We start from the raw sequence: 104,808 nt of genomic DNA on the forward strand, positions 1-104,808 counted from the left end.
GACAACACCAGGCCCGCCTCAGTCACTACAAACGACGCGGCCACACACCACCAGAAGCTGCCAACCCGTCAACGAAAGAACCGTTGCAGTACTAGGCACTGTTTCCCGGATCTCCGTACAGCGGTGGGGTGTTGAGGGCAGGCTCGTCGTATGGGTCGTGGGGATCTGACGAATACGGAGTGGGAACGGCTGGAGTCATTCCTGCCTCGCGGTGGTACGCGTGGGGGCCGGTGGAGTGATCACCGCAGGGTGATCAACGGGGTGCTCTACCGGGTGCGGACCGGCGTCCAGTGGCGTGACCTGCCCGAGCGGTTCGGCCCATGGGAGACCGTCTACAAGCGGCATCGCCGCTGGTCAGCGGATGGAACCTGGACGATGCTGCTGTCCCGGATCCAGGCGGCCGAGGACGCCGCGGGCCGGATCGACTGGGACATCTCGGTGGACTCGACAGCAGTGCGGGCCCACCAGCACGCAGCTGGCGCGAGGGTCGCTCCGCCCGGCGCGGTCTCTGAAAAGGGGAACGTCCGGGGGACGAATCAGGTCGATCCGGTGCTTGGGAAACTGGTCGTCCGGTTGGAGGAGGTGGTCCGATCAGCGAATGCTCGGGACGCTCACGCGGCGGATTCACCACCAAGATCCACCTCGCCGCCGACGGGCGGTGCCGGCCTCTCGCTCTCGTCCTGACGCCCGGACACTACGGCGATGGCCCCCAGTTCGAGCGCGTGCTGGAGCGGGTATCCGTGCCCCGCACCGGCGTCGGCCGACCTCGCACGCGGCCCGATCACGTCCTGGCCGACAAGGCCTACACCTCCCGGAAGAACCGCCGCTACCTGCGACGACGCGGAATCCGCCACACCATCCCCGAACGCCTCGACCAGCAAAGACATCGCAAGAACCGCGGTTCACGCGGCGGCCGGCCCACCGGCTTCGACCGCGAGCGCTACAAGAAACGCAACACCGTCGAACGCGCCATCAACCGGCTGAAGGGTTTCCGCGCCGTCGCCACCCGCTACGAGAAACGCGCCTACATCTACCTCGGCACCGTCACCCTCGCAGCCCTCATCATCTGGCTCCGCACATGATCTAAGAAACAGCGCCTAGTGCCGTGGCCGGGAGGTGTGCCGGGTCGCGGTGTCCGGTGCGGTGCATCGCACGGCGGAGGATCACGTCGCGTAGTGGACGTACTCGCGTGGTCCGACAACGCGGCGAGGTACCGTGCGGACACCCCCTGGTCCGCCGGGGGGCGGGGTCAGTCTCCGAGTGCGAACGAAGCCAGCGTCCGCCACGCCGTGCCGTCGTGGGCCATGAGTTCGACCGACGTCACCCGTGAGGTGAACGGGAGCCCGGCGCCGAGGTCCGCCTCGATCTCCTCCAGGACGGCGTCCTCCTGGCCTTGGGCGATGGTCAGGTGCGGCACGATCTCGGCGAACCGGCCGCCGTACGGCGGAGCCTCGGGCCACCGGCCGGCGACGGCCTCCGTGAGACGGATCAGTGGCGCGGCGGGTTCCGGAACGAGGTACAGGACCTCAGGGAGGCGTCCTGTCTTCTCAAACCGCAGGTCGAACGGCTGGTGGCCGCGCAGCACGTCCTCGATGGCGGCGTGGACGAGCGGATCGATCCGGCTCTCCTCGAGGAACGGGAAGAGCACGGTGACGTGCGCGGGAACCCCGGCCCGGGCCGAAGGGTCGAGCCGCTCGCGCCACCCGCGGACGGCCGGCTCCGCCTCCGGGATCCTGACGACGAGGCCCGTCTGCCCCGCCTGGAACGTGCTGCTGCTGTCATCTGCCATGACACGACAGGGTGTCACGGGATTCTCCGCTCCCGCTCGCTGGCCCCCGCCGGACGCGGTCAGTGGATCCTGTGTTCCGTCCAGAACGGGGTGAGGTCCTGCGGCGTCGCCGCCTGGGCCGCCCGCTTGAAGTCCGCGGTCGTGGACACGCCCTGCCAGTGGTCGCGGACGTAGTCGCGCAGCATGGCCGTCATCGCCGGGGTGCCCAGGGCCCGTTCCAGGTCGTGCAGGGCGCAGGAGCCTCGTTGGTAGACGACGCGGCTGTACTCCGTACGGTGGCCGTCCGCGAAGTAGGACAGGGGCCGGGTGATCTCGGCCGCGGCACTGGGCCACATCGGCTGGTCCTCCCAGCACGTGGTGGTGTCCTCCCCGGTGTACGACTGGTACGCGTACTGGGCGAAGGATTCGTCCAGCCAGGGCGCCGCGAACTGGTCGTTGCCGACGATGCCGTAGAACCACTGGTGGGCGATCTCGTGGACGGCGCCGGACCCGTCGGATTCGGTCCACAGCAGGACGAGGCCCGGGAACTCCATGCTGCCGAAATCGTCGAGGTTCTCGCTCATGACGAGGTCGAGCTCACCGTACGGATAGCGTCCGAACCGCTTCCCGAACGCGTCGACGGAGCCGGCGGCGTCCTTCAGGGCCAGGGCGACGCCCTCGTCCGGGGTGGCAGCCGTCCAGTACGCGTTCAGCCGGACGCCGCCCGGCGTGGTGACCGTCTTCGACCGGAAGGGGCCCGCGGCCCACGCGAAGTCCCGTACCCCGTGCGCGACGCTGGTGGTGACCGTGCGGCCGGGGGCGCCCGCGCGGCGCGTGGTGGTGCCCGTCGCGGGGACGAGGAGGGCGCTGGGGTGGTCGAGGCGGACGCGGAAGTCGCCGGCCAGGGTGTAGAAGCTCTCGCCGAATCCGACGTCGGGATCGAGGTGGCGGCCCTGGGCGTCGCGTACGGACAGCAGGGGCAGTGCGTTGCCGAGGTAGCGGTGCGGGCCGTCCTTGCCGAAGCGGTGGACGCGGTCCGGGACGGTGATCTCCACGTCGAAGGAGATGCTGGTCCGCGCCCCGTACGGGAGCGGCGCGGGCAGGTCGATCTGCAGGGCCGTGCAGTCGACGGTGAGCGGTCGCGGGGTGCCTCCGGTGACCCGCCCCACCCGGACCGGCGACGGGGCCTCGGGGGTTCCGCAGCCGTCGGTGCCGTTGCCCCACAGGCGGATGTCGAGCGAACGCAGCGGAGTACGGGAGGAGTTGCGGAGGGAGACCATCTGGCGGCCGGTCCAGCGCGAGCCGTCGGCGTCACTGCGCAGCGACACCTCGTAGGAGGGCCGGTCGGGTGTCGCCGCGGGGGCCGGAGGGGGCTGGGCCGCGGCGGCCTGGGGGACGCAGAGCACGACGGATGCGAGGGCGAGCAGCAGGGCCCGCGGGAGCCTGAGCGAGATCATGGCAGGCACGCTAGAACGTCCGTACGGCCGGAGGGGAGAGTTCCAGAGCAGATGGCGCACCGACACCGGTGCGGAGTAAGGCAGTTGACCCGTCGGATGGACGGACTTCTCCGGCTGAGCCGTCCGTTCGGCGACACGATCTCCGATCGGGACCGGGCCGGTGAAGTAGGTTCGGTTCGGGTAACAAGCCGTCGACGGGGGCGAGATGCAGCATCTGGGACCGCTGGAACTGGTCGGGAGCCGATGGGTCATCGGAGACCCGGAGCGGCACGAGGGGTCGTGCCTGGTGCTCACCGCCGGGGGAATCGAGCACCACATGCGAGGGGAGGCCGTACCTCGGGAGGCCGTCCCGTGGAGCAGCCTGCATTCCCTGCACTTGAGGGCTACGAGGAACGCGTGGATGGCCAGCCGCAGCGGGGGCCTGTTCGTCGCGGCGGGCGGCGGCAGCATGGACGGGGGCCGCGACGGCTGTTCCCTGTCCGGAACGCGCGATCGGTTCCAGCTCTGGTCGGTGAGGTACACGCACCATGAACGCCTCTACACGTCCGTGCACATGGCTCTGGTGGTCGCCCTGATCTCCTGGATGTCCGATGCGAAGGCGCTGCACCGCCTCGGAGACCCGGAGTGGCTCGGTGCGGTGGTGGCCCGGCTGGCGCCGACGCCGCGGTGGACCCCTCTCCCGCAGCGCAGGGTCGGCGAGATCGTCGAGCTCCTGGGAACCTGAGCCGCGGCCCCGCGCCGCTGCCCGCGCACATCCGCTCCGAAGGCGCGGCCTCAGATGCCGCAGGGGGCGGCGAGGCCGGACAGGGCGGTGTGCCAGGCGGAGGTGACGGCGCCGTGGGCCGCGGCCGTCGCCTCGGGGAGTCCGGCCGGCAGGAACAGGGGTGCGCCCACGTGTACATGGAGCCGCGGGCGGCGGAACGGGGCCGTCAGGACTCCGGCGAGCTGTTTGGCCGTCGTCCCGGAGCTCACCCGGCGGGAGCCCGCCTGTCCCACGGGGCGGACGGGTGCTCCCGTGGCCAGGGCGAGGCGGGCCAGGCCGCTGCGGAAGGGCAGGGGCGCGGCTTCCCCGGAGTCCCGGCGGTCGGGGATCCCGCCTTCCCCGTACATCAGTACGCACCGTCCCGCCTCCAGTGCCCGGGCGGCGTCGGCGAGCGAACTCGCCGCGCGGGCCGTCCCCCGGTGAACCGGGATGTGCCCTTCGCGGGCGAGCGCCCCTCCGAGCACGGGGACCCGCCACAGCCCGGCCGTGGCCATGATCACCGGTTCGACGCCGAGCCGGCGCAGGGCGGCCACCACGATGACGGGGTCGACGAGGCTGGTGTGGTTGGCGGCCAGGATGGTCCCGCCGACGACGGGACCCGAGGCGTCCGCGGAGACGGTCAACCGCCCGCACACCGGGCCCAGGGTTGCGGCGACGTGGCTGATCATGGAAGGGAACCTCCGGGACGGGGCGTGCGGTCTTCGTACCCCCAGCGTGTCGGCCGTCGGCCGGTCCGGCATGAGTCGCGCTACTCAGCCCGCCTGGGTACTCGGCCCCTCGCGTCCCCCTCTCCCCCGCACCGCGACGCGAGTGGCCGCGGGCCGTCTGGCAGGGTGGTCCCATGACCACCACCTCCGTACCCGCGCGCCGCGCCCGTACCGGAACCGGCCGCGCCCGCACCCGTATCGCCGCGGCCGCGGCGGCGGTCGCGACGGTCGGAGCGGGGTTGGGCCTACGGGCCGTGGCGACGGGGAGCGCGGCCAAGTACGGCGGAGACGCGCTGTACACCGTGCTGATCTTCACCCTCATCGTGCTGGTCCTGCCACGGGTGACGGCCCTGCGGGCCGCCGCCGGCGCTCTCGCCCTGAGTGCGGTGGTGGAGTTGCTCCAGCTCACCGGGGTACCGGCCGAGCTCTCCCGGCACAGCACGCTCGCCCGCCTGGTCCTCGGGTCCACCTTCAACCCGCCCGACCTGCTCTGGTACGCCGTCGGAGCCGCAGCCGGCTGGCTGGCCCACATCTCGGCGACCCGCCTGGCGGGAAGGCGCTAGGGGGTGTCCGCAAAGTGGCGCCGGGCGCCCGGAGGGCGCCCTCGCGGCGTTCGGTGCGTGCTCTCGGTGTGCCGGACGGAAGCCCGCGTACTGGACGTACTCGGGATTTCGCCCGGTGCGCCGAGAGCGCGTGCCGGGCGTCGCGAGGCAGGCGCCACTTTGCGGACACCCCCTAGCGGCTGCGGGTGAGCGTTGCGGGGGCCCCGGCCGATTGGGCGCCTTCGGTTTCCAGGGCAAGGTGGCCGGGGTCCGTGAGGGTCAGGACGTAGAGGTTGCCCTTCGGGCAGTCGAAGGTGGCCGCGGGGTCGGTCGGGTGGCTGGTCGCCGCGGCGAAGACCGCACGGTCGCCGGTGGTCTGGCGCAGTTCCAGGGCCTCGGTGCAGCCGAGGTTCCGCCCGGTGATGCTCTCCTTCACCTCGCTGACCTGGCGGCCCACGAGGTCGCCGACCGAGCCCGCGTTCAGTGTGACGGTGACGGAGAACTCGCCGGTCCTGGCCCGGGTGATGCCGTCCGCATCGGGGGTTCCGGGGCCGGTGCCGGTCCACGTGCCGATCCACGACTGCGGCATCGCCGACGGGGAAGGGGTCGGGGCCGGTGATCCGCTGCCGTCCCTGCCGCCGTCTCCGCCCGCGCCTCCGTTCCAGGGCATTCTGATCGCGAGGGTGGCCGCGACCACGAGGACGGCGGCGACGGCCGCCCCCGCCGCCCAGGGCACGCGCCGGGTCCCGGCGAGACCGGGTGAGTACAGCGGCGGCGTCGCCGGGAGGGCCGGGGGCGGTGTCGGGGGCGCCTGCGGCAGGGGGACGGGCGCGGGGAGCGGCAACGGCCGGGAGGCGGCCAGGAAGCGGTGGAGCTCGGTCTCCCGGTGGGCTGCGTCCGCCGCCAGCGGAGGGGGCACGGCCGCGCTCCACTCCTGCGCGGCCGAGCCGATGCGGGCCAGTGCCTCGTCGGCGGTCGGGCGCTCCCGCGGGTCCTTGGCAAGGCACCGGCCCAGCAGGGGGCGGAGCCCCTCCGGGACACCGTCGAGGGCGGGCTCCCCGTGCACGATCCGGTAGAGGAGGCCGGGGAGTTCCAGCTCCTCGCCGTCGGCCAGGAAGGGGCTGCACCCGGTGGCCGCGCAGGCGAGTACCGCGGCGAGGGAGAACACGTCCGCCGGGGCCTCGGCCAGGGCTCCGGTCGCCTGCTCCGGTGCGAGGAAGCCGGGCGTGCCGATGACCGCTCCCGTCCGGGTGTGGCGCGGGTCGTGCACGGCGCGCGCGATGCCGAAGTCGATGAGGAAGGGCCGCTCCCGGCCGAGCAGCACGTTCCCCGGCTTGATGTCGCGGTGCACGACGCCCGCCGCCCGTACCGCCGCGAGCGCGGCGAACAGTTCCCGGGCCAGGCTCCACAGTGCCGGGCCGGTCAGCGGCCCGTGCCGGTGCACCCACTCGCCCAGGGAGGGCGCGGCGATGTACTCCGTGGCGAGCCACTGCGGGGAGGCGCCCGGGGCGCTGAAGTCCACCACCGAGACCGTCCACGCGGAACGTACGCGGTCGTTGGCGCGTATCTCCCGCGCGAAGCGGTCGGCGAAGTCGGGGTCCCGGCTCAGCTCCCGGTGGACGGTCTTCAGGGCCAGCGGCCGGCCGGACGCCGTCCGGGCCAGGAAGACCTCGCCCATGCCTCCCTCGCCGAGCCGGGCCAGCAAGCGGTAACCGCCGATCTCCGGCGGGTCGCCGGGCCGCAGTGACTCCACCGACTCCCCCTGTCGACAAGGCCGTTGACCGCGTGCAGGGAGCGTACGGACCGGCCGGTGGAGTCACCTTAGAGGACCGCCCGGGAGGCCGGACCGTCAGGACGGCATCACGACGGTCGGGACGGTCAGGACGGTCAGGACGGTCAGGACGGTCAGGACGGTCAGGACGACATGATGAAGCGCAGGGCCAGCCCCGAGGCGGTCATCCAGTGGGTGACCTTGGCGAAGTCGTTGTAGTAGACCGTGTCGACGCCGGGGAAGGCGACCTTGATCGGCGCGCCCTTCTTGCTCCCGGGCTCGGTGTCCTGGAGCTGCACGGTCATGGTCTTCGCCGGGGCCTCGTCCATGGGGCCGTTCAGGAGCAGCGCGGCGTACGTCTGCTTGCCCGGTGCGATGGCCTCGTAGGGCGTCCCGGGCATCGGGGCGCTCTCCTTGATCTCGGGGACCGGCCGCTGGGCGTCGCCGAGCTGGATGAGGGGGTAGCGGTAGACCTTGCACGCCTTCTTGCTGGTGTTGGTGAGGGTGAGGAGGATGTGCCGGACTCCCTGGCCCTTGTCGTCCTCGGTGCTGGAGGTGATCGAGACGTCGCCCGGGGCGCAGAGGGCGACGGCGCCGTCGCCGCCACCGGTGCCGGTCGCTCCCGGGGTCGGCGTCGCCGAGGGCGTGGCGGACGGCTTGGGCGCGCTCGGGGAGCCGGTCGCGCTCGGGGTGCCCGGGGTGCTCGGCTGGGCCGTGGGCTTGCCGTCGCCCGGCCCGTCGCCCCCGTTCGGCGAGCACGCCGCGGACGCGAGCAGTGCGGCGGCCGTCGCGGCCCCGAGGACGCAGGACTTCCAGCCCCCGTGGCTCGTACGGGCAGCAGTGTTCATGGTGTTCCCCCGTTGTCGGCCCTGAGCGGCCGTTGTCGACTCCCGATGATGAACGCGGTCCGCGGCGCCTCCGGGGGATCCGGCGGCGGGCCGCCATGGCCTCCGTCTGCCCCCGGCGCACTCCCGCCGGCCTGCAGTAGCGGATTTCCCCCCTCGCGCGGGTCTCAGACGCCTGTTACGAAGCAGGGACAAGACCGGCACGCTTCGGTCGGATGACCGGCCTGACGATTGATCAGGCGGGGCGGTGAACGGGGCGGTTGACCTCTGTTCGATTGACATGTATATGATCTTGCCCTTCGGACGGGGGAGCATCATGTCAGGGGATTTCGCGCAGGAGTGGGAACGCGAGCGCGCGGGCGTCGCGGACCACGACGTGGCCGTGCGGTTGAACGGCGCGCCCACGGGGCCGTTCGCGCCGGGCGGGCCCGGTGACTTCGCCTCGACGCCGGCCCAGAAGCAGGCGGCGGCGAACACCATCGAGACCGAGCTGGAGCCGGCCACCAAGAAGGCCGCCGAGCACGCGGACGACGCCACGAACACGGCCCAGAAGGGCTTCGAGGGCTGGGACACGGCCGGCGCCCTGAAGAAGGTGTCGGACACCTGGGACCAGCAGGTGCGGACCCTGATGGGGCGTCTTTCCTCGGAGAAGGGGGCGCTGCGCGGGACCTCGGGGCTCTTCGTGCGCCACGACACCGGGCTGGGCAACCAGTTCCTCGTGTCGGGGTCGAAGCTGAACGGGCTGTAGGGGGCAACGGTGCTGACGTATCACGAGGTCATGACCACGGACCTGGGCCTGCTGACGACGGCGGCGGCCACGTGGGAGTCCATGGCGGGCGAGTTGAAGAAGGTCGAGACCCGCTACGGCGACAGCGTCCAGAAGATCACGCTGGGCCCGGACTGGGCCGGAGTCAGCGCGGGCGCCGCGCAATCGGGTTTCGCGGCGACCCGCTACGAGTACGCCGCCGCGCAGACCCAGGCCAAGGCGATCGCGAGCCTGCTGCGGGACGCACACGCCGTGTTCACCGATCTCAAGTCGAAGCTCCGCAGCGCGCGGGACGAGGCGGTCGCCGCCGGGATGACCGTGTCGGAGCAGGGCCGCGTCGCCTTCGACTACGCGAAGCTGACCCCCGCGGAGCGCAGTGCCTACCACCACGACCCCGATGGCGAAACCTCCATCCGTACGGCGGTCACCTCCTGGCAGCAGTACCTCGACGACCGGGTGAAGGCGGCCTCCGAAGCCGATCAGCACGTGAAGGCCGCCTTGGAGGCCGCCGTCGTCGACAACAACCGGGACGCCTTCGGCAAGGGGGCCGACCAGACGATCGGCGGGTTCAACGCCCACCCCCAGGGCGACCTGTCCAAGGTGCCGCTTCCCCGGTCCCCCGACGCCGAGGTGGGCACGAAGACCGACGGCTGGCAGGCCGAGGGCTCCGCGACGGCGACCGGCCCCGACGCGGGCACCAAGGCCTCCGGACCGAAGTACGGCAAGGAGGGCTCGGCCCAGGCGTACGCCGAACTCGGCCACGCGACGGCGAAGGGATCCCTCAGCAACGGGTCGATGCACCTCTCCGGCATCGCCGATGCCTACGCGGGGGCCCGGGCCAGCGCGAACGCGGGCATCACGGACAAGGGCCTCACGGGCAAGGCCGAGGTGTCCGCGGCCGCCCGGGCGCTGGCCGAGGGGCGTGCGGGGTACGGGTACGTCGAGGGCTACGGGCGGGCCGAAGGCTTCGCCGGAGCCGAGGCGCAGGTCAGCGCCGGTGTCGGCCTGGAGGGCCTGAACGCCGGCGCGAAGGCCTTCGCCGGGGCGAAGGGCACCGTCGCCGGGGGCGCCGAGGTCGCCGGGATCGGGGCCGGTGCCACGGCCGAGGGCTGGGCCGGTGCGGGTGCCGAGGCGAAGGTGACCTTCGGCAAGGGCGACGACGGCAAGTTCCACATCGGCACGAAGGTGGGCGTCGCCCTCGGCCTCGGCGGTTCCGTCGGAGCGGAGTTCACGGTCGACCCGGCGAAGGTCGGCGACGCCGTCGGCGACGCGGCCGACGCCGTGGGGGACGCCGCCCATGCGGTCGGTGACGCCGCGGGATCGGTCAAGGACACTGTCGGCAGCTGGTTCGACTGACCCACCTTCCGGGGGAGACCGGAAAGACAAGAGAGAAAGAAGGAAGCGCGCAATGTCCACGACCCTGCCGGTGCCGATCGAGTTCCGACTGCCGGACGGCTGGCAGCCGGCCCCGCCGGACGAGGTCGGCGCTCCGGGCGTGGCCTTCGTCGCGCTGCATCCCCACCCTGATTCCGGTTTCACGGCCAACATCACCATCGACGGCGAGTACCGGCCGGACGAGGCCACGCTGGACGAGCTCGCCGACGCGTCGGTGGAGCGTCTGCGCGAGGCCGCCGAGTCCGTGGTCGTGGCCGCCCGCCGGGAGATCGGCCCCGAGGGTGCGCCGGGCCTGACCCAGCGGCTGGCCTTCTCGGCGCTGGCGGGCGGTGTGCGCCGCGAGCTCGTCCAGTCGCAGGTCTACCTGTCCATGCTGGACGTCCACGATCCGCGCAAGCGCGCGGTGATCCGGATGGTGCTGACCGCCACCGCGGAGCAGCACGACGAAGTCCTGGGCGAATTCCAGGAGTTCCTGCGCACGGTGGGCCCGGACACGGCGGCGGGGTCGTAGGCGGCGGGTTCCGGTCGGGGCGCAGGTTCCGGTCGCAGGAGGCCGCTCGGACGATCTTGTCTCGACCGGCCGGATGTCCCTAGGGTAGTGCGATGGGTCTCTTCGACAAACTCACCGGCACCAGGCACCCCGACAGCGGCGTGGCACCCCGCTCCGCCGAGGAGGTACGGGCGACCCTGCTCGGACTCTTCGCGGCGGACGCGCCGTACGTCGTGCGCGGCGGCGCCCCCGAGGACGCCGACCTGGTGGCGGAATGCCGGATCCAGGAGCCCGCGTGGCACACCTTCTTCGCCCGGACCCAGGTGAGCCGCGTGCTCCAGATCCGGCTGCGCCTGGACCCGGCGGCGCGGGAGGTCCGCAGCGTGGACCGGCAGTTCGAGGTCACCTGGCTGGGAGGCACTCCCCGCCTCGCCCTGTCGGCCGAGGCCGCCCGCGGTCAGGTGAGCACGGTGTCCCGGCGCGTGAAGGCCGAACGGGGGGCCGACGGCGCCCTCGAGAGCACCGAGGTGTTCCGCTTCGACAGCGCGGAGCTGAAGGACCCGCTGCGCGAAGCGGTCCTCCGCGCGGGGTGGACCTGGCGCGGGGTCGTCTTCGGCAAGCTCTGACGCGGACGGCGGATCGCGGCGGACCGGGCGGCGCGCCTCGCCCTCGGTCTCGCCCTCATCCTCGGTCTCGTCCTCGGTCTCGGTACGGGCGGCCTGCGTGATCGGCGCCGGTTCAAGGTGCAGGCCGGTCAGGGCGCCCGGAGGAGTCCGGGGCGGCGGGAAGGCCGTCGAGGAAGGTGGCGGTCGGTACGTAGAAGAGGCAGCCGGTGAGCGCTGTCGAGAAGTCGAGGATGCGGTCGTACGCGGCTTCGCCGTCGCCCAGGAACATGTTCCGCAGCATCTGCTCGGTGACGTCGGGGGTCCTCGCATAGCCGATGAAGTACGTGCCGAGCTCGCCCTCGGCGAGCGATCCGAAGGACATGTTCTCGCGCACGATCTTGCGCTCGTTGCCGGCCGCGTCGGTGATGACGGTCAGGGCCACGTGGGAATCTGCGGGCTTCACCTCGTCGGAGAGCTCGATGTTGTCCGGCTTCGTCCGCCCGATGGCAGCCTCCTGCTCCTCCGCCCGCAGGGCGTTCCATGCCGGCATGTCGTGCACGTACTTCTGCACGATCACGTAGCTGCCTCCGGTGAACTCGGGGTCCTCCTCCCCGACGAACACCGCGTCGGCCGCCGTCGGGCCCTCCGGATTCTCGCTGCCGTCCACGAATCCGAGGAGGTCCCGCTCGTCGAAGTACTTGAAGCCGTGGACCTCGTCGACGACCTTCACGGCGTCCGCCAGCCGGTCCGTGATCAGCCGGGCGAGTTCGAAGCACAGGTCCATGCGCCGGGCGCGTACGTGGAACAGCAGGTCCCCCGGAGTCGCCGGGGCCCGGTGCCGGTCACCGGCCAGCTCCACGAACGGATGGAGCCCCTGCGGGCGCGGTCCGGCGAACAGCCGGTCCCAGGCCTCCGAGCCGATGCCGACGACGCAGTTCAGCCCCTCGTGCGGGGCCCGGAAGGACACCGAGCGGTACAGTCCGGACACGTCCTCCAGCAGCTCCCGGACCACCTCCTCGCGCCCCGGGGCGAGAGTGACGACGAGGAACATCGCGGCCTCGGCCGGCGGAATGATCACGGCCTGCGATTCGACCACGGTGTCCCCGTTCATGAGTGCGGAAGGTCCGTCCCGTCCGAAATCGATCATCCACCACGATGTCGGGTTTCGCGCCGTTCCTGCCGTTTTAAGGGAGATGTCCGGTCTGGTGGCGGGCTCCCCGGAACCCGCACCGGGGAGCGTTCGTCCTGAGCCGCGTCGGGCTACTGCTCCCGGTCCGTCTCCGGCTCGCGGGCCGGGCCGAGGCGGACCCGCGGGCGGCTGCCCAGGTGGGCCCCGATCACGATGCCCAAGCCGATGGCGATCAGGGTGACGAGGGCGTTGACGAGCGTGCCCAGACTTGTCGCGGTCTGGTGGTTGAGAAGCTCCGAGACTCCTTCGAGACTGCTCGCGCCCGGGACCAGGACCCAGTAGCAGGGCAGGAAGATCAGGAGCTCCGGGATGCGGTGGCGCCGGTGGACCCAGCCGGCCATCGGCGGCAGCAGCATGCCGGCCGCGAGCGCTCCCAGGGCCACCCCTCCCACGGCCTCGCCCGCCGTCTGCACCGTGCGCGCCAGGAGGAGCGCGGCGACCATCCACGGCATGGCGCGCAGCGGCGTGGAGAAGTGGAGGGCGAACCCGACGAGGAAGAACACCGCGCCGGCCCATCCCGCCCACTCCCCCAGCAACTCGGGTGCCGGATGCCCGGTGGGGCGCGCGTCGACCGACTGGACGCCGACCAGGATTCCGACGGCCAGGAGAAGGAGGACGTTGACGGCTCCTGCCAGCCTGGACATGCCGGACAGGGTGGAGCCCAGGGAAAGTTCGATGGGGCCCATCGAGAGGGCCACGCCGGGCAGGAAGCCGACGAGCGGGGCGATGAACAGGTACTGCGGCTCCTCGTGGAGCAGCGGTCCGGCGAACGCTTGGGCCAGCCCCGCCGCCAGGACTCCGGCGACCACGGGCAGTGCCGGGCCGAATGCGGGCAGGTACCGCGTCGTCAGTACCCGTAGCAGGCCCACGAGCAGACCGAGGACCGCGTAGCCGATCATGGCGGGCACCGTGGCGTGGAAGACCATCCCGAGTCCGACCGTGGCCACGGCGTACCCGAACACGGACACGGCGGGACTCAGCCCCGGCGGCATCGACCGTACGTCATCCAGCGCGGCGCGCACTTGCTCCAGTGGCATTTCCTGGTTCCTCAGCCGGGCCAGCAGGTTCTCCAGTGCCTCGGCCTGATCGAGCCTCAGGTCGCCCCCCTTCAGGAGGACGAAGTCCAGCTCGCCCTCCGCCTGCGGCGACAGGCCCTCCACCCGGACGAACACGCCGGTGGGCACCACGAAGCTGCGTGCCAGCATGCCGTAACAGGCGGCCACCTCGGCCAGGTCCGTCTCCACCGACTCGGTGCGCTTGCCGGCCCGCAACAGCTCCACGCCCGGCTCGCACAACGTGCGGGCCAGCTCCCGGGTCCACTCGCGCTCCGGAGCGAGCACACCGGGCACCGTGACCGGCGCGCCCGGCCCGGGCACCCGGCGCCACCACACCCTGCGCCGACCGGCATCGGCAGCCTCAGCACCGCCCACGGTTCACCCCCGCGTCCACGTCCGAAGGCGCCCCGGTACGGCACGGCACCTGGATCCTCCTCAGTACGGCAACGGGAATGGCACGCCTCCTACGCTCCCGTTCCGGCAGGCACCTTGGATGCGCGGCTCTGGCCGGCCGGCATCGACTGTCCGAGATCCTCCGCGAGGAGCCTCTTCGCGATCCGGTCGACCGCCGTGCGCAGTTCGGGGCCGGGCGGGTGACCGAGGTCGGCTTCCACCCGGCCGCTCAGCCAGGTGCCCCAGGCCCGTCCGATCGTCTCGGCCTCGCGTTCGCCCGCCGCGGTCAGTGCGTAGTAGGTGCCCTCGCGGGAGAGGAAGCCTTCGGCGGTCATCCGGTCGAAGAGCGGGAGGAGCACCTCCGGCGGCATGTGCCTGCGGGCCGCGATCAGTCCGGCGCTCGCGGTTCCGACCATCCTGGTGAAGAAGCCGACCTGCATCACCGCCCAGGCGCCGGCGATGTCGAGGCGGGTATCGGCCGCGGCCATGACCTGGCGCGACTCGGCATGCCCCTCGGTCCGGATGATCTTCGCGACGGCCAGCTCCAGGATCTGCTCCGAGTCGCCGGTGGAGACCGGGGAGGAGAATCCGTCGCCCATGTCGGTGGCTCCGGCCTGGGCACTGTCGCGGAGCTTGACCTGCTTGAGGAAGAGGGCCACCACGAAGCCGACGAGGGCGACGGGCACGGTCCACAGGAACACGGTGTGCAGGGTGTCCGCGTAGGCCTTGATGATCGGGGCGGCGGCGGTGGGGGGGCAGCGAGTGCAGTCCGTGGGGACTCAGCGCCGCCCTGGCGACCAGGGCGGGGTCCGCACCGGTTGCGGCAGCGGCGGCGATGCCGTCCTGCAGGTTGGGCTTGAGGGTGTTGGCGTAGATGGTGCCGAAGACCGCGGTGCCGAAAGCGCTGCCGAGGGTGCGGAAGAAGGTCACGCCCGAGGTGGCGGTGCCGAGGTCGGAGTAGTCGACGGTGTTCTGGACCGCGATGGTCAGGACCTGCATGCACAGGCCGATTCCGGTACCGAGCACGAACATGTACAGCGACTCGAGCCAGATGTTGCCCCCGGTGCCCATCAGGGACAGCAGGTAGAGGCCAGCACCCATGACGAGGGAGCCGACGATCGGGAAGATCCGGTAGGTGCCGGTCCTGCTGACGACGGTGCCGCTGGACACGGAGGCGATCAGCAGGCCGATGACCATCGGCAGGGTGCGGACGCCGGAGATCGTCGCCGAGTCGCCGTCGACGTACTGCAGGAAGGTCGGCAGGAACGTCATCGCGCCCAGCATCGCGAAGCCCACGATGAAGCTCAGGATCGAACAGACCGTGAAGACGGGGTTCGAGAACAGTCTCATGGGGAGCATCGGTTCGGCCGCCCTGGACTCGACCGCGCAGAAGAGGGCGAGCGCGATGACTCCGGCCGCGAACAGGCCGATGATCGTGGGCGAGCCCCAGGCGTACTCGTTGCCGCCCCAGCTGGTGGCCAGGATCAGCGAGCTGGCGCCGATCGCCACCAGCGCGATGCCCAGGTAGTCGATGGCCGGCCGGACGGCGGATGTGACGCTCGGGATGGTGCGCGCGGCCGCGATGACGACCACGATGGCGATCGGGACGTTGACGTAGAACGCCCAGCGCCAGGTGAGGTGGTCGGTGAACAGGCCTCCGAGCAGCGGTCCGATGACGGTGGAGACGCCGAAGACCGCGCCGAGCGCGCCCTGGTACTTGCCGCGCTCGCGCAGCGGGATCACGTCCGCGATGAGCGCCATGGAGGTCACCATCAGGCCGCCGGCGCCGATGCCCTGGACGGCCCGGAAGGCGATCAGCATCATCATGTTCTCGGACAGGCCGCACAGGAACGAGCCGACGATGAAGACGATCGTCGACAGCTGGAAGATCAGCTTGCGGCCGAAGAGGTCGCCGAACTTCCCGACCAGGACCGTGGAGACCGTCTCGGCGAGCAGGTACGCGGTCACCACCCACGACATGTGCGCACCGCCGCCCAGGTCCGCCACGATCGTGGGCAGCGCCGTGCCCACGATGGTCTGGTCGAGGGCGGAGAGCAGCACGCCGAGCATGATCGTGACGAAGACGATGTTGCGCGTCCGCACGTCGAGGACGGGCGGAGCGGAGTCCTGCTGCGGGGGTCCGGTGGCGACAGTCACACGGGCCACTCTCCTGCGTGGCCCTTCCCCGCGCATGCCGTGTGGGCCGATCAGTGCCTCCCTCGGGACACCACCGGCGCCGGTGGTGTCTCAGCCCGGTGGCCCGTGGCCGGTGCTCGGTGGGTCGGCGCTCGGGTCCGGGTCCTCGTTCCGGTTCAGCCAATGCCGCAGGGCCCGGATCTCGCCGAGCGTGTCGACGGCGATCTGGCGAGCCTCCGGGGAGTTCTGGTCGCTCCGCAGACGGTGGGCGTACCAGCCCGAGTACCAGGAGGCGAACGCTCCGATGACGACTCCGAACAACCCGACGGCCACCACGCTGAGCCCCACCGCTGTCAGGCGCCCGACCGGCGTGACCGGATACAGCTCCCCGTACATGGTCATCGTCATCGTGGTGGCGGCCCAGTAGGCCGCCAGTCCGAAACTGGTGATCGTCGCACCCGGCGCATCGCGCTCGACCGCCAGTGCCACGAGCGCGCCGGCCCCGCACAGGAGGACGGAGGCCATGCCCGAGTACAGCATCAGCTCGACGTCCAGGCCGCGGCGCACACGGTGGCGCAGTGTGGAGACGGCGGTGAGCTCGCGCACGGCGCGGACCGGACGCAGGAACGGCATCAGTACGATCAGCAGATCCGGCAGGTGTCCGAAGAACCAGGCGCGCCGGCCCCGCGCCAGGGCCAGCCGGACCAGGTAGTCGACGACGAACACGGCCCACGTGACCGCGAGTCCGATCAGGCACAGCAGCCGCATGCGGGCGGACAGGCCCTGATCGGCGATCGGCACCGCGAAACAGGCCATGAACAGCAGGGGCACGACCAGCAGCGGCCCTTCGCCGGCCGCCTCCCACTGCACACCCCGCTCGTTGTCGGGCACCTCTCGCGTGGAGCGCCTACCGGATCCCGCTGCTCGCCGCTGCCTGTCGTTGTGCACACCGGCCAGCCTGCCCGCCCGGGTCGCCAACGGGGGCCTCACACGCCGATGGCCGCGGCGCCTCGGGCCCCGGGCCTCGGGCCCTTTACGGCCCAGGGGGTCAGGGCCGCTCCGCGGGGCTTGCGGAGGACGGGTCGCCGGCTAGCCGGCGGCCCGTTCGGCGGCGCGGACCCGGGCGCTGAACTCCTGCGCGGTGAGCCGCTGCAGGGTTCCGCCGTGCCGTCGGGCGAGGTCGTCGGCCGGCTGCGGATCGGACTCGTGCAGGTCGACGATAAGCAGCGCCGCCCCGTCCTCGACCTGGCTGCTCAGCATGATCATTCCGGCGCCGCCCTCCCGCGCCCAGCCCTCTTCCGCCGCGTTGCCCAGGGCCACCCCGGCTGCCGTGCCGAGGAAGACGCCGATGGGGCCGCCGAGCAGGCCGATGAGCCCGCCGGCCAGGCCGGCGCCCGCCGTGGGCACTCCCGCCCCGGCGACGTGGCTCTCAGGAACGTCGAGGAGCCCTTCGGGTGACCGCTCCAGGACGGCCGCCTGCCGCAGTCCCGGCAGGTCGACTGCCTCCTCGTACGCGGGGCGGGCGGCCGAGGAGCTCGGGAAGGTGATCAGCAGCATGTGGTGGTGACTGTCGGCCATGGGGGGATGCCTTCCGCTGCGTCGATGGTCTCGGTGCGCGCTTGCCCGGTTCCCGGCCGCGCGAACACCTTCGACCAGTGGACCTTGCTCCGGCCCGTCCTGCCACCGAGGCGGCATGCACGGCGCCGTAGCAGCGGTGGCGGGTCCGGCCGTTCGGGGGCGTCGCGCCCTGCGGGAGCGTCAGTCGATGACGGCGACGGCTTCGATCTCGACCAGGTGCTCGGGTACGTCCAGTGCCGCGACGCCCAGCAGCGAGGCCGGCGGGACCGGTACGGCGCCGAGTCTGGCGGCCGCACGGTTGATCGCCTCCATCAGCAGGGGCATCTTGTCGGGGGTCCAGTCCACGGCGTAGAGGGTCAGCTTCGCCACGTCGGCGAAGGATGCGCCGACCTCGGCCAGTGCGGTGCCGATGTTGACGTAGCACTGCTCGACCTGCGCGGCCAGGTCGCCCACGCCGACCGTGACGCCGTCGGCGCGCCAGGCGACCTGTCCGGCGATGAAGACGAGCTTCGATCCGGTCGCGATCGACACCTGCCGGTAGGCGCCGATCTCCGGCAGTCCCTTGGGGTTCACCAGGGTGATGGCCATGCTGTCCGCCTCCATGGGCATGGGGCGCCGGTGGGCTCGGTTCCGTCGAGCCACGGCGCACCGCTCTCTTGTGGTTACTCAGGCACCGTAGGAGAGTGATTCCCGACAGGGAAGAACGCACTTTTCGGTAACGGGGGAACCTCATGGTGACCAAGCAGCTCACGGGCTCGCCCGACGACGCGGACCTCAGGCGGGCGGACTCCCTGGGGCGGGAGATCTTCTCCGACGTCGCCAACAAATGGGCGCTCCTGATCATCGAGGCCCTCGGTGAGCGCACGCTGCGCTTCAGCACCTTGCGTGACGAGGTAGAGGGAATCAGCCACAAGATGCTGACCCAGAACCTGCGGATGCTGGAGCGCTACGGCCTGCTGGAGCGGACCGTGTACCCCGTCGTACCGCCACGGGTCGAATACGCCCTCACCGAGCCGGGCCAGGCCCTGCGGGCGACGATCGACGGGCTGTGCGACTGGACCCACCGGTACTTCGGCCACATCGAGGCCTCCCGCCGCCGCTTCGACGCCTGACGGAAGCGGAGCGCGCCCGCGCGGGCGCACCGGGGACGTTCAGGCCGGGGTGTAGCCGCGGGCCAGGACGTGCCGGCGGGTGAGCCGGGTGAACGCCCGTCCGGCGGCGCTCCGGTAGGCGTTCTCGCGCCGGAGCAGCGCCACCGTGCGGGTGGGCAGGGGCGGTTCGAGGGCTAGCGGGGCGAGGTGGGGGTGGTCCTCCGTGATCGCGTCGGGCAGGACGGTCGCGAGGTCGGTGCGGCGGACGATTTCGGTGAGGGTCTGGACCGAATTGGCCTCCACGGCGATCCGCGGCCGCACCCGGTGGCCTTCGAGATAGGCGTCGATGTGTCCGCGGGTGGCGAAATCCCCGCTGAGCAGGGCTAGTTGACGATCCACCAGAGCGGTGACCGGCAGGGGTGGGAGCGGACGGGCGGCCGGGACGGCGTTGTCCGCGGCGGCGCTGTCGGCGGCGGCGCTGTCGGCGGCGGCGGTGACGAGGCTGAGGGTCTCGGCGTACAGCGGGGACGCGGAGATGCCGGGCAGGTGCGGGCCGGCGAAGGCGATCCCCAGGTCGAGCTCGTCGGCGAGCAGACCGGCCTCGATGCGGTCCTGGGCCATGTCCTTGACATCCAGGGTGACGCCGGGGTGGCGGGCGTGGAGCTCTGCCGCCAGCGGCCCGACCAGGTAGGCGGTGAAGGTGGGCGTCACGGCCAGCCGGAGGTGTCCCCGGGAGAGGTCCGCGAGGTCGTGGACGGCGCGTTCCGCGGCCGCGAGGTCGCGCAGGGCCCGGCGGGCGTACCGGGCGTAGGTCTCGCCGGCGTCGGTGAGGCGGACGCCGTTGCGGCCGGTGCGGTCCAGGAGCTGGACGCCGATGGTGTTCTCCAGCTGCTTGATCTGCTGGGACAGGGTCGGCTGGGAGATCCGCAGTTCTTCGGCGGCGCGGGTGAAGCCGGCGTGTTCGGCGACGGCGAGCAGGTAGCGCAGGTGTCGTAGTTCCAGGGCCATGAGCGCGAGTATAGATGGCATCTATAGGAGAGATGGGTAATGCGTCTTGGACGCTATAGCCCCAGGTCGTGCATGGTGGAACTCGTCGGCCCCACGGGTCGGCAGTGAGTGAAGGGAGTGACCATGCACGACCTCATCGAGGGCGTCGCGCAGTTCCGCCGGGAGGTCTACCCGGCCAGGGCGGAGCTCTTCGCCCGGCTGGCGACGACCCACCGGCCGCGCACCCTGTTCATCAGCTGCTCCGATGCCCGTGTGGTGCCGGAGCTGATCACCCAGAGCGAGCCGGGCGAGCTGTTCGTCATCCGTACCGCCGGGAACCTCGTGCCCGCCCACGCCCCCGGCACGGACGGGGTGGCGGCGAGCATCGAATACGCCGTCGCGGTCCTGGGCGTGAGCGACATCGTGGTGTGCGGGCACTCCGCCTGCGGTGCGATGACGGCCCTGGCCGAGCGGCACGACCTCAGCGCGGCCCCGGCGGTCGCCGGGTGGCTGCGCCACGCGGACGCCTCGGTCGCCCGTACCGGCGGCGCGCAGGACGCGCAGCGGGTCGATGCCCTGGTACGGGAGAACGTGCTCGCGCAGCTGGCGAACCTGGCCACCCATCCGTCGGTGGCCCGCGCCCTGGCCGCCGGGTCGCTGACCCTGCGCGGCTGGGTCTACGACATCGGAGCCGGGGGCGTCGAGGAACTCGGCTCCGCCCGGCCGGACTCCCCCGCGGCCTGACCGCCGCCACCCGCCGGGCCACCGGCCCGCAGGACCCCCACGACATCCACCGCTCGCCCCCACCCCTGTCGGGTGAGCGGCACACCCGAAAGGAAGCCCTCTCATGGTGCACGCCCAGTTCGACAACTCCGCCCGTCAGGCCCTGGCCGTCAAGGCCGTGGACGCCAAGATCCGCGAGGACCTGACCTGGCAGCGGATCGCGGACGCCGCCGGTCTGTCGGTCGCCTTCGCCACCGCGGCCGTCCTCGGCCAGCACCCGCTGCCGCGGGCCTCGGCGGAAGCCGTGGCCGCGCTGCTGGGCCTGGACGCCGACGACGCAAGGCTGCTGCAGACCATCCCGACCCGCGGCTCGGTCCCCGGCGGCGCCCCCACCGACCCGACGATCTACCGCTTCTACGAGATGCTCCAGGTCTACGGCACCACCCTGAAGGCCCTGGTCCACGAGCAGCTCGGCGACGGCATCGTCTCCGCGATCAACTTCAAGCTCGACGTGAAGAAGGTCGCCGACCCCGAGGGCGGCGAGCGCGCGGTCATCACCCTGGACGGCAAGTACCTGCCGACCAAGCCCTTCTGATCAGGCTCCCCGGACGGCCGGGTCCGCCGCCATCCGGCCCAGCCCGCCCGGCCCGGCTCGGCCCCGGTCCGCACGGATCAGCGGTGCAGCCGTCGGCTCCAGTCCTCGGGGAGCCGGTCGGACGGGCCCGGGGCAGGCTGGTCGGCCGGGTGGCCGGAGGGCGGGGCCAGCTCGGGGCCGGACTCGTACAGCTCGTTCGTCGCGTAGTCCCAGAACCAGTCCTCCCCCGGCTCGTAGCTCTGCACCAGGGGGTGGCCGGTGGACTTCCAGTGCCCGGTGGCGTGCTGCCCCGGCGAGGAGTCGCAGCAGCCGATGTGACCGCACTGGGCGCAGCGCCGAAGGTGGAACCACCAGCCGCCCGCGGCGTCGCATTCGACGCAGCCGCTGCCGCTGGGCGGGACGCTCGGGTCGACTCCGTCGATGGCGGTCATGCGGGCTCCTCGGTGGGATCGGGATCGGGTGCGGTCAGCGGGAGCAGCACCTGGAAGCGGGTGTCGCCCGGGGCGGACTCGACCTGGAGGCTTCCGTGGTGCTTGTTGACGACGATCCGCCAGGAGATGTCCAGGCCGAGACCGGTGCCTTCGCCGACGGGTTTGGTGGTGAAGAAGGGGTCGAAGATGCGGCTGCGGATCTCCGCCGGAATGCCGGGCCCCGTATCGCGGAACTCCACGAGGAGCCGGTCGCCCGAGCGGGCCGTGCGGACCGTCAGCGTGCCCTCGCGGCCGGTGCTGCCGATGGCGAAGACGGCGTTGTCGATGAGGTTGGTCCACACCTGGTTGAGTTCCGCGGGGTAGGCCGGCACCTCGGGCACGGAGCGGTCGTACTCCTTGACGACCCGGATCCGGGGGCCGATCTTCCCGGAGAGCATCAGCAGGGTGCTGTCGAGGAGTTCGTGGACGTCGACGACCCGGTGCGGGGCGCGGTCGAGCTGCGAGTACTGCTTGGCGGCGTCCACGAGGTGGGAGATGCGGGTGGTGGAGTCGTCGATCTCGTCCATCAACAGCTCTGTCTCCACCGTGTAGTTGAGCCAGCCGATGGCGCTGGGCAGCAGGTCCTCGGCCACGCTCGCCGCGACCTGCTCGAGCCAGTCCGTGTCCAGGCCGGCCTGGACGAAGACCGGTGCGATCCGCCAGCCCTCGGGGACGCCGTGGTCCTCCAGCCAGTCGGCGAGTTCGTCCTCCCGGTCGGAAGCCTCCAGAGGGCTCAACGCCGGCGCCTTGGCCACCCGTTCGACGGTGCGTTCCTGGATCTCGATGAGCTCGGCGATCGCCTCGCGGGGGTAGTTGCCCTGGGAGATGTGGGCCAGCTTGTGCCGCATCTTGCCGACGCGTTCGCGCAGGGTGGCGGTGGCCCGGACGGCCGCCGCGGCCGGGTTGTTGAGCTCGTGGGTGAGACCGGCGGACAAGGAGCCGAGGGCGAGGAGCCGTTCGCGCTGGCCGATGGCCTGCTGGGTGCTCCGGGAGCCGAAGAACAGCCCTTCGAGCAGGTGCGCGGCCATCGGGAACCATTCCCGCATGACGTCCGAGAAGGACTGCGCGGGCAGGACGAAGAAGCGGGTCGGCTCGGTCACCCGCATGGCGTTGTTGTACGTCTGCGGGACGCGGTCGCCCAGGTAGGCCTGCATGGCTCCCGCGTACACCCCGCGCTGGGAGGTCCGGCCGACCTCCACCTCGTCGCCGCCGACCCGGCGGGACAGCACCACGGTGCCCTCGATCATCACGTAGAAGCAGGTCGCGGGGTCGCCCTCGGTGTAGACGGGGCCGGTGTCGTACCGCTCCACGCCCCCCTCGGCGCACAGCCGCCCGAGCTGCTCCGGGGTGAGCTTCTCGAACAGGAAGAGCGAGCCGATCTCCTGTGGGGAGCAGGGCATCGCCTGCCCGCTCACGACTCCTCCAGGTACCGGTGGACGAGCATCACGGCCATGGCTCCTTCTCCGACGGCGGACGCGACCCGCTTCGCCGACCGGGCGCGCGCGTCGCCCGCCACGAACACTCCGGGCACGCTGGTCTCCAGGTGGTACGGCGGCCGGTCCAGCTCCCATGCGGCGGGCGGGCGTCCGTCGGCAGTGAGGTCCGGCCCGGCGAGGATGAAGCCGTGGTCGTCGCGCAGCACCGTACCGTCCAGCCAGTCGGTGAGCGGGGCCGCGCCGATGAACACGAACATCCACTGGGTGTCGACGAGTTCGGTCGCGCCGGTGTCCACGTCGCGCAGGGTGAGCTGCTCCAGGTGGCCGTCGCCGTGCGCCGATTCGACGGTGGTGCGGGTGCGCACCGTGATGTTCGGCATCTCCTCGATCTGCTGGATCAGGTAGTACGACATGGAAGCCGTCAGGGACGCCCCGCGGACCAGCAGGGTCACCGACTTGGCGCCGCGGGCCAGGTACATGGCCGCCTGTCCGGCGGAGTTGGCGCCGCCGACGATGTACACGTCCTGCTCCAGGCAGGAGGAGGCCTCGGTGAGCGAGGAGCCGTAGTAGACCCCGCGGCCGGTGAGGCCGTCGCAGCCCGGGGCCACGAGCTGCCGGTAGGAGACTCCGGTGGCCAGGATGATGCTGCGCGCGCCGATCGCGGAGCCGTCGGAGAAGCGGACGAGGCGGGCCGCGCCGTTGACCTCCAGTCCGGTGACCTCGCGTGCGGTGAGGATCTCGGCGCCGAACCGGCCGGCCTGGCGGCGGGCCCGTTCGGTGAGCTGGGCGCCCGAGACGCCGTCCGGGAAGCCGAGGTAGTTCTCGATGCGGGAGCTCTGCCCGGCCTGTCCACCGGTGGCCGAGCGCTCGACCAGGACGGTGCGCAGTCCCTCGGAGGCCCCGTACAGCGCGGAGCCGAGCCCGGCCGGGCCGCCGCCGATCACGACGAGGTCGTAGAACTCGGCGGTGGGCGTGGTCGCGAGCCCGACGTGGGCGGCGAGGTCGGGTGCGGCCGGCTCGATCAGCACGGTGCCGCCGGGGGTGATCACCACGGGCAGCCGCTGTCCGTCGGCGCCTGCGGCGCGCAGCAGTCGCTGTCCCTCCGGTTCCTCGCAGGAGTACCAGCGGTACGGGACCTGGTTGCGGGCGAGGAACTCCCGTACGGCCGACGAGGGGGCCGACCAGCGGTGTCCGATCACTTTGGTGGCGGGCACGGGCCGGTGGTCGCCGGTGCGCCAGGCGGTGAGGAGGTCGTCGACGACCGGGTAGAGCTTCTCCTCGGGCGGGTCCCAGGGTTTGAGGAGGTAGTGGTCGAGGTCGACGACGTTGATCGCGTCGATCGCCGCGTTGGTGTCGGCGTAGGCGGTCAGCAGGACGCGGCGCGCGCCCGGGTAGACGGCGAGGGCCTGTTCGAGGAACTCGATGCCGTTCATCTGCGGCATGCGGTAGTCGGCGAGGATGACGGCCACGAGGTCGCCGCGGAGCTTCAGCTCGTGCAGGGCCTCCAGTGCGGATTCGCCGGACTCGGCCCGTACGATCCGGTAGCCGGAGCCGTAACGTCGCCGCAGGTCGCGGGCGATGGCCCGGGACACGCCCGGATCGTCGTCCACGGTCAGGATCACGGTCCTCGCCGTGTCGGCGACGACGGCCTCTGTCATGGCTCTCCCACCCCGGGCGGCCTGGACTGGCGGCGTCGCGGCGAGCCGCACGCGCCCGGTTCCCGTCCATCCTAGGGTCGATCGTCCGGGTCCGCGCGGACGGACGGACCGTGCGCGGTGCGGGGGGCCGGTGGGTTCGGTGGGGGGTCCCTCCGCAGGCGGGCGGCGTCCCCGGCCGAAAATGTGTACCGCACAGCCGGGAAGGGGACCAGACTCCCCCCATGGGAGACATGGCGGCGTTCGGGGATGCGGTGACCGCGTGGGCGGCCGGTGACGCCGGTGGGCTCGGTGACGTGGGGGTCGCGGGGGAAGCGGCGGCCGTGGCGCGCGAGCTGGCCGTGCGGCTGCCCGTACGGACCGTCGTGCTCCTCGAAGGGGCGAGCGACGCCGAAGCGGTCGATGCCCTGGCCACGATGCGGGGCAGGAACCTGGCGGCCGAGGGCGTCTGCGTCCTGCCGATGGGCGGCGCGATGAGCATCGCACGGTTCGCCGGGTTCCTCGGGCCGCGGGGGCTGGGCCTGCGGCTCACGGGCCTGTGCGACGAGGGGGAGCGCGAGTTCTACGTGCGCGGCTGGGAGCGGGCCGGTGCGCGGCCGCAGGGGTTCTTCGTCTGCGCGGCGGATCTGGAGGACGAGCTCATCCGCGCGCTGGGCGTGCCCCGGGTGGAGGAGCTCGTCCGGGAGGAGGGGGACCACCGGGCCCTGCGGACCTTCCTGCGCCAGCCCGCGCAGCGGGGCCGCACGCCGGAGCAGCAGGTGCGGCGCTTCCTCGGTACGAAGAAGGGGCGCAAGATCCGCTACGGCCGGGTCCTCGTCGAGGCCCTCGGCCCCGGTCAGGTGCCGGAGCCGCTCGACGGCCTGTTCGCGAGCCTGTGATCCGGCACCCTGCGAGCCTGCGGACTGCGGCCCGGTGGCCCGTGCCCCCGGTGCTGCCCGCGGGCGGTACCGGACCGGGTCAGACCAGCTGCTCCAGGAAGAAGGCGGCGGCCTCCTCGCCGGCCCGGACCTTTGCGGTCGGGTCCGCGGGCTCCGGGGCGAAGAAGTCCTCGTGCACGACGGCCGCACCGATCGAACGGCCGCTCGCGGTGGGGATGTGCTCGAGGTAGGGACGCGTGTCGGCTTCGTACGGGGTGATCGTGTCGGCTCCGGCCCAGCGGATGGCGACCGGTACCCGTACGGCCTCCAGGCTCTCCCGGGTCACCAGGGAGCCCACTCCCGGGGCCACCTGGAAGACGGCCCGGACCCGGGGATCCGACAGGTCTCCCCCGGCTCCCTCCAGGGTGCGCCGCGCGGCCTCCTCCTGCGGGTACTTCGCCCGCAGGGCCTCCAGCACGCCGGGGAACTCGGGGATCTCCGGCAGCGGCAGCTCGCCCGTCAGCACGGCCCGCAGGATCCGCGGGTCGATGCGGGCCCCGGCGAGCGCCGCGGCCGTGTAGCCGCCGACGGAGAAGCCCGCCACGCCGACGGGGCCGAGGGGCCCTTCCCCGGCGAGCGCGTCGAGGGCGAAGGTGATGTCCCGGGGGCGCTCCCAGACGTGGAGGAAGCCCTCGGGCTCGTAGCCGTCCACGAAGTTGTTGCCGTGGTGGTCGAGGGCCACCACCCGGAATCCCGCGGCGTGCAGGGGATCCGCCAGCCACCGCATCTCGCTGCCCGAGCCGCCGGTGCCGTGCGAGACGAAGACGAGCGGGGCGGGGGCGTCCTGCTCCGCACGGGGCATCGGCTCCCAGACGTAGAGGCGGACCGGCCGGGGACGGGAGGCGTCGCGCAGGTCCGGACGGGACCCGTCGTACAGGACGCGTATGAGCGGCTCTGGCGCGGAGAGGATCATGGCGGCATCGTAGCGATCCCGCAACGGGCGCCGCCCAAGCCCCGGTGGCTCAGCGCATCTTCAGCTCGTGTCCGGGGGCGAGGGCCGCGGAGATGCGTTCCGCGATGGTCTGGGCCGAGTTGCCGGCGGGGCTCTTGGGCCCCTGGGTCACGGTGACGGACAGGGCGAGCTTCTCCGTCGGCAGGTAGGCCTGGATGGCCGCGTAGCCGGAGAAGGACGGGTTCGTCAGGATCCAGTCGTCGACGACGATCACGCCGAGGCCGAAGTGGTGGGCCGCCGTGTTGGTCAGCAGGCAGACGGTGTCGGGGCAGGAGGCCGTCGGGTGGCCGAGGCCGATGGTGCCCGGGTCGAGCTGGGTCTTGAAGGACTTCGCGGACAGCAGCTCCCCGGTTCCGATGGCGCGCGCGGACCGGTCGAGGTCGCAGATGTTCTGGACGAGGACCGCACCGGGCGTCGTGGTCCAGGAGGGGTTCCAGAAGGTGGACTCCTCGTAGGTGCCGCGCTCCGAGGTGAAGGCGTGCAGCGCCGGTTCCGGGATCTGCGGGGTGAACTGGTTGCTGGTGCCGGTCAGACCGAGCGGTTGGTACACGCGCTCCTGCAGCAGCCGGTCCAGCGGGAGGCCGCCGATCTTCTCCAGGGCCTCGCCGAGCAGGTTGAAGTTGGCATGCGAGTAGCTCCAGTTGGTGCCCGGCTCGTAGAGCAGCGGCTTGTCCGTGGCGATGCCGATGACCTCGGCCGCCGTCCACGCGCGGAAGGGCTTGGCTTCCAGCTCGGCTAGGAACGCGGGGTCGGTGACGTAGTCGTGCAGGCCGGACGTCGAACTGCCCAGCATGCGCAGGGTGATCTCCGAGCCGTGCGGCACGTCCGGCAGCCAGCGGGACACCGGGTCGTCGAGGGAGGCCTTGCCCTCGTCGACGAGCTGGAGCAGTACGGCGCCCATGTAGACGATGGCCACGGACCCCGTGCGGAACCGCATGGACGGCTCGGCCGGGACACCCGTCATCGACTCCCCCAGGGCCGTGGTGAGCACCTCGCCGTCGCCGGAGGAGACCCGCAGGACCACGGAGTTCAGGCCGAACTCCTTCTGGGCCTGCTGCGCGATGGCGAGGACCTTCCCGGCGTCGCCCCGGGCGGGGCCGGGGGATTTCACGCACGCCCCCGGGGCCGCGGCGGCCGGCTCCAGGCCCGCGGCCGTCCCCGCCGGGAGGGCCGCGCCCATCAGACCGGCGATGCAGAGCAAGACCGTACGAGTACGCCTCACGCTGCTCAGTATGGCGGCGGCCGGAGTACGCCGCATGCGGTGGTCGGCGCCCTCCGCATGCGGAGGCAGGCGTCCGCACGATGCGGTGGCCGGAGACCGCACCCTGCGGTGGCCGGGGTCCCACCCTACGGCGGCCGGCGTCCGCACCCTGCGGTGGCCTGGCGCGCGCGACGCGGTGCGGCCCGGCGCGCGGGCTTGCGCGTGGGGAGGGCCCGGGGATGTCTCCTGATACTCGCAAAACGGCATGATTCACGTGTAGTCATCAGGAAAGGATGAAGTTCCCATGACGAAGCCCCTGGTCGCCATCACCGGTGCCAGTTCCGGCATCGGCGCCGCCGCCGCGCGCCTGCTCTCCTCCGAGGGCCACCCCCTGCTGCTGCTGGCGCGCCGCCTGGAGCTGCTGGAGGAGCTCGGACTGCCGGACACCCTGTGCCGGAAGGTCGACATCACCGACCGCGCGGCGGTCGAGGCGGCGGTCCGCGACGGCGAGGAGCGGTTCGGCCCCGTGGACGGCCTGGTGAACAACGCCGGCGCCATGCTGCTCGGCCGGATCGCGGACCAGCCGGTGGAGGAGTGGGAGCGGATGATCGATCTGAACGTCAAGGGTTTGCTCTATGCCACCCGGGCCGTCCTGCCCGGCATGATCACCCGGGGCCGGGGCACCATCGTCAACGTCAGCTCGGTGGCCGGGCGCAAGACCTTCCCGAACCACGTGGCGTACGTGGGCACGAAGTTCGCGGTGCACGCGATGTCCGAGAACCTCCGCGAGGAAGTGGCTTCCTCCGGTGTGCGCGTGGTGACCATCGCCCCGGGGGCCGTGGAGACCGAGCTGCTCTCCCACACGAGCGACGAGCGGATCAAGAGCGACTACGAGGCTTGGAAGAAGTCCGCCGGCGGAGCCCTGGATCCCCGCGCCGTGGCCGAGGCCATCGCCTACGCCTACCGGCAGCCGCCGAACGTGACCATCCGCGAGATCGTCCTCGCCTCGACGGGCCAGGAGGCCTGACCCGGGCGCCCACCGGGCATGCGGCGGAGCACTCCCCCGCGGGGCCGGAGTCCCACGAGGAACCGGGCTCGCACGAGGAGCCGGGCTCCGTCCGGTGAGCAGCGCAGAGCAGAGAGCGATTGACCGGGACCGGCCGTGCGCCGGTCCCGCGGCGTTTCCGGCGGAGGCCCCAACGGCGCCTGCGCGGCGGGGAGTCCCCGTTGCGGCACCGCGGCGCCGCGGGAGTACTGGGACGAGACCGGATGAACCGGGCGAGGACTATGCCCGGCCGAGCCCTGCCGGTCGGCCGGATGCCTAAAAGTTCCCCAAGAGGACTTCCAGGGGCCATGTGATGTGTGCCATGTTACATCGCACACTGCATAGCCGTGTACACGACAGAGTTGACCTCCCGACCAACTCCCGTCGACGTCACGGTCCGCACTCACATTCGCCGCGTCGCCAGCGCGGCCGCAGACCGGCTCGGAGGCCCACCCCTCATGCGAAGTACCCCCACCACGAAGGGCCGCACCCGGCCCCTGATAGCCGCACTGGCCTGCTGTCTGGGCCTGACGCTGCTCGCCCCCGCCGGCCAGGCCTTCGCCGGCGAACCCAAGCCCGCCACCCCCGCGCCGGTCGTCAAGACGGGCGCCGCCCCGCAACCCTCGACCGAGGCCGCCGCGGTCGCGGCCCTCCGGGCCGAGCACGCCTCGCGCCCCGACGCGAACCTGTCCGAGCGCGTCCCGCTCCGGGCAGCCGAGGAACCGGCGCGCACCGAACAGCGGTCGTCCAAGGCCAAGTTGACGCCCGGGGCCGCTGCCGCCGCCGAGGCACTGGCCGCGGCCTGCAACGTCGCGGACTTCACCTCGAAGACCGGCGCCGCACTGGTGCAGCAGATCAAGGCCTCCGAGATGGACTGCGTGAACTCGCTGTTCCTGCTCAAGGGCAACGACGCGAAGGCCGCCTTCCGCGAGGCGCAGATGGTCTCGGTGGCCGATGCCCTGCGCACCTCCGCCGCGAGCTACCCCGGAGACAACAGCACCAAGACCGGGCAGCTCGTGCTCTTCCTGCGCGCCGGCTACTACGTGCAGTGGTACAACGAGTCCACCGTCGGCTCCTACGGCCCGGCCCTGAAGAGCTCCATCCAAGGCGCCCTCGACGGCTTCTTCGCCGCCCCGCGCGCCGCCGACGTGACCGAGGCCAACGGCGCGACCCTGTCCGAGGCCGTCATCCTGATCGACAGCGCCCAGGAGAACGCGCGCTACCTCTCCGTGGTCAAGCGCCTGCTGACCGGCTACAACTCCGCCTACGACAGCTCCTGGTCGATGGTCGCGGCGGTCAACAACGCCTACACCGTGCTGTTCCGCGGCCACCAGACCCCCGAGTTCCTGCCCGCGGTACAGGCCGACCCCAGCATCCTGACCGTGCTGCGCGACTTCGCCGTCGCCCACGACGACCTGCTGGGCACGGACAAGACCTACCTGACGGCCAACGCCGCCCGGGAACTGGGGCGTTTCCTCCAGCACTCCGCGCTCCAGGCGACCGTCCGGCCGCTCGTCAAGCAGCTGCTGGACCGGACCTCCATCACCGGCCGGACCGCCGGCCTCTGGGTGCCGCTCGCCGAGATGACCTCCGAGTACGACGCGGCCAACTGTTCCTCTTACGGGACCTGTGACCTGTCGGCCCGGGTGCGTGCCGCCGTCCTGACGGTCAATCACACCTGCAGCCCGAGCCTGCGCATCGTCGCCCAGCAGATGAACACCGCGGAGCTCGCCGCGAGCTGCACCAGCCTCGCCAACCAGGACGCCTTCTTCCACAACGTGGTCAAGGACGGCGGCCCGGTCGCGAACGACAAGAACACCACCCTGGAGGTGGTGGCCTTCGACTCCAGCGCCGACTACCAGACCTACGCCGGGGTCATCTTCGGGATCAGCACCGACAACGGCGGCATGTACCTGGAGGGCGACCCGTCGGTCACCGGGAACCAGCCGCGCTTCATCGCCTACGAGGCGGAGTGGGTCCGGCCGGAGTTCCAGATCTGGAACCTCAACCACGAGTACACCCACTACCTCGACGGCCGCTTCGACATGTTCGGCGACTTCGACGCCGGCATGACCACCCCGACCGTGATGTGGGTCGAGGGCTTCGCGGAGTACATCTCCTACTCCTACCGCGGCGTCACCTACGACCGCGCCGTCACCGAGGCCGGCAAGAACACCTACAAGCTCAGCACGCTGTTCGACACCACCTACGACAACTCCGACTCCACCCGCGTCTACCAGTGGGGCTACCTGGCGGTCCGCTACCTGCTCCAGTCGCACCCGCAGGACGTGGCCACGCTGCTCGGCCACTACCGCACCGGCAACTGGGCGGCCGCCCGCACCCTCCTCACCTCCACCATCGGGACCCGCTACGACGCGGACTTCGCCGCCTGGCTGGCCAAGTGCGCCGCCGGAGACTGCGGCGGGACCACCAACCCGCCGGCCAACCAGGCCCCGGTGGCCGGGTTCACCAGCGCGGTCAACGCCCTCGCGGTCAGCTTCACCGACACCTCCACCGACGCGGACGGCACGATCGCCTCGCGCTCCTGGAACTTCGGTGACGGCGGCGCCGGTTCCACCGCCGCCAACCCGTCCAAGACCTATGCCGCGGCCGGCACCTACACCGTGACACTCACCGTCACGGACAACAAGGGCGCCACCGCCACCACCAGCAAGGCCGTCACGGTGGGCACCTCCGGGCCCGCCGAGTGCACCGACCCCGACGTCCGGGTCCTGGGCGACGGCTGCCTGCGCTCCGGCGTCTCGGCCGCGGTGGGCGACTACCGCTACTTCTACCTGAACGTCCCGGCGGGCACGACCTCGCTCAAGATCTCCGTCTCGGGCGGCACGGGCAACGCCAACCTCTACTACAGCCCCACCTCCTGGGCCACCACCACCAACTACACCGCCCGTTCGATCAAGTCCGGCAACGCCGAGACCCTCACCATCGACAAGCCCCCGGCCGGCTACGTCTACATCAGCCTCCACGCCGCCAAGGCCTTCGCCGGAGCCACCGTCTCCGCCCGGCTCCTGCCGCCGCCGGCCGAGTGCGTCGCCGCCGACACCCGGGTGCTGGGCGAGAACTGCCTGCGCTCGGGCGTGACCGCCGCCGCGGGCGACTACCGCCACTTCTACGTGGACGTCCCGGCGGGCACGACCTCGCTCCAGATCTCCGTCTCGGGCGGCACCGGCAACGCCGACCTCTACTACAGCCCCGACTCCTGGGCCACCACCAGCAACTACACGGCCCGCTCCGTCAAGGCCGCCAACACCGAAACCCTCACCATCAAGAACCCCCCGGCCGGCTACGTCTACTTCAGCCTGCACGCCGCCAAGCCCTTCGCGGGAGCCACGGTCTCCAGCCGCTTCTGATCCCGAGCCCGAACGCCACACCGAGCCGGCCCCCACCCCCTTTCACGGGGGTGGGGGCCGGTTCCGTGCCGTGAGGACCGGACGCCGTCAGGAGTACGCCTCGACCGCCCACAGCGAGTAGCCGTAGCCGGTGGCCCGCTGGGTGCCGGTCACCCGGAGGTAACGCCCGCTGCCGTTCAGCCCGGTCAGTTCGTCCGTCCCCCCGTCGCCCGTGGTGGTGGAGTACGCGTCCCTCCAGGTGGTACCGTCGTCCGACAGCTGGACCGTGTAGGCCCTGCCGTAGGCGACCTCCCAGTTCAGGACCACCCGGTTCACGTTCCTGACGGATCCGAGGTCGACCTGGATCCACTGCGGGTCGGCGGCGAAGGCCGAGGACCAGCGGCTGGTGGGGCTGCCGTCGGTGGCGGCCGTGGCCGGGTAGTCGGCGGACTGGACCGAGGAGGCCGTGGTCGGCTTGTTCAGGGCCAGGTCGGACGAGACCGTGGCCCCGAGGTCGTCGACGGCGAGATCGTCGACGACCAGGTCCCGGTCGGCTCCGGAGGTCTCCGCCGTGAGCTTGCGCATGCCGATCCAGGCGTCCACCCCGGCCGTGAAGGTCTTGGTGAAGGTGTTCGTGGTCCGGGCCTGCGGCAGGGTGTCGGAGGAGACCTGGGCCGTGCCCGCGCCCAGGGTGAAGGCGTAGTCCCCGGCCACCGACTGCTGGTACCGGAAGGTCACCTCGTACCGGTGGCCCGGTTCGAGGCGCAGGGTCTGCGGGATGGTCTGGTAGAGCAGTCCCGGCCGTTCCTCGTGGGATTTGAGGGAGTTGACTCCGCCGATCACGTCGTCGATCAGCTTGCCGTTCCACCCGGCCTGCGTGTAGGGGGCGTTGAGCTGGGCGAGGTGCGTGCGCGGGTCGGCCGCGGCGCCGCCCGCCGGGCCGACGACGAAGGGGTACCAGCCGGAGTCGACGTTCTCGAAGTCCTCGGCGAAGGTGTGTCCGCCCAGCGGACTGCGGTCCGTGCGCACCACGCGCACGTCGTCGAAGGCGGCCGTTCCCGTCGCGGCGTCGGCGCGCAGGGCCAGGGTGGCGGTGGACCGGCCCGCCGGGACGTCGAACAGCACCCGCATCCGCTGCATGGTGCTGCCGTTCTTCTCGTCCGCCCCGACGTTGTTGCGGTACGGGGAACTGGTGGCGTACGCGCTCTGCTCGGCGGCTCCGGCCGGGGTCACGGCCAGGGTGGCCTTGCGTCCGGTGGCGGTGGAGACGTACGCGCTCGCCGCGTAGGTACCGGGCGTGAGGCCGGTGAGCTGCTGCGCGACGGAGGTGGCGCCCTGTCCGATGGTCAGCTGGGACTGGCCCACCGCGTTGCGCGTGACGGAGGCGGAGCCGGTGACCGTCCACTTCGAGAGGCCGCCGGAGGTGAATCCGGGGTCCCGGACCGGGCTGCCCTCGCCGAAGCCGGCGTCCGCCTGTGCGGGTGCGGCCGACGGGTAGACGACGTACGGGGTCTTCGCGGCGGCGGTGAGGGTGACCTTGCCGCCGGTCACGGGGAGGTCCGAGACCAGGACCCGTCCCTGGTCGGTGAGCCGGTACAGCTTGGCCGTGCCGTTCTGGGCCCAGGAGGCGGGCACGTTCCAGGTGGAGGTGCCGCCCGGGCCGCTCCAGTGGTAGAGCTTCGACTCGCCGCCCTGGTCCCAGGGGAGCAGGTAGGTGTCGCCGGTCAGGACGGGGTGGCCGTCCTTGCTGATGGTGCGGGTGGTACCGGTCAGGGTGGCGCTGACCCCGCCGTCGAAGTCGATGCGGTTCGCGGCCCACTTGCGGATGGTGAAGCCCTGGAGGTACTTGGTGGGCAGGTTGGTGGTGAAGGTGGTGGTGAGGAAAGCGGCGAAGTCCTTGGTGCCCTGCCAGCCCTCGTAGGCGGTCAGGGTGCCGCCGCCGAGGAGCGGGTCCCCGGCGATCCAGTCGTCGCGCTGCTGGTTGCGGATGAAGCGTGCCACTTGGGAGTTGACTCCCTTGTAGTTGCTGCCGCCGTAGTTGAGGTCGTTGGCCCAGTGCGACCAGAGGGACTGGTCCTCGAACTTGTCGGGGAACTCGGTGGTGAGCTGGTAGCCGAGGCCGTTGATCTCGCGGGCCAGGGCCTGGGAGGCGTAGCCGTCCCCGTACCAGGTGTCCACGTAGAGGAACTTCAGGTCCGGGGCGACCGCCTTGAGCTCCTGGAGGCGGGCCAGGCGCTTGCCGCTGGTTCCGTCCAGCCGGTAGTTCAGGTGGTACGACTGGTCGAGGTAGTCCCAGCCCTTGTCGGCGCCGCCGTTGTTGAGAAGTGAGGGGTCGAAGCTGCGGGCGACCGGGTAGGCCTCGGTGTCGTTGATGTGCACGCCGATGTCGGCGTTGTAGCCGGCGCCCGCCGCGATGAGCGTGTTGAGGTCGGCGGCGCCGCCCTGCCGGGTGCCGACCAGGCCGTAGTCGGGGTGGGCCGAGTCGTGGCCCTCCGAGCCGTACCCCTTGAGCAGGACGAACTGGCCGAGCCCGTCCGTGGCGCGGGCCACGCGCTTGGTCTCGTCCAGGGTCTGGAGGAAGGGGTGCGTGGCCTGGGAGGCGAAGTTGTACGGGATGCGCTGCACCACGCGGCGTGCGGTGTCCTGCCAGCCCTGGGGGCTGGTCATGATCGAGCGGAAGGCGATGGCTCCGTCCTGCCAGTCCACGGTGGAGTCGGCGTTGCGGTCTCCGGTCACCACCACCTTGGCGTACGGCAGCGGTTCGGTGCCCGGTGCGCCGGCGGCCCGGTGCAGCCAGTCGCCGCTCCACAGACCGGCGCGCCGGTAGCCGGACTTGGCCACCGTCTGCTTCTGGATCCGGCCGCTGTCCGCCGCGTTCTGGCCGGAGGGGCTGTCGTAGTACGAGTTCGTGGCGATCGAGGCGGCGAGGGAGCCGGTGTTGAGGATCGCGTACAGGGCGCCCTGCGGGCCGGTGTCGGCGGTCGTGCCGGAGGTGAGCGGTGTGAAGGTGTCCCCGGTGCCGGTGGTGTTGGTGTTCATCCGGGTGGTCTCGACGGCGGCTCCGGGCTGGGAGCTGCGCACCGAGACGAGGTTGTGCTGCGGGATCGACAGCGAGGTGACGGGTACGGCGGCGTCGGCGATCGAGGTGACCGCGAAGGTGAGGGCGCTGCCGCTGACGGACAGGGTGGCCTTGACGGTGTCCCCGTTGGCGAAGGCCATCGTGTAGTCGACGTGGTCGGCGGCGAGGCTGCTGGTCACGGTCGGGGTCTGCGCGGAGCCGTTGAGGCTGACCTGGGTGAGGGGGTCCTCGTTGCCGTAGAGGACGGCGCCGGTGGCCTGGTCGGTGTACTGGACGACCCGGGGGAAGGCGGTGTCGACCTGGACGGCGAGGGCGGGCGAGGCGATGGTGACGGTCCCGGCGACAGTGGCGGTGGCCGGTGCGGTACCGGCCACCAGCGTGGTGCCGAGGCCCAGGAGGGCGGCGCAGAGGAGGGACGTGGGGCGGAGCGGTCTCATGGGGCTCCCTGGTGGTGGGTCCGGTACGAGGTCCTTGCGAGTGGTTCCTCACGGTGGTGCGGGCGGTGTACGGGGTGGTGCCGTGCGGGTGGTGCGCAGTGGCCGCAGGCCGGGTGCCGTACGGGTGGCTGCGGACGGTTCGGGGTCCCGGCGCCGGGCCGGCCGCACGGGCTGCCCGACGGTCCCGGGCGGTGGGGGCGGGTCCCCGCCGGAACCCGGTCGGGGCGGGCGGCGGAGGGCCCGGCCCGCGGGTCTACCAGCGCAGGACGGCCCAGCCACGGTGAGGCAGCCCGGCATCGAGGCGCAGGGTCCGGCCCTGCCGGCCGGTGTCCGCGGGGCGAGGCTCGGCGAGGGGGGCCAGGACGGTCGCCCTGACCGTGGCCGCGTCCGGGAGGCCGGGCAGGTCCACCACGGGACGGGCGTGGTCCTGGCAGCCGTTGGCCACGGTCAGGGTGGTGACGCCGTCGGCGTGCGAGAGGTGCGGGATCAGGTACGGGCCGCCGCTGACCAGGGGCAGGCGGGGCGCCTCCCCCTCCAGGAAGCGGACCGTGCGGTGCAGCAGCAGCTGCGCGTGGTCGTCGGCCGGGAGCGTGTGCGGTGCGGTCGCGGCGAGGACGGCGACGCGGCCGCCGAGGGTGTTGGTGAAGGCGGTGCGGCCCGCCCCCCAGGCACGGCCGTCGGGGGTGCGCACCTCGCTCCACCGCTGCGCCCCGGGTGCCTCCCGGAGCCGGGTCAGGGCGGGTTGGGTGTTGACGCTGAGGAGGAGGCCGGCGAGGTCCTCGCCCGCTGCGGTGCCCAGGTGCTCGGTTGCGTACGGGCCCGGGACGCCGGGGCTGGCCGGGGCCTCGCGGTGCACCGGTTCGGCCCCGGCCAGTCCGATGAGGGGTCCGAAGCCGCGCCGGTGCAGGATCTCCGCGGCGGTCCCGTCGAGCAGCAGGCCGCCGGCCAGCAGGCCCCGTACCGCCTGATCGTCGAAGGCCCAGGCCGACGGGCCGAACAGGGCCTGGACCGGAGCTTGTTCGGCCGTCACGGGTACCCCGTAGCGCAGCAGGAACTCGGCGGCCGGGCCCGGGTCGACGGCCAGCTCGGTCAGGTCCCCGCCGTGCGCCCGTACGTGGGCCGCGGCGTCCTGGGCGAAGGGCAGGCCGACGCCGAGGGTGCGCTGCCCGCGCGGGTGCTGCCGGTGCACGAGGTCCAGCGCGGGCCGGGCGCGGCGCAGCAGTCCGGTGATCCGGGGGTGGCGGCCGGGGCTCGCTCCGTGCAGGGGGTGCAGGTTGAGGAGGAGGGCGTCCGCGCCGGAGAGCTGGGCGGCGACCATCTCCGACCAGGTCTGGACATCGGATTTGGACCAGGCGGTGTGCGGCCAGTTCTCGATCTCCGGCTCGCTGTCGACGAATTCCGGGCGCAGGGAGCGCTGCAGTTCCGGCATCCACAGCTGCCGGGCGAGCTCGCGTCCGGGGGCGTCGGCGTACGGGGCGAAGTGCGGGCGGTGCACGGCGCGGCCTCCGGGGGCCAGGGCCCCGAACAGCGCGCCCCAGTCGCGGCCTTCCACGGAGGCGGCGTCCAGGCCCGAGCTCATGAGCCCGGTGCGCGAGCGGCCGGCCGAGCGCCGGTGCACCTCGGCGGCCACCTGCTCGGCCACCTCCTGCTGCGCGGTCCGCCAGACCTGCTGCCACAGGGCGCGCAGCGGGTGCGGGGGGCCGGGGGCGGTGAGTGCGGCGACCAGCTCCGGTCGCGGGACCGGGCGTCCGGCCAGGGCGGCCAGCCGGTCCAGCATGAGGGGTTCGAAGCCGCCGCCCCAGTCCAGCGGGGCGTGGTTGTGGAAGCGGAAGTCGTCCTCCAGCCACAGCACGCGGAAGCCCAGTTCGGCGAAGCGTCCGTAGTGCCCGGTCAGCCAGGCGCGCCAGCGCGGGCAGGCGAAGGAGGCCTGGGCGGCGGAGACCTGCCCGGTCGGGGAGACCATCGGTGCGAAGCCGTGGGCGTCGCACCGGCCCCGGTCGGCGTGGCCGGTGGTCACCCAGGGGTTGAGGCTCACCTCCAGGCCGGCGCCGAGGAGGACCTCCCGCGCGAGGGCGGCCGCCTCGTACCAGAGGTCCTCGGCGGGGCCGGAGAGGTGTCCGGTGAAGTGTTCCTCGGCCCCGAGGAGCAGCACGACTTCCGTCACGCCCGCGCCGGTGCAGGTCTTGGCGAGTTCGGCCGCCGTGGCCGCGACGGCGTCGGTGCCCTCGTACGGATGGATCTGGAACCTCAGGTGGTACCGGGCGCTCACGCCGTCGGCCTCCTCACCGTCTTCTCGCGGCCGGACTCGCCCGCCGAGCAATTAGTTTGGTTAGGATCTGAATTAATGAGGGCTCCGTCAACCCCGCGCACCGGATGCGCGCCGGAACGGGGAGGCGGGACCGGGGTCCACGGATGGCAGACTCTCGGGGACGGCAGTGAGGAGTACCGGTGAGGACTGATCCGCGAAGCACGGAGCTCAGCGGCGGGGGCGGGCGCAGTGGCGACGAGGGCAGGCGCGGTGACGACGAGGGCGGGCGCGGCGGTTCCGGCTTCGGCCCCGTCGTGATCAACGGCCCCGCCCGGCCCGCCGGGAGGGCCTCCATCCGCCGGGCCAACCTCGGGCTCGTGCTGCGCCTCCTGCGCGACTCCGGGCCGCGGTCCCGCGCGCGGATCGCCGATGACGCGGGGCTGCCGCGGCCCACGGTCACGGGCCTGGTCACCGAGCTCATCGAACTCGGGCTGCTCCGCGAGGGGGACGCCGAGCGGGACGGCTCGGTCGGCCGTCCCGGCCAGAGCGTCCGGATCGACGGCCGCGCGTTGTGCGGGATCGGCCTGGAGATCAACGTCGACTACCTGGCCGCCGTCGCCCTGACCCTGGGCGGGGACACCGTGTTCGAACGGCGGGTCGCCATGGACGTCCGCGGCGCCGGGCCCGAGGCCGTTCTGGACTGCGCCGCCGGACTGGTCCGCGAGGCCCTCGACGTGCTCGACGCCGCCGCGATCGCCACGGCCGGGGTCACCGTCGCCGCCCCCGGAGTCGTCGACATCGCCGCGGGGACCGTGGTCTACGCCGCGAACATCGGCTGGCACGACGTCCGGGCGGTCGGCGGGATCCGCTCCCGCCTGGGGCGCGGGGCTCCCCCGCTGCGCCTGGAGAACGACGCGAAGCTCGGCGCGGTGGCCGAGTACCTGGAGGCCTCCGCGGCCGGCATCCACGACCTCATCTACGTCACCGGTGAGACGGGCGTGGGCGGCGGCATCATCAGCGGCGGCCGGCTCCACCGGGGAGCCGCCGGGTTCGCCGGGGAGATCGGCCACATGCCGCTCGACCCGGGCGGCGCGCTCTGCGCCTGCGGGCGCCGGGGCTGCTGGGAGACGATGGTCGGCCTCACGGCCCTGCTGCGGCACGCCGCCGCCCCCGGGGATCCGGTCCACGACCCCTCCCTCGACCTGGAGGCCCGGCTGACGGACCTGCAGGGCCGGGCCGCCGCCGGGGACGCCCGCACGCTGGAGGCCCTGGACCGGGTCGCCGACGGTCTCGGCCTCGGGCTGGCGCTGCTGGCGGACGTCCTGAACCCGCGCGCGGTGGTGCTCGGCGGCTACTTCACCTACTTCGGGGACCGGCTGGCCCCGCGGGTGGAACGGATGATGGCCGAGCGGGTGATGGCTCCGGACACGGGCGGCTGCCGCCTCCTGCTGTCCACCCTCGGCTTCACCGCTCCGGCCCGCGGCGGCGCCCTCCTCGCCCTCGACCCGGTGTACGAGGACCCGGCCCGGACGGTGGCGACGGCGAAGGGGGCCTGAGACCCCCCGGGCCCCGCCCGCGGCGCGGGCGGGGGCTCAGGAACCGCGGCACGGGCGGCGGCTCACGCACCTCGTCACGGGCGGCGGCTCACGCACCTCGTCACGGGCGGCGGCTCACGCACCTCGTCACGGGCGGCGGCTCACGCACCTCGTCACGGGCGGCGGCTCGGGAACCGCGCGCCCGGCGGCGCCTCAGCAACCGCGGGACCGGCAGCGCCTTGCGCTCCCGGCAGCGGCTCACGCCCCTCAGGTCCAGAACGGCCGGGCCAGGAGGGCCGCGGCGCGCACCGCGGCCCCGTCCAGGACCAACGCGGCGTCCCGCAGTCCGCGTTCCGGCCAGGCGCACGACACCGTGAGCGGCCCCGGCGGCGGCAGCGGCCAGGTCCACAGCGACATGCGTACGTCCCCGCCGCCCTCCGGGCCGCCCCAGGAGCCCTCGTAGCCGCTGACGAACATCACGGGGCCGCGCCCGTCCCGCAGTCCGGTCTCGTCGTCCTGCTCCACGACACCGCCGTCGCCGAGCCGCAGGCGGAAGGCCGGCCAGGCGAAGTCCGGTGCGAGATCCGCGGGGTCGGGCACCGGGCCGCCGGGCGGCGCGGACGGACCGGGGGCCGAGGGCGGAGCAGAAGGCGAGGAGGCGCCGCGCGCGTGGGCTTCCACCTCGATCTCCAGCCCGGCCGGGTAGGCCAGGACGTGCCGGACCACCACCACGACCCCGTCCGTCCGGGCGATGACCGCCGGTCCCGCGACGTGCCCACCGACCATCCTCGGCGGCCCGTGCCACTCGGGCGGATCGTACGCACTTCCCCTGTCCGAATCCTCAAGCACGGCCAGAGCGTAGCCGGTTGGAGCCACGCGGGGGAGGTCGAAGGGGAAGAGGACGCGCGGCCGCCCGGCCACGCAAGTCTTCGGTGTCTGTTCACTCCCCCGTGACCTGCATCTTCCCGGCGGTAGACGGCGCTGCCGATGGAATGACCGAGGCAAAGGTCTAGACCGGCTGAGATGCGCCAATCCCGTGGCCGATTACCCGTGTTGGCCGTGCGGAAACAAATGGTCTATACCTCTGGCGCTATGGTGGCCATCTGAAACGGGCGCATAAACAGCCGTGGGGGGCTTTATGACCTTTCATCATCTTCCGCAACCTCCTTCCGACGAGGAGCTCTACTGGTACTTCGGCCCGCAACGCCGCTGGGTCCTGATCAGCACGAGCCTCGCCTTCGTCTTCACCGCGGCGACCATGTTCACCTTCGCGCTGCGCACTCCGGCCCTGTGGGCCTTCCTCGCCGTCCTCGGGCTGAACCTCGTCGCCCTCGTGCTCTCCTCGGTGAACAGCCTGCGCCAGCGCAGACTGACCCGGCCCTCGCACGAGGTGCTCGTCCGCGCCTGGCAGCCCGCCCGACTGCCGGGCGTGGACCTGTACTTGCCGACCTGCGGCGAGCCGCTCCCGGTCCTGGACAACGCCTACCGCGCGGTCTCGGCCGTCGACTGGCCCGGGGCGCTGACCACATGGGTCCTGGACGACGCCGACCGTCCCGAAGTCGCCGCGCTGGCGGCCTCGTACGGGTACGAGTACGTCGTACGGCCCGACCGTGGGCACCTAAAGAAGGCCGGGAACCTCAATCACGCCCTGACGCTGAGCAGCGCCGAGTACATCGCCATCCTCGACGCCGACTTCGCGCCCCGGCCGGACTTCCTGCGCCATCTCGTGCCCTATCTGGCCGACCCGGCCGTCGGGATCGTGCAGAGCCCGCAGTGCTTCGACACCGACGGGTCCATGGGGTGGATCCAGCGGGCCGCGGGCTCCGCCCAGGAGTGGTTCTTCCGCTGGATCCAGCCCTCGCGGGACGCCAGCGACGCCGCCATCTGCTGCGGCAGCAACGCCGTCTACCGGCGCGCCGCCATCGACCTGGCCGGCGGCTTCGCCCGCCTCGACCACAGCGAGGACCTGTACACCGGCCTCGCCCTGCACGCGGAGGGGTTCCGCACCCTGTACGTGCCGGTGCTGGTCGCCAAGGGCACCTCCCCCGACGAGGTCACCTCCTTCGTCAACCAGCAGTACCGGTGGGCGATGGGCAACCTGCACCTGCTCACCTCGCCCGTGCTGCGGAAGATGGGCGCGCCCTGGCGGATGCGGCTGTGCTTCTACGAGGGCGTCGTCGGTTACCTGGCCGCCGCCGTGAACACCTTCGCGGCGCCGCTGCCGCCGCTGGTGATGATGTTCTGGTACCCGGACGACATCCGGCCCTGGCACGTCCTGCCGCTGCTCGCCCCGCTGTGGCTCTGGCACGTGCTGCTGCCGCGGATCAGCCGGACCCGCTGGCGGGTGGAGGTGATCCGGGCCAACGTCCTGACGAGCGTCGCCGCCGCCACCGCCTTCCTGCACACGCTGCGCGGCCGCAGCGCCGACTGGGTGCCCACCGGCACCCGTGGCCCCGCCCGTTCCGGCGGCATGGCCCGCCGGGTGGTGGGCGTGTCCCTGCTCTGGCTGGTCCTCTCCAACGGCGCGGCCGCGGCGGGTCTGGCGCTGGCCGTGGTCCGCAACGGCTGGGAGCCCAACTGGGGCCTGCTGCTCTACTTCCTGGTGCAGTGCCAGATCAACGGCCCCCTCGTCCGGGACCTGTTCGCCGAGCTCCGGCCCGCGACGGCTGCCGGGGGCCTTCCCGGCGACGCCGCCCGGGACGGCTCGGCCGCGGCCGGGGCGGCTCCGGCCGGGGGCCGCGCCCGTGCCCGCGCCCGCAGCCTCGTAGCGGCCTTCGCCGGCCGCTCCCGCACCGGGGTGCTGCCGCGCCGCTGGCCCGAGACCCTCGCCGCCTCGGCGGTGCTCCTGCTCACCGGCCTGCTGGCCTCCGGATGGGTCAACCCCATGCTTCCCTGGCTGAGTTGAAAGGCTCCACGAAAACCATGCACTCCCCCGCCCCATCCCCTCATCCTGCTCCCGCCCCCGTCCCGTCCTCCGCGCCGCCCCGCGCCCGGTCCTCCGCAACGCCCTCCGGCGGGGAGTCAGGGCCCAGCCCGCACCGGTCCGCGTTCCGTCCCGACATCGAGGGGCTGCGCGCCGTGGCCGTCCTCGCGGTCCTCGCCTTCCACGCCGGGATTCCGGGACTCGCGGGCGGCTTCGTCGGGGTGGACGTGTTCTTCGTCGTCTCCGGCTACCTCATCACCGGGCTGCTCGTCCGCGAGGCGATCACCACCGGCCGGATCCGGCTCCTGGACTTCTTCTCCCGGCGGGCCCGCCGGCTCCTGCCGTCCGCCGCCGTCGTCCTCGCCGCGGTGGCCCTGGCCGGGGCCTGGCTGACCGTCCCGCTGCGCCGCGCCGACCTGGAGCAGGACGTGGTCGCGGCGGCCCTGTCCGCCGCCAACTGGCGGTTCGTCGCCCAGCGGACCGACTACCTCGCCGCCGGGCACGAGCAGAGCCCGCTGCTGCACTTCTGGTCCCTAGCCGTCGAGGAGCAGTACTACCTCCTGTGGGCGCCCCTGCTCGCCCTGATCGTGCTCGGTACGGCCCGTGCCGTACGCCGCGGCCGCGCCGTGCGCTCCGCCGTGGCCCTGGCCGCCGTACCGGTGGTGCTCGCCTCGTTCGCGCTGTCCCTGCACTGGACCGAGCAGTCGGCCGCCCTCGCGTACCTCGCCACGCCCTCGCGGGTCTGGCAGTTCGGTGCCGGCGCGCTGGTGGCCCTGCTGCCCTGGCACCTCATGCGCGGCCCGCGCCCGCTGCGGCTGCTGTGCGGCTGGGCCGGGGGCGCGGCCGTCGTCGGGAGCGCCGTCGCCTACGACGCGGCCACGCCCTACCCCGGCTACGCGGCCCTGGTCCCGACCCTGGGGGCGGCCGCCGTCATCCTCGCCGCGATCCCCGGCCGGGGCGAGCGCAGCGCGCCGGGCAGCTTCGGGATCGGCCGGCTGCTCGCGGGCCGCGCTCCCCGGGCGGTCGGGCGGCTCTCGTACACCCTGTACCTGTGGCACTGGCCGGTGCTCGTCCTCGCCGAGGCGCACTTCGGCCCCCAGGACTGGCCGGTGAAGGCCGCGCTCACCCTGGCCTCCGCACTGCCCGCCTACGCCACCATGCGCTGGGTCGAGCAGCCGCTGCGTCGCAGCCGCACCGTCTCCGAACTCCCGCGCCGCGGCCTGTCGGTGGGCATCACGGCCGTGGTCCTGCCGGTGGTGCTCGCGCTGGTGGTGGGCACCACGACGCTGAACCTGCTGGGTCCCGCGACGCCGGTCCGCGCGGCCGGTCTGCCCCCGGGCGCCGACTCCGGCCCGCACCTGCTCGCCCGTACGGGCTCCGCGCCGCTGGGGGCGGGGCCGGTCGTACCCGCCCCCGCGCAGGCGCGGGCGGACTTCCCGCCGGACGGGGACTGCGAGGTGGCCCCGGCCGCGACCCGCAGCCCGGACTGCCTGTTCGGCGCGGTGGACAGCCCGGACCGGATCGTGCTGCTCGGTGATTCGCACGCCGGCCAGTGGTTCTCCGCGGCACTGGCGATGGCCTCGCAACGAGGCTGGGCACTCCAGGAGTTGGTGAAGCAGGGCTGCCCCTTGCCACAGCTCGCCGTGGACAGTCCGCAGCTCGGCCGCGCCTACCGGGAGTGCGACACCTGGCGCGCCGACAGCCTGCAGCGGCTGCGGCAGCAGCCGAAACCCCGGCTCATCGTGATCTCCTCGCTCAACCGCTACACCGCCGACTCAGGGCTGCTCGCCGAGGGCTGGGAGAAGACCCTCGCATCACTGCGGGCGATCGGTGCCCCGATCGTCTACATCGAGGACACCCCCGTACCGGGTACGGACGTCCCCGCGTGCGTCTCCGGCAGCCCCGAGGAGCCCGAGGCCTGCGCGTTCAGCCGTGCGAGCTCCCGGCAGCCCGATCCGCTGGCCCGGCGGATCGCCGCCGGCGCCCTGCCCGGAGTCCGCGCCGTGAGCGTGAACCCGGTCCTGTGCCCGGGCGACGGGCCGACCTGCCCGGCCGTGCTGGACCGGATCCTGCTCTACCGCGACGACGCCCACCTGACCAATGCGGCGGTCGTCGTGCTGACCCGGCGGCTGGAACGGCTGCTCACGGATTCCGGGGCGCTGCCCGCCACTGGCGGGGCCGGGGCCGCATCGCCGGCGCCGGCGTCCGGGGAGGCGCGGCCGGCCGGGTGGACCGAGGTGTTCCGGGACGAGTTCGACGGTCCCGCGGGCACCCCTCCGTCCTCCGCCAACTGGCTGCACGACACCGGTACGTGCTATCCGGGATGCCCCGCCCCCCAGTGGGGCACGGGCGAGATCGAGACGATGACCGACTCCACCGACAACGTCCGCCTCGACGGCAGGGGCGCACTGGAGATCGTCCCCACCCGCACCGGCGGCGCGTGGAGCTCGGGCCGCATCGAGACCCGGCGCGCCGACTTCGCGGCGCCGGCCGGCGGGATCCTGCGGATCGAGGCCGCGATCGCCCTGCCCGGGGTGACCGGGGCCGGGGCGGCCGGCTACTGGCCGGCGTTCTGGACCCTCGGGGCGCCGCTGCGCGACGGCTACACCGGCTGGCCGGGCGTCGGGGAGCTCGACATCATGGAATCGGTCAACGGCCGGGACAGCGTCTTCGCGACCATGCACTGCGGCACCCTCGAAGGCGGGCCGTGCCGGGAGCCGGCGGGCCTGAGCTCGGGCCCGCAACCCTGCGCTGACTGCCGTACGGGCTTCCACGCGTACGCCGTCGAGGTCGACCGCTCCCCCGGCGCCGAGGAGGTGCGCTGGTACCTGGACGGCCGGATGCACCACCGGGTGGCGGCCTCCCAGCTGGACCCGGACACCTGGAAGCGGGCGGTGGACCACGGCCTGTTCCTGATCCTCAACGTGGCCATCGGCGGCGGCCTCCCCCAGGCCGACGGCGCCACCCCGGGCCCGGACACCGAACCGGGCCACCCGATGCGGGTCGACCGGGTGACGGTCTCCACCCGGGGGTGAGGTCTCAGCCCCCGCCCGGGCGTCGGCCCGCGCGGCACTCCGTCCGCGCTCCGCCCCGGATCCGTGATCTCTGCCCCGCCCACCCCCCGAAGGGTGGGACAGTGGAGGCATGTGTGGTCGATATGCCTCCTCGCGCGCACCGCAGGACCTCGCGGGGCTCTTCGATGCCCGGCTCGATCCCGGGCGGGAGCTGGGGCCCTCGTGGAACGTCGCGCCCACCGACGAGGTGTGGGCGGTGCTGGAGCGCGCCGACCGGGACACCGGGGAGCTCGGGCGGCAGCTGCGTCCGGTGCGGTGGGGTCTGGTGCCGTCCTGGGCCAAGGATCGCGCGGTGGGGTCGCGGATGATCAACGCGCGGGTGGAGACCGTGCACGAGAAGCCCGCGTACCGGCGGGCCCTGGCCAAGCGCCGGTGCCTGCTGCCCGCGGACGGTTTCTTCGAGTGGGTGGCCGTACCCGCCACCGGTGAGGCCAAGGCGTACAAGCAGCCCTACTTCATCCGGCCCGAGTCCGGCGCGGTCATGGCCATGGCCGGCCTGTACGAGTTCTGGCGCGATCCCGCCGTCGCCGACCGGGACGACCCGGACGCCTGGCTCACCACGGCCACGATCATCACCACCGAGGCCACCGACGCGGCTGGCCGCATCCATCCCCGCATGCCGCTCGCGCTCGATCCCGGCGACTACGAGGCCTGGCTGGATCCCTCGCACGAGGACACCACGGACCTGCGGGCCCTGCTGCACACCCCCGCGGGCGGGCGGCTCGCGGTGACCCCGGTCTCCACGGCCGTCAACAGCGTCCGCAACAACGGCGCCCACCTCGTCGATCCCACCGGCTGACGGCACGCCGAGACCCCGGCCCGCCGACACCTCAACCCCGCATCCTCTCGGAAATTCGTACGACTCGGGTGGCTGATTTCGGGGTTTCCAACGGTTTGACAGGACGATCCGGCATTTGGTGCCCGCCGCGCCCCGGCCGCTGCGATGCTTCCGCCGGTATCACTGGGCCGTCGTCGTTCCAACGGCCCCTGGCATACCGGCGAACGGGCGGCACCGCCGGACGACACCGCGTTCCGGTCCGTCGTACGGGAGCGTCCGGCCGCGGCTTCCCGGGAGTATGCGACTCCGGCCGCTGCCGGGCGGAGGCGAGAGGGGGAGACTTCGATGTCTTCGACTGCTGTGTTACATGGTCCGCGCGCCCAGTGGCGGCGACGCCTGCTGGCGGTGGCCGCGTCCTCGGCGCTGGCCGCGGGCGGTCTGACGGTGCTGGCGCCCCCGGCATCGGCGGAGGGGGTGTGCGGCGCCCCGGTCCTGGTGGGTGCCACGACGACGATCACGTGCACGGCGGGGGGTTCCGGGAGCGTCACCGTGCCCGAGGGCGTCTCCAGTGGTGTGGTCACCCTGGACGGCGCCGGGGGCGGGAACGCCGCGGACGGTACCGCCGGGGGCAAGGGCGCGCACCTCGTCGCGACGCTCCCCGCCACGCCCGGGCAGGTCTTCGCCGTGACCGTCGGCCGGCGCGGCGCCAACGGCACGCCGAGTGCGCAGTTCGGTGTGCCGGGGTTCGGCGGCGCCCTGGTCGCGGTGACCACCGACACCAACGTGCCGCTGCTGACGGCCGGTTCGGGCGGCGGCGCGGGCGGGGCCGGCATCGGCTCGCCCGCCTACCGGGGAGCGGCGGGCGGTGACAGCGGCCGGGCCGGAGCCAACGGCAACGGCCTGGTCCCCGACGCCGAAGGCGGGACGGGCGGCGGCCCGGGCACCGACACGGCCGGCGGTACCGGCGGGACCGGCGGGAACGGCGCGGACAACGAGGGCCCGAACGGCTCCGCGGGCGCCTACCCGAACGGCTCCGGCGGCGCCGCCGGGCAGGGCGTGTTCAGCCCCACGGGCGGCGGCGGCCGCGGCGGCGCCGGCTACGGCGGCGGCGGCCGGGGCGGGGCGGGCGGCAGATACGGCTCCACCGGCGGGGGCGGCGGGGGCGGGGGCGGCGGGTCCAGCCTGGTCTCCGGTACGGTTCCCGGCTCGTCCGTCACCCTGACGGACGGGGCCAACTCCGGTGACGGGCGGGTCGTGTTCGCCTTCACCCTCCCGCCCACGGTCACGGCCGTCTCCCCGGCCGCCGGACCGGCGGGCGGCGGTACGGCCGTGACGGTCACCGGCACCAACCTGACGGGCGCCGTCCTCACCTTCGGCGCGGGCAACCCCGCGACCGACGTGACGTGCACCGCGAGCTCGTGCACCGCCACGGCTCCGGCCGGGACCGGGACCGTTGACGTACGGGCGACGACTCCCGGCGGCACCAGCGAACCGTCCCCCGCGGGCCGTTACACCTACGTCCCCGTCCCCGTGGTGACCTCGCTCAGCCCCGCCACCGGCTCGACGGACGGCGGTACGGTCGTCACCGTCGGCGGCACGGGCCTGGACGGCGCCACCGCGATCGTCTTCGGGGCCGGCAACCCGGGCACCCACCTCTCCTGCACCGCCACGGCCTGCACCGCCACGGCGCCCGCCCACGCCGCGGGCCCGGTGGACGTACAGGTCACCACGCCCGGCGGCACCAGCGCCGTGACCGGCGCGGGCCGGTACACCTACCAGGTCCCGCCCGCCGACATCGACGTGGACCTGACCGCACAGCCCGGCCTGGGCCTGCTGGTCCCCTACCTCACCTACACCCTGACGGCCCGCAACACCGGTCCCGGTGGCGCCACTTCGGCCATCGTCACCGCGATCCTGCCGGCGGGCGCGTCCGCCAACACCCTGTCCCCGGGCTGCACGGCCGCCGGCTCCACCGTGACCTGCGCCTACGGGACCCTCGCCAACGGCGCCACCGCCACCAAGACCTTCCGGGTACCGCTGGGCCTGCTCTCACTGGGGCGCGTCTCGGTCTCCGCCACCCGTACGGCGTCCGCGCCGACCGACCCCAACCCGCTCAATGACAGCGCGACCGCCAGTTGCACGGTGATCTCGGTCCTCCTGGCCACCTGCCCCTGATCCCCCCGGGGCGTCCCCGCCAACGGGACGCCCCGCACCCCGGATTGCCGCCGGCCCGCCTCGTCACGAGGCGGGCCGGCGGTGCGTCAGGGCCCGGTCAGGAAGGTCCGGCCGCCGGCTCCTCGCCGGTCAGCTCGTGACCCGTGACGGCCCTGGCGTAGGAGCGCAGCGCCGCGATCACCTCGGTGCGCGTGCGGCGGCCGGCGAGCACCTCCATCTGGTAACCGTCCTCCATCGCGACGAAGTTCGCGGCGAGCAGCCGGGGCGGATCCTGGAGCACGAAGTGTCCCTGGGCCCGGCCGAGGACCAAGATGCCCGAGTACGCGGCGATCTGGCGTTCCGTCAGGGCGCTGTCGAGGGCTGCCGCCCGGGCGTCCCGCAGGCAGCGCGGCCAGTACTCGAAGAGCAGCCGGGTCAGCGTGTCGTCGGGGCCGCCGGCGACCCCGTGGTCGATGCAGGCCCGCAGCTTGTCGCGGGCGTCGCCGAAGCGGTCCGCGGCCTCCTCGCGCTCCCGGCTGTAGCGCTCGATGGCCTGCTGGTACGTGGAGTGGACCAGGGCGTCGAGATCGCCGTAGTAGAGCACCGCGGCGGGGGTGACCCCGGCCTCGTCGGCGACATCGCGCAGCCGCAGGCCCTCCAGTCCGCGCACCAGGACGGCCCGCTCCACCGCCTTGCCCAGCTCGGTCCGGCGGTTCTCCTTGCCGGTGCCCTTCCTGGCTGCCACTCCATCTCCTCCAGAGATCGAACGTCTAAATCTGTGTTTAACGATATCGCTCGACCCATTGACGGTCCAGGAGGGCCGGGTCTTAAATCTGCGTTTAACACGGCGTCTCTCCCACACGGCGTCTCTCCCACACCGCGTCTCTCCCACGCAGCGTCTCCCGCTCTGCGCTCCACACCTGCGGCCTCCAGGAGGCATCATGACCAACCCGACCGATACCGGGGCCAGAACCGGGCCGGCGCCCGCCCCCGTCGGCAAGGGGCTGCGCGGCGGCTCCGTGGGCCTGCTCGCCTCCGTCACCCTCGGGCTCTCGTCCGTGGCTCCGGCCTACAGCATCGCGGTCACCCTCGGCTTCGTGACGCTCGCCGTGGGGGACCTGGCTCCGGCCGCCCTGCTCCTGGGCTTCGTACCGATCCTGCTCACCGCGTTCGCCTTCCGCGAGCTGAACCGCGAGATGCCGGACTGCGGCACGAACTTCGTCTGGACCACCCGCGCCTTCGGACCGGTGGCGGGATGGTTCACCGGGGGCTGGGTCGTCATCGTCGCCACCCTCATCGCGATGACCGCCCTGTCCCAGGTCGGCGCGGTGTACCTGCTGAACCTGCTCGGCCTGCACTCCCTCGCCGGGAACGACGCCGCCGTCACGGTGACCGCGCTCCTGCTGCTGGCCGCGTGCACCCTGGTCTCCGTACGCGGGCTGCATCTGGCGGCCTCCGTGCAGTACGTGCTCCTCGGCCTGCAGATGGCGGCCCTGATCGGTTTCGGTGCGGCCGCCCTCGCCCGCGACGGCGCCGTCAGCCCCTCCCTGGACTGGCTCGACCCGAGTGCCTTCGACGGATTCGGCCCCTTCGCGGAAGCCGTCCTGCTCTGCCTGTTCATCTACTGGGGGTGGGACTCGCTGCTCGCCGCGAACGAGGAGACCCGGGACGGCGAGCGCGTGGCCGGGCAGGCGGCCGTCCTGTCCACCCTGCTACTCCTGGGCACCTACCTCTTCACCGCGTTCGCGGCCATCAGCTTCGCCGGGACCGGAACCACGGGCCTGGGCCTCGGCAATCCGGAGAACTCCGCCGACGTCCTCACCACCCTCGCCCCTCCCGTACTCGGCGGTGCGCTCGCCAAGGTGATGGAACTCGCCGTCTGCGTCTCGGCGGTCTCCGCCCTGCTCACCTGCCTCGTCGGAAACTCCCGCGGCACCCTGTCCATGGCCGCCCACGGAGCCCTGCCGCACGCCTTCTCCCGCGTCCACCCCCGGCACCGCACGCCCGCCTTCGGAACCCTGGCCTGCGGGGCGGCGGCGGCCGGCACGCTCATCCTGCTCCGGATCGTCTCCGCGGACATCCTCGGCGACGCCGTCCTCTGCGTCGGGCTGCTCATCGCCTGCTACTACGGCACCACCGCCCTGAGCTGCGTCTGGTACTTCCGGCGGAGCCTGGGCGACTCCCCCCGCAACCTGCTGCTGCGCGGCGTGCTGCCCCTGCTGGGCGGACTGCTGATGCTGGCCGCCTTCGCCCGCAGCGCCTACGACATGTACGACCCGGGCTACGGAAGCACCTCCTTCCACGGCGTCGGCGGGGTCTTCCTGCTCGGCGCCGGGGCCATCGCTGCGGGCACCCTCGCCCTGCTGGCCGCCCGCACCCGTTTCCCCCGCTTCTTCCGCGAAGGCCGCACCTCGGTCGTCGCGCTCACCCTCACCGAGGACTGACCACACCCATGCGCACTCTCGCCATCGCAGCCCTCCAGACCACACCCGTGGCCCACGACCTCGAAGCGACCTGGCAGCGTTTCAGCGACCAGGTCCGCGCCGCGCACGAGCTCTTCCCCCACGTCCAGCTCGTCATCGCCCCCGAACTCCTCCTCGCCGCCGAGGGACCGGTGCTGGCCCACGCACCCGACGACTGGATGGAGCGGGCGGCCGTCACGATCCCGGGACCGCTCACCGACCGGATCTGCGCCCTCGCCAGGGAGACCGGGCTGTGGCTGGTCCCCGGGAGCCTCTACGAACGCGCGGAGGACGGCCACGTCTACAACACCGCCCTGGCCGTCTCGCCCGAGGGGGAGGTCGTCGCCCGCTACCGCAAGGTCTTCCCCTGGCAGCCGTACGAGAAGGCCCGGCCCGGCCACGAGTTCACCGTCTTCGACATCCCCGGCATCGGCCGGGCGGGCCTGGCCATCTGCTACGACGGCTCCTTCCCCGAGACGGTCCGCCAACTCGCCTGGCTGGGGGCGGAGATCGTCCTCCAGCCCACCCTGACCCCCACCCGGGACCGGGAGATGGAACTGGTCTGCGCCCGTGCCAACGCCTGGACGAACCAGGTGTACGTGGTCAACGTCAACGCCGCCGACCCGGCGGGGGTCGGCGCCAGTGCGATCGTCGACCCCGAGGGCCTCGTCCGCCAGCAGGCCGGCCCCGGCGAGGAGGTGCTCGTCGACGTACTGGACCTCGACGCCGTCACCCGGGTGCGCCGCTACGGCTCCACCGGGATCAACCGGCCCTGGAACCAGCTCGCCCGGTACGGGGAATCGATCGCCCTCCCGATGTACGGCGGCGCGGCCTTCCGCACGCCGCACTGGCTGGAGGAGGAGTAGAGCGAGGGGCAGGAGCAAGAGGAACAGCCCCGGCCGCGTGGCCGCCGGGGCCGGAAATCCGGTCGACAGGCGGACTCCTGCACGGTGGGATGGCCCCGAGCGCCCGCCGTACGGAGCGGGCCGGACGGGGGAGCGTTCTTGGGACACGAAGCGGAGGCCGAGGCCCGCCCGGTCATCGACGGCACCCTCGTCAGGCGACTGGTCGACGCGCAGTTCCCCCAGTGGGCGGGGCTTCCCCTCCGGCTCCTCGACCCGGCCGGATCCGACCACGTGATCTACCGGCTGGGCCGGGAGCTGTCCGTCCGGCTCCCCCGCGGACCCGGGGTCGCCGGGCAGGCCGCCAAGGAAGCCGAGTGGCTGCCCCGGCTCGCCCCGCACCTGCCGCTGGCCGTATCGGTACCGGTGGCCCTGGGCCGGCCCGGCTTCGGATATCCGTGGCCGTGGTCGGTGTCCCGCTGGCTGGACGGCGAGGTGGCGACCGCCGCGGCGCTCGCCGACTCCTCCGAGGCCGCCCTGGACCTGGCGGGATTCCTGACGGCCCTGCAGCGGTTCGCGCCGCCGGACCGGGCCTTCCGGGCCGAAGCCGTCCAGGACGACCTGGCCGGCCGGGACCGGGCCACGCGGGCCGCCATCGCCGAGGTCTCGGGCGTGTTCGACGCACCGGCCATGACCGCCCTGTGGGAGGCGGCGCTGGGCGCCCCCGGCTGGGACCGGCCTCCGGTCTGGTTCCACGGGGACTTCCACACCGGCAACCTGCTGACCGCCGACGGCCGCCTCAGCGCGGTCATCGACTTCGGCGGGCTCGGAGTCGGCGACCCGGCCTGCGACCTGACCATCGCCTTCACCCTGATGTCGGCCCCCAGCCGGGCCGTCTTCCGCGGCGCGCTGGGCGTGGACGAGTCCACCTGGCTGCGCGGCCGGGGCTGGGCCCTGGCCACCGGCCTCAACGCCTACACGTACCACGCCGCGACCGACCCCCGGGTGGCCGCGCAGACCACCCGGCAGATCACCGCGGCGCTGGTCGGCTGATCCCTCACCACACCTTGGCGAGGAAGGCCCGGGTACGGGGGTGCTGCGGGTCGTCCAGGACGGCCCCGGGCGCTCCCTGCTCCACGACGACCCCGTCGTCCATGAACACGACGGTGTCGGCGACCTCCCGGGCGAAGCCGAGCTCGTGCGTGACGACGATCATGGTGGTGCCGGTGCGGGCCAGGTCCTTGATGACGTCCAGGACCTCGCCGACCAGTTCCGGGTCGAGCGCCGAGGTCGGCTCGTCGAAGAGCAGCACCTTCGGTTCGAGCGCGAGCGCCCGGGCGATCGCCACCCGCTGCTGCTGTCCTCCGGACAACTGGCGCGGGTAGGCGGCCGCCTTGTCGCTCAGGCCGACCCGCTCCAGCAGCCGGCGGGCCGTCGCCTCGGCCTCCTCCCGCGGCCGGCGCAGCGCGGAGACCGGGGCCTCGACGAGGTTCTCCAGCACGGTGAGGTGGGTGAAGAGGTTGAAGTCCTGGAAGACGAACCCGATGTGCGTGCGCTGCTTGAGCACCTCCTTGGCCTTGAGTTCGTACAGCTTGCCGCGGTGGCCCCGGTAGCCGATGAGCTCTCCGTCGACGCTGATCCAGCCGCGGTCGACCTTCTCCAGGTGGTTGATGGTGCGCAGGAGGGTGGACTTCCCCGAGCCGGACGGGCCCAGGATCACGGTGACCTCCCCGGAGCGGACCCTCAGGTCGACCCCGCGCAGCACCTCCAGGGGCCCGAAGCTCTTGTGGACCCCGTGGACCTCCACCATGGCCCGTCCGGGCTCGGGCCCGCTCACGTGTGCTCGGCCGGGTTGATCTGCGAGGTGTCGATCGCGGAGGACGCGGTGCCCCACTTCTTCAGGATCCGCGCGTAGGTGCCGTCCTTGATCAGTTCGTTGACGGCGGCCTGGAAGGCGGGGGTCAGCGGCGATCCCTTCTTGAAGGCGAAGCCCACGTCGAGGCGGTGGTACTCGCCGAGGAAGGTGGTCTGGGCGGCGGGTTGGGCCGCCTGGTAGCGCAGGCCGTTGATCGTCGACATGACCACGTCGATCCGGCCCTGCTGGAGGGCCGTGGTGACGGCCCCCGACTCGGAGAAGACCTTGACCTCGTACGGCTTCTTGCCGGCGGCCGCGCAGACCTCCTTCTTCGCGGTGAGGGTCTTCTCGAAGGTCGTGCCGGCGCCGGTGCCGATGATCAGCCCGCACAGCTGGGTGAGGTCGGAGACCTGTCCGGTCAGGGCGGTGTTGCCGGTCTTCACGGCGAAGCCCTGGCCGTCGTTGATGTAGGTGACGAAGTCCACGGACTTCAGGCGTTCGGCGGTGACCCCGAAGTTGCCCGTCCCGACATCGTACTTGCCGCTGCCGAGGGCGGGCAGGATCGTCTCGAAGGAGGCGTCCTGGCGCTCCAGTTTCACACCGAGGACCTTGGCCACCGCGGCGGCGATGTCGATGTCCTGGCCGGCCGGCGGCTTGTCCTGCCCGTTGGGGTAGTACGCCGACGGAGGCGCTCCGACGGAGCCGCCGATCCGCACGCTGCCCGCCTTGCGGACTTCCGGGGGCAGCAGGGCGGCGATCTGCTCCACCGCCCGCACGCCCGCGACCGGATCGTCGGCCGGCGCGGGCGAGACGAGGGCCGCGGCCGCCGGAGCGGTTGCCTCGCCGGATCCGCAGGCGGTCAGCGCGCTCAGCCCGGTCAGGACGGGCAGGAGCACGAGCGCGGTGCGCACCCGCCCGCGGAGCCCTCTCGCGTGGCGGCTCATGCGCGCACCGCCGTCAGGGTCTGGCGGAGCGAGCCGGTCTCGGTGCGGGCGCCGCCCGCGGCGTCCCGGGCGGCGGCCTCCCGGGCCGCGTCCCGCTGCGCGACCCCCTCGCGGACGAGGGGGATCACGTACCGGCCGAAGTCGATGGCGTCGTCGAGCAGGTCGTAGCCGCGGGCCGACAGGATGTCCACGCCGAGGTCGTAGTAGTCCAGCAGCGCCTGGGCCACCGTCTCCGGTGTGCCGACCAGGGCGTTGGAGTTGCCCGCGCCCCCGGTGGCGGCCGCGGTGGGGGTCCACAGGGCCCGGTCGTAGCGCTCCCCCGCCTCGGCGATGGCGATCAGACGCTGCGATCCGGTGTTCTGCGGCGCCGCGGCCTCCGTCACCCCGTTGCCGCGGTGGCGCTGGACCGTCCCCGCCGCCCTGCGCTCGCGGATGGCGCCCACCGTGCGGTGGGCCTTCTCCCAGGCCAGCTCCTCGGTCGGGGCGATGATCGGCCGGAACGCGACCTGGATGCGGGGCAGTTCGGTGCGGCCCGCGGCCAGCGCGGCCTCCCGTACGGCCTCGATCTGCTGGGCCGTCTGTTCCAGGGGCTCGCCCCAGAGGCAGTAGATGTCGGCCTCGGCGCCGCCGGCCGCGTAGGCGGCGGGCGAGGAGCCGCCGAAGGAAACGTTCGGGCGCGGCTGCTGGACGGGGAAGACGTCGCTGACGAAGTCGTGGAAACGATAGTGCTCGCCCTCGTGGTCGAAGGCCTCGTGAGTGGTCCAGATCTTCTTGACGATGCGGATGTACTCGCGGGTGCGGAAGTAGCGCTCGTCCTTGGTGAGGAGGTCGCCCTCGCGGCCCTGCTCGTGGTCGTTGCCGCCGGTGATGAAGTGGACGGCCAGCCGGCCGCCGCTGATCTGGTCGAGGGTCGCGAAGGTCTTGGCCGCGAAGGTGGGGTACGAGACGTTGGGCCGGTGGGCCAGCAGGAGTTGCAGCCGGTCCAGCTTGCCCGCGATGTACGCGGCGGCCGGCGCGGGGTCCGGCGTACCGGAGCCGTAGGCGAACAGGACCCGGTCCCAGCCGTTGTCCTCGTGCGCCCGGGCGAGGCGGAGCGTGTACTCCTTGTCGAAGGAGGCACCGGAGCGGGCGGTGGTTTCGGAGCCGTCGTTGGTGGCGGCTATGCCGAGGAACTCCACGGGCATGGGTGTGGCCTTTCGGAAGGTGCGGCGGATCGCCTCGTGGCAGGGTGAACCGGCCTCGGTGCGGCGGTGCGTGAGGCTCCGTCAGCCGCGCGGAAGGTGTGCGGGGGCGGAGGAAGGCGCGTGAGGTGCGGACATGGCGTGCGGGCATGGCGTGCAAGCGTGACGACGCAGGGCGTCGGGGATGCGGTGCGGCGGCAGCGCGCGTCCGGGTGCGCGGCGGCGTGAAGGCCTTGAGGCGGTCACGGACGGCACGACGGTGGCGCGAAGGGAAGAACTCGGCCCACGACGGGGTCACCGAGGGAGGGAAGGGCCGTTCAGGCAGCCCGCTGCCGCGTCAGGCGCAACAAGCCGCGGACCACACCCGACCGAAGTCGATGTAGTCGCGCGAGACCAGGCGCTGATGGGCATTCATGCGACTACTTGAACAGGACGAACTGCCGTTCGTCAAGCAACGGCCCGAATGCCGGACGCTCCGGTCCCCCGCCGGACCGGGCACCGTTGACACGGCCGTGCCGTCGGCGCATACGATCGACGGTGGACCGGATGCGCCGTGCACGGAGCCGGTCCGGCCGTGTTGAGGGACACGGCGAGCGTGACGACCGCACCCCTGTCCGGCGGCCCGGGCGTGCCCGCCCCACGCCGCCGGGCAGTCGTTGCCGCCCGCGATCCCTCCCATCCCCGGAGCACCTCCATGAGCACCGCTTCCGACGTTTCCCGCACGCCCGGATCACTCGACACCCTCGACGCCCTCGACGCCCTCGACACGGCCGTCCCCGGTACGGAGTCGCCGCCGATCGTGCCGCGCCGACGCGTGGGCCGCCAGGTGTCCGCCGCCGCGGCCCTGCTCGTCTTCGCCCTGGTGCTCGCCTCCGTCTTCCGCAACGACGCCTTCCAATGGGGTCTGGTCGGGCGGTACTTCACCACCTCCGCCGTGCTCGACGGGCTGCTGCTGACCCTCTGGCTGACCGCCGTGGTGATGGTGCTGGGCTTCCTGTTCGGCACCGTCCTCGCCGTGATGCGGCTGTCGGACAATCCGGTGCTGCGCACCCTGAGCTGGGGTTACGTGTGGATCTTCCGGTCCACACCGCTGCTGGTGCAGCTGCTGTTCTGGTTCAACATCGGCGCCCTGTACCCGACGCTGGGCCTGGGCATCCCCTACGGCCCGCAGCTGTTCACCGTCACCACGGTCAACCTGCTCGGCCCGACCCTGACGGCTGTCATCGGCCTGACCCTGCACGAGACCGCGTACGCCGCCGAGGTGGTCCGCGGCGGGATCCTCTCGGTGGACCCCGGCCAGACCGAGGCCGCGCAGGCGCTCGGGCTGAGCAGGCGCCGCACGCTGTACCGGATCGTGGTTCCCCAGGCGATGCGCTCCATCGTGCCGACCGCCGGGAACATGCTCATCGGCACCCTCAAGGGCACGAGCATCGTCAGCGTGCTGGCCGTGCACGACCTGCTGTACTCGGTGCAGTTGGTCTACAACCAGAACTACCAGGTCATCCCGCTGCTGATGGTGGCCACCCTCTGGTACGTCGCCGTGACCACCGTGCTGAGCGCGGGCCAGTACTACGTGGAGCGGTACTACGCGCGCGGCAGCTCCCGCGGCCTGCCGCCGACACCGCTGAAGCTGCTGCGCGTCCGGCTGGCCGGCCTGCGCGGCCGCCTGAACTCGGCCACCGCACCCGGCGGCCGCTGAGTTTCATTTCACGAACAGGCGTTGTGTGTACGGCGGATGAAATCGGAACACGATTTCACGCATGCGGATATCCAGGCCGTTGACACCCCTTCTCCGGGCTGCCTAGCTTACGCCGCAGATAAAAGATATCGGCGGCCTCTCCAGTCCTGCTTGACGGCTGCTTTTCGATTCTGCTCCTATTTCGAAGCCGTGGAGTGTCCTTGACCGAATCACTGCTCCTCTCCGCGCCCGCCGGCCCCACCGGGCCGCCGGGGCCGGCCGAGCGGGTCCTCCCGCTGCGCCGGCCCGGGCGGTGGGTGGCCGCCATCATCGTCCTGGTGCTGGTGTCGCAGGCCGCCCACGGGCTGATCACCAATCCCTTCTACCAGTGGGACCGGTTCGCGTACTGGTTCGCCCGCCCGGTGATCCTGGACGGGCTGCTCATCACCCTCCAGGTGGCCGCGTACAGTGCCGTCCTGGGTCTGGCCGGCGGCATCCTGCTGGCCCTCGGGCGGCTCTCGGGCAGCCCGGTGCTGCGGTCGGTGAGCTGGACCTACATCTGGCTCCTGCGTTCCGTGCCGCTGATCGTGGTCCTGCTCTTCCTCTACAACCTCAGCGCCCTGTACCCCACGCTCAGCATCGGCGTCCCGTTCGGCCCCGCCTTCGTGACCTTCGACGAGTCGCGGCTCGCCACCGACATGGCGGTCGCGGTGGTCGGACTGAGCCTGAGCGAGGCGGCGTACGCCGCCGAGATCGTCCGGGCCGGGGTGCTCTCCGTGGACCAGGGCCAGCACGAGGCGGCCGCGGCCCTGGGACTGCCCAGGCGCTACCAGTTCGCCCGGATCGTCTTCCCGCAGGCGCTCCGCTCCATCGTGCCCTCCTACGTCAACCAGCTGATCGGCCTGCTCAAGGCCACCTCCCTGGTCTTCTACGTCTCGCTGCTCGACCTGTTCGGCTCGGCCCAGAGCCTGGCCAGCACCTACCCCGGCGACGTGGTGCCGCTGCTGCTGGTGGCGACCGTCTGGTACGTGATCCTCACCAGTCTGGTCTCCGTCGTGCAGTACTACGTCGAGCGGTACTACGCCCGCGGAGCCCTGCGCACCCCGGTGCCCACTCCCCTCCAGCGGGCCCGGGCGGGCCTGCGCGACCTGGGGATCCGCTACCGGAAGGAGACGGCCCGATGACCGTGGACTCGACCACCGTCACCGCCGCGGCCCCGCCCGCGGCCGCCATCGAGGTGCACGACGTGCACAAGTGGTTCGGCGGCCGCCAGGTCCTGGACGGGGTGAACCTTACCGTCGCGCCCGGCACGGTCACCGTGATCCTGGGGCGTTCGGGATCCGGCAAGTCGACCCTGCTGCGGGTCCTCAACCATCTGGAGAAGCCGGAGGCCGGCCACGTCACCATCGGGGGCGAGCTGATCGGCGTCCAGCGGCACGGGGGCCGGCTCAAGGAGCTGCGGGAACGGGCGATCCTCGCCCAGCGCGGCCGCATCGGCTTCGTCTTCCAGAACTTCAACCTCTTCCCGCACCTCACCGTGCTGGACAACGTGGCCGCCGCCCCGGTGGCCACCGGCAGGCTGTCCCGGCCGCAGGCACAGGCCCTGGCGCAGGACCTGCTGCGCCGCGTCGGGCTCGGCGACCGCGGCGGGGCCTACCCGCGGCAGTTGTCCGGCGGGCAGCAGCAGCGGGTGGCCATCGCCCGGGCGCTCGCCCTGCGGCCGGGGGTCATCCTCTTCGACGAGCCCACCTCGGCGCTCGACCCCGAGCTGGTCGGCGAGGTGCTCTCCGTGATCAAGGACCTGGCCACCGGGGGCACCACCCTCGTGATCGTGACCCACGAGATCGGCTTCGCCCGCGAGGTCGCCGACGAGGTCGTCTTCCTCCACGAGGGCCGCATCGTCGAACAGGGTCCGCCCGCACAGGTGCTGGACCACCCCGCGCATCCGCGCACCCGGGAGTTCCTCAGCAAGGTGCTCTGACGGGTCTCCGGCGCATCACCCGGCCCGGCCGGCCGCGCCCCGGCCCCCATTCCTTCACCCTCACCGCCGCGGCCTTCCCCGTATCGCCGCACACCCGAAAGGCAACGCCATGCACCGCCCGTCCCTCCTGCGCAACAGACTCGTCCGCGGCCTCGGCGCCACGACCGCCGCCGTCGCCCTCGCCGCCGGACTCACCGCGTGCGGCGGTGACGCGAAGGCCTCCGGCGCCGCCGCGGGCTCCGGCTCGGACAAGGTGACCGTCGGCGCCTTCTCCAACGGGGCCGCCCAGCAGGCCGAGCTGTCCGCCCCGGTCGTCGAGTCCCTGCGCGCCCAGCTTCCCAAGGAGGTGCGCGACCGCGGTGAGCTGGTCATCGGGGTCGGCGCCCTGCCCGCCGGCTTCCCGCCCCTGGCCTTCGTCGGCACCGACCAGAAGACCCTGACCGGCGCGGAGCCCGACCTCGGCCGGCTGGTCGCCGCGACGCTGGGCCTGAAGCCCGTGGTGAAGAACTCCACGTGGGAGAACCTCTTCGTCGGCGTCGACAGCGGCAAGGTCGACGTGGCCTTCTCCAACGTCACGGTCACCGAGGAGCGCAAGAAGAAGTACGACTTCGCGTCCTACCGGCAGGACAACCTGGCCTTCGAAGCCCTGAAGGAGAACACCTGGGAGTTCGGCGGCGACTACCGCAACCTGGCGGGCAAGACGGTCTCCGTCAGCAAGGGCACCAACCAGGAGAAGATCCTCCTGGAGTGGCAGAAGAAGCTCCAGTCCGAGGGCAAGGACATCACGGTCAAGTACTTCCCCGACGCCAACAGCGTCTACCTGGCGCTGAGCGGCAAGAAGATCGACCTCAACTTCGGCCCGAACCCCTCGATCGCCTACCACATCACCCAGACCGCGAGCAGCAACGCCCCGACCCGCAACGCCGGTTCGTTCTCCGGTGCCGGCGAGTCCCTCCAGGGGCTGATCGCCGCGACCGCGAAGAAGGGCAGCGGACTGGCCGAGCCCGTGGCCGAAGCCATCAACCACCTGGCCAAGAGCGGCCAGTACCCGCAGCTCCTCACCGCCTGGAACCTCTCCAACGAGGCCGTGCCGACCTCCCTGGTGAACCCGCCCGGGCTGCCCACGACCAACTCCTGATCCTGCGGCCGGCCGTCCCCGGCCAGGTCAGGCATTCCACGGAAGGAGGGTTCCGCCCCATGCCCAGCACCAGCACCACCACCAGCGCCAGTCCTGCACCCAGCCGCGTGACCCCTGCGGCGCCGGCGATCCCGGCGCCCCCTGCGGTCCCTGCGGTCCCGCACGTCCTCGACAACCCGGCCTGGGCCTCGCTCTCCGGCGCGCACGCGGCCTTCGCCGTGCGGGCCGGCGCCCACGCCGCCCGCTACCAGCCGGACGTCGCCGTCTTCTGCGCGATCGCGGATCCGGCCGACGCCCGGTCCTGGGACGCGCTGGGCACCCTGGCGGGCCCCGGCGGGGTGGTCTCGCTCTCCGGGGTGCTGACCCCGCCCCCCGGCTGGGAGACCCTCTGGTCGGGGCGGGGCGTCCAGCTGACCGACACCTCGCTGCGCGCCGAGCCCGCCCCCGAGGCGGTGCGGCTCGGGGCTGCGGACGTGCCCGAGATGCTGGAGCTGATCGAGCTGACGAAGCCCGGGCCCTTCCTGCCCCGCACCGTCGAGCTGGGCACGTACCTGGGCATCCGCCATCGCGGCCGGCTGGTCGCCATGGCCGGGGAGCGGCTGCGCCCGCCCGGCTGGACGGAGATCAGCGCGGTCTGCACCCATCCCGGCTTCCGCGGCAGGGGGCTGGCGACGCGGCTGGTCCGTGCCGTCGCGGCGGGCATCCGGGAGCGGGGAGACGTGCCGTTCCTGCACACGGCCGCCGAGAACACCGATGCGGTGCGCCTCTACGAGTCGATCGGTTTCACCGTGCGCCACAGGCCTTCCTTCCTGGCCTTCCGGGCGCCGGGCGGCGCCCATGACAGCGCCGACACACAGATTTAATTCTGCCGAATCGCATTTCACACTCCCGTCATTCAGCGACCCTGATTCCGGGAATGCCCTTTTCGATAGGAGCCGGATTGAAGTTCCTGGCCATCACCCTGATCACGGACGGCACGGACCCGGAGACGGGCGCCCCCACCCCCACGCGCGAGCGGTTCCGGCAGGTCGTCGCCGCCGCGCTGCAGGCGGAGGAGCTCGGCTTCGACGGGTTCGGGGTCGGCGAGCGCCACGAGCGGCCGTTCCTGTCCTCCTCGCCGCCCGTGGTGCTCTCCCACATCGCGGCCCTGACCCGGCGCATCCGGCTCTACACCGCCGTGACCACCTTGAGCCTGCTGGACCCGGTGCGGGCGTACGAGGACTACGCGACGCTCGACCACCTCAGCGACGGAAGACTGGAGTTGATGATCGGCAAGGGGAACGGCACCGCCCAGCGCGAGCTGTTCGACGTGACCCCCGAGGACCAGTGGGAGCGCAGCTCCGAGGGCTACGAGCTGTTCCGGCAGATCTGGAGCGAGGACAAGGTGACGGCGCAGCCGCGCTTCCGGCCCGCGCTGAGCGGCGCCGAGGTGCTGCCCCGGCCGTACCAGAAGACGCTGCGCGTGTGGCACGGCAGCGCCACGAGCCGTGAGTCCGTGGACCTCGCGGCGCGCTACGGCGACCCGCTGTTCTCCGCGAACGTCACCCATCCGATCGGCCCGTACGCCGCGCTGATCCGCCACTACCGAGAGCGCTGGGAGCACTACGGACACGATCCGGCCCACGCGGTCGTCGGCGCGGGCACGGCGGGCTTCCACACGGCGCCCACCTCGCAGGCCGCGGTGGCCGCGTACCGGCCGGCCTTCGCCCGGTACCTCGCGGCCCACGCCGCGCAGGGTCTGGAGCCGGTCTTCCCGACCCTGGAGGACTTCGTCGAGCGGAGCTCGGCCCTGATCGGCAGCCCCGAGCAGGTGATCGAGAAGGTGCACCGCTACCACCAGGAGTTCGGCCACACGGTCCTGCACCTCCAGGCCGAGCCGGGCGGGCTGACGGAGGCTCAGCACCGCGACTCCCTGGAGCTGTTCCAGTCGCGGATCGCGCCGGAGCTGCGCCGCTCGATCCCGGATCCCGCCTTCGCCTGAGCGACGTAGGAACAACGGAGGCACAGCGCAGGACAGTTGACAGAAGTACCCCCCTGCACCACCCTTTCACTACTTACCTAGTGAAAGGGTGGTGTTGTCGTGCTCGAGTACCGCATCGACCGGCGCAGCGGCATCGCCACGTACCTGCAGATCGTCCAGCAGACCAAACAGGCCCTGCGCCTGGGCCTGTTGGAGCCGGGCGACAAACTGCCGACCGCGCGCGAGGTCGTCGAGGCCACCGCCATCAACCCGAACACCGTCCTCAAGGCCTACCGCGAGCTGGAGCGCGAGGGCCTCGTCGAGGCGAAGCGGGGGCTGGGCACCTTCATCCGCGCGTCCCTGGGCGGCGCCCCGGCGGAGTCCCCGCTGCGCGCCGACCTCGCGGACTGGGCGCGCAGGGCCCGGGAGGCCGGGATGGAGCGGGAGGACGCGGCCGCGCTCTTCTCGGCCGTACTGGAAGAGCACTTCAAGGGGGACGACAACGTATGACGCACACCGTGATCGAGGCGGAGGGCCTCGGCCTGCGCTACGGACGCCGGGGAGGATGGGCGCTGCGCGACTGCTCCTTCCGGCTTCCCGAGGGCCGGATCTGTGCACTCGTAGGGCCCAACGGGGCTGGAAAGTCGAGCCTGTTGACCATCGCGGCCGGGCTGGTGTCCGCGACGGAGGGATACCTCCGCTCGGTCCCGCGCGAGGAACTGGCCTTCGTGGCCCAGGAAAAGCCGCTGTACCCGCAGCTCACCGTCGGTGAGACGCTGCGCATGGGGCGGGAACTCAACCCCGGACGCTGGGACGCGAGCAGGGCGGAGCAGATCGTGGAGGCGGGGAACCTCGACCCGCACGCGAAGGTCCGCACCCTCTCCGGCGGCCAGCGCACGCGGGTCGCCCTGGCCCTGGCCCTCGGCAAACGCCCGGGCCTGCTCCTGCTCGACGAGCCGATGGCCGACCTCGACCCGCTCGCCCGGCACCGCCTCATGGGCACGCTGATGGCCGACGCCGCCGAGAACGGCACCTCCGTGGTGATGTCCTCGCACATCCTCACCGAGCTGGAGGGCGCCTGCGACCACCTGCTCCTCGTCGACGGCGGCCGGATCCGCCTCTCCGGCCCCATCGACGAGGTCGGCGCGGCGCACGTACTGGTCACCGGGCCCGCCGCGGCCCGCGAGGAACTCGCGGCGCACACGGTGGTGGAGGCCCGTACGACGGGCCGCCAGCTCACGGCGCTCGTACGGCCGCGGGGTCCCGTGGACAGCGGTACCTGGCAGACCACCCACCCGTCCCTGGAGGAACTGTTGCTCGCCCATCTGCGCGCGCCCGAAGCCCCGGCGTTCGCCGTGGACGCCGAAGCCACCGCGGGGGTACCGGCATGAGCACGCTGAGCCTGAAGGGGCCGTACTGGGTCACGGTCCGCCAGCACCGGCGCGTGCTGTGGGCGGTGCCCGCGCTGGTGGGCGCGAGCCTCGCCGCGACGGTCGCGCTGCGGGCCTGGAGCGGGACCTCGGAATCCGACCGGATGGACATGTCGACCGAGTACTACGCGTGGGAGCTGTTCCGGCTCTGCGTGATGTACGCGGGCAACACGATGCTGTTCCTTCCGCTGCTCGTCGGAGCCTTCGTCGCCGGCCCGATGGTCGCCCGCGAGCTGGAGAGCGGGACCTGGCGGCTCGCCCTCACCCAGTCCACGACGGCGAGGGCCTGGCTCGGCTCGAAGGTGCTGGTCGCGGCCGTGGTCTCCGTGCTCGGTTCGACCGCCCTGATCGGGGTGTACCGCCTGGGCTGGTCGAGGGTGAGCGGATCCTGGCAGCTCAACTGGGCCGACCGGGGCCCGTACGAGGCCACCGGACCGGTACTCATCGGCTACTGCCTGCTCGGCGTGGCCCTCGGCGCCCTGGTCGGCCAGCTGGTCCGGCGGACACTGACCGCCATGGCGGTCACGGGTCTCCTCACCGGCCTGGTGCTCCTGGTCCTCGGCGCGCTGCGCTGGTCCTTCCTGCCCGTGGTGACGAGGACCGTGCCCTATCCGGGGGACGCCGGTCCGCGGTTGCCCGGCTCCGCCTTGATGATGGACACCGGCTACCTCAGCTCGACGGGTGAGCGCCTTTCGGAGAACTCCTGCTTCAACCCGACGGACCCGACGGCCGGCTGCCCCGCCGACCTGCACATCACCGCCCGGTACCTGGACTTCCACCCGGCCTCGCACCACTGGCCGACCCAGCTCATCGAGACCTCCATCCTCCTGGCCCTCGCCGCCGCGGCCCTGTACGGCGCCTTCCGCTTGGTACACGCCCGGCACCCCTGAGGCGCCACTTAGGCATCCCGGGCGGGCCGGACGACCCGGCCGGTTCCGGGGCCGAAAGGCCCTGGCCGGCCGGGACATCCGTGTCCCCGGTCAAGACCATCGCCGCTGGTGAGCACCGTGCCACGGACTGTCCAATGGAGGGAGGTCCACAAGGCGGGAGACGGCCATGTCCGAAGAGAAGAGGGGTTTCTGCACCCTCTGCAAGTCGCGCTGCGGCGCGATCTTCACCATCGAGGACGGCCGCCTCACCGGCGTGCGACCGGACCCCGACCATCCCACGGGCACCGCCATGTGTCCCAAGGGGCGCTCCGCCCCCGAGATCGCGCACAGCACCCGGCGGCTGACCACCCCGCTGCGCCGGACCAACCCCAAGTCGGACCCGGACCCGGGCTGGGTGCCCGTCTCCTGGGACGAGGCGATGACCGAGATAGCCGAGAAGATCGGCACGATCGCCGCCGAGACCGGCCCCGAGTCGGTGGCCTTCGCGGTGGCCACGCCCTCCGGAACGATGGTCTCGGACGCCACCGAGTGGATCGAGCGCTTCGTACGCCGCTTCGGCAGCCCGAACACGGTGTACAGCGCGGAGATCTGCAACTGGCACAAGGACGTCGCGCACGCCTTCACCTTCGGCTCGCCGATCCCGCCGCCCGACTACGCGAACGCCGACCTCGCCCTGCTGTGGGGGTTCAACCCGGCCAAGACCTGGCTCGCCCAGTCCGCCGCCCTGTCCGCCGCCCAGGCCACGGGCACGAAGCTCGCCGTCGTGGACCCGCGCCGCTCCACGAGCGCGCTGCGCGCCGACCACTGGCTGCGGGTCCGGCCCGGCACCGACGCCGCGCTCGCCCTGGGCCTGGCCCACCTCCTCATCGCCGACGAGGGCTACGACGCGGCCTTCGTCCGCGCCTGGACCAACGCTCCCCTGCTGGTCCGCGCCGATACCGGACGGTTCCTGCGCGCGGACGAGCTCCCCGGCACGTACGAGGGCGCGGCCCCCTCGGGCTTCGCCGTCTTCGACGAGGAGACCGGCCGGGCCGAGGCCTACGACACCACGTGCGCCGCCGACCGCCCCGAGCGCTTCGCGCTGCGCGGCACCCGGCCCGTCACCCTGCGCGACGGCTCGGTCGCCGACTGCGCGCCCGCCTTCGAGCGGTACGCCACCGCGTGCGCGGCCTGGCCGCCCGCCCGGGTCGCGGCCACCACCTGGATCCCGGAGCGGGAGATCCGCGCCCTCGCCGCGGAGATCGCCGCCGCGCCCTCGGTCACCTACTACGGGTGGACCGGCGTGGGACAGAGCGCGAACGCCGCGCAGACCGAGCGGGCGCTGGCCACCCTCTACGCGCTGACCGGCTCCTACGACGCCCGCGGCGGCAACCACGTGGTCCCCGCGCCGGCCTACAACCCGGCCACGTCGGTCGCCCAGTTCGCGCCGGAGCAGCGTGCCAAGGCCCTCGGCCTCGACAAGCACCCGCTGGGCCCGCCCGCCTCCGGCTACGTCAACTCCGGCGACCTGTGCACGGCCATCGAGACCGGCCGCCCCTACCCGGTCCGCGCCCTCATCGGCTTCGGGTCCAACCTGGTCGTCGCCCAGCCCGACTCCGACCGCACCGCGCGGGCGCTGGGGGCGCTCGACTTCCAGGTCCACCTGGACCTCTTCCACAACCCGACCAGCAGCAGCGCCGACATCGTCCTGCCGGTCAACAGCGCCTACGAGCACGAGGCCCTGCGCTTCGGCTTCGAGGTCAGCCACCGGGCCCAGGAACAGGTCCAGCTCCGGCCGCGGATGGTCGAGCCGCAGGGTGAGTCCCGCAGCGACACGGAGTTCGTCTTCGACCTGGCCTGCCGCCTCGGCATGGGCGCGGAGTTCTTCGACGGGGACATCGAGGCGGCCTGGAACTGGCAGCTCGAACCGCTCGGCCTGACCGTCGCGGAACTGCGCGGCCGCCCGGGCGGCGTCCGGGTGCCCCGCGAGGAGTCCTACCGCAAGTACGCGGCCCCCGCAGCGGCCGACGGCGACGCGGTGACCGGCTTCGCCACGCCCACCCGGCGCGTCGAGCTGTACTCCGAACGGCTGCTGGAGCACGGATACCCGGCGGTGCCCGAGCACCACGACCCCGCGCCCACGGACGCCGCGTACCCCCTGGTGCTGACCTGCGCGAAGCACGGGTACTTCGTCCACAGCCAGCAGCGGTCCCTGACCTCGCTGCGCCGCCGGGCCACCGACCCCTCGGTGGACCTGCACCCGCGGACCGCGGCCGCCCACGGCATCGGCGAGGGCCAGTGGCTGGAGCTCGCCACGCGCCGCGGCTCCATCCGGCTGCGGGCCCGCTTCGACGACTCCCTGCACCCCTCCGTCGTCGTCGGCGAGTACGGCTGGTGGCAGGAGGCCACCGACCTCGCCCTCCCGGGCGCCGACCCGACCGCCCCATCGGGCAGCAACTTCAACCGGCTCGTCGACCACTCCGACACCGACCCGCTCAGCGGCTCGGCGCCCCTGCGGTCGGCCGCCTGCCGGATCGCCCCGGTGGCGGGTGACGGCACCTGGCTCGGGGCCCGTCCCTTCACCGTCACCGGCCTCACGGAGGTGAGCCCGGGCATCCGCGGCCTGCGGCTGACCCCCGAGGACGGCGGAGCCCTGCCCGACTACCGCCCCGGCCAGCACCTGACCATGCGCGCCGAGCACCCGGACGGCACCCTGCAGGACCCCTCGGACGGGCGCAGCTACTCCCTCACCGGCCCCGCGCTGGCCACCGGCCGCACCGACTACGGGCTCGCCGTGCGCCACATCCCCGGCGGGGCCTTCTCCACCCGGGTCCACGAGGAGCTCCGGGTCGGCGACCGGCTCCACCTGGCGAGCCCGGGCGGCGTCTTCGCCCTCCCGACGCACACCGGCAACCCGGTCGTGCTCCTGGCCGGCGGCATCGGGATCACCCCGTTCCTGAGCTACCTCGAAACCCTCGCCGCCACCGGCGGCACGGTCCCCGAGGTCGTCCTGCACTACGGCAACAACAACGCGGCCGACCATCCCTTCCGGGACCGGCTGCGCGAGCTGGCCGCCCGCCTACCGGCGCTGACGGTCATCGACCACTACGCCGCACCCGGACCGGACGAGGTGCCCGGCCGCGACTACGACCGCACCGGGTTCATCACGGCCGACGACATCGACCCCGGTCTCATCGAGCGGCGGGCCCGCTTCTACATGTGCGGACCGCAGCCCATGCTCGACGCCCTCACCGGCGCCCTGATCGCGCGCGGCGTCCCGCGCTTCGAGGTGTTCAGCGAGAAGTTCCGCCCGGCCCGGCAGGAGGTGACCGTGCCCGACGGCGCGGAGTACACCGTCACCTTCGCCCGGTCCGGACGCAGCGCCGTCTGGCGCAAGAACGACGGCCCGCTCCTCGCCCTCGGCGAGGCGGCCGGGGTGGCCATGCCGAGCGGATGCCGGGTCGGGCAGTGCGAGAGCTGTGCCTGCAGCGTGCTGAAGGGCACGGCCGCGCACCTGGTCACCCCCTCGGAGGACCTGCCCGACACCGAGGTCCTGACCTGCCAGTCCCTGCCGACCTCGGACCTGGTGCTCGACGTCTGAGCGCCCCCGGTCAGGAGGCGCCTTCCTCCGTCTCCTCCTTCGCCTCCAGCCCCTCCAGGCTGTCCATGAAGGAGGAGACGGAGAACACGGCGCGGCCGGGACCCGCCGGACCGTACCCGGGCGGGGAGCTCAGGCCGAACTCCTCCAGCGTCGCGCGGTAGGTCTCCAGCAGGCGGACGTGGTACTCCAGGGGCGCGCCCAGCGGGTTCGCCTTGCCCAGCGGGGTCGTCGGCTCCGGGCACCAGGTGGTGAAGCGCGGTACGACACCGTGCGACATGAAGTACCGCAGGCCCTCCTGGGTCGACGCGATGGCCTCGCTGACCTTGGTGAACCCGAAGGGTTCGGCCATCTCGATGCCCGCCACGAAGTTCGGGATCACGTTGCGCGGCCCGAACACCTCCGTGGAGTCCAGGATCCGGCGGTGCCATTCGTCGCGGCCGACGTAGCGCTCCTTGCCCGGGCAGTGGAGCTTGAACAGGTACTCGTCCCACACCTCGAAGTTGGGGTGGTAGATCTTGACTCCGTGGTCGTGGAAGCGCTGCACGGCGTCGCGCGGCAGGGCCTGTGCGACGACCTTGCCGGTCCAGCGGCCGGGGAAGCGCTCCTCGATGGCCTGGGCGTACTGCCCGTAGAAGTCGGCCTCGTCACGGCCGCCGACCTGGGAGGTGATCGAGCCGCCCGTAAGGGTGTAGGCCTTGGAGATGCCCGCCGTGTCGTACCGGTCGATGATCTCCAGCGCCTCCAGCACCTCCTCGACCGGCTTCACACCGGTGTAGGGGCGGCCGGCCGCCTTGTGCTGGCGCCAGTTGTGGTTGATGTCGCAGAACTGGCACTCCTCCTTGGCGCCGAAGTACTGGCACACCCGGAAGACGGTCAGGTAGATGAGGTAGCCCCACTGGATGGTCGGTGCGACCTCCATCACGGACTTGCCGTTCGACAGCTTGTGCCGGTAGTACTCGGGCATCGGCGGCAGGCCGACGTCCGAGATCCGTACGCCGTCCAGGTACAGGCCGAGCGTGCCGTCCTCCCCGCCGCGCACCACGTACGGGGAGTCCGGGTTGACCCGTACGGAGACCACGGTGCGGCGCAGCTCGTAGGGGCCGCCCGTGAGCACGATCTCCTCCGGGGGCCGGTTCAGGGCGGCGGCGCCGAGCTCCGGGAGGGTGCGGTGGTCGAAGGAGAAGATGAAGTACGACTTCGGCTTGACGTCGCCCGAGGAGCCGTCGGCGCCGCCGCTGAGCGCGGACTCGTCGAAGGCCATGCCGCCCCGCAGGAGGTCTTCCTTGATCACGGCTTCCCGGGGCACGTGCGGGAAGCGCCCCATCAGGTCCTCGATCAGCGCGGTACGGCTGGGACTCTCCATCTGCGGCTCCATTCCAGGCTTCTTGCCGGGCCGCGGCGGTCCGCCCCCTTGGCGTTCCGCGCGGCACGGCGGTGACCTCACTGTAATCAGAGCGTCCGGAGCCCGGCGCATCGCCTCCTCGGCGCCTGTTCAGGGCATCAGCTGGTAGTCCGGGAAGTTGCCCGGGAGCCGTTCGCCGGCCGGTCCGAGGGTGACCGCGCGGACCAGCAGCTCGCCGCCGACGAAGGCGCCCCGCCAGGAGGCGCCGAACCCGCCGAAGAGCTCCTCCCGGTCCCCGCGCGAGCGGGGCCTGCCGTGGCCGGTCTTGAAGGCGCGGATCTGGGGCGCGAGGCGGTCGAAGGTGGCCGGGTCGTCGGTGGAGAGGGTGGAGACCAGGGCTCCGTTGGAGGCGTTCATCGCCGCCAGCAGCTCGGGCTCGGTGTCGACGAGCACGATGGTGTCGACCGGCCCGAAGGGCTCCGCGTGGTACAGGGGCGAGGAGGCCGGCGGGCTGAGCAGGGTCAGCGGGGCCACGTAGGCGGAGGTGTCCTGCCCGGGCAGGAACCGGGCCGGGTCCAGGGTGCCGCGGAAGAGGGGGACGGCGCCGTGGTCCACGGCCTCCGCGGCGTGCGCGGTGAGCTCCGCCGCCTTGGCGGCGTTGATGAGGGGGCCGAAGTCGAGTTCGGGCAGCGGATCGTCCGGGTGGGCGACCGCGAGGGGGTGTCCGGTGCGGACGGCGGAGACGGCGGGGAGGTAGGCGGCGAGGAAGTCGGGGAAGGCGGTGCGCTGGACGACGAAGCGGGGGTAGGCGGTGCAGCGCTGCTTGCCGTAGTCGAAGAGCTTCGGGATGGCGGCGCCCAGGGCGGTCCAGTCGGTGTGTTCCCAGATGCCCCAGGTGTTGAGGCCCTCCTGTTCGAGGACGTGGCGTTTGCCGAGGTCGGTGAGGGCGGTGGCGATGCGGGCTCCGGTGTCGCGGCCGCCGACGAAGGAGACGCAGCCGATCTCCGGGGAGCGGACGAGCGCCTCGGAGAGTTCGCCGCCGCTGCCGCTGACCAGGGTGACCGGGATGTTCTCGCGGTGGATGAGCGCGCAGGCGAGGGTCAGGCAGGCCAGGCCCCCGTCGGTGGGGGTCTTGGCGATGACGGCATTGCCCGCGAGGGCCTGCACCAGCATCGCGTGGACCAGGACGGACATGGGGTAGTTCCAGCTGGCGATGTTGGAGACCGGGCCGTCGAGCGGGGTCCGGCCCTCCAGCATGGCGTCGATGTGGTCCACGTACCAGCGCACGCCCTCGACGGCCCGGTCCACGTCCGCCCGCGCGAGGCGCCAGGGCTTGCCGATCTCCCACACCAGGAGCAGGGCGAGCAGGTCGCGGTGCTCGGCGAGGGCGTCGAGCGCGGCGGTGACCCGGGCCCGGCGCTCGGCCGCCGGGACCTGCCGCCAGGCGCGGTGCTGGTCGAGGGCGGCGCGCACCGCCTTCGTAGCGGTGCCCGCGTCCAGCCGGGGCGGTCCCGCGATCGGACTGCCGTCCACGGGGCTGGTGGCGGCCAGTGCGTGGCCGTCGCTCTGCCAGGCGCCGGCCCAGAGGTTCAGGACGCGGTCCTCGCGGAAGGCCTCCGGGGCCGCGGCGAGTGCGCGCTTCCAGGCGTCGGCCCAGGCCGTGCCGGGCTTGAGGGCGAGGGGGGTGGGCTGTGCCATCTGTGAGTCTCCGCTCAACGACGGGCGGGGCGGGTGCGCGTGCTCCGACCGTACGTACCTTCCGTGCGGCATCCGTGTTCTCCGGCGTCGGCGGCGCGTCGCGGCCCCGCCCGCCGACCCGGGCCGGGGGCTGACTGTTTCACGGGTGCTGCGGGATCATGAACATGGCATGCGGTGTGGCCGGGAGCCCTGGTCCGGCGGCGAAGGCACCGGTTAACTTCGCTGCTGGAGCCGTACCGGTGAGCCACCGCCGTACGGAGCACGGCCCGGGCCAGCACAACTGGCTGCCGCCGCGTCAGCTGACCGCGCAATGCGCTCGCCCTTCTCCGTCTCCCGCTCCCCCACCTCTCCCTCCCTCCTCGGTTCTAGGACTCCCCCATGCCGTTTTCCCGTCCCAAGGGCGGGCGCTTCGCCGCGCTCGCCCTCACCTTCGCCGTGGCGCTGAGCACGCTGGGCACTGCGACCGCCACCGCCTCCGGCGGCGCCACGGAGTTCGGTCCGCTGCCGCCCCGGAACCCGGCCACCGCGGGCAACGGCACCGCCGGCATGCACGGGGACAGCGCGTCCAGCGACACCACGCCCTACCCGGGCCCCGGCACGGGGAAGATCGCCTACTCCCGCACCGCGCTGGCCTCCGCCTGCCCGACCATCGTGGTCGGCGCCGACGGCTACGTGGTCACCCTCTGCACCACCATCTTCGGACAGACCCCGACCGTGCACCTGCTGGATCCGGCGAGCGGGGCCGACCTGGCCTCCCTCGCCCTGCCCAAGGGCAGCCTGTTCGGCGGCGTCTACTCCTACCTCGACAACAACGACCGGCTGGTCGCCGTGGACGGGAACAGCAACCTCGTCCGCATCGGCCACCACCGCACCGGCAGCGGCTGGGCGCTGACGGTCGACCAGTCCACCCCGCTCGCGGGCGCCGTGCCGGCCGGCGACAACATCGTGGGCCTGGCCCCCGCCTGGAACGGCAAGGTCTGGTTCGCCACCACCGGCGGCGTGATCGGCACCGCGGACACGGACACCGGCACGGTCCGCACCCTCGCCACCGGCGAGGGCGTGCAGAACAGCATCTCCACCGTTCCGGGTCACACCGCGGTCGCCACCGACCACGCGCTGTACCTCCTCTCCGAGGCGCCCGACGGCACCCCCGTCATCGACTGGCGCGCCCCGTACGACCGCGGCCCGGCCCGCAAGCCCGGCCAGCTCAGCTGGGGCACCGGCGCCACCCCGAGCTTCTTCGGGCCGGGCGACGGGACGGAGTACGTCACCATCACCGACAACGCCGCCCCGCACGAGAACCTGCTCGTCTACCGGGTGGACGGCGGGCCCACGCCGATCTGCTCCACCCCGGTGCTCACCCAGTACGCCAACAGCGGGACCGAGGACGCCGTCATCGCCTCGGGCCGCAGCGTCTTCGTCACCAACACCTACGGCTACCCCTACCCGGCCCTGCCCGCAGGCGCCCCGGCGAGCAAGCCCGCGTCCGCGAACTTCGACGGCGGTCTCAGCCGGGTCGACGTCAACGCCGAGGGGACCGGCTGCACCCTGGTGTGGAACAGCTCGGTGAAGTCCGCGGCCCTGCCCCGGCTTTCGGTGGCCGACGGCAAGATCTACACCGTCTCCGTCACCGGTCCCACCGGCAGCGCCGGCCTGAACACCTTCGCCTCGTACCACCACGCGGTGCTCGACCCGGCCACGGGAGCGCAGCTCACCAGCTCCTTCCTGGGCATCGGGCTGGTCTACAACCCGCTGCAGATGACCGGCACCACCGGCCCGGACGGCACGCTCTATCAGGGCACCGAGACCGGAGTGGTCCGGATCACCAAGGGGTGAGCGTCGTGGGTGGGCGCGTCGTGGGTGGGCGCGTCGTGGGTGTCGGCGTCGTGGGTGTGGGCGGGGGCCGAGTCCAGGGTTCCGCCGAGGCGGTCCCGGGCCGGGGTCAGGGCCTCCGCCGAGGGAGCCGTGATGATCCAGCGCTCGCCGACGAGGTACGTGCCCCCGTACTGCCGTGACTCCGTCAGCCACGCGGCCCGGCCATCCGCCGTGCTGAAGGTGGCCATCCGGAAGGCCTGGGCCCCCACCGCGCAGGCGCCCTCGCGCACCTCCTGCGCGTCGACCGTCACCTCGGGGCTGCAGCCCAGCGCGGCCGCGATCCGGTCCAGCGGCTCGGGGGCGGGGCCGGGGGGCGGGGACGCCGCTCGCCCCCCGGCCCCTGCGCCACTGCAGCCCGCGCAGAGGAGGGCGGCGAACAGGGCGAGTGCGCGGGGCGCCCGGAGCCCCCGCTTTCCCGTGTCCCGCACGGCCGGTCAGCCCGCCGCCGGGATCTTCTTGCCCGCGTCGTTCACCGCGAACCAGAGCCCCTGCAGGCCCTGTCCGTTGGTCTGGCCGGGTGCGGTGTCTCCGGTGAAGAGGTAGACGGGCCAGCAGTCGATCGTCAATTGGCGGGTTCCGTCGGGACGTTCGACGGAGCCGACCAGCCGGGCGGGAATTCCGACGGCCTTTTCGGCTGCCACGGGTGCGGCGGGTTTCCACGTGTTCAGGCAGGCGTCGAGGCAGCCGAATTTCATCGGCCAGGCGCTGTCCTTTCCGAAGCGATAGAGGGTGCGCCCCTGTCCGTCCACCAAGAGCTTTCCGAGTTTCGCGTCGTCCACGACGGAGAGCGGCGCGACTTCCTTTCCGGCGTCCGCTTTACCTGCGTCCGCCTGACCGGCGTCCGCTTTACCTGCGTCCGCCTTTCCGGCATCCGCCGCCTTTCCGCCGTCCGCCCCCAGCGCGTGCCAGGTGCCGCCGACGCCCTCGCCCTTCGCCTCGCCCGGCCGGGTGTCCTTGGCGTACCGGTACACCGGCCACCCCGCGATCGTGAGCTGGCGGGTGCCGTCGGCCCGGTCGACCGAGCCGAGGAGCCCCGCGTCCGTGCCGGGCGGGGCCTCGGCTCCGTCTGCGGGCACCGCCGGCCAGAGGGTGGCGCAGGCGTCCTCGCAGTTCGAGCGGGGCGGCTGGGCGGTGTCCTTGTCGAACCGGTAGAGCGTGGATCCGGCCGCGTCCGTGAGCACGCTGCCGACCTGGGGGATCTCCCGGACCGCGAGTTTGCCGGCCACCGTCGCCTCCGCGTCCGCGTCCGTCTCCGCTTCCGCAGCCTCTCCGTAGGCCTCCCCGTAGCCCTCACCGGCGCCGGCGCCGTGGCCCACCGCCCGTTCCGCGCTGGCCGGCCGGACGGTCACCGTACGGGCTCCGTCGTCACCGCTGCCGCATCCCGACGCGAGCAGAAGCACCGTCAGCACCGATCCGGCGGCGGCCGCGGTCGCCCGGTTCCTGTTGCCCATGGTTCTCTCCTTCGGTTTTCTTCCGGCACGCTGTTCTTCCGTCGGAACATTCATAAGGTCTGCGGGGACTTCCGCATTCATTGGAACGGGAATTTGTCAGATCACGCCAAAGCGTGAACTCATTCCTGGATACGGAGCGCGAGCGCCGGACAACGCCGCACCGCACGCAGTGCTTTCGGCCGCAAAGGGCCGGGGACCGGCATGACTCCGCGGGCCGGATAGCCGTCCTCGTCGAGCCGCACCACATCGGGCAGCAGGTCCACGCACAGCCCGTGGCCCTTGCACAACGTCCAGTCCACGACGAGCCGTTCGGGGCTCTCGTCGGCGGGCAGCGGCAGGGCGCCCAGCACCCGGCGTCCGCAGCCGCTGCCCAGCGCGTGGTCGCGGAACTCCTCGGGGAAGACGGCGAGCGCGGAAGCCACGAACGAGGACGTGCCGTCCGGGTGGGAGCACGCCCCACGGCCACGCACCCCCCGCATCCGGGCCTGCACGGCGTCGAGGGCCGCACCGCCGCCTCCGGCCACGAGCCGTTCCACGGCATCGGCCAGCGAGGGCAGTCCCCGTACGCACGGGCCGCACTGGCCCGCCGACTCCCGCGCCATCCAGCGCGCGACCCGGGCCACCTCGCCGGCCGGGCACGTGTCCTCGGGCAGCGGGAGCACCGCACCGGCGCCCAGCACCGCGTCGTACGCCGCCAGGGACTTCCGCGAGATGAGCGCCTCGCGGGCCGCGCCCGGGCCTAGCCAGCGGCCGTGGAAGCCGCCGACGAGCACGCCCTGTCCGGGCACCGTGCCGCACAGGTCCAGCACGTAGGCCAGGGAGGTGCCCAGGGGCACCTCGACCACGGTGGTCCCGGCGACGGTCAGCAGGGTGGTGCCGGGTTCGCCGGGCAGTCCGGCCGTGCCGTACGCGGGTGCGCCGAGGCGGGCGGCGACGGCGAGCTGTGCGTACGTCTCCGCGTTGGACAGCAGGGTGGGCAGGCCGCCGAGACCCCGTTCGCTGGTCCGCGTCCGGTGCCCGGAGGGCACGCCGGGCCCGCCGTCCAGGCCGTTGACGAGGGCGCTGCCCTCGCCCGTGACGAAGCGTTCGGGGAGCCGGACGACGCGCACGCGCCGCCCGGCGGGACCCCGTTCGGCGACCGCCTCGGTGAGCGAGCGCTCCACGTCCGGCCGGGTGACGCCGACGACCACGTCCTCGGCGCCGAGCGCGGCGGCGGCCACCAGTGCGCCGTCGAGGACGAGGTGGGGTACGTAGAGGAGCAGGGCCGCGTCCTTCAGACAACTAGGTTCGCCCTCGGTCCCGTTGACGACCACGGCGGTGCGTCCGTCCTGCCCGCGGGCGGACCGGACCACGGCCCGGAGCTTGCGGGCGAAGGGGAATCCCGCTCCCCCGCGCCCGCCGAGCGCGATGCCCTCGGCGAGTTCGACGAGCCCTTCGCAGGGGTAGCGGGGCAGTGCTCCGTGCACGCTCAGATGGCCGGCCCGGTCGAGCCGCTCGGAGGTGTCGAGTCCGGCCAGCAGACGGGGTGCGCCGACGCAGCCGAGGGCGGGCCGCGTCCCGGAGCCGCTCACCGTCCGCTCCGCACACCGTCGAGGGGCTCGGCGGACGGCCCCGTGGACGGGTCCGCGAGCCGGCCGGGCGGAGCGGGGAACACGGTGGGGCCCGGCTGCCGGGTCAGGCGTGCGGTGAGCAGTTCGGCCGCCCACTCCGCCGGCCGGCGGACGAAGGGTGCCGGTCTGCGCGGCGGCGCCTGCCCGGGCACCCGGGAGGGCGCGGACGGTACGTGCGGCGGTGACTGCACCGGCGCCGCGGCGGCGGGTGCGCCGGAGGGTCGCGCGGGGTCCGTGCGCAGGGGCGTACCGGGCCGTGTGCGCGGCCCTGCGGCGGCGAGCGTACGGAGCTTCGCGCGCAGCCGCAGCGCCAGCAGGACGGCGACGGCGAGCAGGCACAGGGCGTACCCGGTCGTCACCCAACCACTGGCGGAGCGGCCGGACTTGAGCCCGTGGACGAGGGAGGCTCCCCAGGCGGGGTACGCGCTCATGTGCAGCGCCCGCCACCACAGCGACCGGCCCCGGGCGGCGAAGGCGCCGCGGACGGCGCCGGAGACGGCCACGGCGACGAACCCGTAGCCGGCCAGGCTGCCGAGGCCGATGAGCAGCGGCTGCTGGCCGTCGGTGAAGGGCAGGACCACGGCGGCGGCGTCGGTCCGGGACCGCTCGACCTTGATCCAGACGTGCAGGAGGAGGAAGCCGAGTCCGGCGACGGCGAGCCCGCGGTGCACGGCCTGCGCGACGAGCCGGTGCCCGGAGGCGAGGAGTCTGCGGTCGGTGGCCGCCAGGCCCCATAGGACGGCGCCGGTGAGGGAGACCAGCGAGAGCACACCCGCGCCGTAGTCGAGGAAGTCCCACAGCCGGGTCAGTGCGCCGGCGCGGACCGCGACGAGCAGGGCGGCCGCGGCGGCGAGGGCGGCCGCGGCCAGGGCGGTGGGGTGCGGTCCCCCGGCGGCGGACAGCAGCGGCGGACGCCGCACCGCCCGCCGGCCGGAGGCGCCCGCCGTCGCCGGTGCCGAGGCCGTCGGGGACACCGCGGCCGATGCCGCGGCGGATTCCGCGGCGGATTCCGCGGAGGGTGCGTCGCCGGGCACCGGGCCGCGCGCCGGGCCGGATCGCGCTCCGGACGGTGCTCCGGCATGGCGCCGGGCGCGGCCTCTCGTACGGCGGGCCCGGTGCGAGCGGCCGGGCAGACGGGGCTGGAGCAGGGGCATGTGGTCTCCCATACGTCCGGGCCCGAGCACTTCCACCTCGCGCTCGGCGTCCGGGGGTCGACGTCGCAACCGCTCCTCGGCGGGCGGGAGATGGGCGCCTGGCCCACCGGGCCGGCCGGGAGCGGGGGCCGGAGTGCAGAAGCATCGTGGAGGTATGCAAGCCCTCCACAGGATTTATCGAAACGTGATAATTTCTGGCCCTCGCACAGCCATCGCATCGAACATCCCCGGAAGATTCCCTTCCAGTGGTGCGGTTGCGACGGGGTTGACACCTGATCCGCCGCCGCACCTCCCCGACGGCGATCGAGCCGATGCCGCGGGACTGCGGGCTTGCCACCGTCCCACGGGGCAGGCCATACCCCGGCTTGAACGAGGTAACAATGTGCGAACTTCTGAACCGCATCTGGTCCCGCCCGCGGGGCGAGTGGACCCGGGTCCTGCGCAAGGAACTGCCCACCGTGGCAGCGGGGATGGTGGAGGAACTACGGGAGACCGTGCCCGGATTCTCGGCGCTCGTCGAGGAGATCGGCGACGAGGTGGTCAGACGGAGGGTGGAAGGGGCCCTGCTCACCGTCCTCGGTTACCGCGAGGGGGCCGGCGGCGCCGGGTGCACGGGGACCGGCGAGGCCGAGGGGGCCGGCCCGGCGCACGACGCGCAGGGGCCCGCCGACCATCGGACACCCGTCGGCCCGGGCCCCGGCCCCACTGCCGCGACGGCCGCCGACTTCGAAGCCGAGCACGCCCGGCCCCACCCCCAGGCCCACCCGCACGCGCCGTTCCTCAGGGGGGAGCTGCCACCTCTGCAGGCCGTGCCCTCACAGCGGTTCGGCTCGGTCCGCGAGCACGCCCGGCGCGAGCTCTTCGCCCTGCTCACGGATGACTCCCCGCACCGCGAACCGGCCCTCGCCGAGCTGGCCGGCCCGGCCGGATGGCCCCTCCCGGTCACCGTACGGGCGGTCGCCCTGGCCTCGCCGGGTGAGACCCAGCAGCTCGCAGCGCTCCTCGACGACTGCCTCGGCGGGATGGTCTGCGGCCAGCCCTGCCTGCTCGTTCCCACCGCGGACCCGGAGGCCCGTACCGCCCTGGACGCCGCGCTGCGCGGACGTCTCGCCGTGGTCGGCCACCCGGTGGCCCCCGGCGACACCGCGTCCTCGCTGCGCTGGGCGGTGCGCCTGCTCGCCCTGGTACCGGCGCAGGCCCGGTCGGGTCCGGAGGCCCGGACCGTCTTCGTGGACGACCACCTCTCCACCCTGCTGCTGCTCCAGGACGAGCCGCTGGCCCATGCGCTCGCCGCGCGCTGGCTCCGGCCGCTGGCGGACCTCACCCCGCGCCAGAGCGAACGGCTCGAAGTGACCCTGCTCGCCTGGCTGGAGGGGGGCGGAGCGCCCGAGGCGGCCAAGGCGCTGAGCGTGCACCCGCAGACGGTCCGCTACCGGATGCGCCAGCTGGAGAAGCTGTTCGGGCCCGGCCTGCGGGACCCCCGCACCCGCTTCGAACTGGAACTTGCCCTGCGCAGCCGCCGGTTGATGGCTCAGGTCCGGCTGCGTCCGGTCCGTGGCGGCCGCCGGGTGCGCGGGGCGAGCCCCGACTTCCGCCCGTCCCCGGGCGACGGCCGCATCGCCCGCGTCAACGGCCTCTAGAGGCGCACGCGTACGAGGCGGTGCCCGCCGGGAGCATGCTCCCGGCGGGCACCGCCTCTTCGTCCGCTCAGCGGCAGGTGCGTCCGCCGTTGACGCACCGCACGGCGCGGGCCATGAGCTCGTCCGGCATGACGTTGATGAAGTCGCCGTGGTCGGTCACCGGCTTGTGCAGCTGCTCGGGGAAGCTGTCCACCGCGAAGCGTGCGCCGGGGGGCGTGGCGTAGACGATTCGCTGCACCAGTTGCGGGACGGCCTTGAAGCCCTTCGGACAGGAGCCGTCGCGGCCGGCGAAGGCCACGTGGGTGCGGTGGTTGGCGCTGTCGGTGTTCTTGCCGTCCCAGCAGCTCTGGAAGGCGAACGTGCGGACCACGTCGGTGCCCTTGGGGCAGATCGGGTACTTGTCCTTCAGCTGCCGGTTCTCGAATCCGGTGCAGCTCCAGGAGGCGTTGGCGTTGGCCGGGCCGTTGGTGAGGGCCTTCGCGTCACCCGTGATGATCCGCAGGAAGCGGGGCATGGCGGACACGCGGGAGACGGGGCTTCCCTTGAACTCGATGGTCACCTGCTTCGGCCGCAGGATCGTGCCCACGTTCGCGTCCTGGCCGCCGCCGGGGGCGTTCGCGTCCTGCTCCGCTTTGCCGTCGCGCAGCCTCAGCACGGGCCAGTAGTAGGTGGACAGGTCACCGTTGGTGCAGGTGGTCCCGGAGGCCGCGAGGCTGTTGTTGGTGGAGAAGGCGTCCGTGGTGCGGTTGCCCACGTAATCGTGCATGTGGTGGGCGCCGTTGCTCACCCCGGGGGCCACGATCACGTTGTCGGGGTTGAGGTGGCGCTCGTCGTTGCGGCCGCACTCCACGGAGAACGAGCCCTTGGACGCACCGGACTTGGGGGCCGGACGCCGTACGTTGGGTTTCACCGAGCCGATGCGGACGAAGTCGCTGCGGGCCGGGCCCCCCTTCAGGGCGGCGCCGTCCGCACCTTGCCGTGCGGTCTCCTCCTCGGCGGCCGGCGCCTCCTGCATCGCGCAGGCGCTCAGCTCCGCGAGCCCGTCGGGGCGGGCCGCTGTCCGTCCGATCGCCTCGGAGACCCGGCCGATCGACGCGCCGCGCCGGTCCTTCAGCTCCCCGAGGAGCGCGTCCGCCGGGGCCCGGCCGGTGGCGAGCCGCTGGTAGGCCTCCGCGATCTGGGTGTCGAGCCCGGCGAGTTCCCGGTCCACCTCGCCGCGCACCTGGTCGGGAACCTCGCGCAGCCGCTCGCCCACGTCGGGGCAGTCGATGGTGGCGGTCACCGGCGCCGTGCGGGCCGGGTCCTGGCCCGCGGAGGCGACCTGGTTCGCCATCACCACCCCGCCGCCACCCAGGATCAGCGCGGATGCGGAGGCCAGCGCCTTGTAGAGGGGACGCCTCCTGCGCTTGTGACCTGACCCGTCCGGGCGCGCCGGGCCTTGCGTGGATTTCTTGTCGCGCATGTGATCACTTCACTTCCTGGGTCGGGTGTCGGTGGGAGGGGCGGCCGTGGAAGGGGCGGCCGCAGGAGGGCCGTCCGCGAGGCCCTCGAAATCGACCAGGCCGCTCGCCTCGAGTACCGCGATGTGGTCCAGGACCGTGGTGTTGGCGTCCGTGGCGAGCTCGCGGACCACGGAGTTGCGGGTCTGTGCCCGCACTTGGGCGACGAGCGTGAACACCTTGCCGTGCGCCCGTCGCAGCAATTGCACGAACAGCCGCTCGTACGCCGCCCCTTGGGCCCGGTCGAGCTGGTCGAGCCAGGCCTGCTGCTGGCCGGACGGCCGGTCCGGCAGCTCCATGCCGAGCGCCTCGCCGACCTCCACGACCCGCCGGTCCAGTTCGGTGTGGCCTTCCACGAGGTGCTCGCCGGCCGTCCGCACCGACTTGCGGGTCCCGCGCTCCTGGGCCTGTCGGCCCGCGGGCAGTTCCCACAGGCCGGCGAGGCGGACCTTGCGCACGAACTCGCGGTCCTGCGGGGTCAGCGGCCCGAAGGCCGTGTTCATCACCCCGGCGCCGTCGTCATCGGCGGAGGCCTGAGCGGGAGCCGGGCCCGGGGCGGGTGACAGGGGGGCCGCCGCGGCGGACCGGCCGCCGAAGCTCCGCACCGGTATCAGCAGCGCGATCAGGGTGAGAGCGAGGGCTCCGATGACGATGCCCGTGCCCATGACGTGCCGCGAAGCGACCGACATGCCACCGACGTTCGTCCGGCGGATGGACAGCACTGTGCCTCCTTGGATCCGGGACGCCCGGGAACCGCCGCAGGGAGCGCGCCGCTCCCGCGGGTCCCGGGTGCCAAGGGACGCTAGCGCCGCCTCCGGCTCCCCCGGCGAAGGCCCATCCGGACTGGACAAACATCCGGGCGGCCCCCCGAAAGACTGCTACGGTGCCGCGCGCCCGGTCGCCGTCAGACCCGCGCGGTGTGATCTGAGAGAGGGACAAAAACCCCGGCGCGTCGGCCAGTTGTCCGGATTTCCAGTCATTCGCGAGGAGTAGAGGGCCCCGCCCCTGAGGGGGATTCGCCCGGCCCGCGGGGTGGCCCAGGGTGGTGGCGGACCACCGCCCACCCGAAAGGAACGGCCCCGTGCGCAAGAAACGACTGGCATCCTTCCTGGCCGCCGCCGGGCTCCTCGCGAGCACCGTGCCCTTGTTCACCGCCGCCCAGGCCTCCGCCCTGCCCACCGAGGACCTCCGGGCCGAGAGCGCTCAAAGCACTCCGAGCGACGGCGTCCAGGCCGACGCCGCGTACCTGCGGCAGAAGCCCGCCTGGCACCGGTGCTCCGCCGAGCAGCCGGCCTCGTACGAGTGCGCCACCATCAAGGTGCCGCTCGACTACCGGCGGCCCGCGGGACGCACCCTCGACCAGGCGATATCCCGGGTGCGGAGCACGAACCCGGCCAAGCGGCACGGGGTCCTCCTGTTGAACCCGGGCGGACCGGGCGGAACCGGGCTCGAACTGCCGCTGGACCTCGGCGAGGTGGTCCCCGCGGAGGTGGCCGAGCAGTACGACCTGATCGGTTTCGATCCGCGCGGGGTCGGCGCCAGCAGTCCCATCAGCTGCGGGCTGACCGACGCCGAACAGGGCATCGACCGGCCGTACCACCCCGGCTCCTTCCCCTCCGACGTGTCCTGGGCGCGGAACATCGCCGCGAAGTGCCGGGAGAAGGCCGGCTCCGTGCTCCCGTACATCACGACCCGCAACACCGCCCGCGACATGGACACGATCCGCGCCGTCCTGGGCGAGCGGAAGCTCTCGTACCTGGGCTACTCCTACGGGACGTACCTCGGCGCGGTGTACACGCAGCTCTTCCCCGGCCGGACCGACCGCTTCGTGCTCGACAGCGGCGTCGACCCGAACCTGATCTGGCGGGGCATGTTCCAGACCTGGGCCACGGAGGCCGAGCCCGCCTTCGCCCGATGGACGCGGTGGGCGGCGGAACGCTCGGGCGAGCACCACCTGGGCGAGAGCCCCGCGGCCGTGTCGAAGACCTTCTGGGACCTGGTGGCGCGCGCCGACCGGGATCCGATCGACTTCCAGGGCGAGAAGATCACCGGCGACGACATCCGGGGCGCCCGCGCCCTGTTCTTCTATCCGGCGCAGGTCACCCCACTGGTGGTGGCCCTGAAGGACGCGGCCGACGGAAAGCCCGCCGTCACCCCCGGCGCCTCCGGGCCCGGCTTCGGCATGAAGCGGGCGCTCGCCGGCGCATCCGGGCCGGCCCCGGCCGAGCCCGCCTCCGACAACGCCGTCGCCGTCCTGTGGAGCGTGGCGTGCGGGGACACGGACGCATGGCCGCGCGATCCCGAGCGGTACCGGCACGACGCGGTCCGGGACAAGGCCGCGTACCCGCTCTACGGGGACTTCGCCTCGAACATCAAGCCGTGCGCCTTCTGGCCCCGCCCGCTCGAGCCGCAGACCCCGATGAAGGTGCGGGCCGGGGTACTGACCGTGCAGAACGAGTGGGACTCGCAGACACCGCTGGCCAGCGGGCAGGGCCTGCACCGGGCGCTGAAGGGTTCGCGGATGGTGCTGGCGCTGGGCGGCGAGGGCCACGGGGTGTACCTGGCGGACCCCAACTCCTGCGCCGCCGCGCCGGTCACCGCGTACCTGACCACCGGGAAGCTGCCGGCCCGGGACATCACCTGCCGTACGACGACGCCCGGCGGGGAGCGGCAGGGGGCGCCGGTGAAGCCGCTGCCGATTCCGTCCGGGCCCGGGCGCTTCTGACGTGACCCGGAGGACCCGGCCCGGTCCTCACTCCGGCCGGGAGGACACCGGGGGCGCCGAGGGCGCTTAGGACGCCGAGGACGCCGAGGACGCCTCCACAGCCGCCTTGATCCGGCGGCCGAAACCGGGGGCGTCCTTGCGCGCCGCTCTCAGCGCCGGCCCGACGAGAAGGCGGCCGAAGCCGTGCCCGGTCAGGGTGTTGAAGACGCGCAACCGCGTCCGGCCGCCGGGCAGTTCGGCCAGGTCGTAGCCGCCTTCGGCGGTCACCAGGTTGCGGCTCAGCTCCGTCCAGCGGATCCGTGCCGGCGCATCGAGTTCGGTGATCCGGAACTCCCTGGCGGTCTTCACCCCGGCGTCCTTCACCGTGCTGCGGAAGACCGTCCCGACGGCGGTCGGACCGTCCGGGGTCCGGGTGATCCGCTGGACGCGCGGGCTGAACTCCGGGTCGTTGCGCCCGTCCGCCAGGTACGCGAACACCTCGGCGACGGGCCGGTCGATCTCGACGCTCGCCTCGAACAGTCCGGACATGACCGCTCCTCACCACGCGCCCCGCCGCATCCGCCGGTACTCCTCCCTCCACGATGGCAGAGCCCCGCTCCGGGCGCACCGCCGCACGCGCGGGTCCCGCCGCACGCGCAGGCCCCGCCGCACGCCCGGGCCCCGCCGCACGCCCGGGCCCCGCCGCACGCGCAGGCCCCGCCGCACGCCCGGGCCCCGCCGCACGCCCGGGCCCCGCCGCACGCGCGGGTCCCGCCGCACGTTCAGACGGGGGCCACGGCCCCGCCCGTGGCCGGCGGCCCGGCCCCGCGGTCGAGCAGGGCCAGGTCCGCGGTCAGCGCGTCCAGCCAGCCCATCGCGGTGTAGAACACCGGCGGCGCCCCCTCGGGCCCGGGCCGGCGGGCGCCGGAACCGACGGGACCGGGGTCCGTGGGCTCCGGCGCCTGCTCGGGCCCCGCGCGCCCGGGGTCTGGCGCCTGCTCGGGCCCCGCGCGCCCGGGGTCCACGGCCTCCTCGGGCCCCGCCGCGTGGACGGGGTCCGCCGCCGCTGCCGCCCGGCGCAGCCCGGCCGCCACCCGGGCCCCGTACTCCCGGACCACCGCCTCCTCGCGCGGGCCGGGCGGGGTGCCGGGCGGTCTGCGGCCGCCCCAGAGGACGTGGTGGCCGGTCATCACCGCCGCCTGCCAGTCCTCGCCCGGGGCGGTTGCCGGACGCGCGCGCTCCGTCTGGTACTGGGCGTACGCGCTCTCCGCCATGGCCAGCGCGTGCCGCACCCGCTGGTCGGGCTCCACCTCGCGGGGCCGGCCGAAGGCGGCCGTGGCCGCCTGGACGTCGTCGGCCGCGGCGTGCAGCAGCTCGGCCACGGCGCGCCCCAGTTCGTCGTGGGCACCGCGCGGCCAGGCCAGCAGCCCGCACACCATCCCGATCACACTGCCGATCAGCACGTCCAGGAACCGGACCTCGGCCAGCTCCCAGGTGGTGGGTGAGAGCTGGGCGAAGGCCATGGCCACCACCAGGGTGAACATGGCCTGCGCCCACCCCACGCCGCGCACGGGTCCGACGCAGAACGCGAACAGCATCAGCGGCGGCAGCACGATCGCGTACACCGTGCTCGCCTCCCCGGCCAGCGCGAGGACCCCACCGGCCGCGACCGCGCCCACCAGGGTGCCGATCAGGGCCAGCCGGACGGTGGCGCGGGTCTGCACGGCGTTGGTGCGGGTCAGGCTGAGGACGGCGAGCATCGCCCAGAATCCGTGCGGCAGGGAGTCCACTCCGGCGACGGTCCGGGCGACGGCGAGGGCCACGCCGATCCGGACGGCGTTCTGGAAGTGCACCGACCGGGGCCCGGAGTTTCCCGCCAGCCGGTGCCACCAGAGGCGCACCGGCCCCTCCCCCGCGTACCAGAACCGGTCGGCGGGCCCGGCCGCCGCCCCGGCCCCCGGGCCCACCGCGTCAACGGCCCCTGCACGGCCCCGTACCGCGATCCCGGCGGCGCCGCGCAGCACGAGCGCGGCGTCCGCGAGCTCCACCAGGGCGGCGTTGCGCAATCCGGGACCGGGCCCGGAGACGGGGGTCCGGGCGAGGGAGACCTGCAGGTCCCGCAGCCGGGTGGAATCCGTCGCGGGCGGGGTCCCGCCCCGGAGCAGTACGGCCGTCCCGGCGGCCGACTCGCGCACGGCCCGTACGAGGTCCCGCCCGGCCGTCCCGTTGGAGGGGTCGGACTCCGGCGGGGGCAGGGACCGCAGGCGGGCCAGCAGGGTGCGGGCCGCCAGTCCGGTGTGGGCCAGCGCGCGTTCCCGTACGCCGGGTCCCGCGGGCCGCTGCGCCTCGTCGACGTGGGACGGCCGCAGGGCCTGCGACCGCTCCGACGCCCGGGCGGCCTCCGCCGCGGGGAGGGTGTGGGGCGGCCGCTCCAGCACCTCGGCGCACCGGGCGGCCTCGTCCGCGGCTGCGGCGGCCAGCTCCCGGTAGCGGGGGACGGCCGGGTCGGGCAGCACGGTGGCCTCGGCGAGGATCAGCAGCAGGATCCCGGCGACGGTGCCGGTCAGCCGCTGGCCGAAGGTGTCCGGGGCGTACGGGGGGAAGCAGGGCAGGATGTACAGCAGCTGGAGTCCGGGCGCGGCGCCTGCCAGCCGGGGCCCGGCCGCCGAGGAGAAGGCCACGCAGAAGCCGATGACCAGCATGCCCGCGACGGCGGCCCAGGTCCGCACCGACAGCCAGGTGCCCAGCGCCACCAGGGCGCAGGCGGCGGGGAGCACGCGGGCGACGACCAGGGCCCGCTCGCGTCCGCTGCCCGGGATCCGGGAGAGCCCGGCCAGAGCGACGGCGGCGAAGAGCGCGTAGGTGGCCTCCACGGGCCGGTCGAACCCGTAGAGGAACACGTAGAAGCCGAGGCCTGCGGCGAGGGTGACGCGGACGGCCCGCCGCGCGGCCGCCGGCAGGGGGCCGGTGCCGGTACGGAGCTCCCTCAGGGCGGCACGCACCCCTTCAGCGTCCCACCGGGTGCCCGTGCGGTCCTGCCGGATGGCTTGACACTTCGTCAGGGAGGGCGCAATTTATATCGGCGACCCGATATAACCTTCGCCCTGCCGCAGCTCGCAACGGATGCGGCTCGGCACCCCGCACGGCCCGGGCCCGTGCAGCTCAGCTCGGCACCCCGTGCGCCTCGGCACCCGCTCCGACGCGGCATCCCGACCCGACCAGCACCCCGGAGGCCCGGTGCAGCCGTCCCCCACACCAGAACGGCCCAGGCGCCGCACCCCGCAGGCGCCTCGCACCCCGCAGGCGCAGCGGAAATCCGAGAGCCGTGCCCGCCTCATCGACGCCGCGGCCGACCTCTTCGCCCGCAAGGGGTTCCACGCCGTCTCCGCCGAGGCCGTCGCCGGGGCGGCCGGGCGCACCACGGGCGCGCTCTACAGCCATTTCGGCGGCAAGGAGGGCCTGCTGCTGGCGCTGCTGGAGGTCTGGAGGGAGCGCACGAGCGAGGAGCTGGCCGCCGAGATCGCGGCCGGGGACCCGGCCGACCCCGCCGTGCACTTCTCGGCGATGTGGGGCAGCCTCACCCGCCCGCACGCCGAGCGCGGCGACTCCTGGCTGCTGCTGGAGACGGAGCTGTGGCTGCACGCCGCCCGCGGCCCCCTGATCGGCGAGCGGCTCGCCCAGCGGTACACCGAGATCCGTGCCCGGCTCGGCGAGGGGCTGGCCGACTGGGCCGAGGCCACCGGAACCCCCCTGACCCGTACCCCGCAGGAGACCGGGGCCCTCGTGCTCGGCATCCTCCTGGGGCTCTCCATGCAGCACCGGCTCGACCCGCGGGCCGTCCCCGACGGGCTCGTCGTCGAGGCCCTCGGCGCCGTCCTGGGCCTCGGCGGGACCTGCTGACCGGACGGACCCGTACGACTCGGGCACGCGCACGCTCCGCAGGACTCCGGCCCCCGCACGCCCCGTACGACTCCGGCCCCACACGCCCCGCACGCCCCGTACGCCTCAGGCACGCGCACGCCCCGTACGACTCCGACCACCCCTCCGGTCCGTCCGGCGAAAGGAACCGCCCCGTGCTGCCCACCGGCGAGATAGACCTCCTCGAAGACACCTGGGCCCGCGAGGTCCCCCACGCCCAGTTCGCCCGGCTGCGCCGCGAGGACCCGGTCCACTGGCACGAGGTGCCCGGCCGGCACGCCGGGTTCTACGCCGTGACCCGCCACGCCGATGTCAAGGCCGTCAGCCGCGACCCCGAGCTGTGGTCCACCGAACGCGGCTCCTTCATGATCCGCGACCAGAACCCCGACTCCCTCGAGACCCTGCGCCTGGTCCTGCTGGGCATGGACGCCCCGCGCCACTCCCGGTACCGCTCGCTGGTCAGCGCGGGGTTCACGCCCCGGGTCGTACGGCGGCTCGCGGCCCGGATCCAGGAGCGGGCGGTCGCCCTGGTCGAGCGTGCGGTCACGCCGGGCCGGGACATGGACTTCGTCGCGGAGGTCGCCGCCTGGCTGCCGATCCAGACGATCTGCGAGATGGTCGGCGTGCCCGAGGGGGACGAGCGGCTGATCTTCGAGTGGAGCAACCGGATGGCCGGCTCCCAGGACCCCGAGCTGTCGGCCGGCAAGCACGACAGCGACCTCGCGGCCGCCGAGATCTACGCCTACTGCGACGCGCTGTCCGCCGAGCGGCGGGCCCGCCCCCGGGAGGACATCCTCTCGACGCTGGTGCACGCCGAGGTCGACGGGGACCGGCTCACCCCGGACGAGATCAACATGTTCTTCGTCCTGCTGTGCGTCGCCGGCAACGAGACCACCCGCAACCTGCTCTCCGGAGCCCTGATCGCCCTGATCGACCACCCGGCGGCGCGCGCCGAACTGGCCGCGGCCCCCGAGGACGAGGCCCTGTGGACCACCGCGACGGAGGAGTTCCTGCGCTGGGGCGGCTCGATCCACAACTTCCGGCGCACCGCCACGCGTGACACCGTGCTGCGCGGGAGGCCCGTCGCGGAGGGGCAGAAGGTGGTCACCTACTACACCTCCGCCAACCGCGACGAGGAGGTCTTCCCCGACCCCTTCGTCTTCGACGTCCGCCGCACCCCGAACGAGCACCTCACCTTCGGGGGCGGCGGCCCCCACTTCTGCCTGGGGGCCGGGCTCGCCCGCACCCAGATCAAGGCCCTGGTCCGGGAGCTCCTGCGCCGGCACCCGGAGGTCTCCCTCGCGGGGGAGGTCCGCCGGCTGCGCTCGGACTTCATCAACGGGGTCAAGTACCTCCCGGTGCGTTTCGGATAGCGGATAGCGGCTCCGGGGACCGGTGGACCTTCGGCCCTGCAAGGGCGCTCCGTGTCGCTGTTACAGTTGTCTGCAGCGAAGGGGAGTAGTCCCGAAAACCGCTGGTCGACATACTGGACGCCTCGACGGGTCCCGGCCACCGGGCCACCGCGCTTCACGTGCGGGGCGGACGAGACCTTCGGCCAAGGCATGACCCGTCCCACACCACCGTGTGGGCCGCTTCGTCGTGCCGGGCCGAGTGGTTCTTTCCGTCGCCTCCCCGCTGGGTGCCGATCCGAGCCATCAGAGCCCGGCTCCAGCAGAAAGCAGCACCCGGAATGGCTCTCGACCCCGTGGCGATCTTCACCGCCTTCGGTCTGATCTTCCTTGCCGAGCTCCCCGACAAGACCATGTTCGCCTCGCTGGCCATGGGCACCCGGATGCGGCCCCTGTACGTGTGGTTCGGCACCTCCACCGCGTTCATCGTGCACGTCGCCATCGCGGTCGGCGCCGGAAGCCTGATCGGCATGCTGCCGAACATGGCCGTCAAGCTCACCTCCGCCGCCCTGTTCGCCTTCGGCGCCGTGGTCATGATCCGATCCGGCGGGGACGACGACGAGGCGGACTCGGCGGCCAAGGCAGTCACCGGCTTCTGGCCCGTCTTCACCACGGCGTTCATGGCCGTCTTCATCGGCGAGTGGGGCGACCTGACGCAGATCACGACCGCCAACCTCGCCGCCACCAACGGCTGGCTGCCCACCGCCATCGGCTCGGCCGCGGCCCTGATGTCGGTGTCCGCCCTCGCCCTGATCGTGGGCCGGTTCATCGCCAAGCGGGTGCCCCTGAAGACCGTCCAGCGCTTCGGCGCCCTGTGCATGGCCGTACTGGCCGTCTGGACGCTCGTCGAGGCCTTCACCGGCTGATCCGGCCGGCCCTGCGGGTCACTCGGCCCGCGGCTCGGCCTTGAGCAGGGCGAACACCGCCCCGCTCGGGTCGGCCAGCCAGGCGATCCGCCCGACGTCGGGCACGTCCGCACCCGGCATGAGCACCGTGCCGCCGCTGGTCCGCGCGGTGCTCACCACGGCGTCCACGTCGGCGACCGCGAAGTACGGCACCCAGCGCGCGTCCCGCTCCCCGTCCGTCAGCGGCGCCACCCCTCCGAAGGAGCCGTCCTCCTGGTCCCCGTCGGCGGTGCTGAGCACCTGGTAGGTCATGCCGGGCGCCTCCATCGGCCGGGAGCGCGTCCCGAAGAGGGCGCCGTAGAAGGCGAGCGCCGCCGTCGGATCCGGTACGTGCAGTTCGACCCAGCACAGGGCGTTGTCGGCGGAGGTCAGCTCCAGACCGGGTGTCCGGCCCGGCTTCCAGATGGCGAAGTCGGCGCCCTGCGGGTCGGTGTACTGGGCGAGCCACCCCTCCCCCATGACGTCCATCGGCTCGACTCGGACGGTCCCCCCGCCGTCGCGCACGCCGCGGGTGGTGGCCTCCGCGTCGTCCGTCCGGAAGTACACGGTCCACGCCGAGGAAGCCCCCGGGTCGAGCTGCCCGACCGCGGCGACGGTCTTCCCGTCCACCTGGAAGAAGCCGTACCCGCCGGTCTCGGGCCCGAGCAGGTGGAACTCCCAGCCGAGGACGGCCCGGTAGAAGGCGGCGGCCCGGGGGATGTCGGGGCTCCCGAGGTCGATCCAGTTGGGCGATCCGGTGCGGTAGTCGGTACCGAGCATGGCTTCCTCCTGCGATGGGGTTTCGGATGCGAGCTACCCGCATCCGGGCCCCTCACCCCGGCAGCTCCGCCCAGCGCCACACGTACGGGTCCCCCGGGCAGGCCGCATTCGGCCGCTATGGCGTACGGTCCCGCCCTCGGGGGTGGCCGCGGAACGGCACGCCCGGGACGTCACTCATCGCAGGGTGGGCGTGGTCTCGGTGTCCACGTGGGACAGCTTTTCCGGGTTGCGGACGAAGTAGAGGCCGCTGATGCGGGTGTCGTCGACGCGGACGGCGATGACCCCGTCGAGTTCTCCGTCCGCGTGGACGGCCAGGGCCGGAGTGCCGTTGACCATGGTGGGGGCGAAGGAGAGCCTGATCCCGGCCTTGCCGGCCTTGCCCGTCATCCCGGTGAACAGCCGGGCCACGTGCAGGGCGCCCACGACCGGCCGCAGGGCGGCGTGCTTGATGCCGCCGCCGTCGCCCATGTAGACGACTTCGGGGGCGAGCACGTCGAGGAGGCCCTGGAGGTCCCCGGTTTCGAACGCCCGCTGGAAGGACTCCACGGCCGCCCGCGCCTCGCTGACGGAGACCGCCTGGCGGGGGCGGCGCGCGTCGACGTGCTTGCGGGACCGGTGGGCGATCTGCCGGACGGCCGCCGGTGTCTTGTCCACGGCGGCGGCTATCTCCTCGTAGTCGAGGCCGAACACCTCGCGGAGCACGAAAACGGCCCGCTCGGTCGGCCCGAGCGTCTCCAGGACCAGCATCATCGCCATCGACATGCTCTCGGCCAGTTCCACGTCCTCGGCCACGTCCGGCGCGGTGATCAGGGGTTCCGGCAGCCACTGGCCTACGTAGGCCTCCTTGCGGCGGCTCATGGTGCGCAGCCGGTTCAGCGCCTGGCGGGTGGTGATGCGCACCAGATAGGCACGCTGGTCGTTCACCGTGTCCAGGTCGACGCCCGCCCAGCGCAGCCAGGTCTCCTGGAGCACGTCCTCGGCGTCGGCCGCCGAGCCGAGCATCTCGTAGGCGACGGTGAAGAGCAGGTTGCGGTGGGCGACAAAGGTTTCGGTCGCCGTGTCGGGGGCCTGCGAGGGCGTGTCCACGACTGCTTCCCTTCCGTCAGGTCCGGCCGGTGTCGCGGCGGTTGGGATCCGGATCCGCTCGGCGCCGGTGCTCTCGGCCATGATGCCCGTCTCCTTCGTTTCGCGGTTTCGGACACAAGACCCGCGACGGTTGCGAGGGGTTGTACGCGGAGATCGTTTTCCGCCGGCCGGCTCCGCCCGGGCCGCGGCGGTCAGAGGTACGCGTCCATGTCTTCCGCCCGGTTCCGCACCTCGGGTCAGGGCGTGGGCGAACCCGCAGGGCGCACCCTCGTGCAACTCCGCGGTTGCGGGATGGGAGGCGACGTGCAACTCTGGAGTTGCACCAATTCACTCAACGGCCCGCTACGGAGGAGTCCCGGATGAACGAGGACCGGATCGAACGCGACACCCTGATCGAGGCATCCCTGGAGCGGGTCTGGTCCCTGGTGGCCGAGCCGGGCTTCTGGGTGGGCGACGAGGGGAGCATGACCGGCACGGCGGCCCGGGAAGGGGAGACGGTCGTGGCGAAGAACAGCGAGTACGGCGAGTTCCCGGTACGGGTGGAGAAGGTCGAGCCGCCGACCTACCTCGCGTACCGCTGGGCCAGCGCCTTCCCCGGTCAGGAGCTGCGCGAGGACAACAGCACCCTGGTGGAGTTCACGCTGAGCCGCGAGGGCGGCAAGACGCGGCTGCGCGTCGTGGAGAGCGGGTTCGCGGCCCTGGCCGGTTCCGAGGAGCTGCGCGACAAGGCACTGAAGGACAACACCGGCGGCTGGCCGCAGGTGCTCGACGCCTTCAAGAAGCGCGCCGAACAACCGGCCGCGTGAGCCGGGACGACCCCGGCGCCGACGAGGCGGTCGACCACGTGCTCGTCGCGCTGGCGGACCCGACCCGGCGCAAGCTGCTCGGTCTGCTGGCCGCCCGCGGAGAGGTCACCGCGACCACCCTGGCCGAGGGGCTGCCCGTCTCCCGGCAGGCGGTGGTCAAGCACCTCGGCGTCCTGGACGCCGCGGGGCTGGTCGCCGGCCGCCGGGTCGGACGCGAGGTCCGGTACACCGTGCGCCCCGCGGCCCTGGACGCGACGGCCCGCTGGATGTCCACCCTCGCCGCCGACTGGGACCGACGGCTGGCAGCCGTCAAACGGATCGCCGAGGCGGCGGATCGGGATGCGGGCCCGGCCCCCACGGCCCGATAGTGGAACGGTGAGCGACTGGCCGGAGGGAACCGGACGAGCCCCGCGCACCGGAACGGGCGGCGCGGACCACGGCGGCGGGCAGGAGCCCGTCGCCTGGTCCGGGCCGGAGGGGGCGCAGGCCTTCGCCGCCGTGGAGGCGGCCACGGACTGGCTGCTCGGGTACCCGTTCGTCTTCCGGACCCTGGCCCGCTGGGTCGGCGGCGGGTCCGTCCTGGTGGACTACGGGTGCGGGCCGGGCAAGGTCGCCGACCACGCGGCCCGGCAGCTCGGGGCGAAGGTGCTGGGCGTCGACACCTCCCCGGAGATGCTCGCGCTGGCCCGCGGCTCGGGGACGGCGGTCGCCGAGTACCACCTGGTCACCGACGGCCGGGCGGCCTGTCTGGCCGACGGCTGCGCCGACGCCGTGATGTGCAACCACGTCCTGGCCTCGCTGCCCAGCGCGCAGACGGTGCTCGCGGTGTTCCGGGAGATCCGCCGGATCCTGCGGCCCGGCGGCCCGTTCGTCCTGCTGGCCACCGATCCCGCGTGCAGCGGGACGCAGTACGCCTCGCTGAGCATCGGCGACCCCGGCGGCACGTACGCTCCGGGCGACGCGCTCCCCGTACGGCTCCGTCGTACCGACGGCAGCTGGCAGGTGATGCCCAACCACGCCTGGCCCGTGGACTTCTACCCGGCCCTGCTGGAACGGGCCGGCTTCGGCGACCTCGTCCAGCACCGGCCGACGGTGGACGAGGCCCTCGCCCTCCCCGGCCTCGTCCCCCCGGTCCTCACGGCCGGCCGCACCTGGTCGGCGGAGCACTCCCGCCCACCTCTGGTGATCACCACGGCAGTGGCGGTCTGAGCGCACGGGTGCCGCAACGCAGCGGGGGCATCAGCAGGCGCAGGAGATGCCCGAGCGCGGGGCGGTCAGGTCGTCCACGGGGCGCTGGTCGGTGCCCCGGGCGGTCTCGAAGGCGAAGCCCTCGCGGACCCAGTACTCGAATCCGCCGAGCATCTCCTTCACCTGGTAGCCCAGGCGGGCGAAGGCCAGGGCCGCACGCGTGGCGCCGTTGCAGCCGGGGCCCCAGCAGTAGGTGACCACCGTCAGCGCCGGGTCGATCAGCGTCGGCGCCAGTTCGGCGATCCGCGCCGTCGGGAGGTGCAGCGCCCCCGGGATGTGGCCCTGGTCCCAGGCGGCCTCGCTGCGGGAGTCGACCACCACCACACCGGGGATGCCGGAGAGCAGGTCGGCCCGTACGTCCGAGACGTCCGCCTCGAAGGCGAGCCGCGCGGCGTAGTGGGCCGCCGCGACGGCCGGAGCTGCCGCGGGGACGGAGAGGACGGCGCTGGTGGGCTCAGCGAGCGCGGACTCGGCGCCCGCGGACTCGGCGAGCACGGCGGAGACGGTCGAGACGGCGGAGACGGCGGGCGGGACGGTCACGGACATCGGGGAACTCCTTGTACGGGGCGGAGGGCTGGGGCTCGCCTGCCGGATGGACTCCCGTGCGGCGATGACCCCATCCTCTGCGCCGGCCGCGCCCGCGACGAGTGGCGTAAACGCCTCCACTCGTCAAGATCCCGCCAGGGGTGCGGTGACCCTGACGAACGCCTTCCGGTAGGCCGTCGGCGTCGTCCGCATCTGCCGGGTGAAGTGGTGGCGGTACGTCGCGGTGGAGTCGAAGCCGACCGCCGCGGCCACCTCGTCCACGGTCCCCTCGCCCGATTCCAGCAGCGGCAGGCTCGCCGAGATCCGCTGGGAGACCACCCAGCGGATCGGGCTCACCCCGTTGCGACGGGTGAAGTGGCGCAGGAACGAGCGCTCCGACATGTTCGCCGCGCGGGCCAGGGCCGGGACCGAGAGCGGTCCGTACAGCCGCTGAAGGGCCCAGGCCATGCTCCGGGAGATCCCGTCGTCCGCGCCGTCGGGGCCCACCTCTGCGACCGCCGCCTCGATGAACTGGGCCTGCCCGCCCTCACGATGGGGCGGTACGACGAACCGGCGGGCCACGGTGTTGGCGACGGCGGCGCCGTGGTCGGCGCGGACCAGGTAGAGGCAAAGGTCGATGCCGGCGGCGCTGCCCGCGCTGGTCAGCACGTCGCCGTTGTCCACGTAGAGGACGTCCGCGTCGACCTGGACCGCGGGATGGCGCTCGGCGAGGGTGCGGGCGTAGCGCCAGTGGGTGGTGGCCCGGCGGCCGTCGAGCAGGCCGGTCGCGGCGAGCGCGAAGGCGCCGGAGCAGATGGAGACCAGGCGGGCACCCCGGGCGTGGGCCTCGAGCAGTGCGTCGACCAGCGCGGGGGCGATGGTGCCGCCCGCCGGGGAGACTCCGGGGATGATCACGGTGTCCGCGGCGGAGAGTGCGTCGAGCCCGTACTCGGCGCGGAGCGTGAACCCGCCCACCACGCGCAGGTCCCGGCCGGGTTCCGCCGAGCAGACCCGCAGCTCGTACCAGGGCAGGTCCCCCAGCTCGGGCCGGGCGAGGCCGAACACCTCGACCACCACGCCCAGTTCGAAGGGCGCCATGCCGTCGAAGGCGAGGACCGCCACCCGATGGGCCGGGGCCGGCTTCGTGAGGTGCAGGGGTACGGCCTCGGAGGTCATGGCCGTACTGTAGCCAGCCGTCCTCACCTGGCCGCAGCGGGCCGGTGGAGGAGGGGCGAAGAGGAGATGAGCAGGAGGCCGGGAGGAGCACGCACTCCTTGCCATATACAACATATAGCGCACTGGGGGGCTTGCGGCAAGGCCCCCGGGCTGGGGCAAAATCGCGGACCTAGGCCAGAACTTGCCGAAAAATAGGGGATTCACTCAGTGCGTGCCGATATGCCAGCTCTTGGATCACACGGTTCCGTCGAGTCGGCGGCGACCGCCACCGCGACCGCCACCAGTGCGTTCGATCTTCCCGACCACCTCTCCCCCAAGGCCGACCCGGCACTCATCGGCGGCGACGAACGGCACTTCGCGGCCGTGGCGCACTGCCTGGAGCAGACGATCGCCGAACTCTCCGACCGCCTGGAAGCCACCCGCAAGGCACCCGGCGGCGTCGGCCGGGAGGCGATGGACCGTGACACGGAGATCCACCGCCTGACCAGCCGGCTGCGCACCCTGCGCCGCTTCGGACTCGACCTCTGCCTGGGGCACATCGTCCCCGCCGACGGCTCCGCTCCCGTGTACATCGGGCGCCTCGGCCTCACCGACAGCGCCGGGAACCGGCTGCTGCTGGACTGGCGCTCCCCCGCCGCCGAGCCCTTCTTCGCGGCGACGCACGCCGTCCCCATGGGGCTGGCGAGCCGCCGCAGGTACCGCTGGACCCGCGGGCGGATCAGCGACTACTGGGACGAGGTGTTCTCCGCGGACGGGCTCGAAGGGCGCGCCGCGCTCGACGACCAGTCGGCGTTCATCGCGAGCCTGGGCGGGAACCGGTCCGAGCGGATGCGCGACGTGCTCGCCACCATCCAGACCGACCAGGACGCCATCATCCGGGCCGGCTCCCGGGGCGCCCTCGTGGTCGACGGCGGTCCGGGTACGGGCAAGACGGTCGTCGCCCTGCACCGCACCGCCCACCTGCTCTACTCGGACCCGCGCCTCGGCCACCGCCGCGGCGGCGTGCTGTTCGTCGGGCCGAGCCGGCCCTACCTCTCCTACGTCTCCGACGTGCTGCCCAGCCTCGGCGAGGAGGGCGTGCAGACGTGCACCCTGCGCGACCTCGTCACCGAGGGAGCCGGCGCCACGGTGGAAGCCGACCCGCGCGTGGCCCTCCTCAAGTCCTCCGCCGACCTGGTGAAGGCGATCGAGGCGGCAGTGCGCCTCTACGAGGAGCCTCCGACCAAGGGCATGACCGTCTCCAGCCACTGGTCGGACCTCTGGCTCGGCGCCGAGGACTGGGCGGCCGCGTTCGGGGCGGTGGAACCGGGCACCCCGCACAACGAGGCGCGCGACCAGATCCTGGAAGAGCTGCTCACGATCCTGATGGACCAGGACGACACCGACGTCGCGCCCCACCTGCTCCGCCGTTCGCTGCTCCAGGACCGGGACCTGATCAGCACCCTGAACCGTGCCTGGCCGATGCTCGACGCGGGCGAGCTCGTCGGCGACCTCTGGTCGGTGCCCGCCTATCTGCGCAGGTGCGCTCCGTGGCTCGGACCCGATGACGTGTCCCTGCTCCAGCGCGCCGAAGCCCAGGCCTGGACGGTGCCGGACCTGCCGCTCCTGGACGCGGCCCGGCAGCGGCTCGGCGACGCGGAGGCCTCCGTACGCAAGCGCCGGCACGAGGCCGCCGTGGCCGCCGAGCGTGCGCGCAGGTCCGAGGTCATCGACCGGCTGCTCCAGGACACCGACATCGACGAGAGCCAGGGCGCGGTGGGGATGCTGCGGGGGCGCGACCTGCAGGACGCCCTGATCGACGGGGACACCCTGCCCGGCACCGAACCCGACCTGCTCGCAGGCCCGTTCGCGCACATCGTGGTGGACGAGGCGCAGGAACTGACCGACGCCGAATGGCAGATGCTGCTGGCCCGCTGCCCGTCGCGGAGCTTCACGATCGTCGGGGACCGCGCGCAGGCCCGGCACGGGTTCACCGAGTCGTGGCTGGAGCGGCTCGGACGGGCGGGGCTCGACCGCATCACCATGGCCGCTCTGAGCGTCAACTACCGCACGCCGGAAGAGGTGATGGCCGAGGCCGAGCCGGCCATCCGCGCCGTGCTGCCCGACGCGAACGTGCCGGCCTCCGTCCGCAGCAGCGGCATCCCGGTCGCGTACGGCCGCGCCGCGGACCTGTCCGCGGTCCTCGGCGACTGGCTCGACGCCCAGGCCGACGGGGTCGCCTGCGTCATCGCCGCCGGCGAGGTCGACGACGCCTCGCTCCCCGCGAGCTCCCGCGTCCGCGTGCTCACGCCGGCGCTGTCGAAGGGACTCGAGTTCGACCTGGTCGTCCTCATCGACCCGGACGCCTTCGGCGAGGGCATCGAAGGCGCCGTCGACCGCTACGTCGCGATGACCCGCGCGACCCAGCGCCTGGTCATCCTGACGAGCTCCTGAGCCGACCCGGCCCTAGGGGGTAGCCCGTCACCGGCCGCCGGGCATCGCGATCCCCGGTACCCCCGTCCACCTGCCGGCGGGCGGCACCGCGGTCGCGCCGCACCCGCGCTCCTAGCGCAGGGCCCCGAAGGCCTTGGTGAAGGCCAGGGGCTGCTGGAGGATCGAACTGCACGTCGGGTCGGCGTAGTTCACGGATCCGGCCGGGCACTGCCGGTCGCGGGTCGCGGACCACATCGCCAGCCTCCCGATTCCCTTCTCGCTCGCGAAGTCCACGAGCTGGGTGGCGTCGGCGACCGTGAAGATCTCGCTGGTGACGTCGTTGACGCCGATCATCGGCGTGACGGCGACGGCCTTCCAGGCCGCCGCGTCGGAGAGGCCGAGCACGCCCTTGATCTGGGCCTGCGTGGCCGTGGCGGCCTGGATCGCGTACCGGCCCATGTCGCCGCTGTAGGCGGGGCCGTAGTCCATGGCCATGATGTTGACCCCGTGGATCCGTACGCCGGCCTTCTTCGCGTCCGCCAACAGGGCCACGCCCGGCTGCGTGAGTCCCTCCGGCATCACGGGCAGGGTGAAGGCCACGTCGAGCCCCGGGTGGGACGACTGCAGCAAGGCGATGGCCTGCGCGCGGCGGGCGTTGGCGGCGGTGTCGGGCAGGGCCGCGCCCTCGATGTCGAAGTCGACCTTGGTCAGCCGGTAGTGGTCGATGACCTTGCCGTAGGCGGCGGCCAGCTCCTGCGCGGAGCCGCAGTTCAGGGCCAGTTCGTGTCCGGCGGCCCCGCCGAAGGAGACGCGGACGTCGCCGCCCTTGGCGCGCAGGGCGCCGATCTGCGCGGCGACCATGTCGTTCGCGAGTTCGGTGACCCCGCCCCACAGCGGGGCGCAGGCGCCGCCGGAGGTGACGAAGGCGAGGTGGAACTCTTTGACCCCGGTCTTGGCCGCCGCGTCGAGCAGGTCGTAGGCCGGGTAGAGGGAGGTGTCCACGTACGGTGCGAAGCGGGCGCCGCCGGCCGGGGTCCCGGTCGCGGGCGGGGGCGTGGGGGTGGCGGCGGGCGGGACGGGCTTGGTCGGCCGGACCGAGGGGGCGGGGCTCGCGGGGGCGCTGGTCCCGGGCGTCGGCGCGGCGGTCGGGGCGTGCGTGGGGGCGGTGGTGGGGCGGCCGCCCGGCGGGGGTGTCGGGCCGGGGTCCGCCGAGCACTTCGCTCCGTTGATCCGGCAGGCCGTCGGGTTGCCCGCGTTCGCACTCGCACTCGCACTCGTGACGAAGCCGATCGTGGCGGAGGCTCCCGCTGCCAGCTCCTTGTTCCACGCCGCCGGCTTCACGGTGACGCGACGGCCGCTGACCGTGTGCGAGCCGTTCCACAGGGAGGCGAGGGCCGTGCCCGCGGGCAGGTCGAACTCGAGGGTCCAACCCGTCTGCGTGCGGCCCGTGTTGTTGGTGATCACGTACGTGCCGGTGTAACCGCCGCTCCAGGAGCTCGACTTCGTGTACACCGCGCCGACCGAGGCGGCCTGGGCGGTACCCGTGAAGGCGAAGGCGGCGGCCGCGATCAGTACCGCCACCGCCGTCCCGCCCGCGGCCTTCGCCTTCTTGCTCGCCTTGCGCCGGTGTCCGGTGTTGCTGCCCATCGCGTGCCTGCCTCTGAGTTGCCGGTGGTGCCGGTGGTCCCGGTAGTCCCGGTGGTCCGGGTTACCGATCGCCGATTGCCGATTGCCGATTGCCGTGAAGATCGGGGTGCGGCAGCACGCTAGCCGCCCCGAAACGGACAATTGATCGATTCGGGGCGGCGATGGCGAACCTTAGGTTCCACTTAAGGAAGCGATGGGGCGACCTTAAGGCGGCGGACGCGGCCCCCGCCGGGGCGGCGTCCGAGGCGCCGTCAAGTCCACTCCGTGAACAGTCGGTTGATCTTCGGGGCACGCACGGCCGATGCCGCATATGCTCCCTCCGTACCTCAATGCGACGTACATCCATACGACGTACGTCCGAACGCCTCGCGAGCCGTAAGGGGACCGCCCCGTGAGTGTCCGAATTCAACCCTCCTCCCAGGTCGACGAGACGGCCGAGCTCGGGGAGGGGACCACGATCTGGGATCTGGCGCAGGTGCGGGAGGACGCCAGGCTCGGCCGCGACTGCATCGTGGGCCGCGGGGCGTACGTCGGCCCCGGCGTCCGGATCGGGGACAACGTCAAGCTGCAGAACTACGCACTGGTGTACGAGCCCGCCGAACTCGGCGACGGGGTGTTCATCGGCCCGGCCGCGGTGCTCACCAACGACTTCTACCCGCGGGCCGTCGATCCCGACGGCCGCCAGAAGCGCGGCGGCGACTGGGAGGCGGCCGGGGTCGTCGTGGCCGAGGGAGCCTCCCTGGGGGCCCGGTCGGTGTGCGTCGCGGGCGTCCGGATCGGCCGGTGGGCGCTGGTCGCGGCCGGCGCGGTGGTGTCCCGCGACGTGGCGGACTACGCGCTCGTGGCCGGGGTGCCGGCCCGGCGCATCGGCTGGGTGGGCCGGGCCGGAGTGCGGCTACTGGAACGCGAGGGCGAGCCGGGCGTATGGGAGTGCCCGCGCACCGGCGCCCTGCACGACGAGACCGACGGAACGCTGGCCGAGCGCACCTGACGCAACGTCGGCATTTTGGGTCAATGGCATTTCCCCAAAACCACAATCAATGAACATCCTTGGGCATACCTTGTCCCTGTACACGGGATCTGAGCAGGCAACGGGCCGTGTTCCGTGGGGGGTTGTACACGACGAGGGCAATCGCAGACGAGGTGACGGCCGGCGCAGGACCATGCGCCCGTCCGCCGCCGCCGTCCGCGCGCGCCCCGATCCGGGGCTTCGCTGGAGGGGGATCCAGCGGAACCGGAATGCTCGTGCCGACGGGGGGATCACACCGTGGGCACGCGCAGCGTCATGCGCTCCCCTCACCGGACGACGACCGCCGGGTCTGTCCTAGGAACGATTTTTCAGAGGGGGTAGGTGTGTTGGAGCAGTACGGCTACAGCTCGGACATACAGGGCGAGCAGGGCACGCGGGAGACCGAGGTGGGGACCCGGTGACCGCCAGACGATTAGAAGCACTGGCCCATGAGGACCCGTCGTTGCACGCCCTCGCCGAGCGGCTGCTCGCACTGGCCGAGGCGGGGCTGCCCGAGATGTACCTGCCGGGCGCGGAGACCTTCGTCTTCACGCGGGTGGGGACCGTCTCCCCCGACGGCGCGAGGCGCATGGAGCGGCGCGGTACCAGCACCCGGTACGCGGCCATCACCGCACTGGGGGCACGGTTCCTCCCCGAGGAGCGCCAGCGCGCCCTCTTCGACGGCCGCAGCGCGGCCGAGTTCACGGCCGTCCTGGTGGAACGGCTGCCCGCGGTGACGAACCTCGGCGACGCCGCGCTCATCGCCTGGGCCGCCGCCGAGACCGGACACCCCAAGCTCGCGGACGCCGTGGCCAGGGTGGCCGAACTCGACGTCCCGGGACGTCCGCAGTACACGGTGGAAGCCGCCTGGGTGCTGTCCGCGCTCACCGCGGCCCGTACCGCGGTGGACGTCGAGTACCGGCTGGCGGCCGCCCGCGACCGCCTGCTGGCGGCCCGGGTCGGGGACGGCCCGCTGTTCCCGCACGCCACCGGACCCGGGCTGGTCCCCGGATACCGCTCGCACGTGGCCTGCTTCGCCGACCAGACCTATCCGCTCCAGGCGCTGGCCCGGCTGCACGCCAGTGCCCCGGACCCGCGGGCCCTGGCGGCCGCCGACGCCTGCGCCGCCCGGATCTGCGCCCTCCAGGGGGACGGCGGACAGTGGTGGTGGCACTACGACGCCCGCACGGGCGGCGTGGTGGAGGGCTACCCGGTCTACAGCGTGCACCAGCACGCCATGGCACCGACGGCCCTCTTCGACCTGGCCGAGGCCGGCGGCACCGACTTCGGCGCGGAGATCCGCCGGGGCCTGCGCTGGATGACGGCGGTTCCCGAGATCAGCGGGCCCGACGGCACTCCGCGCGAACCCATGATCCGCGAGGAGTTCGGGGTCACCTGGCGCAAGGTCTACCGCGGCGATCCCGCCAAGGCCGTGCGCGCCGCCCGCGGACTCACCACCCGGGTCGCCCCGGGGGCCCGGCTGGCCCCGCTCGACCGGATCTTCCGCCCCCTGGCGGTGGACCGCGAGTGCAGGCCCTACGAGTTCGGCTGGCTGCTCCACGCCTGGCTCGGGGGGCTCGGGAGATGAAGCACAGACAGTCCCTCTTCGGGGTGGCGCTCGACCCCCTGACCATGGACGAGACCGTCCGGCGCTGCCTCGATGCCGTGCAGCGCGGTGAGCAGATCGAGATCGGCATGGTCAACGCGGCCAAGCTGGTCAACATGCGCCGCGACCCCCGCCTCGCGGCGGCGGTCGCCGGCTGCGACCTCGTCCTGGCCGACGGCCAGGCCGTGGTCTGGGCCGGTCGCGTCCTCGGGGTCCGGCTGCCCGAACGGGTCGCGGGAATCGACCTGTTCATGCGGCTGCTGGCCGCGGCGGAGACCGCCGAGGTCCCCGTCTACCTGCTCGGCGCACGGCAGGACGTACTGGACCTCATGCTGGGGCGGATCGCCGAGCGGTTCCCCGCCCTGCGCGTGGCGGGCAGCCGCAACGGCTACTTCGAGGACTCCGAACAGGGCGGGATCGCGGACGCGGTGGGCGCCAGCGGGGCCCGCATGCTGTTCCTCGGCATGACCTCGCCCAAGAAGGAGATCTTCACCGCCGGCTACGGCAAGCGCACCGGCGCCCACGTGGTGCACGGCGTGGGCGGCTCCTTCGACATCCTGGCCGGCATCACCAAGCGCGCCCCCCTGATCTGGCAGCGGATGGGGCTCGAATGGTTCTACCGGACCCTCCAGGAACCGCGCCGCCTGGCCAAGCGCTACCTCACCACCAATGCCGCCTTCCTCCTCATGACGGTCCGCGAACTCATCCGCCGCACACCGTCCGCACTGCCTTCCACACCGTCTTCCGGTTCCGCGAACAGGAGTCACTGATGCGCGTCGTCGTCGTGGGACAGGGATACGTCGGCCTTCCACTGGCCATCAGGGCCGCCGAGGTCGGACACCAGGTGGTCGGCTACGACGTGGACGCGCGGCGGGTCAAGAGCCTCGCCGCCGGCGAGTCGTACGTGGAGGACGTCTCCTCCGCGCGACTGGCCAAGGCGCTGGAACTGGGCACGTACCAGGCCAGTGACCAGGCCCGGGACTGCGGCGGCTTCGACGTCGCGGTCGTCACCGTCCCGACCCCCCTGCAGGACGGTGCCCCCGACCTGCGCTACATCGAGGAGTCCGCACACACCCTGGCGCGCTTCCTGCGGCCGGGCGCCACCGTGGTGCTGGAGTCGACCACCTATCCGGGCACCACCGAGGAGCTGTTCGGGCCGATCCTGGAGGACGGTTCGGGCCTCACGGCCGGCGTGGACTTCCACCTCGGCTACAGCCCCGAGCGCATCGACCCCGGCAACAAGGTGTGGGGCTTCCAGCAGACGCCGAAGGTGGTCTCCGGCGTCAACGCCCTCTCGCTCAAGGCCGTGGACACCTTCTACGCGGGCCTCGTCGACACCACGGTACCGGTGCGCTCCCCCAAGGAGGCCGAGCTGGCGAAGCTGCTGGAGAACACCTTCCGGCACGTGAACATCGCGCTCGTCAACGAGATAGCCATGTTCGCCCGCCACCTCGACATCGACGTGTGGCAGACCATCGAGGCCGCCTCCAGCAAGCCGTTCGGCTTCATGAAGTTCACGCCGGGCCCCGGCGTGGGCGGTCACTGCCTGCCGATCGACCCCTCGTACCTGTCGTGGCGGGTCCAGCGCGAGCTGGGCCAGAACTTCCGGTTCGTGGAGCTGGCCAACGACATCAACAGCCACATGCCCGAGTATGTGACGCGCCGCGTCATGGACGCGCTCAACGCCAAACGCCGCTCGGTCAACGGCTCCCGGATCCTGCTCCTGGGGCTGGCGTACAAGAAGAACACCGGCGACGCCCGGGAGTCGCCGGCGGTACGCGTCTCCCAGCTGCTCCTGGACATGGGCGCGAAGGTGCGTGCCGCCGACCCGCACGTGGTCGAGAGCATCAAGGTCGACGCCCGCCTCTCGCGGGTGGAGCCGACCCGCAAGGAGCTGGCCGCCGCCGACGTGGTCGTCCTCCTCACGGACCACGACTCCTTCGACTACCCGATGATCACCGAGCACGCCTCGCTGATCCTCGACTGCCGCAACCGGCTGTCGGGACCGAAGGTGGAGGTGCTGTGACGGCATGACCAGAATCATCTGCGTGGCCGGAGCCCGGCCCAACTACATGAAGATCAAGCCGGTGATGGACGCCCTGGAGCGCCGCGGCGCGGAGGTCGTCCTCGTCCACACCGGCCAGCACTACGACGAGTCCATGAACGACGTCTTCTTCCGCGACCTCGGCATCCGCTCCCCCGACCGCTATCTCGGAGCCGGATCCGGCAGCCACGCGCTGCAGACCGGCCGGGTGATGGAGGCCTTCGAGCCGCTGCTCGACGAGCTGGCGCCGGACGCGGTCGTGGTGGTCGGGGACATCAACTCCACCCTGGCCTGCGCCCTGGTCACCGCCAAGGCCGGGCCGCTGCTGGCCCATGTGGAGGCGGGTCTGCGCAGCCGGGACTGGAGCATGCCCGAGGAGGTCAACAGGGTCGCCACCGACCGGCTCAGCGACTACCTGCTGGCGCCCTCCCCCGACGCCGCCGCGAACCTGCGGGCGGAGGGGTACCGGGAGGACCAGATCCACGTCGTCGGCAACGTCATGATCGACACGCTGTTCGCCAATCTGGACCGGGCCCGGGAGTCCGACGTCCTTACCCGCTACGGGCTCGCCCGCGGCGGGTACGGCCTGGTCACCCTGCACCGGCCGGCCAACGTGGACGATCCGGACGCCCTGCGCGGCCTGCTGAAGGCACTGGGCGAGATCGCCGGCCGCATCCCGCTGGTGCTGCCCGTGCATCCGCGGGCCGCCGAGCGGCTGGCGGAGATCGGCGTCCCCGGCGGCATCCGGCTGGTGCCGGCCGCCGGATACCTCGATTTCATCGCCCTGCAGGACTCCGCCCGCGTGGTGCTCACCGACTCCGGCGGCATCCAGGAGGAGACCACCGCGCTCGGCGTGCCCTGTGTGACCCTCCGGGAGAACACCGAGCGCCCGATCACCGTCGAGCAGGGCACCAACGTCCTGGCGGGCACCGACCCGGACCGCATCACGGCCACGGTGCACCGGGTGCTCGACGATCCGCCCGCGCCCCGCTGCCCCGAGCTGTGGGACGGCCGCGCGAGCGAGCGCATCGCGCAGGTGCTCCTGGAGGGCGGGAGCGCGGCGACCCGGCCGCGGCCCACCGACCTCGTCGCGCCGGCCGGAGCGGGCGCCGCACCCGTCGTCTAGCTCCGTGGGGGGGGGGGGGCGCCCGGGGGGGGGGGGGCGGCCCCCCCCCCCCCCCCAATTAAACAACTGTTCACCAGGGAGCAGAAAAAGCGGGTTGGGCCCACGGGG

The 104,808-nt window shown here is 72.9% G+C and carries 84 protein-coding genes and 1 pseudogene; 46 read left to right on the forward strand and 39 right to left on the reverse strand.

The features are described 5' to 3' along the window. The first annotated feature begins 150 nt into the window (after window positions 1-150). Window positions 151-1,082, forward strand: a protein-coding gene (locus tag ACIA8F_RS30985) for an IS5 family transposase (RefSeq protein ID WP_399383731.1) whose coding sequence is annotated in 2 segments (ribosomal slippage) — window positions 151-510 and window positions 513-1,082 — 930 coding nt in all. Because the reading frame shifts where the segments join, the coding sequence is not laid out codon by codon here. A gap of 167 nt (window positions 1,083-1,249) precedes the next feature. Here ACIA8F_RS30985 and ACIA8F_RS30990 read toward each other — a convergent pair. Further along, complete coding sequence (locus ACIA8F_RS30990) at window positions 1,250-1,789, reverse strand: 2'-5' RNA ligase family protein (RefSeq protein ID WP_399383733.1); 540 nt, start codon at window positions 1,787-1,789, stop codon at window positions 1,250-1,252. A 59-nt stretch (window positions 1,790-1,848) separates the two neighbouring features. After that, the gene (locus ACIA8F_RS30995) at window positions 1,849-3,225 is read right to left on the reverse strand and encodes a M1 family metallopeptidase (protein ID WP_399383735.1); all 1,377 of its coding nucleotides are present in this window, start codon (window positions 3,223-3,225) and stop codon (window positions 1,849-1,851) included. Between the two features lie 400 nt (window positions 3,226-3,625). On the opposite strand from ACIA8F_RS30995, the gene ACIA8F_RS31000 reads away from it, so the two are divergent. Then, entirely contained in the window at window positions 3,626-3,949 is a 324-nt protein-coding gene (locus ACIA8F_RS31000) for a hypothetical protein (RefSeq protein WP_399383737.1), read from the forward strand. 50 nt (window positions 3,950-3,999) lie between these two features. Here ACIA8F_RS31000 and ACIA8F_RS31005 read toward each other — a convergent pair whose 3' ends face one another. Further along, window positions 4,000-4,656 carry a lysophospholipid acyltransferase family protein gene (locus ACIA8F_RS31005; RefSeq protein ID WP_399383738.1) on the reverse strand — a complete coding sequence of 219 codons (657 nt, stop codon included), beginning with the start codon at window positions 4,654-4,656 and terminating at the stop codon, window positions 4,000-4,002. Between the two features lie 173 nt (window positions 4,657-4,829). Between ACIA8F_RS31005 and ACIA8F_RS31010 the strand changes: the two genes are divergently transcribed. After that, the gene (locus ACIA8F_RS31010; RefSeq protein WP_399383739.1) at window positions 4,830-5,258 is read left to right on the forward strand and encodes a DUF2809 domain-containing protein; all 429 of its coding nucleotides are present in this window, start codon (window positions 4,830-4,832) and stop codon (window positions 5,256-5,258) included. A gap of 172 nt (window positions 5,259-5,430) precedes the next feature. Here ACIA8F_RS31010 and ACIA8F_RS31015 read toward each other — a convergent pair whose 3' ends face one another. Both ACIA8F_RS31015 and ACIA8F_RS31020 read right to left on the reverse strand, forming a co-directional pair. Next, entirely contained in the window at window positions 5,431-6,990 is a 1,560-nt protein-coding gene (locus ACIA8F_RS31015; protein WP_399383741.1) for a serine/threonine-protein kinase, read from the reverse strand. Window positions 6,991-7,151: 161 nt separating this feature from the next. Further along, window positions 7,152-7,856, reverse strand: coding sequence for a DUF4232 domain-containing protein (locus ACIA8F_RS31020; protein ID WP_399383742.1), 705 nt, complete (start codon window positions 7,854-7,856; stop codon window positions 7,152-7,154). 313 nt (window positions 7,857-8,169) lie between these two features. Between ACIA8F_RS31020 and ACIA8F_RS31025 the strand changes: the two genes are divergently transcribed. The 4 genes from ACIA8F_RS31025 (at window position 8,170) to ACIA8F_RS31040 (ending at window position 11,130) form a co-directional block, all read left to right on the forward strand. Beyond that, window positions 8,170-8,601 (forward strand): hypothetical protein, encoded by a 432-nt coding sequence (locus ACIA8F_RS31025; RefSeq protein ID WP_399383744.1) that lies wholly within the window; start codon window positions 8,170-8,172, stop codon window positions 8,599-8,601. Between the two features lie 30 nt (window positions 8,602-8,631). Next, window positions 8,632-9,975 carry a hypothetical protein gene (locus tag ACIA8F_RS31030; protein ID WP_399383745.1) on the forward strand — a complete coding sequence of 448 codons (1,344 nt, stop codon included), beginning with the start codon at window positions 8,632-8,634 and terminating at the stop codon, window positions 9,973-9,975. Window positions 9,976-10,027: 52 nt separating this feature from the next. Continuing rightward, window positions 10,028-10,525: a hypothetical protein gene (locus ACIA8F_RS31035; RefSeq protein WP_399383747.1), complete on the forward strand. Its 498-nt coding sequence runs from the start codon at window positions 10,028-10,030 to the stop codon at window positions 10,523-10,525. Window positions 10,526-10,617: 92 nt separating this feature from the next. Next, a complete protein-coding gene (locus tag ACIA8F_RS31040) occupies window positions 10,618-11,130 on the forward strand; it encodes a hypothetical protein (RefSeq protein WP_399383749.1) in 513 nt (170 codons plus the stop codon). A gap of 112 nt (window positions 11,131-11,242) precedes the next feature. Here the strand turns inward: ACIA8F_RS31040 and ACIA8F_RS31045 are convergent, their stop codons facing one another. The 6 genes and pseudogenes from ACIA8F_RS31045 to ACIA8F_RS31070 all read right to left on the reverse strand — a co-directional run bounded on the left by ACIA8F_RS31045 (window position 11,243) and on the right by ACIA8F_RS31070 (window position 18,048). Further along, complete coding sequence (locus ACIA8F_RS31045; RefSeq protein ID WP_399383750.1) at window positions 11,243-12,220, reverse strand: Dyp-type peroxidase; 978 nt, start codon at window positions 12,218-12,220, stop codon at window positions 11,243-11,245. Window positions 12,221-12,369: 149 nt separating this feature from the next. Further along, a complete protein-coding gene (locus tag ACIA8F_RS31050) occupies window positions 12,370-13,638 on the reverse strand; it encodes a threonine/serine exporter ThrE family protein (protein WP_399383752.1) in 1,269 nt (422 codons plus the stop codon). 179 nt (window positions 13,639-13,817) lie between these two features. Continuing rightward, window positions 13,818-15,939: pseudogene (locus ACIA8F_RS31055) on the reverse strand (MDR family MFS transporter). Between the two features lie 54 nt (window positions 15,940-15,993). Next, complete coding sequence (locus tag ACIA8F_RS31060; protein ID WP_399383754.1) at window positions 15,994-16,773, reverse strand: potassium channel family protein; 780 nt, start codon at window positions 16,771-16,773, stop codon at window positions 15,994-15,996. Window positions 16,774-16,971: 198 nt separating this feature from the next. Continuing rightward, a complete protein-coding gene (locus tag ACIA8F_RS31065) occupies window positions 16,972-17,460 on the reverse strand; it encodes a histidine kinase (protein ID WP_399383756.1) in 489 nt (162 codons plus the stop codon). Window positions 17,461-17,640: 180 nt separating this feature from the next. Then, window positions 17,641-18,048: a RidA family protein gene (locus tag ACIA8F_RS31070; RefSeq protein ID WP_399383757.1), complete on the reverse strand. Its 408-nt coding sequence runs from the start codon at window positions 18,046-18,048 to the stop codon at window positions 17,641-17,643. A gap of 143 nt (window positions 18,049-18,191) precedes the next feature. On the opposite strand from ACIA8F_RS31070, the gene ACIA8F_RS31075 reads away from it, so the two are divergent. Continuing rightward, window positions 18,192-18,572 carry a winged helix-turn-helix transcriptional regulator gene (locus ACIA8F_RS31075; RefSeq protein ID WP_399383759.1) on the forward strand — a complete coding sequence of 127 codons (381 nt, stop codon included), beginning with the start codon at window positions 18,192-18,194 and terminating at the stop codon, window positions 18,570-18,572. A 39-nt stretch (window positions 18,573-18,611) separates the two neighbouring features. Here ACIA8F_RS31075 and cynR read toward each other — a convergent pair whose 3' ends face one another. Continuing rightward, window positions 18,612-19,559 carry a transcriptional regulator CynR gene (gene cynR / locus ACIA8F_RS31080; RefSeq protein ID WP_399383761.1) on the reverse strand — a complete coding sequence of 316 codons (948 nt, stop codon included), beginning with the start codon at window positions 19,557-19,559 and terminating at the stop codon, window positions 18,612-18,614. A 123-nt stretch (window positions 19,560-19,682) separates the two neighbouring features. Here cynR and ACIA8F_RS31085 point away from each other — a divergent pair, with 123 nt between their 5' ends. Beyond that, entirely contained in the window at window positions 19,683-20,282 is a 600-nt protein-coding gene (locus ACIA8F_RS31085) for a carbonic anhydrase (RefSeq protein WP_399383763.1), read from the forward strand. Between the two features lie 103 nt (window positions 20,283-20,385). Further along, window positions 20,386-20,856, forward strand: a complete 471-nt coding sequence (gene cynS / locus ACIA8F_RS31090) for a cyanase (protein WP_399383765.1) — start codon at window positions 20,386-20,388, stop codon at window positions 20,854-20,856. Between the two features lie 77 nt (window positions 20,857-20,933). Here cynS and ACIA8F_RS31095 read toward each other — a convergent pair whose 3' ends face one another. The 3 genes from ACIA8F_RS31095 to ACIA8F_RS31105 are packed head-to-tail and all read right to left on the reverse strand — an operon-like array spanning window position 20,934 to window position 24,420. After that, on the reverse strand, window positions 20,934-21,287 hold the full coding sequence (locus ACIA8F_RS31095) for a UBP-type zinc finger domain-containing protein (RefSeq protein ID WP_399383767.1): 354 nt from the start codon (window positions 21,285-21,287) through the stop codon (window positions 20,934-20,936). After that, a complete protein-coding gene (locus tag ACIA8F_RS31100; protein WP_399383768.1) occupies window positions 21,284-22,741 on the reverse strand; it encodes an ATP-binding protein in 1,458 nt (485 codons plus the stop codon). Before ACIA8F_RS31100 ends, ACIA8F_RS31095 begins: the two co-directional genes overlap by 4 nt. Continuing rightward, complete coding sequence (locus ACIA8F_RS31105) at window positions 22,738-24,420, reverse strand: FAD-dependent oxidoreductase (protein ID WP_399383770.1); 1,683 nt, start codon at window positions 24,418-24,420, stop codon at window positions 22,738-22,740. Before ACIA8F_RS31105 ends, ACIA8F_RS31100 begins: the two co-directional genes overlap by 4 nt. Before the next feature lie 221 nt (window positions 24,421-24,641). Between ACIA8F_RS31105 and ACIA8F_RS31110 the strand changes: the two genes are divergently transcribed. Then, window positions 24,642-25,295, forward strand: a complete 654-nt coding sequence (locus ACIA8F_RS31110) for a TOPRIM nucleotidyl transferase/hydrolase domain-containing protein (protein ID WP_399383772.1) — start codon at window positions 24,642-24,644, stop codon at window positions 25,293-25,295. Between the two features lie 79 nt (window positions 25,296-25,374). Here the strand turns inward: ACIA8F_RS31110 and ACIA8F_RS31115 are convergent, their stop codons facing one another. Both ACIA8F_RS31115 and ACIA8F_RS31120 read right to left on the reverse strand, forming a co-directional pair. Continuing rightward, entirely contained in the window at window positions 25,375-26,247 is an 873-nt protein-coding gene (locus ACIA8F_RS31115) for an alpha/beta hydrolase family protein (RefSeq protein ID WP_399383774.1), read from the reverse strand. Between the two features lie 49 nt (window positions 26,248-26,296). Beyond that, window positions 26,297-27,508, reverse strand: coding sequence for a serine hydrolase domain-containing protein (locus ACIA8F_RS31120; protein ID WP_399383775.1), 1,212 nt, complete (start codon window positions 27,506-27,508; stop codon window positions 26,297-26,299). Between the two features lie 283 nt (window positions 27,509-27,791). On the opposite strand from ACIA8F_RS31120, the gene ACIA8F_RS31125 reads away from it, so the two are divergent. Together ACIA8F_RS31125 and ACIA8F_RS31130 are read left to right on the forward strand one after the other, a co-directional pair. Continuing rightward, window positions 27,792-28,514: an SDR family oxidoreductase gene (locus ACIA8F_RS31125; RefSeq protein ID WP_399383776.1), complete on the forward strand. Its 723-nt coding sequence runs from the start codon at window positions 27,792-27,794 to the stop codon at window positions 28,512-28,514. A 476-nt stretch (window positions 28,515-28,990) separates the two neighbouring features. Next, window positions 28,991-31,903 (forward strand): collagenase, encoded by a 2,913-nt coding sequence (locus tag ACIA8F_RS31130; protein WP_399383778.1) that lies wholly within the window; start codon window positions 28,991-28,993, stop codon window positions 31,901-31,903. Window positions 31,904-31,990: 87 nt separating this feature from the next. Here ACIA8F_RS31130 and ACIA8F_RS31135 read toward each other — a convergent pair whose 3' ends face one another. After that, window positions 31,991-35,398: an endo-alpha-N-acetylgalactosaminidase family protein gene (locus ACIA8F_RS31135; RefSeq protein WP_399383780.1), complete on the reverse strand. Its 3,408-nt coding sequence runs from the start codon at window positions 35,396-35,398 to the stop codon at window positions 31,991-31,993. A 253-nt stretch (window positions 35,399-35,651) separates the two neighbouring features. Then, window positions 35,652-37,667: a hypothetical protein gene (locus tag ACIA8F_RS31140; protein WP_399383782.1), complete on the reverse strand. Its 2,016-nt coding sequence runs from the start codon at window positions 37,665-37,667 to the stop codon at window positions 35,652-35,654. 179 nt (window positions 37,668-37,846) lie between these two features. Between ACIA8F_RS31140 and ACIA8F_RS31145 the strand changes: the two genes are divergently transcribed. Further along, window positions 37,847-39,202, forward strand: a complete 1,356-nt coding sequence (locus ACIA8F_RS31145) for an ROK family protein (RefSeq protein ID WP_399383783.1) — start codon at window positions 37,847-37,849, stop codon at window positions 39,200-39,202. 246 nt (window positions 39,203-39,448) lie between these two features. Here ACIA8F_RS31145 and ACIA8F_RS31150 read toward each other — a convergent pair whose 3' ends face one another. Further along, window positions 39,449-40,030, reverse strand: a complete 582-nt coding sequence (locus ACIA8F_RS31150) for a hypothetical protein (RefSeq protein ID WP_399383784.1) — start codon at window positions 40,028-40,030, stop codon at window positions 39,449-39,451. A 289-nt stretch (window positions 40,031-40,319) separates the two neighbouring features. On the opposite strand from ACIA8F_RS31150, the gene ACIA8F_RS31155 reads away from it, so the two are divergent. The 4 genes from ACIA8F_RS31155 to ACIA8F_RS31170 all read left to right on the forward strand — a co-directional run bounded on the left by ACIA8F_RS31155 (window position 40,320) and on the right by ACIA8F_RS31170 (window position 48,131). Further along, on the forward strand, window positions 40,320-42,086 hold the full coding sequence (locus tag ACIA8F_RS31155; RefSeq protein ID WP_399383786.1) for a glycosyltransferase family 2 protein: 1,767 nt from the start codon (window positions 40,320-40,322) through the stop codon (window positions 42,084-42,086). 17 nt (window positions 42,087-42,103) lie between these two features. Then, window positions 42,104-45,139, forward strand: a complete 3,036-nt coding sequence (locus tag ACIA8F_RS31160) for an SGNH hydrolase domain-containing protein (RefSeq protein ID WP_399383788.1) — start codon at window positions 42,104-42,106, stop codon at window positions 45,137-45,139. A 109-nt stretch (window positions 45,140-45,248) separates the two neighbouring features. Continuing rightward, on the forward strand, window positions 45,249-45,977 hold the full coding sequence (locus tag ACIA8F_RS31165) for an SOS response-associated peptidase (RefSeq protein ID WP_399383789.1): 729 nt from the start codon (window positions 45,249-45,251) through the stop codon (window positions 45,975-45,977). A 339-nt stretch (window positions 45,978-46,316) separates the two neighbouring features. Next, window positions 46,317-48,131: an IPT/TIG domain-containing protein gene (locus tag ACIA8F_RS31170; RefSeq protein WP_399383790.1), complete on the forward strand. Its 1,815-nt coding sequence runs from the start codon at window positions 46,317-46,319 to the stop codon at window positions 48,129-48,131. Window positions 48,132-48,228: 97 nt separating this feature from the next. Here the strand turns inward: ACIA8F_RS31170 and ACIA8F_RS31175 are convergent, their stop codons facing one another. After that, window positions 48,229-48,855, reverse strand: a complete 627-nt coding sequence (locus tag ACIA8F_RS31175; RefSeq protein WP_399383792.1) for a TetR/AcrR family transcriptional regulator — start codon at window positions 48,853-48,855, stop codon at window positions 48,229-48,231. A 196-nt stretch (window positions 48,856-49,051) separates the two neighbouring features. Between ACIA8F_RS31175 and ACIA8F_RS31180 the strand changes: the two genes are divergently transcribed. From ACIA8F_RS31180 to ACIA8F_RS31190, 3 genes are all read left to right on the forward strand, one after another. Next, window positions 49,052-50,554 (forward strand): APC family permease, encoded by a 1,503-nt coding sequence (locus tag ACIA8F_RS31180; RefSeq protein WP_399383793.1) that lies wholly within the window; start codon window positions 49,052-49,054, stop codon window positions 50,552-50,554. Between the two features lie 8 nt (window positions 50,555-50,562). Beyond that, the gene (locus ACIA8F_RS31185) at window positions 50,563-51,438 is read left to right on the forward strand and encodes a carbon-nitrogen hydrolase family protein (RefSeq protein ID WP_399383795.1); all 876 of its coding nucleotides are present in this window, start codon (window positions 50,563-50,565) and stop codon (window positions 51,436-51,438) included. Between the two features lie 138 nt (window positions 51,439-51,576). Then, window positions 51,577-52,467 (forward strand): aminoglycoside phosphotransferase family protein, encoded by an 891-nt coding sequence (locus ACIA8F_RS31190; protein WP_399383796.1) that lies wholly within the window; start codon window positions 51,577-51,579, stop codon window positions 52,465-52,467. A 4-nt stretch (window positions 52,468-52,471) separates the two neighbouring features. Here the strand turns inward: ACIA8F_RS31190 and ACIA8F_RS31195 are convergent, their stop codons facing one another. From ACIA8F_RS31195 to ACIA8F_RS31205, 3 genes are read right to left on the reverse strand one after another with little or no spacing between them, the layout of a single operon-like run. After that, the gene (locus tag ACIA8F_RS31195; protein ID WP_399383872.1) at window positions 52,472-53,224 is read right to left on the reverse strand and encodes an amino acid ABC transporter ATP-binding protein; all 753 of its coding nucleotides are present in this window, start codon (window positions 53,222-53,224) and stop codon (window positions 52,472-52,474) included. A gap of 23 nt (window positions 53,225-53,247) precedes the next feature. Then, entirely contained in the window at window positions 53,248-54,213 is a 966-nt protein-coding gene (locus tag ACIA8F_RS31200) for an ABC transporter substrate-binding protein (protein WP_399383798.1), read from the reverse strand. After that, window positions 54,210-55,397, reverse strand: a complete 1,188-nt coding sequence (locus ACIA8F_RS31205) for an LLM class flavin-dependent oxidoreductase (protein ID WP_399383800.1) — start codon at window positions 55,395-55,397, stop codon at window positions 54,210-54,212. Before ACIA8F_RS31205 ends, ACIA8F_RS31200 begins: the two co-directional genes overlap by 4 nt. Before the next feature lie 691 nt (window positions 55,398-56,088). Here ACIA8F_RS31205 and ACIA8F_RS31210 point away from each other — a divergent pair. From ACIA8F_RS31210 to ACIA8F_RS31255, 10 genes are all read left to right on the forward strand, one after another. After that, window positions 56,089-57,093, forward strand: a complete 1,005-nt coding sequence (locus tag ACIA8F_RS31210; protein WP_399383802.1) for an amino acid ABC transporter permease — start codon at window positions 56,089-56,091, stop codon at window positions 57,091-57,093. Window positions 57,094-57,293: 200 nt separating this feature from the next. Then, window positions 57,294-58,256, forward strand: a complete 963-nt coding sequence (locus ACIA8F_RS31215) for an amino acid ABC transporter permease (RefSeq protein WP_399383805.1) — start codon at window positions 57,294-57,296, stop codon at window positions 58,254-58,256. Then, entirely contained in the window at window positions 58,253-59,053 is an 801-nt protein-coding gene (locus tag ACIA8F_RS31220; protein WP_399383807.1) for an amino acid ABC transporter ATP-binding protein, read from the forward strand. Before ACIA8F_RS31215 ends, ACIA8F_RS31220 begins: the two co-directional genes overlap by 4 nt. 109 nt (window positions 59,054-59,162) lie before the next feature. Then, window positions 59,163-60,191, forward strand: coding sequence for a transporter substrate-binding domain-containing protein (locus ACIA8F_RS31225; protein WP_399383808.1), 1,029 nt, complete (start codon window positions 59,163-59,165; stop codon window positions 60,189-60,191). A gap of 59 nt (window positions 60,192-60,250) precedes the next feature. After that, the gene (locus tag ACIA8F_RS31230; RefSeq protein ID WP_399383810.1) at window positions 60,251-61,054 is read left to right on the forward strand and encodes a GNAT family N-acetyltransferase; all 804 of its coding nucleotides are present in this window, start codon (window positions 60,251-60,253) and stop codon (window positions 61,052-61,054) included. Window positions 61,055-61,131: 77 nt separating this feature from the next. After that, window positions 61,132-62,172 carry an LLM class flavin-dependent oxidoreductase gene (locus ACIA8F_RS31235; RefSeq protein WP_399383812.1) on the forward strand — a complete coding sequence of 347 codons (1,041 nt, stop codon included), beginning with the start codon at window positions 61,132-61,134 and terminating at the stop codon, window positions 62,170-62,172. Between the two features lie 99 nt (window positions 62,173-62,271). Continuing rightward, on the forward strand, window positions 62,272-62,661 hold the full coding sequence (locus ACIA8F_RS31240; protein ID WP_399383814.1) for a GntR family transcriptional regulator: 390 nt from the start codon (window positions 62,272-62,274) through the stop codon (window positions 62,659-62,661). Next, window positions 62,658-63,542 carry an ABC transporter ATP-binding protein gene (locus ACIA8F_RS31245; RefSeq protein WP_399383816.1) on the forward strand — a complete coding sequence of 295 codons (885 nt, stop codon included), beginning with the start codon at window positions 62,658-62,660 and terminating at the stop codon, window positions 63,540-63,542. Before ACIA8F_RS31240 ends, ACIA8F_RS31245 begins: the two co-directional genes overlap by 4 nt. Beyond that, window positions 63,539-64,471, forward strand: coding sequence for an ABC transporter permease (locus ACIA8F_RS31250; RefSeq protein ID WP_399383818.1), 933 nt, complete (start codon window positions 63,539-63,541; stop codon window positions 64,469-64,471). The genes ACIA8F_RS31245 and ACIA8F_RS31250 overlap by 4 nt, the downstream gene beginning before the upstream one ends. A gap of 166 nt (window positions 64,472-64,637) precedes the next feature. Then, window positions 64,638-68,051: a molybdopterin-dependent oxidoreductase gene (locus ACIA8F_RS31255; protein WP_399383820.1), complete on the forward strand. Its 3,414-nt coding sequence runs from the start codon at window positions 64,638-64,640 to the stop codon at window positions 68,049-68,051. 10 nt (window positions 68,052-68,061) lie between these two features. Here the strand turns inward: ACIA8F_RS31255 and ACIA8F_RS31260 are convergent, their stop codons facing one another. Further along, a complete protein-coding gene (locus tag ACIA8F_RS31260; protein WP_399383822.1) occupies window positions 68,062-69,414 on the reverse strand; it encodes a radical SAM protein in 1,353 nt (450 codons plus the stop codon). Window positions 69,415-69,543: 129 nt separating this feature from the next. Next, complete coding sequence (locus ACIA8F_RS31265; RefSeq protein WP_399383824.1) at window positions 69,544-71,091, reverse strand: aldehyde dehydrogenase family protein; 1,548 nt, start codon at window positions 71,089-71,091, stop codon at window positions 69,544-69,546. 378 nt (window positions 71,092-71,469) lie between these two features. On the opposite strand from ACIA8F_RS31265, the gene ACIA8F_RS31270 reads away from it, so the two are divergent. Further along, window positions 71,470-72,927 carry a hypothetical protein gene (locus tag ACIA8F_RS31270; RefSeq protein ID WP_399383826.1) on the forward strand — a complete coding sequence of 486 codons (1,458 nt, stop codon included), beginning with the start codon at window positions 71,470-71,472 and terminating at the stop codon, window positions 72,925-72,927. Here the strand turns inward: ACIA8F_RS31270 and ACIA8F_RS31275 are convergent. The 4 genes from ACIA8F_RS31275 to ACIA8F_RS31290 all read right to left on the reverse strand — a co-directional run bounded on the left by ACIA8F_RS31275 (window position 72,885) and on the right by ACIA8F_RS31290 (window position 77,250). Beyond that, complete coding sequence (locus tag ACIA8F_RS31275) at window positions 72,885-73,394, reverse strand: hypothetical protein (RefSeq protein WP_399383828.1); 510 nt, start codon at window positions 73,392-73,394, stop codon at window positions 72,885-72,887. The two genes, ACIA8F_RS31270 and ACIA8F_RS31275, sit on opposite strands and share 43 nt — an antisense overlap. Window positions 73,395-73,400: 6 nt before the next feature. Further along, window positions 73,401-74,417 (reverse strand): SCO0930 family lipoprotein, encoded by a 1,017-nt coding sequence (locus tag ACIA8F_RS31280; protein WP_399383830.1) that lies wholly within the window; start codon window positions 74,415-74,417, stop codon window positions 73,401-73,403. Between the two features lie 119 nt (window positions 74,418-74,536). After that, a complete protein-coding gene (locus ACIA8F_RS31285; protein WP_399383832.1) occupies window positions 74,537-75,988 on the reverse strand; it encodes an NADH-ubiquinone oxidoreductase-F iron-sulfur binding region domain-containing protein in 1,452 nt (483 codons plus the stop codon). Further along, window positions 75,985-77,250 (reverse strand): hypothetical protein, encoded by a 1,266-nt coding sequence (locus ACIA8F_RS31290; RefSeq protein ID WP_399383834.1) that lies wholly within the window; start codon window positions 77,248-77,250, stop codon window positions 75,985-75,987. The genes ACIA8F_RS31285 and ACIA8F_RS31290 overlap by 4 nt, the downstream gene beginning before the upstream one ends. Window positions 77,251-77,561: 311 nt before the next feature. On the opposite strand from ACIA8F_RS31290, the gene ACIA8F_RS31295 reads away from it, so the two are divergent. After that, window positions 77,562-78,821 (forward strand): PucR family transcriptional regulator, encoded by a 1,260-nt coding sequence (locus tag ACIA8F_RS31295; protein WP_399383835.1) that lies wholly within the window; start codon window positions 77,562-77,564, stop codon window positions 78,819-78,821. Between the two features lie 67 nt (window positions 78,822-78,888). Here ACIA8F_RS31295 and ACIA8F_RS31300 read toward each other — a convergent pair whose 3' ends face one another. Together ACIA8F_RS31300 and ACIA8F_RS31305 are read right to left on the reverse strand one after the other, a co-directional pair. Next, entirely contained in the window at window positions 78,889-80,283 is a 1,395-nt protein-coding gene (locus ACIA8F_RS31300; protein ID WP_399383836.1) for a DUF1996 domain-containing protein, read from the reverse strand. Window positions 80,284-80,292: 9 nt separating this feature from the next. Further along, window positions 80,293-81,009, reverse strand: a complete 717-nt coding sequence (locus tag ACIA8F_RS31305) for a DUF4142 domain-containing protein (protein ID WP_399383838.1) — start codon at window positions 81,007-81,009, stop codon at window positions 80,293-80,295. A 392-nt stretch (window positions 81,010-81,401) separates the two neighbouring features. On the opposite strand from ACIA8F_RS31305, the gene ACIA8F_RS31310 reads away from it, so the two are divergent. Beyond that, a complete protein-coding gene (locus ACIA8F_RS31310; protein WP_399383839.1) occupies window positions 81,402-83,045 on the forward strand; it encodes an alpha/beta hydrolase in 1,644 nt (547 codons plus the stop codon). Between the two features lie 66 nt (window positions 83,046-83,111). On the opposite strand, the gene ACIA8F_RS31315 is transcribed toward ACIA8F_RS31310, so the two are convergent. Continuing rightward, window positions 83,112-83,573 carry an SRPBCC family protein gene (locus ACIA8F_RS31315; protein WP_399383841.1) on the reverse strand — a complete coding sequence of 154 codons (462 nt, stop codon included), beginning with the start codon at window positions 83,571-83,573 and terminating at the stop codon, window positions 83,112-83,114. A 233-nt stretch (window positions 83,574-83,806) separates the two neighbouring features. Next, a complete protein-coding gene (locus ACIA8F_RS31320) occupies window positions 83,807-86,026 on the reverse strand; it encodes an FUSC family protein (RefSeq protein WP_399383843.1) in 2,220 nt (739 codons plus the stop codon). A 235-nt stretch (window positions 86,027-86,261) separates the two neighbouring features. On the opposite strand from ACIA8F_RS31320, the gene ACIA8F_RS31325 reads away from it, so the two are divergent. The 3 genes from ACIA8F_RS31325 (at window position 86,262) to ACIA8F_RS31335 (ending at window position 89,217) form a co-directional block, all read left to right on the forward strand. Next, window positions 86,262-86,924, forward strand: coding sequence for a TetR/AcrR family transcriptional regulator (locus tag ACIA8F_RS31325; protein WP_399383844.1), 663 nt, complete (start codon window positions 86,262-86,264; stop codon window positions 86,922-86,924). Window positions 86,925-87,097: 173 nt separating this feature from the next. Next, window positions 87,098-88,315 carry a cytochrome P450 gene (locus ACIA8F_RS31330; RefSeq protein ID WP_399383845.1) on the forward strand — a complete coding sequence of 406 codons (1,218 nt, stop codon included), beginning with the start codon at window positions 87,098-87,100 and terminating at the stop codon, window positions 88,313-88,315. 317 nt (window positions 88,316-88,632) lie between these two features. Then, a complete protein-coding gene (locus tag ACIA8F_RS31335; RefSeq protein WP_399383847.1) occupies window positions 88,633-89,217 on the forward strand; it encodes a TMEM165/GDT1 family protein in 585 nt (194 codons plus the stop codon). Between the two features lie 18 nt (window positions 89,218-89,235). Here the strand turns inward: ACIA8F_RS31335 and ACIA8F_RS31340 are convergent, their stop codons facing one another. Together ACIA8F_RS31340 and ACIA8F_RS31345 are read right to left on the reverse strand one after the other, a co-directional pair. Further along, window positions 89,236-90,015: a VOC family protein gene (locus ACIA8F_RS31340; protein WP_399383849.1), complete on the reverse strand. Its 780-nt coding sequence runs from the start codon at window positions 90,013-90,015 to the stop codon at window positions 89,236-89,238. Between the two features lie 174 nt (window positions 90,016-90,189). Next, entirely contained in the window at window positions 90,190-91,182 is a 993-nt protein-coding gene (locus tag ACIA8F_RS31345; protein WP_399383851.1) for an RNA polymerase sigma-70 factor, read from the reverse strand. A gap of 278 nt (window positions 91,183-91,460) precedes the next feature. Here ACIA8F_RS31345 and ACIA8F_RS31350 point away from each other — a divergent pair, with 278 nt between their 5' ends. From ACIA8F_RS31350 to ACIA8F_RS31360, 3 genes are read left to right on the forward strand one after another with little or no spacing between them, the layout of a single operon-like run. Then, the gene (locus ACIA8F_RS31350) at window positions 91,461-91,907 is read left to right on the forward strand and encodes an SRPBCC domain-containing protein (RefSeq protein ID WP_399383852.1); all 447 of its coding nucleotides are present in this window, start codon (window positions 91,461-91,463) and stop codon (window positions 91,905-91,907) included. After that, on the forward strand, window positions 91,904-92,275 hold the full coding sequence (locus ACIA8F_RS31355; protein ID WP_399383854.1) for an ArsR/SmtB family transcription factor: 372 nt from the start codon (window positions 91,904-91,906) through the stop codon (window positions 92,273-92,275). The genes ACIA8F_RS31350 and ACIA8F_RS31355 overlap by 4 nt, the downstream gene beginning before the upstream one ends. A 7-nt stretch (window positions 92,276-92,282) precedes the next feature. Further along, window positions 92,283-93,116 (forward strand): class I SAM-dependent methyltransferase, encoded by an 834-nt coding sequence (locus ACIA8F_RS31360; RefSeq protein ID WP_399383856.1) that lies wholly within the window; start codon window positions 92,283-92,285, stop codon window positions 93,114-93,116. 30 nt (window positions 93,117-93,146) lie between these two features. Here ACIA8F_RS31360 and ACIA8F_RS31365 read toward each other — a convergent pair whose 3' ends face one another. Further along, window positions 93,147-93,701, reverse strand: a complete 555-nt coding sequence (locus ACIA8F_RS31365) for a rhodanese-like domain-containing protein (RefSeq protein WP_399383858.1) — start codon at window positions 93,699-93,701, stop codon at window positions 93,147-93,149. 123 nt (window positions 93,702-93,824) lie between these two features. Beyond that, a complete protein-coding gene (locus tag ACIA8F_RS31370; RefSeq protein ID WP_399383860.1) occupies window positions 93,825-94,856 on the reverse strand; it encodes a helix-turn-helix domain-containing protein in 1,032 nt (343 codons plus the stop codon). Between the two features lie 219 nt (window positions 94,857-95,075). On the opposite strand from ACIA8F_RS31370, the gene helR reads away from it, so the two are divergent. Then, complete coding sequence (helR, locus tag ACIA8F_RS31375) at window positions 95,076-97,289, forward strand: RNA polymerase recycling motor ATPase HelR (RefSeq protein WP_399383861.1); 2,214 nt, start codon at window positions 95,076-95,078, stop codon at window positions 97,287-97,289. Between the two features lie 111 nt (window positions 97,290-97,400). Here the strand turns inward: helR and ACIA8F_RS31380 are convergent, their stop codons facing one another. Next, complete coding sequence (locus ACIA8F_RS31380; RefSeq protein WP_399383863.1) at window positions 97,401-98,915, reverse strand: cellulose binding domain-containing protein; 1,515 nt, start codon at window positions 98,913-98,915, stop codon at window positions 97,401-97,403. 391 nt (window positions 98,916-99,306) lie between these two features. Between ACIA8F_RS31380 and ACIA8F_RS31385 the strand changes: the two genes are divergently transcribed. The 5 genes from ACIA8F_RS31385 to wecB all read left to right on the forward strand — a co-directional run bounded on the left by ACIA8F_RS31385 (window position 99,307) and on the right by wecB (window position 104,700). Next, window positions 99,307-99,906 carry an acyltransferase gene (locus tag ACIA8F_RS31385; protein WP_399383865.1) on the forward strand — a complete coding sequence of 200 codons (600 nt, stop codon included), beginning with the start codon at window positions 99,307-99,309 and terminating at the stop codon, window positions 99,904-99,906. Window positions 99,907-100,342: 436 nt separating this feature from the next. Beyond that, window positions 100,343-101,512 (forward strand): hypothetical protein, encoded by a 1,170-nt coding sequence (locus tag ACIA8F_RS31390; protein ID WP_399383867.1) that lies wholly within the window; start codon window positions 100,343-100,345, stop codon window positions 101,510-101,512. Further along, window positions 101,509-102,300: a WecB/TagA/CpsF family glycosyltransferase gene (locus tag ACIA8F_RS31395; RefSeq protein ID WP_399383868.1), complete on the forward strand. Its 792-nt coding sequence runs from the start codon at window positions 101,509-101,511 to the stop codon at window positions 102,298-102,300. The genes ACIA8F_RS31390 and ACIA8F_RS31395 overlap by 4 nt, the downstream gene beginning before the upstream one ends. Continuing rightward, window positions 102,300-103,556, forward strand: a complete 1,257-nt coding sequence (locus ACIA8F_RS31400) for a nucleotide sugar dehydrogenase (protein WP_399383870.1) — start codon at window positions 102,300-102,302, stop codon at window positions 103,554-103,556. Before ACIA8F_RS31395 ends, ACIA8F_RS31400 begins: the two co-directional genes overlap by 1 nt. A gap of 4 nt (window positions 103,557-103,560) precedes the next feature. After that, a complete protein-coding gene (gene wecB, locus ACIA8F_RS31405; protein ID WP_399383871.1) occupies window positions 103,561-104,700 on the forward strand; it encodes a non-hydrolyzing UDP-N-acetylglucosamine 2-epimerase in 1,140 nt (379 codons plus the stop codon). The last annotated feature ends 108 nt before the right edge of the window (window positions 104,701-104,808 follow it).

It is taken from the genome of Streptomyces sp. NPDC051563 (assembly GCF_044454225.1).
In the GTDB taxonomy this organism is placed as follows: Bacteria; Actinomycetota; Actinomycetes; order Streptomycetales; family Streptomycetaceae; genus Streptomyces.

Excerpts from the sequence above, each read along its gene's own strand:
- ACIA8F_RS31400 (WP_399383870.1), top strand. The coding sequence starts at position 102,300 with ATGCGCGTCGTCGTCGTGGGACAGGGATACGTCGGCCTTCCACTGGCC.
- ACIA8F_RS30995 (WP_399383735.1), bottom strand. The coding sequence starts at position 3,225 with ATGATCTCGCTCAGGCTCCCGCGGGCCCTGCTGCTCGCCCTCGCATCC.
- helR (WP_399383861.1), top strand. The coding sequence starts at position 95,076 with ATGCCAGCTCTTGGATCACACGGTTCCGTCGAGTCGGCGGCGACCGCC.
- ACIA8F_RS31380 (WP_399383863.1), bottom strand. The coding sequence starts at position 98,915 with ATGGGCAGCAACACCGGACACCGGCGCAAGGCGAGCAAGAAGGCGAAG.
- ACIA8F_RS31205 (WP_399383800.1), bottom strand. The coding sequence starts at position 55,397 with ATGCCCGTGGAGTTCCTCGGCATAGCCGCCACCAACGACGGCTCCGAA.
- ACIA8F_RS31160 (WP_399383788.1), top strand. The coding sequence starts at position 42,104 with ATGCACTCCCCCGCCCCATCCCCTCATCCTGCTCCCGCCCCCGTCCCG.
- ACIA8F_RS31300 (WP_399383836.1), bottom strand. The coding sequence starts at position 80,283 with ATGCGCGACAAGAAATCCACGCAAGGCCCGGCGCGCCCGGACGGGTCA.
- ACIA8F_RS31340 (WP_399383849.1), bottom strand. The coding sequence starts at position 90,015 with ATGCTCGGTACCGACTACCGCACCGGATCGCCCAACTGGATCGACCTC.
- ACIA8F_RS31270 (WP_399383826.1), top strand. The coding sequence starts at position 71,470 with ATGCCGTTTTCCCGTCCCAAGGGCGGGCGCTTCGCCGCGCTCGCCCTC.
- ACIA8F_RS30990 (WP_399383733.1), bottom strand. The coding sequence starts at position 1,789 with ATGGCAGATGACAGCAGCAGCACGTTCCAGGCGGGGCAGACGGGCCTC.
- ACIA8F_RS31305 (WP_399383838.1), bottom strand. The coding sequence starts at position 81,009 with ATGTCGGTCGCTTCGCGGCACGTCATGGGCACGGGCATCGTCATCGGA.
- ACIA8F_RS31125 (WP_399383776.1), top strand. The coding sequence starts at position 27,792 with ATGACGAAGCCCCTGGTCGCCATCACCGGTGCCAGTTCCGGCATCGGC.
- ACIA8F_RS31220 (WP_399383807.1), top strand. The coding sequence starts at position 58,253 with ATGACCGTGGACTCGACCACCGTCACCGCCGCGGCCCCGCCCGCGGCC.
- ACIA8F_RS31110 (WP_399383772.1), top strand. The coding sequence starts at position 24,642 with ATGGGAGACATGGCGGCGTTCGGGGATGCGGTGACCGCGTGGGCGGCC.
- ACIA8F_RS31000 (WP_399383737.1), top strand. The coding sequence starts at position 3,626 with ATGGCCAGCCGCAGCGGGGGCCTGTTCGTCGCGGCGGGCGGCGGCAGC.
- ACIA8F_RS31210 (WP_399383802.1), top strand. The coding sequence starts at position 56,089 with ATGAGCACCGCTTCCGACGTTTCCCGCACGCCCGGATCACTCGACACC.
- ACIA8F_RS31335 (WP_399383847.1), top strand. The coding sequence starts at position 88,633 with ATGGCTCTCGACCCCGTGGCGATCTTCACCGCCTTCGGTCTGATCTTC.
- ACIA8F_RS31095 (WP_399383767.1), bottom strand. The coding sequence starts at position 21,287 with ATGACCGCCATCGACGGAGTCGACCCGAGCGTCCCGCCCAGCGGCAGC.
- ACIA8F_RS31045 (WP_399383750.1), bottom strand. The coding sequence starts at position 12,220 with ATGAACGGGGACACCGTGGTCGAATCGCAGGCCGTGATCATTCCGCCG.
- ACIA8F_RS31280 (WP_399383830.1), bottom strand. The coding sequence starts at position 74,417 with ATGGGCAACAGGAACCGGGCGACCGCGGCCGCCGCCGGATCGGTGCTG.
- ACIA8F_RS31350 (WP_399383852.1), top strand. The coding sequence starts at position 91,461 with ATGAACGAGGACCGGATCGAACGCGACACCCTGATCGAGGCATCCCTG.
- ACIA8F_RS31130 (WP_399383778.1), top strand. The coding sequence starts at position 28,991 with ATGCGAAGTACCCCCACCACGAAGGGCCGCACCCGGCCCCTGATAGCC.
- ACIA8F_RS31040 (WP_399383749.1), top strand. The coding sequence starts at position 10,618 with ATGGGTCTCTTCGACAAACTCACCGGCACCAGGCACCCCGACAGCGGC.
- ACIA8F_RS31255 (WP_399383820.1), top strand. The coding sequence starts at position 64,638 with ATGTCCGAAGAGAAGAGGGGTTTCTGCACCCTCTGCAAGTCGCGCTGC.
- ACIA8F_RS31200 (WP_399383798.1), bottom strand. The coding sequence starts at position 54,213 with ATGAGCCGCCACGCGAGAGGGCTCCGCGGGCGGGTGCGCACCGCGCTC.
- wecB (WP_399383871.1), top strand. The coding sequence starts at position 103,561 with ATGACCAGAATCATCTGCGTGGCCGGAGCCCGGCCCAACTACATGAAG.
- ACIA8F_RS31005 (WP_399383738.1), bottom strand. The coding sequence starts at position 4,656 with ATGATCAGCCACGTCGCCGCAACCCTGGGCCCGGTGTGCGGGCGGTTG.
- ACIA8F_RS31155 (WP_399383786.1), top strand. The coding sequence starts at position 40,320 with ATGACCTTTCATCATCTTCCGCAACCTCCTTCCGACGAGGAGCTCTAC.
- ACIA8F_RS31070 (WP_399383757.1), bottom strand. The coding sequence starts at position 18,048 with ATGGCCATCACCCTGGTGAACCCCAAGGGACTGCCGGAGATCGGCGCC.
- ACIA8F_RS31085 (WP_399383763.1), top strand. The coding sequence starts at position 19,683 with ATGCACGACCTCATCGAGGGCGTCGCGCAGTTCCGCCGGGAGGTCTAC.
- ACIA8F_RS31180 (WP_399383793.1), top strand. The coding sequence starts at position 49,052 with ATGACCAACCCGACCGATACCGGGGCCAGAACCGGGCCGGCGCCCGCC.
- ACIA8F_RS31365 (WP_399383858.1), bottom strand. The coding sequence starts at position 93,701 with ATGTCCGTGACCGTCCCGCCCGCCGTCTCCGCCGTCTCGACCGTCTCC.
- cynS (WP_399383765.1), top strand. The coding sequence starts at position 20,386 with ATGGTGCACGCCCAGTTCGACAACTCCGCCCGTCAGGCCCTGGCCGTC.
- ACIA8F_RS31065 (WP_399383756.1), bottom strand. The coding sequence starts at position 17,460 with ATGGCCGACAGTCACCACCACATGCTGCTGATCACCTTCCCGAGCTCC.
- ACIA8F_RS31395 (WP_399383868.1), top strand. The coding sequence starts at position 101,509 with ATGAAGCACAGACAGTCCCTCTTCGGGGTGGCGCTCGACCCCCTGACC.
- ACIA8F_RS31075 (WP_399383759.1), top strand. The coding sequence starts at position 18,192 with ATGGTGACCAAGCAGCTCACGGGCTCGCCCGACGACGCGGACCTCAGG.
- ACIA8F_RS31035 (WP_399383747.1), top strand. The coding sequence starts at position 10,028 with ATGTCCACGACCCTGCCGGTGCCGATCGAGTTCCGACTGCCGGACGGC.
- ACIA8F_RS31030 (WP_399383745.1), top strand. The coding sequence starts at position 8,632 with ATGACCACGGACCTGGGCCTGCTGACGACGGCGGCGGCCACGTGGGAG.
- ACIA8F_RS31230 (WP_399383810.1), top strand. The coding sequence starts at position 60,251 with ATGCCCAGCACCAGCACCACCACCAGCGCCAGTCCTGCACCCAGCCGC.
- ACIA8F_RS31185 (WP_399383795.1), top strand. The coding sequence starts at position 50,563 with ATGCGCACTCTCGCCATCGCAGCCCTCCAGACCACACCCGTGGCCCAC.
- ACIA8F_RS31195 (WP_399383872.1), bottom strand. The coding sequence starts at position 53,224 with ATGGTGGAGGTCCACGGGGTCCACAAGAGCTTCGGGCCCCTGGAGGTG.
- ACIA8F_RS31250 (WP_399383818.1), top strand. The coding sequence starts at position 63,539 with ATGAGCACGCTGAGCCTGAAGGGGCCGTACTGGGTCACGGTCCGCCAG.
- ACIA8F_RS31370 (WP_399383860.1), bottom strand. The coding sequence starts at position 94,856 with ATGACCTCCGAGGCCGTACCCCTGCACCTCACGAAGCCGGCCCCGGCC.
- ACIA8F_RS31315 (WP_399383841.1), bottom strand. The coding sequence starts at position 83,573 with ATGTCCGGACTGTTCGAGGCGAGCGTCGAGATCGACCGGCCCGTCGCC.
- ACIA8F_RS31010 (WP_399383739.1), top strand. The coding sequence starts at position 4,830 with ATGACCACCACCTCCGTACCCGCGCGCCGCGCCCGTACCGGAACCGGC.
- cynR (WP_399383761.1), bottom strand. The coding sequence starts at position 19,559 with ATGGCCCTGGAACTACGACACCTGCGCTACCTGCTCGCCGTCGCCGAA.
- ACIA8F_RS31265 (WP_399383824.1), bottom strand. The coding sequence starts at position 71,091 with ATGGCACAGCCCACCCCCCTCGCCCTCAAGCCCGGCACGGCCTGGGCC.
- ACIA8F_RS31225 (WP_399383808.1), top strand. The coding sequence starts at position 59,163 with ATGCACCGCCCGTCCCTCCTGCGCAACAGACTCGTCCGCGGCCTCGGC.
- ACIA8F_RS31135 (WP_399383780.1), bottom strand. The coding sequence starts at position 35,398 with ATGAGACCGCTCCGCCCCACGTCCCTCCTCTGCGCCGCCCTCCTGGGC.
- ACIA8F_RS31025 (WP_399383744.1), top strand. The coding sequence starts at position 8,170 with ATGTCAGGGGATTTCGCGCAGGAGTGGGAACGCGAGCGCGCGGGCGTC.
- ACIA8F_RS31245 (WP_399383816.1), top strand. The coding sequence starts at position 62,658 with ATGACGCACACCGTGATCGAGGCGGAGGGCCTCGGCCTGCGCTACGGA.
- ACIA8F_RS31260 (WP_399383822.1), bottom strand. The coding sequence starts at position 69,414 with ATGGAGAGTCCCAGCCGTACCGCGCTGATCGAGGACCTGATGGGGCGC.
- ACIA8F_RS31115 (WP_399383774.1), bottom strand. The coding sequence starts at position 26,247 with ATGATCCTCTCCGCGCCAGAGCCGCTCATACGCGTCCTGTACGACGGG.
- ACIA8F_RS31165 (WP_399383789.1), top strand. The coding sequence starts at position 45,249 with ATGTGTGGTCGATATGCCTCCTCGCGCGCACCGCAGGACCTCGCGGGG.
- ACIA8F_RS31295 (WP_399383835.1), top strand. The coding sequence starts at position 77,562 with ATGTGCGAACTTCTGAACCGCATCTGGTCCCGCCCGCGGGGCGAGTGG.
- ACIA8F_RS31345 (WP_399383851.1), bottom strand. The coding sequence starts at position 91,182 with ATGGCCGAGAGCACCGGCGCCGAGCGGATCCGGATCCCAACCGCCGCG.
- ACIA8F_RS31105 (WP_399383770.1), bottom strand. The coding sequence starts at position 24,420 with ATGACAGAGGCCGTCGTCGCCGACACGGCGAGGACCGTGATCCTGACC.
- ACIA8F_RS31020 (WP_399383742.1), bottom strand. The coding sequence starts at position 7,856 with ATGAACACTGCTGCCCGTACGAGCCACGGGGGCTGGAAGTCCTGCGTC.